This is a genomic window from Pseudomonas orientalis (genome assembly GCF_001439815.1).
GTDB classification, from domain to species: domain Bacteria; phylum Pseudomonadota; class Gammaproteobacteria; order Pseudomonadales; family Pseudomonadaceae; genus Aquipseudomonas; species Aquipseudomonas orientalis.
Window position 1 is genome coordinate 56,304 of sequence record NZ_JYLM01000001.1, and the last position, 113,962, is coordinate 170,265.

At 61.3% G+C, this 113,962-nt stretch carries 102 protein-coding genes, 1 tRNA gene, 1 other RNA gene and 1 pseudogene (1 of these 105 running past the window's edge); 47 read left to right on the forward strand and 58 right to left on the reverse strand.

From position 1 onward, the window contains the following. Positions 1-114: 114 nt before the first annotated feature. A complete protein-coding gene (locus TU82_RS00290; protein WP_057721157.1) occupies positions 115-807 on the reverse strand; it encodes a crotonase/enoyl-CoA hydratase family protein in 693 nt (230 codons plus the stop codon). A gap of 320 nt (positions 808-1,127) precedes the next feature. Between TU82_RS00290 and TU82_RS00295 the strand changes: the two genes are divergently transcribed. Continuing rightward, positions 1,128-1,217, forward strand: a tRNA-Ser gene (locus TU82_RS00295). A 183-nt stretch (positions 1,218-1,400) separates the two neighbouring features. Here TU82_RS00295 and TU82_RS27415 read toward each other — a convergent pair. After that, positions 1,401-1,775 (reverse strand): cytochrome c, encoded by a 375-nt coding sequence (locus TU82_RS27415; protein WP_082631938.1) that lies wholly within the window; start codon positions 1,773-1,775, stop codon positions 1,401-1,403. 130 nt (positions 1,776-1,905) lie between these two features. Next, entirely contained in the window at positions 1,906-2,175 is a 270-nt protein-coding gene (locus tag TU82_RS00300; protein ID WP_057721158.1) for a hypothetical protein, read from the reverse strand. A gap of 315 nt (positions 2,176-2,490) precedes the next feature. Here TU82_RS00300 and TU82_RS00305 point away from each other — a divergent pair, with 315 nt between their 5' ends. Continuing rightward, on the forward strand, positions 2,491-2,820 hold the full coding sequence (locus TU82_RS00305) for a DUF4160 domain-containing protein (RefSeq protein ID WP_057721159.1): 330 nt from the start codon (positions 2,491-2,493) through the stop codon (positions 2,818-2,820). Positions 2,821-2,823: 3 nt separating this feature from the next. Next, entirely contained in the window at positions 2,824-3,282 is a 459-nt protein-coding gene (locus tag TU82_RS00310; protein ID WP_057721160.1) for a DUF2442 domain-containing protein, read from the forward strand. A gap of 56 nt (positions 3,283-3,338) precedes the next feature. Here the strand turns inward: TU82_RS00310 and TU82_RS00315 are convergent, their stop codons facing one another. The 4 genes from TU82_RS00315 to TU82_RS00330 form a co-directional block, all read right to left on the reverse strand. After that, complete coding sequence (locus TU82_RS00315; RefSeq protein WP_057721161.1) at positions 3,339-4,379, reverse strand: DMT family transporter; 1,041 nt, start codon at positions 4,377-4,379, stop codon at positions 3,339-3,341. Positions 4,380-4,447: 68 nt separating this feature from the next. After that, complete coding sequence (locus tag TU82_RS00320; RefSeq protein WP_057721162.1) at positions 4,448-4,783, reverse strand: hypothetical protein; 336 nt, start codon at positions 4,781-4,783, stop codon at positions 4,448-4,450. Positions 4,784-5,084: 301 nt separating this feature from the next. Continuing rightward, positions 5,085-5,663 carry a DUF4337 domain-containing protein gene (locus TU82_RS00325; protein WP_057721163.1) on the reverse strand — a complete coding sequence of 193 codons (579 nt, stop codon included), beginning with the start codon at positions 5,661-5,663 and terminating at the stop codon, positions 5,085-5,087. Between the two features lie 53 nt (positions 5,664-5,716). Next, positions 5,717-6,082 carry a DUF2784 domain-containing protein gene (locus TU82_RS00330; RefSeq protein WP_057721164.1) on the reverse strand — a complete coding sequence of 122 codons (366 nt, stop codon included), beginning with the start codon at positions 6,080-6,082 and terminating at the stop codon, positions 5,717-5,719. A 107-nt stretch (positions 6,083-6,189) separates the two neighbouring features. Between TU82_RS00330 and TU82_RS00335 the strand changes: the two genes are divergently transcribed. After that, positions 6,190-6,876, forward strand: coding sequence for an HAD-IA family hydrolase (locus TU82_RS00335; protein ID WP_057721165.1), 687 nt, complete (start codon positions 6,190-6,192; stop codon positions 6,874-6,876). A gap of 213 nt (positions 6,877-7,089) precedes the next feature. Here the strand turns inward: TU82_RS00335 and TU82_RS00340 are convergent, their stop codons facing one another. Next, on the reverse strand, positions 7,090-7,836 hold the full coding sequence (locus tag TU82_RS00340; RefSeq protein WP_057721166.1) for a 3-oxoacyl-ACP reductase family protein: 747 nt from the start codon (positions 7,834-7,836) through the stop codon (positions 7,090-7,092). Between the two features lie 106 nt (positions 7,837-7,942). Between TU82_RS00340 and TU82_RS00345 the strand changes: the two genes are divergently transcribed. Next, positions 7,943-8,872: a LysR family transcriptional regulator gene (locus tag TU82_RS00345; protein WP_057721167.1), complete on the forward strand. Its 930-nt coding sequence runs from the start codon at positions 7,943-7,945 to the stop codon at positions 8,870-8,872. Between the two features lie 50 nt (positions 8,873-8,922). On the opposite strand, the gene TU82_RS00350 is transcribed toward TU82_RS00345, so the two are convergent. Then, complete coding sequence (locus tag TU82_RS00350) at positions 8,923-9,651, reverse strand: aspartate/glutamate racemase family protein (RefSeq protein ID WP_057721168.1); 729 nt, start codon at positions 9,649-9,651, stop codon at positions 8,923-8,925. A gap of 13 nt (positions 9,652-9,664) precedes the next feature. Then, a complete protein-coding gene (locus TU82_RS00355; RefSeq protein ID WP_057721169.1) occupies positions 9,665-11,194 on the reverse strand; it encodes an NCS1 family nucleobase:cation symporter-1 in 1,530 nt (509 codons plus the stop codon). A 120-nt stretch (positions 11,195-11,314) separates the two neighbouring features. Between TU82_RS00355 and TU82_RS28985 the strand changes: the two genes are divergently transcribed. Continuing rightward, a complete protein-coding gene (locus TU82_RS28985) occupies positions 11,315-11,500 on the forward strand; it encodes a hypothetical protein (RefSeq protein ID WP_211269732.1) in 186 nt (61 codons plus the stop codon). Positions 11,501-11,654: 154 nt separating this feature from the next. On the opposite strand, the gene TU82_RS00360 is transcribed toward TU82_RS28985, so the two are convergent. Beyond that, positions 11,655-12,389 (reverse strand): phosphoadenylyl-sulfate reductase, encoded by a 735-nt coding sequence (locus TU82_RS00360; RefSeq protein ID WP_057721170.1) that lies wholly within the window; start codon positions 12,387-12,389, stop codon positions 11,655-11,657. A 150-nt stretch (positions 12,390-12,539) separates the two neighbouring features. Between TU82_RS00360 and thrH the strand changes: the two genes are divergently transcribed. Then, a complete protein-coding gene (gene thrH / locus TU82_RS00365) occupies positions 12,540-13,157 on the forward strand; it encodes a bifunctional phosphoserine phosphatase/homoserine phosphotransferase ThrH (protein WP_057721171.1) in 618 nt (205 codons plus the stop codon). 68 nt (positions 13,158-13,225) lie between these two features. Here the strand turns inward: thrH and TU82_RS00370 are convergent, their stop codons facing one another. From TU82_RS00370 to rloA, 6 genes are all read right to left on the reverse strand, one after another. Continuing rightward, the gene (locus tag TU82_RS00370) at positions 13,226-13,582 is read right to left on the reverse strand and encodes a helix-turn-helix domain-containing protein (protein WP_057721172.1); all 357 of its coding nucleotides are present in this window, start codon (positions 13,580-13,582) and stop codon (positions 13,226-13,228) included. Next, complete coding sequence (locus TU82_RS00375; protein WP_057721173.1) at positions 13,582-13,884, reverse strand: type II toxin-antitoxin system HigB family toxin; 303 nt, start codon at positions 13,882-13,884, stop codon at positions 13,582-13,584. The genes TU82_RS00370 and TU82_RS00375 overlap by 1 nt, the downstream gene beginning before the upstream one ends. A gap of 225 nt (positions 13,885-14,109) precedes the next feature. Next, on the reverse strand, positions 14,110-15,453 hold the full coding sequence (pabB, locus tag TU82_RS00380; protein ID WP_057721174.1) for an aminodeoxychorismate synthase component I: 1,344 nt from the start codon (positions 15,451-15,453) through the stop codon (positions 14,110-14,112). Positions 15,454-15,554: 101 nt separating this feature from the next. After that, complete coding sequence (locus TU82_RS00385; RefSeq protein ID WP_057721175.1) at positions 15,555-16,541, reverse strand: alpha-L-glutamate ligase-like protein; 987 nt, start codon at positions 16,539-16,541, stop codon at positions 15,555-15,557. Then, positions 16,541-18,073 carry an osmotic stress tolerance membrane protein RloB gene (gene rloB / locus TU82_RS00390; RefSeq protein ID WP_057721176.1) on the reverse strand — a complete coding sequence of 511 codons (1,533 nt, stop codon included), beginning with the start codon at positions 18,071-18,073 and terminating at the stop codon, positions 16,541-16,543. Before rloB ends, TU82_RS00385 begins: the two co-directional genes overlap by 1 nt. A 6-nt stretch (positions 18,074-18,079) precedes the next feature. Beyond that, entirely contained in the window at positions 18,080-18,616 is a 537-nt protein-coding gene (rloA, locus tag TU82_RS00395) for a retropepsin-like aspartic peptidase RloA (RefSeq protein ID WP_057721177.1), read from the reverse strand. 265 nt (positions 18,617-18,881) lie between these two features. Between rloA and TU82_RS00400 the strand changes: the two genes are divergently transcribed. From TU82_RS00400 to prpD, 6 genes are all read left to right on the forward strand, one after another. Continuing rightward, positions 18,882-19,580, forward strand: a complete 699-nt coding sequence (locus TU82_RS00400) for a GntR family transcriptional regulator (RefSeq protein WP_057721178.1) — start codon at positions 18,882-18,884, stop codon at positions 19,578-19,580. A 13-nt stretch (positions 19,581-19,593) separates the two neighbouring features. Next, the gene (gene prpB, locus TU82_RS00405) at positions 19,594-20,487 is read left to right on the forward strand and encodes a methylisocitrate lyase (protein WP_057721179.1); all 894 of its coding nucleotides are present in this window, start codon (positions 19,594-19,596) and stop codon (positions 20,485-20,487) included. A 36-nt stretch (positions 20,488-20,523) separates the two neighbouring features. Next, positions 20,524-21,651, forward strand: coding sequence for a bifunctional 2-methylcitrate synthase/citrate synthase (gene prpC, locus TU82_RS00410; RefSeq protein WP_057721180.1), 1,128 nt, complete (start codon positions 20,524-20,526; stop codon positions 21,649-21,651). 203 nt (positions 21,652-21,854) lie between these two features. Continuing rightward, positions 21,855-24,449 (forward strand): Fe/S-dependent 2-methylisocitrate dehydratase AcnD, encoded by a 2,595-nt coding sequence (acnD, locus tag TU82_RS00415; RefSeq protein ID WP_057721181.1) that lies wholly within the window; start codon positions 21,855-21,857, stop codon positions 24,447-24,449. 11 nt (positions 24,450-24,460) lie between these two features. After that, positions 24,461-25,651, forward strand: a complete 1,191-nt coding sequence (gene prpF, locus TU82_RS00420) for a 2-methylaconitate cis-trans isomerase PrpF (RefSeq protein ID WP_057721182.1) — start codon at positions 24,461-24,463, stop codon at positions 25,649-25,651. A 253-nt stretch (positions 25,652-25,904) separates the two neighbouring features. After that, the gene (gene prpD / locus TU82_RS00425; RefSeq protein ID WP_057721183.1) at positions 25,905-27,389 is read left to right on the forward strand and encodes a 2-methylcitrate dehydratase; all 1,485 of its coding nucleotides are present in this window, start codon (positions 25,905-25,907) and stop codon (positions 27,387-27,389) included. A 120-nt stretch (positions 27,390-27,509) separates the two neighbouring features. Here the strand turns inward: prpD and TU82_RS00430 are convergent, their stop codons facing one another. Genes TU82_RS00430 through TU82_RS00450 form a run of 5 tightly spaced genes read right to left on the reverse strand, consistent with a single transcriptional unit; the run spans position 27,510 to position 32,994 of the window. Continuing rightward, positions 27,510-28,241 carry an alanyl-tRNA editing protein gene (locus tag TU82_RS00430; RefSeq protein WP_057721184.1) on the reverse strand — a complete coding sequence of 244 codons (732 nt, stop codon included), beginning with the start codon at positions 28,239-28,241 and terminating at the stop codon, positions 27,510-27,512. Between the two features lie 2 nt (positions 28,242-28,243). Further along, complete coding sequence (locus tag TU82_RS00435) at positions 28,244-29,236, reverse strand: serine O-acetyltransferase (protein ID WP_057721185.1); 993 nt, start codon at positions 29,234-29,236, stop codon at positions 28,244-28,246. Positions 29,237-29,273: 37 nt separating this feature from the next. Next, entirely contained in the window at positions 29,274-30,188 is a 915-nt protein-coding gene (locus tag TU82_RS00440; RefSeq protein WP_057721186.1) for a PLP-dependent cysteine synthase family protein, read from the reverse strand. 14 nt (positions 30,189-30,202) lie between these two features. Further along, on the reverse strand, positions 30,203-32,065 hold the full coding sequence (moeB, locus tag TU82_RS00445) for a molybdopterin-synthase adenylyltransferase MoeB (protein WP_057721187.1): 1,863 nt from the start codon (positions 32,063-32,065) through the stop codon (positions 30,203-30,205). Positions 32,066-32,100: 35 nt separating this feature from the next. Continuing rightward, positions 32,101-32,994 carry a DMT family transporter gene (locus tag TU82_RS00450; RefSeq protein WP_162276161.1) on the reverse strand — a complete coding sequence of 298 codons (894 nt, stop codon included), beginning with the start codon at positions 32,992-32,994 and terminating at the stop codon, positions 32,101-32,103. 160 nt (positions 32,995-33,154) lie between these two features. Between TU82_RS00450 and TU82_RS00455 the strand changes: the two genes are divergently transcribed. Continuing rightward, positions 33,155-34,579, forward strand: a complete 1,425-nt coding sequence (locus TU82_RS00455) for an aminotransferase-like domain-containing protein (RefSeq protein WP_057721883.1) — start codon at positions 33,155-33,157, stop codon at positions 34,577-34,579. 231 nt (positions 34,580-34,810) lie between these two features. Here the strand turns inward: TU82_RS00455 and ppsR are convergent, their stop codons facing one another. Beyond that, positions 34,811-35,629: a posphoenolpyruvate synthetase regulatory kinase/phosphorylase PpsR gene (gene ppsR, locus TU82_RS00460; protein WP_003230310.1), complete on the reverse strand. Its 819-nt coding sequence runs from the start codon at positions 35,627-35,629 to the stop codon at positions 34,811-34,813. Between the two features lie 178 nt (positions 35,630-35,807). Between ppsR and ppsA the strand changes: the two genes are divergently transcribed. The 8 genes from ppsA (at position 35,808) to TU82_RS00500 (ending at position 43,947) form a co-directional block, all read left to right on the forward strand. Beyond that, positions 35,808-38,183: a phosphoenolpyruvate synthase gene (ppsA, locus tag TU82_RS00465; protein WP_057721188.1), complete on the forward strand. Its 2,376-nt coding sequence runs from the start codon at positions 35,808-35,810 to the stop codon at positions 38,181-38,183. A 106-nt stretch (positions 38,184-38,289) separates the two neighbouring features. Further along, positions 38,290-39,279 (forward strand): alpha/beta fold hydrolase, encoded by a 990-nt coding sequence (locus tag TU82_RS00470; RefSeq protein ID WP_057721189.1) that lies wholly within the window; start codon positions 38,290-38,292, stop codon positions 39,277-39,279. Between the two features lie 230 nt (positions 39,280-39,509). Continuing rightward, positions 39,510-40,001: a ribonuclease E activity regulator RraA gene (gene rraA, locus TU82_RS00475; protein ID WP_057721190.1), complete on the forward strand. Its 492-nt coding sequence runs from the start codon at positions 39,510-39,512 to the stop codon at positions 39,999-40,001. A gap of 25 nt (positions 40,002-40,026) precedes the next feature. Next, positions 40,027-41,022, forward strand: a complete 996-nt coding sequence (locus tag TU82_RS00480; protein WP_057721191.1) for a zinc transporter ZntB — start codon at positions 40,027-40,029, stop codon at positions 41,020-41,022. Positions 41,023-41,108: 86 nt separating this feature from the next. Then, positions 41,109-41,354 carry a hypothetical protein gene (locus TU82_RS00485; protein ID WP_057721192.1) on the forward strand — a complete coding sequence of 82 codons (246 nt, stop codon included), beginning with the start codon at positions 41,109-41,111 and terminating at the stop codon, positions 41,352-41,354. Between the two features lie 2 nt (positions 41,355-41,356). Further along, complete coding sequence (locus TU82_RS00490; RefSeq protein WP_034099717.1) at positions 41,357-42,181, forward strand: mechanosensitive ion channel family protein; 825 nt, start codon at positions 41,357-41,359, stop codon at positions 42,179-42,181. A gap of 87 nt (positions 42,182-42,268) precedes the next feature. Beyond that, positions 42,269-42,859, forward strand: coding sequence for an RNA polymerase sigma factor SigX (gene sigX, locus TU82_RS00495; protein ID WP_057721193.1), 591 nt, complete (start codon positions 42,269-42,271; stop codon positions 42,857-42,859). 107 nt (positions 42,860-42,966) lie between these two features. Beyond that, the gene (locus TU82_RS00500; RefSeq protein WP_057721194.1) at positions 42,967-43,947 is read left to right on the forward strand and encodes an OmpA family protein; all 981 of its coding nucleotides are present in this window, start codon (positions 42,967-42,969) and stop codon (positions 43,945-43,947) included. Between the two features lie 60 nt (positions 43,948-44,007). Here the strand turns inward: TU82_RS00500 and cobA are convergent, their stop codons facing one another. The 8 genes from cobA to TU82_RS00540 all read right to left on the reverse strand — a co-directional run bounded on the left by cobA (position 44,008) and on the right by TU82_RS00540 (position 55,338). Further along, positions 44,008-44,751 carry a uroporphyrinogen-III C-methyltransferase gene (gene cobA, locus TU82_RS00505; RefSeq protein ID WP_057721195.1) on the reverse strand — a complete coding sequence of 248 codons (744 nt, stop codon included), beginning with the start codon at positions 44,749-44,751 and terminating at the stop codon, positions 44,008-44,010. A 9-nt stretch (positions 44,752-44,760) separates the two neighbouring features. Further along, positions 44,761-47,469, reverse strand: a complete 2,709-nt coding sequence (locus tag TU82_RS00510) for a nitrate reductase (RefSeq protein WP_057721196.1) — start codon at positions 47,467-47,469, stop codon at positions 44,761-44,763. Beyond that, positions 47,469-47,786 carry a nitrite reductase small subunit NirD gene (gene nirD, locus TU82_RS00515; RefSeq protein ID WP_057721197.1) on the reverse strand — a complete coding sequence of 106 codons (318 nt, stop codon included), beginning with the start codon at positions 47,784-47,786 and terminating at the stop codon, positions 47,469-47,471. Before nirD ends, TU82_RS00510 begins: the two co-directional genes overlap by 1 nt. Beyond that, positions 47,783-50,236 carry a nitrite reductase large subunit NirB gene (nirB, locus tag TU82_RS00520; RefSeq protein ID WP_057721198.1) on the reverse strand — a complete coding sequence of 818 codons (2,454 nt, stop codon included), beginning with the start codon at positions 50,234-50,236 and terminating at the stop codon, positions 47,783-47,785. Before nirB ends, nirD begins: the two co-directional genes overlap by 4 nt. 224 nt (positions 50,237-50,460) lie before the next feature. Beyond that, a complete protein-coding gene (locus TU82_RS00525) occupies positions 50,461-52,131 on the reverse strand; it encodes a bifunctional protein-serine/threonine kinase/phosphatase (RefSeq protein WP_057721884.1) in 1,671 nt (556 codons plus the stop codon). Then, positions 52,131-53,342: a nitrate/nitrite transporter gene (locus TU82_RS00530; RefSeq protein ID WP_057721199.1), complete on the reverse strand. Its 1,212-nt coding sequence runs from the start codon at positions 53,340-53,342 to the stop codon at positions 52,131-52,133. Before TU82_RS00530 ends, TU82_RS00525 begins: the two co-directional genes overlap by 1 nt. A 183-nt stretch (positions 53,343-53,525) precedes the next feature. Beyond that, entirely contained in the window at positions 53,526-54,101 is a 576-nt protein-coding gene (locus tag TU82_RS00535) for an ANTAR domain-containing response regulator (RefSeq protein ID WP_057721200.1), read from the reverse strand. A 10-nt stretch (positions 54,102-54,111) separates the two neighbouring features. Continuing rightward, positions 54,112-55,338, reverse strand: a complete 1,227-nt coding sequence (locus TU82_RS00540; RefSeq protein ID WP_057721201.1) for a CmpA/NrtA family ABC transporter substrate-binding protein — start codon at positions 55,336-55,338, stop codon at positions 54,112-54,114. A gap of 196 nt (positions 55,339-55,534) precedes the next feature. On the opposite strand from TU82_RS00540, the pseudogene TU82_RS00545 reads away from it, so the two are divergent. From TU82_RS00545 to TU82_RS00565, 5 genes and pseudogenes are all read left to right on the forward strand, one after another. Beyond that, positions 55,535-56,413, forward strand: a pseudogene (locus TU82_RS00545) (secretin N-terminal domain-containing protein); the annotation flags it as partial. A gap of 106 nt (positions 56,414-56,519) precedes the next feature. After that, positions 56,520-56,741: a FliM/FliN family flagellar motor switch protein gene (locus TU82_RS00550; RefSeq protein WP_057721203.1), complete on the forward strand. Its 222-nt coding sequence runs from the start codon at positions 56,520-56,522 to the stop codon at positions 56,739-56,741. A 160-nt stretch (positions 56,742-56,901) separates the two neighbouring features. Continuing rightward, positions 56,902-57,288 carry a winged helix-turn-helix domain-containing protein gene (locus TU82_RS00555; RefSeq protein ID WP_057721204.1) on the forward strand — a complete coding sequence of 129 codons (387 nt, stop codon included), beginning with the start codon at positions 56,902-56,904 and terminating at the stop codon, positions 57,286-57,288. Beyond that, entirely contained in the window at positions 57,251-57,742 is a 492-nt protein-coding gene (locus TU82_RS00560; protein ID WP_057721205.1) for a transglycosylase SLT domain-containing protein, read from the forward strand. Before TU82_RS00555 ends, TU82_RS00560 begins: the two co-directional genes overlap by 38 nt. An 85-nt stretch (positions 57,743-57,827) precedes the next feature. Further along, positions 57,828-58,847: a quinone-dependent dihydroorotate dehydrogenase gene (locus TU82_RS00565; protein WP_057721206.1), complete on the forward strand. Its 1,020-nt coding sequence runs from the start codon at positions 57,828-57,830 to the stop codon at positions 58,845-58,847. 293 nt (positions 58,848-59,140) lie between these two features. Here the strand turns inward: TU82_RS00565 and rmf are convergent, their stop codons facing one another. Continuing rightward, positions 59,141-59,356 carry a ribosome modulation factor gene (rmf, locus tag TU82_RS27425; protein ID WP_002553055.1) on the reverse strand — a complete coding sequence of 72 codons (216 nt, stop codon included), beginning with the start codon at positions 59,354-59,356 and terminating at the stop codon, positions 59,141-59,143. Between the two features lie 532 nt (positions 59,357-59,888). On the opposite strand from rmf, the gene rlmKL reads away from it, so the two are divergent. Both rlmKL and TU82_RS00575 read left to right on the forward strand, forming a co-directional pair. Next, positions 59,889-62,153, forward strand: coding sequence for a bifunctional 23S rRNA (guanine(2069)-N(7))-methyltransferase RlmK/23S rRNA (guanine(2445)-N(2))-methyltransferase RlmL (gene rlmKL / locus TU82_RS00570; RefSeq protein ID WP_057721207.1), 2,265 nt, complete (start codon positions 59,889-59,891; stop codon positions 62,151-62,153). Between the two features lie 250 nt (positions 62,154-62,403). Next, the gene (locus TU82_RS00575; protein WP_057721208.1) at positions 62,404-64,797 is read left to right on the forward strand and encodes a sensor domain-containing diguanylate cyclase; all 2,394 of its coding nucleotides are present in this window, start codon (positions 62,404-62,406) and stop codon (positions 64,795-64,797) included. On the opposite strand, the gene dacB is transcribed toward TU82_RS00575, so the two are convergent. Then, positions 64,794-66,254 carry a D-alanyl-D-alanine carboxypeptidase/D-alanyl-D-alanine endopeptidase gene (gene dacB / locus TU82_RS00580; RefSeq protein WP_057721209.1) on the reverse strand — a complete coding sequence of 487 codons (1,461 nt, stop codon included), beginning with the start codon at positions 66,252-66,254 and terminating at the stop codon, positions 64,794-64,796. The two genes, TU82_RS00575 and dacB, sit on opposite strands and share 4 nt — an antisense overlap. Positions 66,255-66,491: 237 nt before the next feature. Here dacB and TU82_RS00585 point away from each other — a divergent pair, with 237 nt between their 5' ends. Then, positions 66,492-66,836, forward strand: coding sequence for a YggL family protein (locus TU82_RS00585; RefSeq protein WP_057721210.1), 345 nt, complete (start codon positions 66,492-66,494; stop codon positions 66,834-66,836). Between the two features lie 37 nt (positions 66,837-66,873). Here TU82_RS00585 and TU82_RS00590 read toward each other — a convergent pair whose 3' ends face one another. Further along, positions 66,874-68,064 (reverse strand): benzoate/H(+) symporter BenE family transporter, encoded by a 1,191-nt coding sequence (locus tag TU82_RS00590; RefSeq protein WP_057721211.1) that lies wholly within the window; start codon positions 68,062-68,064, stop codon positions 66,874-66,876. Between the two features lie 341 nt (positions 68,065-68,405). Here TU82_RS00590 and TU82_RS00595 point away from each other — a divergent pair, with 341 nt between their 5' ends. Next, on the forward strand, positions 68,406-69,170 hold the full coding sequence (locus tag TU82_RS00595) for a GntR family transcriptional regulator (RefSeq protein ID WP_057721212.1): 765 nt from the start codon (positions 68,406-68,408) through the stop codon (positions 69,168-69,170). A gap of 141 nt (positions 69,171-69,311) precedes the next feature. Here the strand turns inward: TU82_RS00595 and guaD are convergent, their stop codons facing one another. From guaD to xdhA, 4 genes are all read right to left on the reverse strand, one after another. Continuing rightward, positions 69,312-70,616 (reverse strand): guanine deaminase, encoded by a 1,305-nt coding sequence (gene guaD / locus TU82_RS00600; RefSeq protein ID WP_057721885.1) that lies wholly within the window; start codon positions 70,614-70,616, stop codon positions 69,312-69,314. A 7-nt stretch (positions 70,617-70,623) separates the two neighbouring features. Then, positions 70,624-71,466 carry a xanthine dehydrogenase accessory protein XdhC gene (gene xdhC, locus TU82_RS00605; protein WP_057721213.1) on the reverse strand — a complete coding sequence of 281 codons (843 nt, stop codon included), beginning with the start codon at positions 71,464-71,466 and terminating at the stop codon, positions 70,624-70,626. A gap of 116 nt (positions 71,467-71,582) precedes the next feature. Next, a complete protein-coding gene (gene xdhB, locus TU82_RS00610) occupies positions 71,583-73,982 on the reverse strand; it encodes a xanthine dehydrogenase molybdopterin binding subunit (protein WP_057721214.1) in 2,400 nt (799 codons plus the stop codon). Continuing rightward, a complete protein-coding gene (gene xdhA, locus TU82_RS00615; protein ID WP_057721215.1) occupies positions 73,975-75,423 on the reverse strand; it encodes a xanthine dehydrogenase small subunit in 1,449 nt (482 codons plus the stop codon). Before xdhA ends, xdhB begins: the two co-directional genes overlap by 8 nt. Before the next feature lie 280 nt (positions 75,424-75,703). On the opposite strand from xdhA, the gene TU82_RS00620 reads away from it, so the two are divergent. The 9 genes from TU82_RS00620 to TU82_RS00660 all read left to right on the forward strand — a co-directional run bounded on the left by TU82_RS00620 (position 75,704) and on the right by TU82_RS00660 (position 88,988). Further along, positions 75,704-76,363 (forward strand): GntR family transcriptional regulator, encoded by a 660-nt coding sequence (locus tag TU82_RS00620; protein ID WP_057721216.1) that lies wholly within the window; start codon positions 75,704-75,706, stop codon positions 76,361-76,363. A 2-nt stretch (positions 76,364-76,365) separates the two neighbouring features. Then, entirely contained in the window at positions 76,366-79,854 is a 3,489-nt protein-coding gene (smc, locus tag TU82_RS00625; protein WP_057721217.1) for a chromosome segregation protein SMC, read from the forward strand. A gap of 258 nt (positions 79,855-80,112) precedes the next feature. Further along, entirely contained in the window at positions 80,113-80,976 is an 864-nt protein-coding gene (gene zipA, locus TU82_RS00630) for a cell division protein ZipA (RefSeq protein WP_057721218.1), read from the forward strand. An 86-nt stretch (positions 80,977-81,062) separates the two neighbouring features. Continuing rightward, positions 81,063-83,420, forward strand: coding sequence for an NAD-dependent DNA ligase LigA (ligA, locus tag TU82_RS00635; protein ID WP_057721219.1), 2,358 nt, complete (start codon positions 81,063-81,065; stop codon positions 83,418-83,420). 135 nt (positions 83,421-83,555) lie between these two features. Further along, positions 83,556-84,722, forward strand: coding sequence for a zinc-binding metallopeptidase family protein (locus TU82_RS00640; RefSeq protein WP_057721220.1), 1,167 nt, complete (start codon positions 83,556-83,558; stop codon positions 84,720-84,722). Positions 84,723-84,991: 269 nt separating this feature from the next. Then, an RNA gene (gene ffs, locus TU82_RS27435) (signal recognition particle sRNA small type) lies at positions 84,992-85,088 on the forward strand. 147 nt (positions 85,089-85,235) lie between these two features. After that, positions 85,236-87,197, forward strand: coding sequence for an AAA family ATPase (locus TU82_RS00650; RefSeq protein ID WP_057721222.1), 1,962 nt, complete (start codon positions 85,236-85,238; stop codon positions 87,195-87,197). 152 nt (positions 87,198-87,349) lie between these two features. Continuing rightward, positions 87,350-88,396: an N-acetylmuramidase family protein gene (locus TU82_RS00655; protein WP_057721223.1), complete on the forward strand. Its 1,047-nt coding sequence runs from the start codon at positions 87,350-87,352 to the stop codon at positions 88,394-88,396. 1 nt (position 88,397) lies between these two features. Next, positions 88,398-88,988: a hypothetical protein gene (locus TU82_RS00660; RefSeq protein ID WP_057721224.1), complete on the forward strand. Its 591-nt coding sequence runs from the start codon at positions 88,398-88,400 to the stop codon at positions 88,986-88,988. A gap of 174 nt (positions 88,989-89,162) precedes the next feature. Here the strand turns inward: TU82_RS00660 and TU82_RS00665 are convergent, their stop codons facing one another. Continuing rightward, positions 89,163-90,026 carry a LysR family transcriptional regulator gene (locus TU82_RS00665; RefSeq protein WP_057721225.1) on the reverse strand — a complete coding sequence of 288 codons (864 nt, stop codon included), beginning with the start codon at positions 90,024-90,026 and terminating at the stop codon, positions 89,163-89,165. 102 nt (positions 90,027-90,128) lie between these two features. Between TU82_RS00665 and TU82_RS00670 the strand changes: the two genes are divergently transcribed. From TU82_RS00670 to recR, 5 genes are all read left to right on the forward strand, one after another. Next, positions 90,129-91,028 carry a DMT family transporter gene (locus TU82_RS00670; protein ID WP_057721226.1) on the forward strand — a complete coding sequence of 300 codons (900 nt, stop codon included), beginning with the start codon at positions 90,129-90,131 and terminating at the stop codon, positions 91,026-91,028. A 132-nt stretch (positions 91,029-91,160) separates the two neighbouring features. Beyond that, entirely contained in the window at positions 91,161-93,218 is a 2,058-nt protein-coding gene (gene dnaX / locus TU82_RS00675; RefSeq protein ID WP_057721227.1) for a DNA polymerase III subunit gamma/tau, read from the forward strand. Between the two features lie 42 nt (positions 93,219-93,260). Continuing rightward, complete coding sequence (locus TU82_RS00680; protein ID WP_057721228.1) at positions 93,261-93,599, forward strand: YbaB/EbfC family nucleoid-associated protein; 339 nt, start codon at positions 93,261-93,263, stop codon at positions 93,597-93,599. Between the two features lie 131 nt (positions 93,600-93,730). Next, the gene (locus TU82_RS00685) at positions 93,731-94,765 is read left to right on the forward strand and encodes an NADP-dependent oxidoreductase (RefSeq protein ID WP_057721229.1); all 1,035 of its coding nucleotides are present in this window, start codon (positions 93,731-93,733) and stop codon (positions 94,763-94,765) included. Between the two features lie 66 nt (positions 94,766-94,831). Then, complete coding sequence (recR, locus tag TU82_RS00690) at positions 94,832-95,434, forward strand: recombination mediator RecR (RefSeq protein WP_057721230.1); 603 nt, start codon at positions 94,832-94,834, stop codon at positions 95,432-95,434. 185 nt (positions 95,435-95,619) lie between these two features. Here the strand turns inward: recR and TU82_RS00695 are convergent, their stop codons facing one another. Together TU82_RS00695 and fnr are read right to left on the reverse strand one after the other, a co-directional pair. Next, positions 95,620-96,168: an adenine phosphoribosyltransferase gene (locus TU82_RS00695; RefSeq protein WP_057721231.1), complete on the reverse strand. Its 549-nt coding sequence runs from the start codon at positions 96,166-96,168 to the stop codon at positions 95,620-95,622. 78 nt (positions 96,169-96,246) lie between these two features. After that, positions 96,247-96,981: a fumarate/nitrate reduction transcriptional regulator Fnr gene (gene fnr, locus TU82_RS00700; RefSeq protein ID WP_057721232.1), complete on the reverse strand. Its 735-nt coding sequence runs from the start codon at positions 96,979-96,981 to the stop codon at positions 96,247-96,249. A gap of 156 nt (positions 96,982-97,137) precedes the next feature. Between fnr and TU82_RS00705 the strand changes: the two genes are divergently transcribed. Continuing rightward, the gene (locus TU82_RS00705) at positions 97,138-97,632 is read left to right on the forward strand and encodes a hypothetical protein (RefSeq protein WP_072024051.1); all 495 of its coding nucleotides are present in this window, start codon (positions 97,138-97,140) and stop codon (positions 97,630-97,632) included. 6 nt (positions 97,633-97,638) lie between these two features. Here TU82_RS00705 and hemN read toward each other — a convergent pair whose 3' ends face one another. The 16 genes from hemN to ccoN (TU82_RS00785) form a co-directional block, all read right to left on the reverse strand. After that, positions 97,639-99,021, reverse strand: a complete 1,383-nt coding sequence (hemN, locus tag TU82_RS00710; protein ID WP_057721233.1) for an oxygen-independent coproporphyrinogen III oxidase — start codon at positions 99,019-99,021, stop codon at positions 97,639-97,641. A 103-nt stretch (positions 99,022-99,124) separates the two neighbouring features. Next, positions 99,125-99,808 (reverse strand): sulfite exporter TauE/SafE family protein, encoded by a 684-nt coding sequence (locus TU82_RS00715; RefSeq protein ID WP_057721234.1) that lies wholly within the window; start codon positions 99,806-99,808, stop codon positions 99,125-99,127. Then, positions 99,801-100,013, reverse strand: a complete 213-nt coding sequence (gene ccoS / locus TU82_RS00720; RefSeq protein WP_057721235.1) for a cbb3-type cytochrome oxidase assembly protein CcoS — start codon at positions 100,011-100,013, stop codon at positions 99,801-99,803. Before ccoS ends, TU82_RS00715 begins: the two co-directional genes overlap by 8 nt. A 22-nt stretch (positions 100,014-100,035) precedes the next feature. Further along, complete coding sequence (locus TU82_RS00725; RefSeq protein ID WP_057721236.1) at positions 100,036-102,480, reverse strand: heavy metal translocating P-type ATPase; 2,445 nt, start codon at positions 102,478-102,480, stop codon at positions 100,036-100,038. Between the two features lie 112 nt (positions 102,481-102,592). Next, positions 102,593-103,132: a FixH family protein gene (locus TU82_RS00730; RefSeq protein ID WP_057721237.1), complete on the reverse strand. Its 540-nt coding sequence runs from the start codon at positions 103,130-103,132 to the stop codon at positions 102,593-102,595. A 15-nt stretch (positions 103,133-103,147) separates the two neighbouring features. Further along, positions 103,148-104,551: a cytochrome c oxidase accessory protein CcoG gene (gene ccoG, locus TU82_RS00735; protein ID WP_057721238.1), complete on the reverse strand. Its 1,404-nt coding sequence runs from the start codon at positions 104,549-104,551 to the stop codon at positions 103,148-103,150. A gap of 207 nt (positions 104,552-104,758) precedes the next feature. Next, positions 104,759-105,169: a type II toxin-antitoxin system VapC family toxin gene (locus TU82_RS00740; protein WP_057721239.1), complete on the reverse strand. Its 411-nt coding sequence runs from the start codon at positions 105,167-105,169 to the stop codon at positions 104,759-104,761. Next, a complete protein-coding gene (locus TU82_RS00745; RefSeq protein ID WP_057721240.1) occupies positions 105,169-105,423 on the reverse strand; it encodes a type II toxin-antitoxin system Phd/YefM family antitoxin in 255 nt (84 codons plus the stop codon). The genes TU82_RS00740 and TU82_RS00745 overlap by 1 nt, the downstream gene beginning before the upstream one ends. A gap of 152 nt (positions 105,424-105,575) precedes the next feature. Further along, positions 105,576-106,553, reverse strand: coding sequence for a cytochrome-c oxidase, cbb3-type subunit III (ccoP, locus tag TU82_RS00750; protein ID WP_057721241.1), 978 nt, complete (start codon positions 106,551-106,553; stop codon positions 105,576-105,578). Beyond that, complete coding sequence (locus TU82_RS00755; protein ID WP_003193169.1) at positions 106,550-106,735, reverse strand: CcoQ/FixQ family Cbb3-type cytochrome c oxidase assembly chaperone; 186 nt, start codon at positions 106,733-106,735, stop codon at positions 106,550-106,552. Before TU82_RS00755 ends, ccoP (TU82_RS00750) begins: the two co-directional genes overlap by 4 nt. A 5-nt stretch (positions 106,736-106,740) precedes the next feature. Further along, positions 106,741-107,349 carry a cytochrome-c oxidase, cbb3-type subunit II gene (ccoO, locus tag TU82_RS00760; RefSeq protein ID WP_025854274.1) on the reverse strand — a complete coding sequence of 203 codons (609 nt, stop codon included), beginning with the start codon at positions 107,347-107,349 and terminating at the stop codon, positions 106,741-106,743. Continuing rightward, positions 107,349-108,791: a cytochrome-c oxidase, cbb3-type subunit I gene (ccoN, locus tag TU82_RS00765; RefSeq protein WP_057721242.1), complete on the reverse strand. Its 1,443-nt coding sequence runs from the start codon at positions 108,789-108,791 to the stop codon at positions 107,349-107,351. Before ccoN (TU82_RS00765) ends, ccoO (TU82_RS00760) begins: the two co-directional genes overlap by 1 nt. Before the next feature lie 421 nt (positions 108,792-109,212). Next, positions 109,213-110,124, reverse strand: coding sequence for a cytochrome-c oxidase, cbb3-type subunit III (gene ccoP / locus TU82_RS00770; RefSeq protein ID WP_057721243.1), 912 nt, complete (start codon positions 110,122-110,124; stop codon positions 109,213-109,215). Next, entirely contained in the window at positions 110,121-110,321 is a 201-nt protein-coding gene (locus TU82_RS00775; RefSeq protein WP_057721244.1) for a cbb3-type cytochrome oxidase subunit 3, read from the reverse strand. The genes ccoP (TU82_RS00770) and TU82_RS00775 overlap by 4 nt, the downstream gene beginning before the upstream one ends. A gap of 3 nt (positions 110,322-110,324) precedes the next feature. Next, positions 110,325-110,933, reverse strand: coding sequence for a cytochrome-c oxidase, cbb3-type subunit II (gene ccoO, locus TU82_RS00780; RefSeq protein ID WP_057721245.1), 609 nt, complete (start codon positions 110,931-110,933; stop codon positions 110,325-110,327). A gap of 10 nt (positions 110,934-110,943) precedes the next feature. Continuing rightward, positions 110,944-112,368 (reverse strand): cytochrome-c oxidase, cbb3-type subunit I, encoded by a 1,425-nt coding sequence (gene ccoN / locus TU82_RS00785; protein ID WP_057721246.1) that lies wholly within the window; start codon positions 112,366-112,368, stop codon positions 110,944-110,946. 79 nt (positions 112,369-112,447) lie between these two features. Between ccoN (TU82_RS00785) and TU82_RS00790 the strand changes: the two genes are divergently transcribed. Further along, positions 112,448-113,140 carry an alpha/beta family hydrolase gene (locus tag TU82_RS00790; RefSeq protein ID WP_057721247.1) on the forward strand — a complete coding sequence of 231 codons (693 nt, stop codon included), beginning with the start codon at positions 112,448-112,450 and terminating at the stop codon, positions 113,138-113,140. Positions 113,141-113,235: 95 nt separating this feature from the next. On the opposite strand, the gene TU82_RS00795 is transcribed toward TU82_RS00790, so the two are convergent. Then, positions 113,236-113,962: the final stretch of a methyl-accepting chemotaxis protein gene (locus TU82_RS00795; protein WP_057721248.1), read on the reverse strand. The gene runs 839 nt beyond the window's last position; 727 of the gene's 1,566 nt are visible here — the last part of the coding sequence; the start codon falls outside the window, past its right edge; the stop codon is at positions 113,236-113,238.

The following is a 113,962-nucleotide window of genomic DNA, read 5'->3' on the forward strand; positions in this document are numbered from 1 at the left end:
CATGTTTCAACATCGGCCGATAAAGCCTATCTAGAGCGGCGCAGGCTGTTTCGGCTTGGGCTTTAAGAAAAAGCCCGACTCAATGTCGGGCTTCGGTACAGCACGTGTAGCCTGTTAAATCAGGCTGTGGCCCTGGTCCTGGATAATCGCATCGTCCAACGCCTCCAGCAGCGCTTTACGCACTTTCAACTTGGTGTGCTTGTGCGCGTTCATATTGATCTTCTTCAACTGCCGCGCCGCTTCCAATGCCGCCGCGTGCAATTCTTCCGGAGCCACCACCTTGTCGAGGAAACCCGCTTGCAATGCGCCTTGCGGGTCAAACATCTCGGCATTGATCACCGAGCGATGAAACGCCGACTTGCGCAGACGATCCCGCGCCAACTCGATCCCGGCGTGGTGCATGGTCATGCCGATCGCCACTTCATTCAGGCCAATGCTGAACGGCCCTTCAACCCCAATTCGATAATCCGCCGACAGCAGCAGAAATGCCCCCTTGGCCACCGCATGCCCAGGGCAAGCCACGATCACCGGGAACGGATGCGACAACAGACGACGCGCCAGCGTCGAGCCGGACGTCACCAGGCCGATGGCCTCTTTGGGGCCGGCCGTCATCACCTTCAAATCATAACCACCCGACAGAATCCCCGGCGTGCCCGTGATGACCACCACTGCCCGATCCTTCTCCGCCTGATCCAGCGCCGCATTGAACGCACTGACCACGTCTGGAGAAATGGCATTCACCTTGCCGTTGCTCAGGGTCAGGGTCGCGATACCGTCTTCGAGGTGGTAGGCAATCAACTCACTCATGACGCGATTCCTTATAGGGATTGTTATAGAAGAATGCAGCAGACGTTACCCACAGCGCCCGCGCGGGTAAAGCGCCGTGACTGACTGCCCAGTCAGGCTTTTGCTTCACAACCGGCAGCACAGCGCCTGAAGCAGGGCACAACAGCCAGCGTAGACCATCCCGATCCATGCCTGAGATTGGCACAATCATCACCGCCCACAGAGCCCGTTCCGGCATACCCGTCTAAGCGCATGAAAATTCTGAAAAAAACCTTTGCCATCAGAAAGGCTTTCGACTACATTAGCGCGCCTCGACAGACTGAACTGGTTTGCCGAGATACGGTGAAGTGTCCGAGTGGCTTAAGGAGCACGCCTGGAAAGTGTGTATACAAGAAATTGTATCGAGAGTTCGAATCTCTCCTTCACCGCCACATTAAGTAAACACAAACCCCCGGTTTTCCTAGAGAAAGCCGGGGGTTTGTGGTTTCTGGCGTCTAAAAAATAGGTGTATGGGAACAGTAATGGGAGCACGGGGCTTTTGGGGCCGTGTTACTGACGAGAGTGTCCCAGGCAACTTGAAACGCTGCTGATCGAAGCGCTTGCAGACGGGTAAGTCATCGGCTTTTTGAGATGACACCACCCATATATTCATTCAAATCGCGAAAGTCCTTAACGCTCCAGGCGTGCGGCGGCAGCTTCACGCCATTCTCCCGCAAGGTTTTCGGAATCAAGTCTCCATTTGGACGAAGGATTATCGACGACACGATAACGCCGGGATAATCATGCAGCCGCTTTTTGAATGTAGGCGTTGTGAGATCAGGCGTAGGCGGGGTGCTTTTAGTCGCCAGCGGCCCCGTGCCTTTGATATCGGCTCCGTGGCACATGGCGCACCTTTGCAAATAAAGGGTTTTGCCATTGGTATTGTCTGCGACAGATAGCGTGGTGTAAGACAGTAGAACTAGAAGCATGGAGATGTATAAGGCTTTCATTTTTATAGGTTTAACCGATGGGCGAGTCTTGATTTTCTGCACCTTGAGCTGAAAAGTAAAACAAACCCCTGATTTTGCGAAAAATCAGGGGTTTTGTTATTTCTGCGGTTTGAAAATGTGGCGATCTAGGTCAGGCGCAAGGCATATCCATCCGCCGCCCAATGACGTCCAGCAAATCGCATCCGTCGCGCAATGGTATTGAGCACAGCAGTGCAAAATCGCTGAGTACGACAGCATCACTGCTGATGTCACTGCGTAGTGCGAGGTTCTCAAGGACCTGGGTAACGGCGCGAAGTCGATAGGTTGCAGCGTCGAGAAGTATTTCCAGCGGCGCGGTGGTGTCGACAAAAAGAGCAGGGGTGGCGCTGTCGTTGTTGGTCAGGGCTATGAATTGATTCATGCGTTATGTCCGTTCGTTTTGTGGGGTATGAGCCACCTTTTTGTCGCCAAACAAAAGGTGGCAACTGTACGCAGGTTGGCGAACCGGCATTAAGAACGGACAAAGACCGGCAGACCCGAAGGTCTCCCACGCACAGCTACCATTGAGCAGCTTATTGCGTGCAGGGGCATCCCGCAAATCAGCCGGGAGGCTTTTGCCGTCTTAATAGTCGAGTCGCCAAACCCGGTCACCCTATGAGTGACCGAGTGACTATAGGCATCGTAATTTTGAAACGGGAGCCCCCCGTTTCTGCGCGGCGTGTAGGACGTTGCCCAAATGAATGGGCTGTGGTCGCGGCTTTTAGCCGCGCTAGGGATGCAGAACGAACCTGAAGGTTGTGCTAGGGAAAATATTTCTCTAGCATTTGACGTCATGGCTACCCTTCACAGTGAACGAAACTGGAAAATAAAAATCTATCCCGACGACCACGCGCCGCCGCATTTTCATGTGCAGACACCGGAGGGTGAGTCGCTGGTTCAGATAGAAGGGCTTGTTGTGCTCGGTACAGGCGCCGAGAAGAAAGCTTTGAAAGCTGCCCTGCTTTGGGCAAGCGCTCATATCGCTGATCTTAAGCGGGTATGGGATGAACAAAACCGGAGGGACTGACATATGACCAGCAAGCTTCGCATTTCTGCTGTGCAACCAGTTGCCGGCAAGCATGCGTTAGAGATCGAGTGGAACAACGGTAAGCGACACACTGTCGATCTCGCCGATTATATAAGTACGTTTACTGTTCTCACGCCGCTCTTGGATTTGGCGCTATTCAGTCAAGCGAAAGTCGGTGAATGGGGTTTTGACGTGACATGGGGTAATGATCTCGAACTGTCCGCAGTCACGCTGCACCGCTTGGCGTTGGAACAATCTGGCGAGGTTATGCTGACGCAGGATTTCAGAAAGTGGATGCTCAGCAATAATTTGTCTCTCTCTGCAGCTGCCGTAGAACTGGGCTTTTCGCGTAGGACTATCACCGCGTACAGCAGTGGTGCTGCGTTGATTCCCAAGCATGTCGGGTTGGCATGCAGGGGATGGGAGTATGAGCATAAAGGCTACACGGGCCATCACGCGTAAATGGGCCTATAAACAGGGTGGCTAACAGAGCCACCCTGATGCTTTCGCGGCACCTCTCAATGCCTATGCCGATGATGCACATCCGGAAAATGCGCATGGCTATGCCTCATCACCCCATGTACATGCACATGACTATGCGGCACCTTCGGGTCCCACTTAAACCCATGTTCATGCTGATGATGTTCATCATGCACATGCCGATGCCCATGTTCCGTCGCGTCATGCAGATGCTCATGGGCATGTCGCTCCGTCAGGTGCAGCCACACCCCCACGGCCATCAGCGCCGAGGCAATCCAGAAGGCCACGGTTACGGACTCTCCGAAACCCAGCAACGCCACTGCGGCGCCGAGGAAGGGCGCCGTCGAGAAGTAGGCGCCGGTGCGCGCGCTGCCCAGCCCACGCAGCGCCAGCACGAACATGACCAGGCTGACCCCATACCCCAGGAACCCAACCGCCAGGATAGGCGCCAGTTGCGCGATGCCCGGAACCTGCGCGCCGAGGTAAAGCGCCAGGCTGCAATTGACCAGCCCCGCAATCAGGCCCTTGGCGCCGGCGATAAACAGCGCATCGGATGCGGACACCTTGCGCGTCAGGTTGTTATCAATGCCCCAGCACAAACAGGCCAACGCTACGGCAAGTGGGCCGGTCCAATCCTGGCTGGCGCCGCCAACGCCGGTCCATGACAACGCCACGCCGCCGAGCACGATGGCGAGCATGCCGAGGACGATGCGGCGGTCTGCGTTTTCCCTGAAGACGACCCAGGCGATCACTGCGGTGAGCACCGATTCAAGATTGAGCATCAGCGAGGCGGTGGCGCCTGTGGTGCGGGTCATGCCGAACATCAGGGCGACGGGACCGAGAATACCGCCGAAGGCGATGGCGCCGAGTAACCAGGGCCATTCCGAACGGGTCAGCCCGGTGGGTGCCCAGCCGCGATCGCGGATCAGGCGTACGCCGGCCAGGCCGATGCCGCTGCCGAGGTAGAGCAGGCCGGCGAGCAGTACGGGCGAGAGGCCCAGGCCGAGGCTTTTGGCGAGCGGGGTGCTGGCGCCGAACAGGGCGGCGGCCGCGAGGGCGTAAAGAATACTGAGGTTCATGGGCCATCCTCTGGAGTCAGGCCCATGATACGTCGCTTGCCAGGCTTTGCGCTCTGGCAGCCGGATACTTATTGCGCGGTTTTCAACTTGATCACATCACCGGAGATCTTGGTGGTGTAGCCGTTGAGTACCCAGGCCCAGAACCATTTTTCCTGGATTTGGGTGTTGATCATTGCGTCGCCGCCTTTGGCCTTGATGGCTGCATCCTGAGCGCGCACGAAGCGGCTGTTCTGGCCGATCGGGATAACGCCCAGCAGCATGATGCCGGTGGCGCTGGCTTCGCTGTGGCCGAGTACGGTGTATTGGCTGGCGTCGTATTGCTGGGTTTTCATGGCGGTGCCGGTGCAACCTGCCAGGGTGAGACCAAGAACGGCTGCTGCAACTACTTTACTGACGTACTTCACAAGAAACTCCATGGACTGAATCTCGAGATCCAATTCTCGAGGCGCGACACTTTAATCGCTCAGGTGGCGGATTGAAATCAGCGAGCCAAGGTTTCGTGGCGACAGTCAGGCCGCCATCGGGGCAAGCCTTAATGCCAGTCAGTTAAGGCTTTTTTGTAGGAGCGAGGGGGACGCCTGGTTCTTGCTCGCGAAAAGCGCGCAGGCACCGCGTTCATTCAGGAAGCACGCGTTATCGTTGACGTTTTTCGCGAGCAAGCTCGCTCCTACACAGACTGGTATCAGGCCAAGCCCCCTCCCACCGTCAGAGATGCATCCACGCCAGGCTGCCGAGCACCACGGCCACACCGCCAGCCGCGTATGACATACGCTTGAGCCACTCCTTGCGCGTGAGCAAGGTGATCGCCGCCAACGAAATCGCGATCTGAATCGCCGTCATCGCCTGGGCCCAGCGATGGTGCTGGTGCAGCGCTTCCTCGGATTTTCGGTCCCATTCCAGAGAGGTGGCTTCAAGCTTTTCGGCTTGTTTGCGCACGTCTTCTTTCTGGCTTTTATAGCGCTGGATTTCGTCGTTGTAGTGCGCGGCGTCCACGCCGGGAATATGCGTGGCCAGTTCCGCCAGGTTCTGCCGGCTGGATTTGGCCTGGTAGTAATTCCACTGGTTGGCGGCTTCGGTCTTGATGATCGCGGCGTTGTTCTTGTCCATCGCCGCCTCGCTTTCGCTGGAGCCGGCCTGGTAGCTGAGCATGGCGCCAACGGTGGCCATGATGGCGGTCATCACCGCGATACGACTGGCGAAGGTGTCACCTTGGCGGTGGGCCTGTTCGGTGGTGTGCTCGAGGTGTTTTTCGTGGGGGCTGGGGACTTCGAAGGCTTCGGACATGGCGGCGTCTATGAAAAGGCAGGGGAGCCTGATTCTTCAACAGTGCGGCTGTCTCAAGCCTGTCGATAACGTCGGATCAGGTGCCCATACACCGCAATGTTGATCAACAGCACCAGCGCGCCCAGGCCCAGTTGGATCTGCGGCGTAAGCCCGGCCGGGTAAATCAGCGCGATGATGTAATGTTCGATGAAGCCTGCGCCATAACCCTCCTGCCCGGCCATATGGCGTAACAGGTTTTCCCAGCGGGTGAGCGGGCAGGGCAGGTGAAACACCTCGACGGCAATGCCCCAGGCGGCTGCGGGCAGGTGCAGCCAGATCAGCGGTCGCCATTTGAGCGCCAACAGGCCACCGAACAGCACGAACAGGATGAAGCATAAATGGAACAGCACCAGGCTGTCGGCGGCTAGACGAAAGAGCATCGCAGGTACTTCTAAGGGAAAGCAGGCAGTGTAAAGGGTTGCCCGCAAGCGAGTGCGGCCGTTATTGTGCTGAAACCATTTAGTCCTTCCCCCAAGGTTCTGTTGTGATGAATGCACCGCGTACCGCTGTCCCGATCAAGGCCGTTATTTTCGATATGGACGGGTTGTTGCTGGATACCGAAGGCATCTATACCGAAGTCACGCAAATCATTGCCGAACGCTACGGCCGCACCTATGACTGGAGCATCAAGCAGCACATCATCGGGCGCGGTGCACAGGACCTGGCCGACTACGTCGTCAAGGCGCTGGACCTGCCGATTACACCGGCCGAGTTTCTCGAGATCCGTGAGCCGCTGATGAGCGAGCGTTTCCCCAAGGCCCTGGGCATGCCCGGCGCCGAGGCGTTGGTACGGCATTTGAAGGCGCATCACATTCCGATTGCCGTGGGCACCAGTTCGTCGCGCAATTCGTTCGGCCACAAGACCACCTTGCACCGCGAGTGGTTTGGCCTGTTCGACACCATCGTCACCGCCGACGACCCGGAAGTCGGCGCCGCCAAGCCTGCGCCGGATATCTTCCTCACCGCAGCGCGTCGCCTGGGCGTGGCGCCTGAGGATTGCCTGGTGTTCGAGGACTCGCCATTCGGCGTGACGGCGGCGAAAGCGGCGCACATGACCGCCATCGCCGTGCCCGATGAGGCCATGGCTGACAGCAAGTATCAGCATGCCGACCAGATTATCCGCAGGCTGGCGGAGTTTGATCTGGCGGCCTATGGCTTGCCACCCATGGCCTGATTCAGCACAGGGCAAAATGTGGGAGGGGGCTTGCCAGTCAGTAAGCGTACACCGACCTTTGTAGGAGCGAGCTTGCTCGCGAAAAACGTCAACGATAACGCGTGCTTTCTGAATGAACGCGGTGCCTGTGAGTTTTTCGCGAGCAAGCTCGCTCCTACAGACGGCATTAGGGCAAGCCCCCTCCCACATTGGTTATGCAGTATTGTAAAAATCTCAGGCGCTGAAACCACCGTCTATGGTCAGGCTGGCGCCCGTGATATAGCCCGCTTCCGGCCCGGCAAGATAGGCCACGAAACTGGCAATCTCTTCCACATGGCCATAGCGGCCCACCGCCATCAGCCCGATCAGGCTCTCGGCAAACTCACTGTTCGCCGGGTTCATATCCGTGTCCACCGGGCCTGGCTGCACGTTGTTGATGGTGATACCCCGTGGCCCGAGGTCTCGCGCCAAACCTTTGGTCAAACCTACCAGCGCCGCCTTGCTCATCGCATACGGGCCGCCGCCGCCAAACGGCATGCGCTCGGCGTTGGTGCTGCCGATATTGATCACCCGGCCCCCTTCGCCCATATGTTTGGCGGCTTCCTGGGTGGCGATAAAGACGCTGCGCACGTTGATCGCCAGGGTCTGGTCGAAGTCTTCCAGCTTGAAGTCTTCCAGCGGGGCGATGGCCAGCACGCCGGCGTTGTTCACCAGAATATCCAGACGCCCAAACGCTTCGACGGTGGCGTTGACCGCAGTGCGAATCGCTGTGGCATCGGCGCTGTCGGCCTGAATCGCCAGGGCTTTGCCGCCTGCGCTGGTCACGCTGTCCTGCAGGGCTTGAGCCTTGGCGGCCGAGCTGACGTAGGTAAAGGCAACGGCAGCGCCTTGTGCGGCGAGACGTTTGACGATGGCGGCGCCGATGCCGCGGGAACCGCCTTGAACCAAGGCGACTTTACCGGTGAGATGTGCTGTGGTCATGTCGATCTCCAAGTAGTTGATGAGCCGAGTATCGACCTCACTCGACGCGGCCGGTAGAGCGTGATTGCTATAGTCTGTGTAAATCAAAAGTTTAGAGTGGTGGGTCATGGAGAGCTTTGGCGGTATCGAATGCTTTGTGCGCAGTGCCGAGGGCGGCAGCTTCGCGGAGGCGGCGCGGCACCTGAGCCTGACGCCGGCGGCGGTCGGTAAAAGCGTGGCCAAGCTGGAAGCACGCCTGGGCGTCAGGCTGTTTCAGCGCAGCACACGGCGTCTGACCCTGACCGAAGCTGGCAAGCTGTTCCTGGGCGAAGTCAGCGGGAGCCTCATCACGATTCAGAACGCCGTGGCCAACCTGGCCAGCGCCGAAGGGCGACCGGTGGGCACGCTGAAGGTCAGCATGGGCACGGTATTCGGCAATCGCTATGTGGTGCCGCTGCTCGGTGAGTTCATGCGACGCTTTCCGGACATCAGCCCGGACTGGCATTTCGATAACCGCCAGGTCGACTTGATCGGTCAGGGCTTTGACGCCGCCATTGGCGGTGGCTTTGAACTGCCCCAGGGCGTGGTGGCGCGCAAGTTGACCCCTGCGCACCGGGTGCTGGTGGCGTCGCCGGCTTATCTGGCGCAACACCCCGCAGTGCGTGCGCCCGAGGAGTTGTCGCGCTGCCACGGCATCCTGATCCGCTCGCCGCAGACAGGCCGGGTGCGCTCATGGCAACTGACCCACCGCGAGCGCGAGCACAGCCCGCTGCTGCTCAAGCCTGTCATGACCATGAGTGATTCCGAGGCCGCCTGCTGCGCCAGCGCCCAGGGCCTGGGCATTGCGCTGGTCAGCATGCCGATGGCCGTGCCGTTCCTCGACAGCGGCGCGGTGGTGCGGGTGTTGCCGGACTGGTATGTGGATGACGGCAATATCTCCATCTACTACGCCGAGCACAAGTTGCTGCCCGGCAAGACCCGGGCGTTTGTGGATTTTGTGATCGAGCAGTTTGCCGAGCAGCAATTGGGCCGCAGATTCAGTGCGGTCGCAAAGTAAACAGAATTCAAGTGTGGGAGGGGGGCAAGCTCCCTCCCAAATTTTGATTTTCAGTGGCCGAACTTGCCGGGCCAGCCCAGGATTTTCTTCGGCCTTGGCGTCGCATAGGTCCTGACCTTGGACGTCGACAACCCCAACCGCACCAGCGACTCAGCGATTGTCACCGCCGCCGTCACCCCATCCACCACCGGCACCCCGGTGCGCTGGCGAATCTGCTCGTCCAGCCCGGCCATGCCGCCGCAGCCCAGGCAGATCACTTCTGCCTTGTCTTCAAGGATGGCCAGTTCCGCCTGGCGCACGATGGCTTCCATGGCCGCCCGTGGGTTTTCTTCCAGCTCCAGCACCGCCATGCCGCTGGCCCGCACCGAGGCGCAGCGCTGGTACAGGCCGGCGAGTTTGAGCCGGTCTTCGATCAGTGGCACGGTGCGGTCGAGGGTGGTTACCACCGAATACGCATGGCCCAGGAACATCGCCGTGCTGGCTGCAGCCTCGGTGATGTCCACCACCGGCACGTTGAGCAGCTCCTGCAAGCCTTCGCGACCATGCTCGCCGTAGCCGGCCTGGATCACGGCATCAAATGGCTGGTCGTAGGCCATTACGCGGTCCATGACCGCAATGGCGGCCAGGTAGCTTTCAAAGTTGCCCTCCACCGACTCGGCGCCGAAGTAGGGGGTGAGCCCGACAATTTCGGTGCCCGGCGAGGCGACGCTGCGTGCCTGCTCAGCGATGGTCTGGGTGATGGATTCGGTGGTGTTGACGTTGACCACGAGGATACGCATGGAATGTCCTTGTTTAATGACTGACGTTATCGACTGCAATGCTTTCGCCGCTGACATCGGCGTAGAACGGCTGGCGCTTGGCGATCAGCAGGTACAGCAACCCGGCAATACCGGCGCCAAACAGCCAGGAGAACGGCGAGACGCTGGCAAACCCGGGCAACAATGCCAACAGGATGGCGATCACCGCTGCCGGCACGAACGCCGCCACTGCGCGCAGGTTCACGCCCCGGCTGTAGTAATAAACCCCCTGTGCGTCTTCGCTGTACAGCTGCGGTACATCCACCTGGCTTTTGCGGATCAGCCAGTAGTCGACCATGATCACTCCATACAACGGCCCCAGCAGTGCGCCCAGGCCGGACAGGAAATACACGATCACCAGCGGACTGTTGTAGAGGTTCCACGGCAGGATCAGCACCGCCACGGTGGCGCTGATCAGCCCGGCGCGACGGAAGTTCAGGTACTTGGGCGCCAGGTTGCTCAGTACAAAGGCCGGGGCGACGAAGTTGGCCATGATGTTCACCGCCACCGTGACGATCAGGAAGGCCAGGCAGCCGAGCACGAGAAAGAAGGTGTTGGGAATGGCGGCGATGATTTCGGTCGGGCTTTCGATCACCCGGCCATTGAGCTGGAACTGCCCGCCGCACAGCAGCACGGTGATGGCGGCGAACACCAGGATATTCACCGGCAGGCCCCAGAAGTTACCCACCAGGATCGTCCTGCGGCAGGGCGAGGAGCGTGCGAAGTCGCAGAAGTTAAGGATCAGCGTGCCGTAGATCGCCAGCCACAGTGCGCCGCCGGCAAAGATATTGCGCCACATCTCACCGCCGCTCAGGGGCTCGCGGATCGACCAGGCAATGTGGCCGCCCGCCTGGAAGTACATCCAGCCGGCCAGCGAGGCCACGGTGAGCAGAATCACCGGTCCGGCGAATCCTTCATAGCGACGTACCATTTCCATGCCATAGGCCAGGATTACCAATTGCACCAGCCAGATCGCCACGAAACACGCCCAGCCGAGCGATGACAGGCCGAGCATCGAGTTGTGATCGTAGTCGGCAAACCCTGGATGAATCGCCGTCAGCAGCACGCGAAACACCACTGAGGCCAGGTAGGTCTGGATGCCGAACCAGGCAATCGCAATCACCGCACGGATCAACGCCGGAATCTGTGCGCCATGGATACCAAAGCTGATACGGCTGATGACCGGGAACGGCACGCCGGTCTTCTGGCCCATGTAGCCCGACAGGTTCATGAAGAAATACACCAGTGCCGCGCCTATCCCCAACGACAGCAGGATCTGCCAGCCGCCCAGGCCCAATGCATACAAGCCGATGGCGAATGAATAGTTGGCGATGTTGTGCACGTCATTGGTCCACAGCGCAAAGATGCTGTAGCGCCCCCAGCGACGCCCTTCGGCCTTGGTCGGCGCCAGGTCCTTGTTGTGCAGGCGTGGGCTGAGTACCAGCGGGCCGGGGCCTGCTGCCTCGGTATTCAGGGCGGAGGAGGGCAGATTCAATGCGATGTTATTCGAGAGGCTTGTACGCATGCCGGCGGGCTCCAGCACATCCGCAGCAGCGCGGCAGATGGCAAATTGTATGTAGGTTTTGTATTTATTGTATACAAAGCGTAAATACCCTTAAGCCACATGCGTGCCAGCTTTCGATCTATGAAAATCGAAGCTAATTTCGTTTTTATTGGTTGGTTGAATAACTGGCTGAATTTAAAGCGATATAAATTGACCGTTCGTACAGCTATTTATTTTTTTGAGGATGGGGATGGATCTGGAAGGGCAAAAAATTTTAGAAAGGAAGTGTTACGTTTTGGTGCGCTTCAAGCGCGATTGCACACATAAATGGCACCGTTGGTTACAGGCATGTGTACATCTCAAGGAAAATTCGAGTCCCCGATTGCAGGGGGCCAGTCACAGATGTGTCTACTGACACTCCCTCATCGGGGGCAAGCCCCCTCCCAGACAAGCCCCCTCCAACAGGTTTTATCGCATTAACTCAAGCCTTGCTGATGATATTCCCCGCATGCAGCCCGCATTCCTTCTGCGTGGCTTCTTCCCACCACCAGCGGCCTTCACGCTCGTGCTGGTTGGGCAACACCGGCCGGGTGCAGGGCTCGCAGCCGATGCTGATAAAGCCGCGTTCATGCAGGCTGTTATAGGGCAGCTCCAGCATGCGGATGTAACCCCAGACTTCCTCGCTGGTCATCTGCGCCAGCGGGTTGAATTTGTACAGGGTACGTTCCGGGGTAGAGAAGGCCGTATCGATTTCCAGCGCGGCCACCTGGCTGCGGGTGCCCGGGCTCTGGTCGCGGCGCTGGCCGGTGGCCCAGGCAGGCACGCCTGCCAGTTTACGGCGCAGCGGTTCGATCTTGCGGATGCCGCAGCACTCGCCATGACCGTCTCTATAGAAGCTGAACAGGCCCTTCTCCTTGACGAAGGGTTCCAGCTTGCTCTGGTCCGGCGAGATCAGTTCGATGTCGATCTTGTAGAACTCACGCACCTGCTCGATAAACCGGTAGGTTTCCGGGTGCAGGCGACCGGTGTCGAGGCTGAACACCTTGACGTTCTTGTTCAGCTTCCAGGCCATGTCCACCAGCACCACATCCTCGGCACCGCTGAAGGAAATCCACAGGTCGTCACCGAACTGGCTGAACGCCAGCTTGAGAATGTCCTGGGCGGACTTGTTGGCATAGGTCGTGGCGAGTTCAACGACGTCGAAGGCTTGGTTCATCAGGACGGTTCCTACAGGTCAGTGGCGCTGAGCGCTCTATAGGGGGCGATGGTATCAAAATCCGCCCTGCGTTGCGGCGGCGTGCTTGAGTCGCTAGAGTTCGGCAGTCCTTTTGCTCGCTCAACTTGAATAATACGAACGGAGTGTCTTGTGGAAATTGCCTGTCTCGACCTGGAAGGGGTGCTGGTTCCGGAAATCTGGATCGCCTTCGCCGACAAAACCGGTATTGAATCCCTGCGCGCCACCACCCGTGACATTCCCGACTACGACGTGTTGATGAAGCAGCGCCTGCGCATCCTCGACGAGCACGGGCTCAAGCTTGCCGATATCCAGGCAGTGATCGCGACACTCAAGCCGCTGGACGGTGCCGTCGAGTTCGTCAACTGGCTGCGCGAACGCTTCCAGGTAGTGATCCTCTCCGACACCTTCTACGAGTTCTCCCAGCCGCTGATGCGCCAGTTGGGCTTTCCAACCTTGCTTTGCCATCGCCTGATTACTGATGAAAGCGACCGGGTGGTCGGCTACCAACTGCGCCAGAAAGATCCCAAGCGCCAGTCGGTGCTGGCGTTCAAGACGCTGTATTACCGCGTGATTGCTGCCGGCGATTCCTACAACGACACCACCATGCTGGGTGAGGCTGATCGTGGGATTCTGTTCCACGCGCCAGAGAATGTGATGCGTGAATTCCCCCAGTTTCCGGCCGTGCACACGTTTGAGGATTTGAAGCGGGAGTTCATCAAGGCTTCGAATCGGCAGTTGAGCCTGTAGGTTATTCGGCGGGGCTGATGGCCTCATCGGGAGCAAGCCCCCTCCCACAAAGGCCTCCCGGTTATCGCCTAAATACCTGCCAGCAATCGCTCATAAGGAATACACAGTCCCTCATGCAGGCGTTTGATCATCGCCAGGCTCAGTTTGCGCTTGCCGTTCAACACTTCTGACACTCGCCCGCTGGGTCCGATAAAGGGCTCAAGATCGCGGGCGGTCAGGCCCATTTGCTCCATACGGAATTTGATCGCCTCCACAGGGTTCGAAGGCGGCATTGGAAAATGTTCCGCCTCGTACTTCTCAATGAGAACAGCGAGAATTTCGAGCTCGGCCCCTTCGGGGCTGCCGATGGCCGCTCCCCAAATCTGCTCGACGCGCGCGAGCGCGGTGGCCAGGTCTTCCTGAGAATGAATAGGTTTGATGTTCATCACACGGTCTCCGCGTTGATTGAGTCGTACTGCGCGTGGGTGCCGACGAAGCGGATAAACCCAAGTTGTCGCTCATAATCGATCGACATGATCACCCGATACTTGTTGCCACCCACGTTGAACACAACCTTGCCGCTTCTGAGAATGCTCGCGGTCCTGAGCTCTGCCTTGAGGGCCTGTGGTGTCGGATAAGTGGCCTTTTCCATATGGCGATACAACTCGACCAAGGGCGTTTTCGCATCGGCAAACGCCGGGCGGCTTTCCCAGAATATTCGTAAGGTGGAAAGAGCGATTATTCGCATCGTTCTGACCTCCCGTTTTGGGAGATAGTAGGGTGGAGTGGGCGAGGATGCAATTCCTGAAACAAATCCTGACGATTGAGCAGTCGCATAGGTGATCCTTCACAGGCGGCCGGTGGGCGGTGGAAGACGGACGCTATCGCCTGCCTCACCGTAGGTCCACAACCGTTCTGATTCAGGTTTTTGCGTGTCGAAGTCGCTGCCTTTGCCGGCAGCAATGGCTGGGTTCTAGAGGCCTTCCAACGTTTGTAACAATACCCGTACCTTCGTCAGCGACTCCTGATATTCCGCCTCCCACTGCGAGTCCGCCACGATTCCGCCGCCGCCCCAGCAGCACGCTTGCCCGTCCTTGACCAGCAGGCTGCGGATGGCAATGGAGCTGTCCATTTCGCCGCGCACGTCCAGGTACATCAGCGAGCCGCAGTACAAGCCGCGTCGGGTCGGCTCCAGTTCGTCGATGATCTGCATGGCGCGGATCTTCGGCGCGCCGGTGATGGAGCCGCCTGGGAAGCTGCCTTTGATGAGGTCGAGGGCATCCTTATCGTCGGCCAGTGTGCCGGTGACGCTGCTCACCAAGTGGTGCACGTTGGGGTAGCTTTCCAGGCTGAACAGCTCCGGTACGTTTACCGAGCCGATACGGCAACTGCGGCCGAGGTCGTTGCGCAGCAGGTCGACAATCATCAGGTTTTCCGCGCGATCCTTGGCGCTGGCCAACAGTTCATTGGCGTGCGCGGCATCTTCCTCAGGTGTCAGGCCACGAGGGCGGGTGCCTTTGATCGGGCGGGTTTCGACATGGCGCTCGCTGATCCGCACGAAACGCTCGGGCGACAGGCTCACTACCGCACCGTGATCCGGCAGGCTCTGGAATCCGGAGAACGGCGTCGGGCACGCTTCACGCAATGCGCAGTAAGCCACCCAGGGATCACCGGCGCACGGCGCGCGAAAACGCTGGGCAAAGTTGACCTGATAGCAGTCGCCGGCCTGGATGTAGTCCTGGATGCGCACGATGGCCTGACGGTACGCCTCGGCCGTGAGGTCCGGCGCCATCGGGCCATGCAGCCTGAAGCTGGCCGTTGGCTCGGCGACGGGCCGGCTGAACAGGGCAATCAGGCGCTGCCGCTCACTATCGGCCAGGGCGGGGTGAAACACCAACTGGCTGGTCTGCGCCTGGTGATCACTGATCAGCGCCCAGGCATACAGGCCCAGGCGCGCGTCCGGCAGGTGCAAGTCGTCTACCGCCAGGTGCGGCAGGCGTTCCAGGTGTCGGCCGAAGTCATAACTCAGGTAGCCGATCAAACCGCCGGCAAAGGGCAGCTCCAATCCGGGGGGCAACGCCGCTTCGCCCAGGTGTGTCAGGCTTTCGCGCAAGCGTTGCAGGAAACTGCCGCCACTCTCCTCCGGCGCAACCGCGAGGGTCGCCTCCGGCCAGGCGCTGAGCAGGTCGTAACGGCCACGCTCGGCAGCCGGCCGGCCGCTGTCGAGCAGCACCGCGCCAGGGGCATGACGAATCGCCGCAAAGTACTCGGCGGGGTTGGCCCGGTAGGGCAACGGGTATACGGAACAGGTCGACATGCGGGGGTGGATCAGCCAGTGGCGCGGAGGGAGGGGATTGTAGTCCCCTGTAGGATTTGCTCCTAGAGGGGATGTCGGGGATAGACCGTTCGAAGACCGTATCAGCCTTCCACCGGCGGTATATGGCCGAACATTTCCTGTACGAACTTCACCCGCTCTTCCACGGTTTCCGTCACGCCGGCGGCTTTGAGCTCCTCCAACCGCGCCTCCACCGCATGGGTGCGCAGGGTCAGGCCGCAGTCGTTGGCGATCTGGATATTCAACCCCGGCCGCGCATTCAGCTCCAGGATCAGCGGGCCTTTTTCCTGGTCCAGCACCATGTCCACGCCGATATAGCCCAGGCCGCACAGCTCATAGCAGCCGGCCGCCAGCTTCATGAAGCCGTCCCAGTTGGGCAACTGCACGCCATCCACCGCGTTGGTAGTGTCGGGGTGCTTGGTGATAATGGTGTTCAGCCAGGTCCCGCGCAGGGTCAGGCCGGTGGCCAGGTCCACGCCCACGCCAATGGCGCCCTGGTGCAGGTTGGCCTTGCCACCGGACTGGCGGGTCGGCAAGCGCAGCATCGCCATGACCGGATAACCCATCAGCACAATGATGCGGATATCCGGCACGCCTTCGTAGCTGATGCTCTTGAAGATCTGGTCGGGTACCACGCGGTATTCGATCAAGGCGCGGTCGCGGTGGCCGCCCAGGGAATAGAGGCCGGTGAGGATGCTGGAAATCTGGTGCTCGATTTCCTCATGGCTGATGATCTTGCCGGACACCGTGCGATAGCGCCCCTCAAAGCGATCAGCCACCACCAGGATGCCGTCGCCGCCGGCGCCCTGGGCGGGCTTGATGACGAAGTCGCTGCGCCCGCCGATGATCTCGTCGAGCTTGTCGATTTCCTTCTCGGTGGAGATCACCCCGTACATCTGCGGCACATGGATGCCGGCCGCCATGGCCCGCTCCTTGGTGATGATCTTGTCATCCACGATCGGGTACAGGCTGCGCTTGTTGTACTTGAGCACGTAGTCGGCGTTACGCCGGTTGATGCCCATGATCCCGCGTGCCTCCAGGGCTTTCCAGGTCTTCCAGAAGCCGAACATTACGAGTCAGCCTTCAGGAACGCCTTGAAACGGACCAGCTCGGTCAGGCGATAACCGCGATAACGCCCCATGGCCAGCATGAAACCCACCAGGATCAGCAGGATCGCCGGGAAGGTGAACACGAAGTAGATCAGCTCCGGCACGCTCATGATGATGTGCGCCAGGGAGGCCGCGAACAGCGTGCCGATCGCCACTTTCAGCGCATGGTTGGCGCCGCGCTCTTCCCAGGTGATCGACAGGCGTTCGATGGTCATGGTCAGGATCACCATCGGGAACAGCGCCACCGACAGGCCCCGTTCCAGGCCCAGCTTGTGGCTGAACAGGCTGATGGCGGCAATCAGCACCACCACGAAGGTCAGCACCACCGACAGTCGCGGCAGCATCTGCAGCTTCAGGTGTTCAAGGTAGGACCTGAGCGACAGCCCCAGCGCTGTAATAATGGTGAACAGCACAATGCCGAAGCCCAGTTGCGTCTCGCGAAAGGCCAGCGCAATCAACACCGGGGTAAAGGTGCCCAGGGTTTGCAGGCCGATCAGGTTGCGCAGGATCAGGATCACCAGCACGCCAATCGGGATCATCACCATGATCATGAAGGTCTGCTGGGTTTGCAGCGGCAGGCCGTACAGGGAGTATTCGAGGAAGTTGGCGTCGGTGTTTTCGTCGGTCAGCTTGGCCAGGCGAATGGCGTTCATCTCGCTGTTGTTCAGGCTGAAGGTGACCATGGCTTTCTTGCCGCCTTCGACCGTGATCAGGTTTTCGTCGCCGGTCCACCACAGCAGGCGGTCGGCGGGCAGGCCCTGTTCACCGGTTTCCGGGTTGAAGTACAGCCAGTCATTGCCATTGAAGCTGCGTAACCACAGTTCAGGCGATTGCGGCTGGTCGGCGACGAGGCGGATGGTGTGGACTTTTTCCACCGGTACGTGGGCGATGGACAACAGCAATTCGACGATCTTGGCCTTGTGCGACGTCGACGGGTCGCCCGCCAGCAGCAGTTTCACATTGTCGTCGCTGAGGTTGTTGGTGCGCTTGATGGCTTCGGTGATAAAGGTCTCGACGTCCGCCGAGTGCTGGCGAATCGGTGCGAGCAGGGCTTCGGCGGCGATTTTTTCCGGGCCTTCCACGGCAATGCTGTCGCGGAAGGTCGGGCCCTTGATCTTGACCTTTTCTCCGCTGTAGCGCTTGGTCAGCACCAGGCGGTAATACAGCGTCTGGTTACCCTTGGCGCGGCGCGCCGACCAGGTGACCTTGCGGTTGCCGTCGGCGCGGTTGACGCTCACACCATAGTTGTTCGAGATAAAACTCTCATTGAGGCTGACGAAATCGCGGCTCAACGGTGGCACGAACATCGAAATCTTCACCGGGTCCTTGGGATTGGCGACGAACTCGACCTTGGCGTCGATGTTCCACAAGTCGTCGGTGGCGTCCTCGGTGACAGGGATGCCCAGCACGAAGATCTGGTAGGCGGTGACCGAAATACCCAGCACCACCAGAAGGGTGATCAGGATTTTCAGGTGCAGGGTCAGAGAGCGCATTTCGGTTTACTCGGCGGTATGAGCGTCGGCGGCGCAGGCAGGTTTGCCTGCTGCATATTTAAGGCTGGGATCGATCAGCGCATCAAAGCGCTTGAGCGCTTCGGAGCCGATCAGCAGCGGGTATTGGAAGGTGCTGCGGTCAGTCAAGTTCACTTCGATGCTGCGCAAAGCGCTGCCCATGCAGATATCCAGGGCAATCACCGGACGAGCGGTGTACTGCTTGTCCTCATCGGGATCGTAATCATCGGCGCGGCGCTTGATTTTGCTGACGCGTGCCAGAGGACGTTCGATGGGGTGGGAGTGGGCGGTATCGATGGCCAGGTAGAAGCGTACCCAGGATTCGCCGTTGCGCTTGAAGCGTTTGATATCGCGCGCGCTCAGCGATGCGGTCTTGGCGCCCGTGTCGAGTTTGGCCGCGACTTCAAGGTCGATGCCCGCCAGCTTGGCGTATTCGTTCAGGCCATACACCGTCTTCTCGGCGGCAACGCCAAGGCTCGGTATGGACAATAGGCATAACAGTAGGGGGAAGGGCTTGAGTCTCATAATTCCTGAGGCGATGCAGTGCGAAATTCAAGGCGACTGGCATTACTGCGCAAGCTCCCTCGTGCGCCATTTCATCCAGGGATGTCAGGCAAATGCGGCGGGCATTCTAGCATGATGCTTTTTTGGCGCCAGCGCTGGCAGGCGGCCATGCTCGATGACGTACAAGAAGGTTATTAGACGATTGTCGACAATGTTGATTTATTCTTTGACTAAGTAGCGTGGATTGGCTAGTTTTTGCCGCATTGCTCTTGAAGGTGTCGACAATATGCTGGATCAATCGGAAGCTCCGTCGGCGCTGTCGGAAGAATCCCAAACTATGTCGGAAAACGTCTTCCGACGAATCCAGGCCGCCATCGTCAAGGGCGAGATCGCCCCCGGCAGTAAAATTTCCGAACCGGAGCTGGCGCGCACCTACGGCATCAGCCGTGGTCCGCTGCGCGAGGCGATTCACCGGCTGGAAGGCCAGCGCCTGCTGGTGCGGGTGCCCCACGTCGGCGCACGGGTGGTGTCGTTGAGTCACGCCGAGTTGATCGAGCTGTATGAAATCCGCGAGTCATTGGAAGGCATGGCTTGCCGGCTGGCGGCCGAGCGCATGACCGACGCGGAAATCGAAGAACTGCGCCAGGTATTGCACACCCATGAGCGGGATGCCGCATTTCAGGCCGGTGTCGGCTATTACCAGCAGGAAGGTGACTTCGATTTTCACTACCGGATCATCCAAGGTGCCGGTAACCGCACCCTGACCCAGATGCTCTGCGGCGAGTTGTACCAATTGGTGCGCATGTACCGCATCCAGTTTTCCACTACCCCCAATCGTCCACGCCAGGCCTTTGCCGAGCATCACCGCATTCTTGACGCGATCGCCGATCGCGACGGTGAACTGGCCGAACTGTTGATGCGCCGGCATATCGGCGCTTCCAAACGCAACATCGCCCGTCACTTCCCGGACGGCGCTCCCCAATAAATAGAGGTGAGTCATGAGTTCCACGAACAAGAGCACCCCAGGCCAGCGTTTCCGTGACGCGGTCGCCAGTGAACAGCCGTTGCAAGTGGTCGGCGCAATCAACGCCAACCACGCCTTGCTGGCCAAGCGCGCCGGCTTCAAGGCGATCTATCTGTCAGGCGGTGGCGTGGCCGCCGGCTCCCTGGGCGTTCCGGACCTGGGCATCACCGGCCTGGATGACGTGCTGACCGATGTACGCCGCATCACCGATGTGTGCGACCTGCCGCTGCTGGTGGACGTGGACACCGGTTTCGGCTCCTCGGCGTTCAACGTGGCGCGCACCGTCAAGTCGATGATCAAGTTTGGCGCCGCGGCCATCCACATCGAAGACCAGGTCGGCGCCAAGCGTTGCGGCCATCGCCCCAACAAGGAAATCGTGTCCCAGCAGGAAATGGTCGACCGCATCAAGGCCGCCGTGGACGCCCGCACCGATGACAGCTTCGTGATCATGGCCCGCACCGACGCGCTGGCCGTAGAAGGTCTGGAGTCCGCCCTGGAACGCGCCGCCGCCTGCATCGAGGCCGGCGCCGACATGGTGTTCCCGGAAGCCATCACCGAACTTGAGATGTACAAGCTGTTCGCCTCCCGGGTGAAAGCGCCGATCCTGGCCAATATCACCGAATTCGGCGCGACCCCGCTGTTCACCACCGAACAGTTGAAATCTGCCGATGTTTCCATCGTGCTGTACCCGCTCTCGGCCTTTCGCGCCATGAACAAGGCCGCCGAGAATGTCTACACCGCGATCCGTCGCGACGGTACGCAACAGAATGTGATCGACACCATGCAAACCCGCATGGAGCTTTATGATCGTATCGACTACCACACCTTCGAGCAGAAGCTCGACGCGCTGTTTGCCGCGAAGAAGTAACGGCTCTCTGAACAACTATAAAATGGGAGAAGAACCATGGCTGAAGCAAAAGTATTGAGTGGCGCCGGCCTGCGTGGCCAGGTGGCCGGGCAGACCGCACTGTCGACCGTGGGCCAGGCTGGTGCCGGCTTGACCTATCGCGGCTATGACGTGCGTGAACTGGCCGCCGAGGCGCAATTTGAAGAAGTTGCCTACCTGCTGCTGTACGGCGAACTGCCGACCCGCACCGAACTGGCGGCCTACAGCGCCAGGCTGGGCAAGCTGCGTGACTTGCCGCAAGCGTTGAAGGAAGTGCTCGAGCGCATCCCCGCCGACGCCCACCCGATGGACGTGATGCGCACCGGTTGCTCGTTCCTGGGCAATATCGAGCCGGAACAGGATTTCAGCGTGCAGCGTGACGTCACCGACCGCCTGCTCGCCGCCTTCCCGGCGATCATGTGCTACTGGTACCGCTTCAGCCACGACGGCAAACGCATCGACTGCGTCACCGACGAGCCGAGCATCGGCGGGCACTTCCTGCACCTGCTGCATGGCAAGAAGCCGAGCGAGCTGCATGTCAAGGTGATGAACGTGTCGCTGATCCTCTATGCCGAGCACGAATTCAACGCCTCGACCTTTACCGCCCGGGTCTGTGCGTCGACCCTGTCGGACCTGTATTCCTGCGTCACCGCGGCCATCGGTTCCCTGCGCGGCCCGCTGCACGGCGGTGCCAACGAAGCGGCGATGGAGATGATCGAGCGTTTCGGTTCGGCCGAAGAAGCCGTCGAAGGCACCCTCGGCATGCTGGCGCGCAAGGACAAGATCATGGGCTTCGGCCATGCGATCTACAAAGACAGCGACCCGCGTAATGAAGTGATCAAGGGCTGGGCGAAACAGCTCGCTGACGAAGTGGGGGATACAGTGTTGTTCCCGGTGTCCGAAGCCATCGACAAGACCATGTGGGAACAGAAGAAACTGTTCCCCAACGCCGATTTCTACCATGCCTCGGCGTACCACTTCATGGGCATTCCGACCAAGCTGTTCACGCCGATCTTCGTGTGTTCGCGGCTCACCGGCTGGGCGGCGCACGTGTTCGAGCAGCGCGCCAATAACCGCATCATCCGTCCAAGCGCCGAGTACATCGGCGTTGAGCAGCGCAAGTTCGTGCCAATCGAACGTCGCTGAATGAGAGGGCCCACGGGTCCCGGGATTGGAATGCGATTAAAGTGTGGGAGGGGGCTTGCCCCCGATAGCAGTGTGTCATGCAACACATGTATCGACTGATACACCGCCATCGGGGGCAAGCCCCTCCCACATTTTAAAGTGCATTTCAATTTTCCGACCGGCGTAGGTCTTCCTTTTGCAATCACCGTGACCGAGTCCTGACGATGAACACTGAATTTCGCAAACCGCTCCCCGGCAGCCGCCTGGATTTCTTCGACGCCCGCGCGGCTGTCGAGGCGATCAGCCCCGGTGCCTACGCCACCTTGCCGTATACCTCCCGCGTACTCGCGGAAAATCTGGTGCGTCGCTGCGACCCGGCCACCCTCAACGCTTCCCTGAGCCAACTGACCGAACGCCGGCGTGACCTCGATTTCCCTTGGTTTCCGGCCCGCGTGGTCTGCCATGACATCCTTGGCCAGACCGCGCTGGTGGACCTGGCCGGCCTGCGCGACGCCATCGCCCTGCAAGGCGGCGATCCGGCGCAGGTCAACCCGGTGGTGCCCACCCAGTTGATCGTCGACCATTCCCTGGCCGTCGAAGCCGGTGGTGCCGACCCCGAGGCGTTCGAGAAGAACCGCGCCATCGAGGACCGTCGCAACGAAGATCGCTTCCACTTTATCGAGTGGACCAAAAAGGCCTTCAAGAACGTCGACGTGATCCCGCCCGGCAACGGCATCATGCACCAGATCAACCTGGAGAAAATGTCGCCGGTGATTCAGGTGCGTGACGGTGTAGCCTTTCCGGATACCTGCGTCGGTACCGACAGCCACACCCCCCATGTGGACGCCCTGGGCGTGATCGCCATCGGCGTCGGCGGCCTGGAGGCCGAGAGCGTGATGCTCGGACGTGCTTCGTGGATGCGCCTGCCGGAAAGCGTCGGCGTGGAGCTGACCGGCAAGCTGCAGCCGGGTATCACCGCCACCGACATGGTGCTGGCGCTGACCGAGTTCCTGCGCCAACAGAAAGTCGTCGGCGCGTGGCTGGAGTTCTTCGGTGAAGGCGCATCGGCGCTGACCCTGGGCGACCGCGCCACCATCTCCAACATGGCCCCGGAATACGGCGCCACCGCAGCGATGTTCTACATCGACCAGCAGACCATCGCCTACCTCAAACTCACCGGGCGCGAAGAAGAGCAGGTCGCCCTGGTGGAACAATACGCACGCCACACCGGCCTGTGGGCGGACGACCTCAAGGGCGCGCAATACGAGCGCGGCCTGACCTTCGACCTGTCCAGCGTGGTGCGCAACATGGCCGGCCCGAGCAACCCTCACGCCCGTGTCGCCACCCGCGACCTGGCGGCCAAAGGCATCAGTGGCCAATGGGACGACGTACCGGGGCAAATGCCCGACGGCGCGGTGATCATCGCCGCCATTACCAGCTGCACCAACACCAGCAACCCACGCAACGTGATTGCCGCAGGGCTGCTGGCGCGCAACGCGAACAAACTGGGTCTGACGCGCAAGCCGTGGGTCAAATCGTCCCTGGCGCCCGGCTCGAAAACCGTGGCGATGTACCTGGAAGAGGCCGGTCTGGGCCATGAGCTGGAGAAACTCGGCTTTGGCGTGGTCGCGTTTGCCTGCACCACCTGCAACGGCATGTCCGGCGCGCTGGACCCGGTGATCCAGCAGGAAATCATCGACCGCGACCTCTACGCCACCGCCGTGCTCTCTGGCAACCGCAACTTCGACGGGCGGATTCATCCGTACGCCAAGCAAGCGTTCCTGGCTTCGCCGCCGCTGGTGGTGGCCTATGCGATTGCCGGCACCATTCGGTTCGATATCGAAAAAGACGTGCTGGGCCTTGATACCGACGGCAAGGACATCCGCCTGCAGGACATCTGGCCAAGTGACGAAGAGATCGATGCAGTGGTCAAGGCCTCGGTCAAGCCGGAGCAGTTCCGCGCCGTATATATCCCGATGTTCGCGATCCATGAAGACACCGGCCCCAAAGTCGCGCCGCTGTACGACTGGCGCCCGCAGAGCACCTACATCCGCCGTCCGCCGTATTGGGAAGGCGCATTGGCCGGTGCGCGCCCGCTCAAGGGCATGCGCCCGCTGGCGGTGCTGCCGGACAACATCACCACCGATCACTTGTCGCCGTCCAACGCGATCATGCCGGACAGCGCCGCCGGCGAGTACCTGGCGAAAATGGGCTTGCCGGAAGTTGACTTCAATTCCTACGCCACTCACCGGGGCGATCACCTGACCGCGCAACGTGCCACCTTCGCCAACCCGAAACTGTTCAACGAAATGGTGCGGGAAAACGGCAAGGTCAAGCAGGGTTCCCTGGCGCGTATCGAGCCGGAAGGCAAGGTCACGCGCATGTGGGAAGCCATCGAAACCTACATGGAACGCAAGCAGCCGCTGATCATCATCGCCGGCGCCGATTACGGCCAGGGCTCGTCCCGCGACTGGGCGGCCAAGGGCGTACGCCTGGCCGGGGTGGAAGCGATCGCCGCCGAAGGCTTCGAGCGTATCCACCGCACCAATCTGGTCGGCATGGGCGTGTTGCCCCTGGAGTTCCTGCCGGGCACCGACCGCCACACGCTGGAGATCGACGGCAGCGAAACCTATGACGTGGTCGGCGAACGCACCCCGCGTGCGCAACTGACCCTGGTGATCAACCGCAGGAATGGCGAGCGTGTCGAGGTGCCGGTGACCTGTCGCCTTGATACCGCTGAAGAAGTGTCGATCTACGAGGCGGGCGGTGTGTTGCAACGTTTTGCCCAGGACTTCCTGGAATCGGCGGCGACCGCCTGAAGAGGATAACCATGGTACACGCAGCGCAAATCAAGATCCCCGCCACCTATATGCGTGGCGGCACCAGCAAGGGTGTTTTCTTCAGCCTCGAAGACCTGCCGCCAGCGGCCCAGGTCCCGGGCGCTGCCCGTGACGCCTTGCTGTTACGGGTGATCGGCAGCCCCGATCCTTATGACAAGCAGATCGACGGCATGGGCGGCGCCACCTCCAGCACCAGCAAAAGCGTGATCCTGGCCCGGAGCACCCGCGCCGGGCACGACGTGGACTACCTGTTTGGCCAGGTCTCCATCGACAAGCCGTTTGTCGACTGGAGCGGCAACTGCGGCAACCTGTCGGCGGCGGTCGGTTCGTTCGCCATCAGCGCCGGTCTGGTCGACCCGGCCCGCGTGCCCCACAACGGCGTGGCCGTGGTGCGCATCTGGCAGGCCAATATCGGCAAGACCATCATTGCCCACGTGCCGATCACCGACGGCGCGGTGCAGGAAACCGGTGATTTCGAACTCGACGGCGTGACCTTTCCAGCCGCCGAAGTGCAGCTGGAATTCATCGACCCGGCGGCGGAAGAAGAGGGCGGCGGTGGCTCGATGTTCCCCACCGGCAACCTGATCGACGAATTGGAAGTACCGGGTGTCGGCACCTTCAAGGCCACCCTGATCAACGTCGGCATTCCGACGATTTTCATCAATGCCCAGGACCTGGGTTACACCGGCACCGAGCTGCAAGGCGCGATCAACGGCGACCCGAAGGCCCTGGCGATGTTCGAGACCGTGCGTGCCTATGGCGCGTTGCGCATGGGCCTGATCAAACACCTTGATGAAGCGGCCCAGCGCCAGCACACGCCGAAGCTCGCATTCGTGGCCAAGCCTGCGGATTATGTGGCGTCCAGCGGCAAGGCGATCAAGGCCGGCGATGTGGACCTGCTGGTGCGGGCCCTGTCCATGGGCAAGTTGCACCACGCCATGATGGGCACGGCGGCGGTGGCGATCGGCACGGCGGCGGCAATTTCCGGCACCCTGGTCAACCTGGCGGCAGGTGGCGTGGAGCGCAATGCCGTGCGCTTCGGTCATCCGTCGGGCACCTTGCGCGTGGGTGCCGAGGCGACGCAAGTCAACGGGGAATGGGTGGTGAAGAAAGCCATCATGAGCCGCAGTGCGCGGGTGTTGATGGAGGGATTTGTGCGTGTCCCCGGCGACTCATTCTAAAACCCGGCACCAATCCCAGGGGAGGGGGCTTGCCCTAATTGCCACTGTAGGAGCGAGCTTGCTCGCGAAAAACGTCAACGAATACGCGGACTTTTTGAATGAACGCGGCGCCTGTAAGTTTTTCGCGAGCAAGCTCGCTCCTACAGAGGGGCCCCCTCCCACAGTGGATTTCTATTCCAAGGCAGGCAACCAGACCTGCCCTGATGATCAACCGTGAGCCTGAGGAATAACCCAACCTTTTTGGAGAACCGCCATGAGCGCCAACGTCGACCAGAACAACCGCCCCGACTACGACCAGGCCCTGCAGGACATTGCCGACTATGTCCTCACTTACCGAATCGAGTCCCAAACCGCCCTGGACACCGCGCGCAACTGCCTGATGGACACCCTCGGCTGCGGCCTGCTGGCGTTGCGCTTTCCAGAGTGCACCAAACACCTGGGGCCGATCGTCGAAGGCACCGTGGTGCCGTTCGGCGCACGGGTGCCGGGCACTTCGTTGCGGCTGGACCCGGTCAAGGCCGCCTGGGACATCGGCTGCATCGTGCGCTGGCTCGACTACAACGACACCTGGCTTGCGGCTGAGTGGGGTCACCCTTCGGACAATCTGGGCGGCATCCTCGCGGTGGCTGATCATCTGTCGCAGAAACGCGTGGCCAATGGCGACGCACCGCTGAGCGTACGCGCCGTGCTGGAAGCGATGATCATGGCCCACGAAATCCAGGGCGTTATTGCCCTGGAAAATTCTTTTAACCGCGTCGGCCTCGACCATGTGCTGCTGGTGAAAGTCGCCTCGACGGCGATCACCGCCAAGCTGATGGGCGCCAGCCGTGAGCAACTGCTCGCCGCCTTGTCCCATGCGTTTGTCGATGGGCAAGCGTTGCGCACGTACCGCCATGCGCCCAATGCCGGTTCGCGCAAGTCCTGGGCGGCGGGCGATGCGTCGAGTCGCGGGGTGCGTCTGGCGGATATCGCGTTGCGCGGCGAGATGGGCATACCCGGTGTACTGAGCGCGCCGCAGTGGGGCTTCTACGACGTGTTGTTCAGCCACACCAACAAGGACCTGGCCCTCAAGCCTGAGGATCAGCGCCGCTTCAGGCTGTCCCGGCCCTACGGCACCTACGTCATGGAAAACGTGCTGTTCAAGATCAGCTTCCCCGCTGAATTCCATGCGCAGACTGCCTGCGAAGCGGCGGTCACCTTGCATCCGCGGGTCAAGCAGCGCCTGCATGAAATTGAACGCATCGTGATCACCACCCACGAGTCGGCCATTCGTATCATTTCCAAGGTGGGCCCATTGGCCAACGCCGCGGACCGTGACCATTGCCTGCAATACATGACCGCCGTGTCCCTGGCCTTCGGCGACCTGGTGGCCGAACACTATGAAGATCCATTCCATGCCGCCCATCCGATCATCGATGCGCTGCGCGGGAAAATGGTCATCGTTGAAGACCCGCGCTACAGCCGCGAATACCTGGAGGCCGACAAGCGCTCCATTGCCAATGCGGTGCAGGTGTTCTTCACCGACGGCACCTGCACCGAGCAGGTGGCGGTGGAGTATCCGATTGGTCATCGCCGTCGGCGGGTGGAGGGCATCCCCTTGCTGGAAGACAAGTTCAGGAACAACCTGGCGACACGCTTCCCTGCGCAGCGCAGCGCCGAGATTTTTGCCCTGTGCAAGGACCAGGCACGGCTTGAGGCTACCCCAGTCAACCGTTTCATGGACCTGTTCATGATCTAGAAAACAACGCGGTCAATGTGGGAGGGGGCTTGCCCCCGATAGCTGAGTGTCAGTCAGTGCATCAGGTGACTGACCCACCACCATCGGGGGCAAGCCCCCTCCCACATTTTTTGTCCGTGTTCAGCCTTCAAACCGCAAAATCACCCTGCGGTTGTGCTTGCTCTTCTTTTCGATCTTCTCGCAGAACACCCGGCCGATTTCCTCGGTATTGAGCACATGGGTACCGCCGCACGGCTGGATATCGATGCCCGGGATTTCAATCACTCGCACCGAACCCTGAATGACCGGCGGCGCAACGGCCTGGGTGCGGGTGATCTGCAGCAGGGTGGTGTACTCGGTCGCGGCCATCGACAGGGTTTGGACCGGGTGCGCCTGTTCGATCAGTGCGTTGAGATCGCGCGTGATGCTGTCCTTGTCCAGGGTCATTTCCGGCAAGTCGAAATCCAGGCGGCCCTTGTCCGCGCTGATGCTGCAACCGGTGACGGGCGCGTCGATGATCGAACACAGCAAGTGCAGGCAGGTGTGCATCTTCATATGCTGGTAGCGGCGCTCCCAGTCCAGGCCGGCGTCTACCTGGGCGCCGGCGATCAGTTGCGCCGGGCAATGTTCCACTTGATGCCAGATGATCGAGCGCAGCACCGGATCGCGCACCGTGCCGGTGATCTGCACGCGCGTGCCGTCGGCCAGGGTGAGGTGCCCGGTGTCGCCTGGTTGCCCGCCGCCGGTGGGGTAGAACAACGTGTGCTCCAGCGCGACGCCGTGTTCGCTGACGGCAATCACCCGGGCGCTGAAGACGTTTTGATAAGGCGCGCTGTCGAACAGCGCCAGGGTTTCCATGGTATGCACGGACATGTTCAACCTCCGACGATCAGTGGGCTGGCTTGCAACAGGTGACGCACCATCGCACTCAAGCCAGGGGGGGAGAGCAGGGTGATTTCGAACGCCGGCCCGCAGACTTTCAGGTTCAGCGGCAGGCGCGGCAGTTGTTCGCCGAGGTCGAGACGGCGCAGGCGAAATTGCAGGTGATGACGCTCTTTCACCGTGGGTTCGAGCATCAGCCCCGGCAGCGGATGAAAGTCGGCGTCCAGCACCGTGACCTTGTGCCCCGCATCGACCTCGCCGACCACGTGCAGGCGCTCATCCAGAGCGAATGCGCCGAGGTAGCTGCTGTGCTCCGATTCATCGTTTTTCTGCAACTGGATCTGGTTGACCACCTTGACCTTGGTGCCCGCCGGCACGTCCTGGGTAATGACGCAGGACGGGCTGATAAACACGTTGTCACCGATCTGCACATAGCCCAGCACCCGCGCTCCGGCGCCGACCTCGACATTGTTGCCCAGGCGTGGATGGCGCTTGCCGTCCGGGTTGTTGGCGATACCGCGAGCGCCCAGGGTCACGCCACAGAGGATGTAACAGTCGTTGCCGATCTCGCAGGTTTCACCAATGACCGTGCCGTAGCCATGGTCCAGCACGAAACGCCGGCCGATGCGCGCAGCCGGGTGGATCTCGGCCCCGGACAGGATCTTGCCCTGGTTGCTGAGCTTGAGGGCCATGCGCGTAAACATGCCGTGGGCGGGCTCCGGGAAATGCCACACCAGGTGCGCAAGCCGGTAGAACAACACCGCCTTGAACGAGGCATAGGATTCCAGGATCAGCTCACCGCGTCCGCGCGACGCCGGGTCGCGATAGGCGTAGGCGATCAGGTCCTCGGCCACCGCCTGGGCGGCGTTCTGGACCAGCGGCGCCAGGTGCGGTTCCAGCTGCTTCATCTGCCCGGGCGTCAGGGTCTGGATGAGGTGGGTCAGCAACTCATCGTGCAGCTGTTGCATGTCGATAAAGCCTCCCATGGAGGCACCCCCGCATTCTGGTTGGTTGGGTAACCGGTTATTCGAAACTGGGCAGGTAGCTGTCGGCATTGTCGTAGACCATGGTCAGCACCACCGTTTCGGGCGGCAGTTCCGGGGCGAGCTGGGCGATGGCGACCATGTTGGCGGCCGAGGACAGCCCCAGGCTGATGGCGTCGGTGCGCATGATGCGTTTGATCATCTCCAGGCACGCGGCATGCGATACCTTGAGCATGCCGTCCAGTACGTCCAGGTTGAGAATGCTTGGGATCAGGCCGATCGACAGGCCCTGGATGGCGTGCGGCGCGTGCCGGTCCTTGAGCAGGTCGCATTCCTCCGGCTCCACGCCCATGATGCGCAGTGCCGGCCAGGCGGCCTTGAGGGTTTCGCCGATACCGGTGATATGCCCGCCGGTGCCGATGCCGCTGACGAAGTAGTCCACACGCCGCTCGCCAAAGGCGCGGAGGATTTCCGGCGCGGTGGTGTCGCGGTGGGTCTGCGGGTTGGCGCCGTTGCGTTGCTGGTTGAGCATCACGTAGTTGGGGTTTTCCAGCAGCAGCTCCATGCACTTTTCGCCGTGGGAGTTGTTACCCAGGCGGCTGTCCGAGAGCACCACCCTGGCGCCATACAGGCGCAGCAGTTTCTGTTTTTCCGGGCTGTAGTTGTCCGGAATCACCAGCACCACTTTGTAGCCGAGCACATTGCCGGCCATCACCAGGCCGATGCCGGTGTTGCCACCGCTGGGTTCGATAATGGTTTGCCCGCAGTCGCGCATCAGCACGCCACGGCGTTCGGCGTCGAGGATCATGCCCAGGGCGATGCGCGCCTTGTGGCTACCGCCCGGGTTGAGGGATTCCAGCTTGGCGTAGACCTCGATGCCGAGGTCTTCGGAAAACTGCGCCAGACGCACGATCGGGGTTTGGCCGATCACCTCGAGAATGGAGTTATGCAGCATCAGTGGGCCCCCGGTCAGTACAGCGGCATGTCGGGTTCGACGTCGCGCACCCAATGTTTCATGCCGCCCTGCAGGACTTTGGTGTTGGCGAAGCCCGCCGCCAGCAAGGTGCTGGCGGCCTGCTCGGCGCGGGTGCCGGCGTAGCAGATCAGGTAATGGGTGTTGTCGCGGCTCAGGCTGCCGAGCTGCTCATCCAGCTCGGCCAGGGGGATGTGCACCACGCCCGGCAATTTGCACACTTCCAGTTCGCTGGCGTCGCGTACGTCGAGCAACACGTCGGCGCTGCGGGGGTTGTCGATCACTTGCTTGAGCACGCGGGGCTCGATATAGCGCTCTTCGGCCAGGGACGGTTGGCTCGGCACGGCGTCCGCGCACACCGCCGGCGTGGCGGTCTCGCTGTGGCGCAGGTCCGAGCAGCACGGGCAGTCGGGGCGGCGCTTGAAGCGAATCTCGCTGAACTTCATGGCCAGCGCATCGAAGCGCATCAAGCGCCCGGACAACGGGTCGCCAATGCCGATGAGCAATTTGATCGCCTCGGTCGCCTGGATCATGCCGACCACCCCCGGCAACACGCCGATGACCCCGCCGGCGCTGCAATTGGGCGCCAGCTCTGCGGGCGGGGCCTTGGGGAACAGGCAGCGATAGCACGGCCCGCCCTTATAATTGAGCACGCTGATTTGCCCGTCGAAGCGGTAAATGGCACCGTATACCAGGGGCTTGCCCAACTGCACGCAGGCGTCATTGACCCGGTAGCGGGTATCGAAATTGTCCGTGCCGTCGATCACCAGGTCGTAGTCGCCCACCAGTTCCAGGGCGTTGTCGGCAGTGAGCGCGGTGTTGTGTGTGTTGATCTGGATATGGGGGTTCAGATCCTGCAAACGCTGCCTGGCGGACTCCACCTTGGGCATGCCCAGGGTGCTGGTGCCATGTACGATCTGGCGTTGCAGGTTGCTGCTTTCCACCACGTCGAAGTCCACCAGCCCCAGGGTGCCGATGCCGGCCGCCGCCAGGTACAGGCTGATGGGTGAGCCCAGGCCGCCGGTGCCGATGATCAGCACCTTGGCTTTCCTCAGGTTCAACTGACCTTCACGGCCGACACCGGGCAAGGTGATATGGCGTACGTAGCGTTGTACTTCTTCGTTGCTCAAGGTGTCGACGTCGATGCCGCCGGAGGTGGCGAGCAACACTTCGATCCGGGCTTGTTCGGGCAGCGGCTCGTCGGCGTCGATCAGTTCTTCCTCGGCGGTAAACAGAAAGTGTTCCTTGAGGTGATTGTTCTTCTCGTGAAACAGATGCGGGCGCAACTGTGGGTGACTGTCGCAGAGGTTTTCAATGACTTCGCGCAATGTCGACCCGGCGCCCTCGAGGGTCGATTGCGGCAGCTTGGCCACGCGAACCAGAATGTCGGGGAAAGAGACAGCGTTCATGGACAACTCCGTGTGCAGGTCGTTGAAAGGTTGAAGGGCGAACTGCTTGCCATCCCAGGCAAACAGCTTGGACCCCAGGGCCCGGCCCCGGCGAACATCCACCACCAGGTAGCTGACGGGGTAGATCGGCTCGCCCAGGAACAGCGCCTTGTCCTGGTCTTCATCACTGAAATAGGCACCGACATCCGGGTGCGAGTGGTAGATCACCACCACCGGGTTGTCGCTGCGAAGTGCCTTGTTCAGCAGCAGCGTATCGGCGACTGAAAAGGTGTAGCCGTTGGCCGCGCTGCGCGGGTACATCTGCGGGTTCCTGTGGTGCAGCTCGTTCTGGATATTGCTGCCCAGGTACACACTGCCGTCGGCGAAGATAAAGCCGCAGCACTCCTCGGGATAGCTGCGGCTTGCGTGGGCGTAGATCTGTTCCAGGGCTTTTGGGCGGAGGACGTCCATGTTTCTCTCGCGTTGCTGGGTGATAGGGGGAAGGGTCAATTTTTCTTGGCCAGCAGTTTTTCAATGGGCAACTTGGTGATTGCAAAACCGGCCAGCAGGATCGCCGAGTACAGCATCAGGTCACGGGAAATCGCCACGCCTTCGTACCAGGCGCCGATGATCACCGCGAATACCGGAAAGATGATGAACACGAATGACAGGATGATCGGACTCAGGCGCTTGAGCAGCATGAAATACACAATGAAACCGCCCACCGAAGCCACCAGCCCAAGGTAGAACAGCGCGCTCCAGGAGCGCAGGGTGATGGCGTCGAAGGTCGGGGTTTCAAACCACAGGCCGGCCACGAACAGCATCAGCCCGGCAATGCCGATGGGCAGGGTGTTGTAGGTGATCACACTGATGGCGCTGCCCTTTTGCTTGGTAATCACGTAGCACAAGGCATGCATGATCGCGGCGGTCAGAATCGCCAGTACGCCGAAGAATTCGGCATGGTCCAGGTGCAGGCCCTGGCTCTTGATGATCATGTAGAGGCTGCCGAAACCGATGCCGATGCCGATCACCTGGGACAGGTAGATGCGCTCACGCAGGAACAGCGCGGAGAAAATCAGAATGAACACCGGCATGCAGCTGAACAGCAGGGCCGTCAGGCCGGACGAGACGTGCATCTCGCCGTAGTTGAGCAGGTAATAGGGAATGCTGAAGTAGGACAGGGTCACGAACACGAAGAACCAGCGGCTTTCCCGTGGGAACAGAATCGGCTCGCGGCGCACCAGGGCAAAACACAGGAACAACGGGAAGGCGATCAGGAAGCGCAGGCCGGCGGACGTCAGCGGCGGCACGCTTTCCACGGCAATCTTGATGCCCAGCCAGGTGGTGCCCCAGCTCAGGCACACGATCAGGAACATGATGCTGGTGACCAAGCCGGCCAGCCACTGTTTCGGGGTTTTGGTTTTCGCGGTGTTTTCAAGAACGGCGGACATTGGCATCGTTTATTGCTTCCCTGAGCCGGAATTGAACTCTATATTGAACTTGTTATAAGTGATTCAATCCGGTGATTGAACCCGCAAAAGCACACTATTAGGGCGAATGATGACTGTCAAAACAAATATTGACATGGTGTCAATTATGCGTGAGGGGTTGTCCAACGGTCAGGGCGTGAAGTACAAGCGCCTGTCCGATGTCATGGAAAGGGGCATTCTTGAAGGCACGATTGAACCGGGAAGAAAACTGCCGCCCCATCGGGTGCTTTCCGACAATCTGGGCGTGACCATCGGCACCATCAGCCGGGCCTACGGTGAGCTGGAGCGGTTGGGGTTGGTGGTGGCGCGCGTGGGTGACGGCACCTTCGTGCGCAAGCGTGGGATGGAGCGCCAGCGTGATGAAGGCTTTCGCAACGTCAGCGAGGAGCCACGCCAGTATTTCGACATGAGCCGCAACATGCATATTCCGGGTCAGGAAACGGTATTCCTCGCCCAGAGCTTCCAGACCCTGTCGACCAACGGCAAATTTCTCCAGGACATCAGCGCCTATACCCCCGATGCGGGTCTGCCGCGCTACCGCGAGGCCGGTGCGCAATGGCTGGTGCAGCGCGATTTTCATCCGATTCCCGAGCAGGTCATCTGCGTCAATGGCGGCCAGCACGGCTTGCTTTGCGCAATGATGGCGCTGCTGCGCGCCGGCGACACGGTGGTCACCGAGCAATTGACCTACCCAGGATTGATCACCGCCGCGCGCATGCTGGGTGTGCGGCTGATCGGGCTGGAAATGGATGAAGAAGGCGTGCTGCCGGGGGCGCTGGATGAAGTCTGTCGAAATCACCGAGTTTCGGCGTTGTATTGCACGCCGACGATCCAGAATCCTACAACCGCAGTGTTGTCGGTCCCGCGCCGTGAAGCGTTGGCCAAGGTCTGTCGTGAACATAATCTGCTGATTCTGGAAGATGAGGCCCATGGAGTGCTGGTGGAGGATCGTCCTCCGCCCCTGAGTTACTTCGCCCCTGAGCGTACGATCCTGATCAGCAGCTTGAGCAAAGCGGTATCGGCCGGGTTGCGCGTGGGCTATGTGCATGCGCCGCCAGCGCTGGTCAGCCGGATTTCGGCGGCATTGCGTTCGACCTGCTGGATGGCCACCCCGGTGACCCTGGAACTGGCGACCCAATGGATCGAAAACGGCACGGCCGAATACCTGCTGCGCCAGCAGATCAACGAGATAAGCCGGCGCAAGGCTTTGGTCGAAGGCTTGTTGAGCGGACTGCAGTACCGCACTCACCTCAACAGCCCGCACTTCTGGATCGAGGTGCCGGAACCCTGGCGCGCGTCGGAAATCGAGGCGGAACTCAAGCAGAACAATTACCTGATCGCGACCGCCGAAGCGTTTGCCGTGGGACAGACGGCGGTGCCGCAGTTTATCCGGGCGAGTATTTGCAACACGTCGGGGGATGATCAGTTGCTGCGGGCCGGGTTCGATGCGCTGGCGACGGCGCTGGGGCAGGGGGGTGGAAGGTTCCACCTGTAGCCGGACTGACACAATTCGGTCGTGTGGGAGGGGGCTTGCCCTAATGCCAGTCAGTTAAGCGAACGAAATGCTCAAAGCAGCGAAGATCAAATGTGGGAGGGGACTTGCCCCCGATAGCTGAGTGTCAGTCAGTGCATCAGGTGACTGATCCACCGCCATCGAGGGCAAGCCCCCTCCCACAGGTTCAGCGGCGTAGCAGAAGTTTCGTTCACACCGATAGGGCAATGCAGGTCACTTGAACCGCCGCTCCACACCTTTCTCCACCAGAATCTTCGCCGAAATCTCTTCCACCGAAAAATGCGTGGAATTGATGTGCGCAATATTCTCGCGCCGGAACAGATTTTCCACTTCGCGCACTTCGAACTCACACTGGGCGTAACTTGAATAGCGGCTGTTGGGCTTGCGTTCGTTGCGGATCGCGGTGAGGCGGTCCGGGTCGATGGTCAGGCCGAACAGCTTGTGCGAATGCGCGCGCAGGGCGGCGGGCAGCGTCAGGTGTTCCATGTCGTCTTCGGTCAGCGGGTAGTTGGCCGCGCGAATACCGAATTGCATGGCCATGTACAGACAGGTCGGGGTCTTGCCGCAGCGCGACACGCCCACCAGAATCAGGTCGGCCTTGTCGTAGTAGTGCGTGCGGGCGCCGTCATCATTGTCGAGGGCGAAGTTCACCGCCTCGATACGCTCCATGTAATTGGAATTATGACCAATGGAGTGTGACTTTCCGACGGAGTAAGAGGAATGTTCGCTCAGCTCCTGTTCCAATGGCGCCAGGAACGTGGAGAAAATGTCGATCATGAAACCATTCGACGTCGCGAGAATCTCACGAATGTCTTGATTGACGATGGTGTCGAAAATGATCGGGCGACAGCCGTCTTTTTCTGCCGCCAGATTGATTTGTTGTACCATGGCCCGCGCTTTATCCACGCTGTCTATATAAGGCCGCGTGAATTTGGCGAAGGTAATGTTTTCGAACTGCGCGAGCAGGCTCTGGCCCAGTGTTTCGGCCGTGATGCCGGTGCCATCGGAAATAAAGAAAGCAGATCGTTTCATTTGAGCCCTGGGCCTTAAGCTGATGGCGAATCTTGGATATGATAGGCGCGATTTTGCCGTCCCGCAGTGGGCCGCATTCTCACTTATTTTCCAGGTCCAGGCCACAAGCGCTGGCGTTCGCTCCTACTGAGCAAGCCGCGTCCTGAGCTTTTCCAACACAGAAAGTGGAGAGATCACCTTGGTAGAGTACGTAGTTTCCCTCGATAAGCTCGGCGTCCATGATGTAGAGCATGTGGGGGGCAAGAACGCATCCCTCGGCGAGATGATCAGTAATCTTGCAGGCGCCGGTGTCTCGGTGCCGGGTGGTTTCGCCACCACGGCCCAGGCTTACCGTGACTTCCTCGAGCTGAGCGGCCTCAACGACCAGATCCACGCTGCGCTGGACGCCCTGGACGTCGATGACGTCAATGCCCTGGCCAAAACCGGCGCCCAGATCCGTCAATGGATCATGGAAGCCGAGTTCCCGGAGAAGCTCAACGAAGAAATCCGCACCGCCTTCGCCACCTTGTCCGCCGGTAACCCGGACATGGCCGTCGCCGTGCGCTCCTCGGCCACCGCCGAAGACTTGCCGGACGCCTCTTTCGCCGGTCAGCAGGAAACCTTCCTGAACATCCGCGGCGTGGAAAACGTGATCCGCGCGGCCAAGGAAGTATTTGCCTCGCTGTTCAACGACCGCGCCATTTCCTACCGCGTGCACCAGGGTTTCGACCACAAGCTGGTGGCCTTGTCTGCCGGTGTGCAGCGCATGGTACGTTCGGAAACCGGCACCGCCGGCGTGATGTTCACCCTCGACACCGAGTCGGGCTTCCGTGACGTGGTGTTTATCACCGGCGCCTACGGCCTGGGCGAAACCGTCGTACAAGGTGCGGTGAACCCGGACGAATTCTACGTCCACAAGCACACCCTTGAAGCCGGCCGTCCGGCCATCCTGCGCCGCAACCTGGGCAGCAAGGCGATCAAGATGATCTACGGCGACGAGGCCAAGGCCGGTCGTTCGGTCAAGACCGTTGACGTCGACAAGGCCGAGCGTGCGCGTTTCTGCCTGAGCGACGCTGAAGTCAGCGAACTGGCCAAACAGGCGATGATCATCGAAAGGCACTACCAGTGCCCGATGGACATCGAGTGGGCCAAGGACGGTGACGACGGCAAGCTGTACATCGTGCAGGCTCGTCCCGAGACCGTTAAGAGCCGCACCTCGGCCAACGTCATGGAACGCTACCTGCTCAAGGAAACCGGCACCGTGCTGGTGGAAGGCCGTGCCATCGGTCAGCGCATCGGCGCCGGCAAGGTACGCATCATCAAGGACGTGTCCGAGATGGACAAAGTCCAGCCGGGTGACGTGCTGGTCTCCGACATGACCGATCCGGACTGGGAGCCGGTGATGAAGCGTGCCAGCGCTATCGTCACCAACCGTGGCGGGCGCACCTGCCACGCGGCGATCATCGCCCGTGAGCTGGGGATTCCTGCGGTCGTCGGTTGCGGCAACGCCACGCAGCTGTTGAAAGACGGCCAGGGTGTGACGGTGTCCTGCGCCGAAGGCGACACCGGTTTCATCTTCGAAGGCGAGCTGGGCTTCGACATCAAGCAGAACTCCATCGACGCCATGCCGGACCTGCCGTTCAAGATCATGATGAACGTCGGCAACCCCGATCGCGCCTTTGATTTCGCGCAGCTGCCGAACGCCGGGGTGGGCCTGGCCCGCCTGGAATTCATCATCAACCGCATGATTGGCGTGCACCCCAAGGCCCTGTTGAACTACGACGGCCTGCCGCTGGACATCAAGGAAAGCGTCGACAAGCGCATCGCCGGCTACAACGACCCGGTAGGCTTCTACGTCGAGAAGCTGGTGGAAGGCATCAGCACCCTGGCGGCGGCGTTCTACCCGAAAAAGGTTATCGTGCGCCTGTCGGACTTCAAGTCCAACGAATACGCCAACCTGATCGGCGGCAAGCTTTACGAACCGGAAGAAGAAAACCCGATGCTGGGTTTCCGTGGCGCCTCGCGTTACATCAGCGAAGCCTTCCGTGACTGCTTCGAACTCGAATGCCGCGCCCTCAAGCGTGTGCGCAACGAGATGGGCCTGACCAACGTCGAAATCATGGTGCCGTTCGTGCGTACCCTGGGCGAGGCGAGCCAGGTGGTCGATCTGCTGGCTGAAAACGGACTGACCCGCGGCGAGAACGGCCTGCGCGTGATCATGATGTGCGAGCTGCCGTCCAACGCCATCCTGGCCGAAGAGTTCCTGGAGTTCTTCGACGGTTTCTCCATCGGTTCCAACGACCTGACCCAGCTGACCCTGGGCCTGGACCGTGACTCCGGGATCATCGCTCACCTGTTCGACGAGCGAAATCCGGCGGTCAAGAAGCTGCTGTCCAACGCCATCCAGGCCTGTAACAAGGCCGGCAAGTACATCGGTATCTGCGGCCAGGGCCCTTCCGATCACCCTGACCTGGCCAGATGGCTGATGGAGCAGGGCATCGAAAGCGTCTCGCTGAACCCTGATTCCGTGCTGGAAACCTGGTTCTTCCTCGCTGAAGGCCAAGCGTCCGCGTAAAGCCGCTACGTCAAAAGTGCCGGTCACCTGTCGAGGGTGACCGGCATTCTTATCTGTACAGGGCGGAACTCCTACCGGACGCCGCCCTTTTTTGTGCAAGAGCATTATGCAAAGCAGCAGCAACCTGTTTCCCGTCGCCCTGATCAGCGCTGAACGTCGCGGTGACCTGAGCGAAGATGTGTACCGCCTCAAACCCGGCAACAGCCCCGACGCTACCGTCGAGCTGGCGGTTACCCGTTTGGGCCTGGCCGATGTCCCGGAAAACCGGGGCACGCCGGTTATTTTCCTGCACGGCAGTTTTTCCAATCGGCGCTTCTGGTATTCGCCCAAGGGCATCGGCCTGGGGGCGCACCTGGCGCGCCGGGGATTTGATGTGTGGATTCCCGAAATGCGCGGCCATGGCTTGTCCAAGCGCAACCACGACTACGTGCGCAACCGTGTGGCCGATTACGCGCGCTACGATTTGCCGGCCATTGGCGCCTTTGTGCACGAACAAAGCGGGCAGGTGCCGCATTGGATCGGGCATTCCCTCGGCGCCACGACGTTGGCTGCGGCGCTGGGTGGGCAAACCTTAGGCGCGCAGTCGGTGGCCTCAGTGGCGTTATTTGGCTGCCAGGTCAGCCGCACGCATTGGCCGTTGAAAATTCCACCGGTGGAGTGGGGCGGTCGATTTATCCTCAAACGTCTGGCCCAGGTGTCCGGCCCACGATTCAAGCGCGGACCGGAGGACGAACCGGCCGGTGTGATGATCGAAGCGCTGCGCTGGAATGGCCTGTTCGGCCGGTTTGGCGATGCCGAGCGCGATTGGTGGAAAGGCCTGGCAGAGGTCGACGTGCCGTTGTTGGCGGTCAGCGCGGCGGGCGATCGGCAGGATCCGGACTGGGCCTGTCGCAAACTGTTCGAGCAAGTCGGCAGCGAGCATCGCCAGTACCTGTGCCTGGGGCGGCAACAGGGTTTTACCGAAGATTTCGGGCATGTACAAATGCTGGTCAGTAAAGCCGCACAGGCACAGGTGTGGCCCTTGGTGGAGCGCTGGCTGAAAGACCCGCTGACACCTGTGTCCGGTACCCGGCCCGAGGTGGCTGTGGCGGTGTGACCAGGCGCGCCTGCGAGGGCGTTTCACTCTTGAGTGGTTGCGGCTAAGATATGACGCCTCAGGCGCTTCTGGTCATATTCAGTCGCGTAACGGCTATTGCGTTGCATTGATTGCGGTTTGATCATGGCCGGCGCCAGTGGCTCGGCATCTAAAGAATGCCTGTTGCAGCACGTTTTTCCTGATGTAGCCGTGAACTGTTCGACCCCTTTTTTGACGACAGGAGTTTCGCGATGGACCATTACGTGACCCCCGACCTGTGCGACGCCTACCCGGATCTGGTACAGGTGCTCGAGCCGATGTTCAGCAATTTCGGTGGCCGAGACTCCTTCGGCGGCGAGATTGTCACCGTCAAATGCTTCGAGGATAACTCCCTGGTCAAGGCACAGGCCGAGCAGCCGGGCGCCGGCAAGGTGCTGGTGGTCGATGGGGGCGGTTCGCTGCGGCGTGCGTTGCTCGGTGACCTGATCGCCGAGAAGGCCGCGAAAAATGGCTGGGAAGGCATGGTGATCTACGGTTGCATCCGCGATGTCGATGTCATTGCCCAGACCGACCTGGGTGTGCAGGCCCTGGCCTCCCATCCGATGAAAACCGACAAGCGTGGCCTGGGTGACCTGAACGTGGTGGTGACCTTTGCGGGCGTGACGTTCCGCCCGGGCGAGTACGTGTACGCCGATAACAACGGGGTGATCGTCTCGCCCAGCCCACTGAAAATGCCTGAATAAATCGCGGTAGCCGAAAGGGATGAGGATGTTCGAGGAAGACAACGCGCAATGGGGGCTGGTGCATGCCCTGGTGCTGGACGGTAAAGGCGGTGCGCGTTCGATTGTCCGGACTGAGCTTGACGCGCTGCAACTGCAGCCCCAGGAAAGCCTGTGGTTGCATTGGGACCGCAGTCATCCGCAAACCCAGACCTGGCTGCGCAAATCCAGCGGTTTGAGCGAATTCGCCTGTGACCTGCTGCTGGAAGAAAATACCCGCCCGCGGCTGCTGCCGTTGCCCGATGCCGAACTGTTGCTGTTTCTACGCGGGATCAATCTGAATCCCGGCGCGGAACCGGAAGACATGGTTTCGGTACGTATATTCGCAGCGGCCAGTCGTGTGATTTCCCTGCGGTTGCGCCCGTTACGCGCCACCGATGAGCTGCTGGTGCAATTGGCCGAGGGCAAGGGCCCCAGGACCGCGTCGGAACTGATCCTTTATATGGCGCAATACCTGACCAACAAAGTGCAGGATCTGGTCACTGGGCTGTCTGAAATCGTCGATGCCGAGGAAGAAAAACTCGATGCCGACGAACGGTACACCCCCGAGCATGGCAGCGTCCTGCAGATCCGTCGGCGAGCGGCCGGGCTCAAGCGTTTCCTGGCGCCGCAGCGGGATATTTTTGCGCAGCTGACGCGGATCAAACTGGCATGGTTCTGCGATGACGACGCCGACTATTGGAACGAGTTGCACAACAGCCTGACCCGCTACCTGGAAGAGTTGGAATTGGCTCGGGAGCGCGTGGGGCTTGTACTTGAGGCCGAAGACCGGCGCTTGAGCCTGCGCATGAACCGCACCATGTACCGCTTCGGAATCATCACCGGCATCTTCTTGCCGATGAGTTTCCTGACCGGCTTGCTGGGCATCAATGTGGGGGGAATACCGTTTTCCGGCAGCCCCTACGGATTCATGATTGCCTGCCTGCTGATGGTCTCGGTGGCGCTGGGGCAATGGTGGCTTTTTCGACGATTACGCTGGGTTTGAACTGAATATGAGCTGAACGTAGGAAAGGGTCGATGTGACCCGATGAATTTTACCCTCGTCTTTTAAATCACTTGCGAGAGGTCTCTATGCACGATCCGTTCGAACAGTCTTTGCGTGACATGCTCAATGCTTCGCCATCCAACCGTGATGACGATGCCTGCCTGGGCCGCGTACTGAAAACCGCCAACCGTCAGGTAGGGGCGGGGGATCTGTTCGGTCTGCTCGGGCGTTGGGTGCCGGCGTTGATGATGGCCCTGAACAACGGTTCGGCCCATGTATCACCGGTATCCCGGAAAAAACCTCTTGCTCGCACTGCTGATAAGGCTGATTGAATATGGAACTTGATCTCTGGACCCAGAGCCTGGTCACTGCGATGACCGCATTGTGGACCAAGGTGGCGAATTTCATTCCCAACCTGTTTGGTGCCCTGGTCCTGGTATTGCTGGGCTTTGTCGTGGCCAAGCTGCTCGACACCCTGCTGTCCAAATTGCTCGCAAAACTGGGGCTGGATCGCCTGATGGCCGGTACCGGCCTGACCAAGCTGCTGGGCCGTGCCGGGCTGCAGGTGCCGATTTCCACGCTGGTCGGCAAGATCGTCTATTGGTTCGTTCTACTTATTTTTCTGGTTTCTGCGGCTCAGTCCCTTGGACTTGAGCGAGTTTCAGCTACGCTCGACATGCTGGCACTGTATTTGCCGAAAGTATTCGGCGGCGCGCTGGTGCTGCTGGTAGGCGTTTTGCTCGCGCAACTGGCCAACGGCCTGGTGCGCGGAGCCGCCGAAGGCGTCGGCCTGGACTATGCGGCCGGACTGGGGCGAATTGCCCAGGGACTGGTGATCATCATCAGTATTTCGGTCGCGATCAGCCAGCTGGAGGTCAAGACTGACCTGCTCAACCACGTTATCGTGATTGTTTTGATTACCGTTGGTCTGGCCGTTGCACTGGCCATGGGCTTGGGAAGCCGGGAAATTGCCGGTCAGATTCTTGCGGGAATCTATGTGCGTGAGCTGTATCAGGTAGGGCAACAGGTGCGTGTGGGCGAGGTCGAAGGGCAAATCGAGGAGATCGGCACCGTCAAGACGACCGTGCTGACCGATGACGGAGAACTGGTGTCGCTGTCCAACCGGATTCTCCTGGAGCAGCAGGTCAGTAGCCGCTAAACCGGCAAACCCTGCTAATGTACGCCGCCGCAAACCCGGCTGACCGGGTTGCAGCGGACATTGACCTGACTGCCGGCACGACTTGTTTTGAATAAAGCCCAAACGCTGTCCACGCGCTATGACCCCCGTGAGCTCTCTGATGAGGAGTTGGTCGCGCGTTCGCACACGGAGCTGTTTCACGTAACACGCGCGTACGAAGAATTGATGCGCAGGTATCAACGCACTCTGTTCAACGTTTGTTCAAGGTATTTGGGGAACGATAGAGATGCGGACGATGTCTGTCAGGAAGTGATGCTCAAGGTGCTGTACGGCCTGAAGAACTTCGAGGGCAAATCGAAGTTCAAGACCTGGCTCTACAGCATCACGTACAACGAGTGCATCACGCAGTATCGTAAGGAACGGCGAAAGCGTCGCTTGATGGACGCTTTGAGTCTGGACCCCCTTGAGGAAGCGTCTGAAGAAAAGGCGCCGACACCCGAGGAAAAGGGCGGACTTGATCGCTGGTTGGTGCATGTGAACCCGATTGACCGTGAAATTCTGGTGCTACGATTCGTCGCAGAATTGGAATTTCAAGAAATCGCTGACATCATGCATATGGGCTTGAGTGCTACAAAGATGCGTTACAAACGTGCTCTTGATAAATTACGTGAGAAATTTGCGGGCGAGACTGAAACTTAGTGCGTAGCAAATATCTCTTACGTGTAGGCAAGTTCTGTTAGACTTGTCGCCGAGTTGTCCCCCGGTTTGTGGGACTGCTTTACAATCACCAGATGGGGATTTAACGGATGAAACTGAAAAACACCTTGGGCTTGGCCATTGGTTCTCTTATTGCCGCTACTTCTTTCGGCGTTCTGGCACAAGGCCAAGGCGCAGTTGAAGGCGAGCTGTTCTACAAGAAGCAGTACAACGATAGCGTCAAGCACATCGAAGACGGCTTCAACCCTGGCGCTCGCATCGGTTACTTCTTGACCGACGACCTGTCCTTGAACCTGTCCTACGACAAGACTAACCACACCCGTTCGAACGACGGCACTGGTAGCCAGAAGATCAAAGGTGATACCGGCAGCCTGGTTGCCCAATACCACTTCGGTCAAGCTGGCGTTGACAGCCTGCGTCCATACGTTGAAGGCGGTTTCGGCCACCAGAGCCGTACCAACGTGCAAGCTGACGGCCACAGCGGTCGCGACCAGACCACTTTCGCTACCATCGGTACCGGCGTGAAGTACTACTTCACCAACAACCTGTACGCTCGTGCTGGTGTTGAAGCTGACTACGGTCTGGACAACGGCAAGTGGGACTACTCCGCACTGGTTGGCCTGGGTGTGAACTTCGGCGGTAACGCTGGCGCAGCTGCTCCAGCTCCTACCCCAGCACCGGCTCCAGAGCCAGTTCCAGAGCCAGAAGCTCCGGTTGCTCAGGTTGTTCGTGTTGAGCTGGACGTTAAGTTCGACTTCGACAAGGCCGTTGTTAAGCCTAACAGCTACGGCGACGTGAAAAACCTGGCCGACTTCATGGCTCAGTACCCGTCCACCAACGTAGAAGTTGCTGGTCACACTGACTCCGTAGGTCCAGACGCTTACAACCAGAAGCTGTCCCAGCGTCGTGCTGACGCTGTCAAGCAAGTCCTGGTTAAAGACGGCGTGGCTCCTAGCCGTGTAACTGCTGTAGGTTACGGCGAATCCCGCCCAGTTGCTGACAACGCAACTGAAGCTGGTCGTGCTGTTAACCGTCGCGTAGAAGCGTCGGTTGAAGCTCAAGCTCAGTAATTACTGAGTCGTAGAGAAAAGCCCGGCTCAGGCCGGGCTTTTTTTCGCCTGCGATTTGCCTCAGGCGCTGACCGCCGCCGCAACGCACGCCACCTGCGCCGCACCGGCGACACGGCCAATCACCAGGATTGCCGGGCTTTTGAGCGCAAAAGCCTGCGCGTCTTCATGCATGGCGGCCAGGTGGCTACGGCATTCGCGCTGTGCGGGCAACGATGCATTTTCGATCATCGCCACCGGCATATCCGCAGCCATGCCGCCCTCCAGCAACTGTTGCCGGATAGCTTCCAGCTTGGCCACGCCCATGTACACCACCAACGTTGTCCCGCCTTCGGCCAGGGCGCGCCAGTTCAGGCTGCTGTCATCCTGGGTATGCGCGGTGACCAGGGTGACGCCACGGCTCACGCCGCGCAGGGTCAACGGGATATCGCAGTTGGTCGCTCCGGCGAGCCCCGAGGTGATGCCGTTGACCAGCTCCACCTCGATTTCACGCTCGCGCAGCCACGTCGCTTCTTCACCACCCCGGCCGAAAATGCACGGATCGCCGCCTTTGAGCCGCACCACGCACTTGCCCTGGCGCGCATAGCGCAGCATCAGGCGGTGAATGAAATCCTGCGGCGTAGAGCGACAGCCGCCACGCTTGCCGACGGTGATCACACGCGCGTCGGCGCAGTGTTCCAGGACAGCCGGGTTGACCAGATCGTCAATCAACACCACATCGGCTTCATGCAGGGCCCTTACCGCCTTGAGGGTGAGCAATTCCGGATCACCGGGCCCGGCGCCTACCAGCCACACTTTTGCGCTCATTTTTTCCCCTCACACACTGATTGCGATTGGCTGCGGGCTGGCGGCCAGCAGACGTTTGATTTCCGGCACGCAGGAGCCGCATTGCGTGCCGCATTGCAGCTCCTGTCTGAGCCCATTCAGGTCCAAACCACGGGCAATCCCGGCGCACACCGCGTTTTCGCTGACATTCTTGCAATTGCACAGGATCTTGCTGCCGGCGGCCGCTCCCCCTGGTGGTGCGCTCAGGGGCGCCAGGAGCCAGCGACGCAGTTGATCGTCGGTGCGGCCCTCCAGCCACAGGCTTTGCAACCAATGCCGGGCCAGGGTTTCACCGGCCAGGCGAACCGCCGTGATACGGCCCTGTTCGATTTTCACCCGTTTGCCGATAGAGCGGCGCGGGTCGTCATAGGCCATCACCGGGCCGTCGTGCAGGCCCAGCAACTGGTCGATGCGGGTCAGTATTTGCAGGTCGGGCGCTTCGGTATGGGCTGCGCGCACCAGCAGCGCCGGCCGTTCGCGTCCGTTCAGGCTCAGGCTGACGTAGGCAAATGCTTCGCACAGCGGGCGCAGGGCGTCGAAATGGCGCTGCACGTCACCCTCGATCAGCGCAAACAGCTGCCACGGCAGTTCAATAGCCTCAAGGCGCACACCGCTGTGTTTGAGTTCCGGCTGTTTCGACAACGGATCGAACGCCGGCTGTGTGAGCACATTGACGCCGCCTTTGAGAAAACGGTCGCCCCAATGCATCGGCAGGAACGCTTGACCGGGGCGCACGCTGTCATCGCTGGTGACCGCGACCACTACATTGCCTCGACGGCTCTTCAAGCTGACCAGGTCGCCTTCCTTGAAGCGGTGACGACGCAACTCGTCCGGGTGCAGGCTCAACAGCGCCTCGCTGACATGCCCGAACAGCTGCGCCGCCGTGCCGGTGCGGCTCATGCCGTGCCACTGGTCGCGCAGGCGGCCGGTGATCAGGGTCAGGGGAAAGCGTGCGTCACGCTGCTCCTTGGCGGCGCGATAAGGGTCGGCAACAAACTGCGCACGGCCGTTCTCGGTGGGAAAAATACCGTCGACGTAGAGACGTGGCGTCCCGGCCTGTGCACCCACGGGAAACGGCCACTGTTGCGGGCCAAGTTGGTCAAGCAGGGCGTGGCTGAGGCCGGACACATCCAGGTCGCGTGCTTGAGTCAACAGCTTGAACTCGTCAAAGATCTGCGCCGGTTGCTCAAAGGCGAACAGACTATTGAGCCCTGGCCGCAGACGGCGCTCCAGGCGCTGCGCGAAATCCACGGTGATCGCCCAGTCCGGTCGTGCTTCGCCCGGTGGGGTGATGGCGCGGCGCACATGGGAAATACGCCGTTCGGAGTTGGTCACCGTGCCTTCTTTTTCGCCCCAACTGGCGGCGGGCAGCAGCAGGTCGGCGTAGGCGGCGGTCTCGGTGGTTCGAAACGCCTCCTGCAACACCACGAACGGACACGCCGCCAGGGCGGCACGCACGGCATTCTGGTCCGGCAGCGATTGGGCGGGGTTGGTGCAGGCGATCCACAGCGCCTTGATCTTGCCCGCCTGCACCTGCTCAAACAGTTCGATGGCCGTGAGGCCGGTGGTTGCCGGCAGTTGATCGACACCCCAATAAGCGGCTACTTCTGCGCGGTGTTCGGGGTTGGCGGCGTCGCGGTGCCCAGGCAGCAGGTTCGACAAGCTGCCGGTCTCGCGCCCGCCCATGGCATTGGGTTGGCCGGTCAGGGAAAACGGCCCGCAGCCTGGCCGGCCAATCGTACCGGTGGCCAGGTGCAGGTTGATCAGTGCGCTGTTTTTTGCACTGCCCGCCGTCGACTGGTTAAGGCCCATGCACCACAGCGACAAGAAGCTGCTGGAGGTGCCCACCCACTGCGCGCACAGGCGCAGCTGCTCGACGCTGATGCCGCACAGTTGCGTGACCATTTGCGGCGTGTAGTCATGCACCAGGCGTTTGAGCGCTGCCAGGCCGTCGGTATGGGCATGGATGAAGTCGCGGTCGATCCAGTCTTCCCACAACAGCAGATGCAAAATTCCATGGAACAGTGCGACGTCCGTGCCTGGCAGGATTGCCAGGTGCAGATCAGCCAGGTCGCAGGTGTCTGTACGCCGGGGGTCTATCACCACCACTTTCATCTGCGGTCGTCGCGCCTTGGCTTCCTCCAGGCGTCGGAACAGTACCGGGTGCGCGTAGGCCATGTTGCTGCCGACGATCATCACACAGTCGCTGGTTTCCAGATCTTCATAGCTGCACGGTGGCGCATCGGCACCCAGGCTGCGTTTGTAGCCCACCACTGCCGAGGACATGCACAGCCGCGAGTTGCTGTCGATATTGTTGGTGCCTACCAGCGCGCGCGCCAATTTGTTGAAGCTGTAGTAGTCCTCGGTCAGCAATTGCCCGGAGATGTAGAACGCCACGCTGTCGGGGCCGTGTTCGGCGATAGTGCCCGCGAATACAGTGGCCGCATGTTCCAAGGCGCTGTCCCAGTCGGTGCGGGCGCGGGCCAGGTCTTTGCCCAGACGCAACTCGGGGTACAAGGCGCGGGCATCGAGGTCACCGGTCAGGTGCAGGCTGGCGCCCTTGCTGCACAGCTTGCCGAAGTTGGCCGGATGCTCCGGGTCGCCTTGCACGCCGAGGATCCGGGTGCCGTCATGCTCGATCAGCACGCCGCAGCCCACCCCGCAATAACAGCAGGTGGACGCGGTGACCTGGCGGTTCATCACCCTGCATCCCGCAGGGCCAGCATCACTCGGCCGTTTTCCACGCGGGCGAGGTGATGATGGGCGCAACCGATATCCGGTGCCTGGGCTTCGCCGGACGCCAGGTCGATCTGCCAGTTGTGCAGCGGGCAGGCCACGCGCTTGCCGTAGATCAAGCCTTGGGACAGCGGCCCGCCTTTGTGCGGGCAACGGTCATCGAGTGCGAAGACTTCATCGTCGCTGGTGCGAAAAATCGCAATGTCGCCCTTGGGCCCGTTGATGATGCGTGAGCCCAATGCGTTGATTTCTTCCAGAGCGCAGATATCCAGCCAGTTCATGCCGGCACCTCCAATTGCTTGACCGGGATAACCTCGAATTCTTTTTTCAGCAGCGGCTGTTCCAGGCGTTCTTTCCAGGGGTCTTGCTCGAACGACAGGGAAAACTGCAGGCGCTCGTTGAGAGCCTGGCGCCGGGCCGGGTCTTCCAGCACGGCTTTTTTGATATGGTCCATGCCGACCCGCTGCAGGTAGTGCACGGTGCGCTCCAGGTAGAAGGCTTCTTCGCGGTACAGCTGCAGGAATGCGCCGTTGTATTCGCGCACCTCTTCAGCGGTCTTGAGCTTGACGAAGAACTCCGCGACTTCGGTCTTGATCCCGCCGTTGCCGCCGATATACATCTCCCAGCCTGAATCCACGCCGATAATGCCCACGTCCTTGATGCCCGCTTCGGAGCAGTTGCGTGGGCAACCGGACACCGCCAGCTTGACCTTGTGCGGCGACCACATGTTGAACAGGTCGTGCTCCAGCTCGATGCCCAGTTGCGTGGAATTTTGCGTACCGAAGCGGCAGAACTCGCTGCCCACGCAGGTCTTCACGGTGCGGATGGATTTGCCGTAGGCGTGCCCGGACGGCATGTCGAGGTCCTTCCACACGCCGGGCAAGTCCTGCTTCTTGATCCCGAGCAAGTCGATGCGCTGGCCGCCGGTCACCTTGACCATCGGCACGTTGTACTTGTCGGCCACGTCGGCGATGCGGCGCAGTTCCGACGGATTGGTCACGCCGCCCCACATCCGGGGGACCACCGAATAGGTGCCGTCTTTCTGAATGTTGGCGTGGGCGCGCTCGTTGATCAGGCGCGATTGCGGGTCGTCCTTGGCTTCGCCCGGCCAGGTGGAGATCAGGTAGTAGTTCAGCGCCGGACGGCAGGTGGCGCAACCGTTGGGCGTGCGCCAGTTCAGGTAGCTCATGGTGCCGGCGATGGTCAGCAGGTGCTGGTCGCGGATGGCCTGGCGGATCTGCCCGTGGTTGAGGTCGCTGCAACCGCAGATGGCTTTTTCGCTCTTGGGTTTGACGTCGGCGGCACCGCCCACGGTGTTGATCAGGATCTGTTCCACCAGCCCCACGCAGGACCCGCAGGAACTGGCCGCCTTGGTGTGCTTCTTCACGTCATCGACGCTGAACAGCCCCTGTTCCTGGATCGCTTTGACGATGGTGCCCTTGCACACGCCATTGCAGCCGCAGACCTCGGCGCTGTCGGCCATGCTCATGGCTTTGTCCTGGCCTTGATGGCCTACGTCGCCCAGCGCATTTTCGCCAAACATCAGGTGATCGCGAATCTCGCCAATCGCGTGATTCTCACGGATCTGGCGGAAATACCAACCGCCATCGGCGGTATCGCCGTACAGGCAGGCGCCGACCAGGATGTCGTCCTTGATCACCAGTTTCTTGTACACCCCGCCGATGGGGTCGGAGAGGGTGATGGTCTCGGTGCCTTCGCCGCCCATGAAATCGCCGGCGGAGAACAGGTCAATGCCGGTGACTTTCAGCTTGGTGGAGGTCACAGAGCCTTTATAGGTGGCGAAACCCAACTGGGCGAGATGGTTGGCACAGACCTTGGCCTGTTCGAACAGCGGGGCGACCAGGCCGTAGGCAATCCCACGGTGGCTGGCGCATTCACCGATTGCATAGATGCGCGGGTCGTAGGTTTGCATCGTGTCGTTGACCAGAATCCCGCGGTTGCAGGGAATGCCGGACTTTTCCGCCAGTTCGGTGTTGGGGCGGATACCGGCGGCCATCACTACAAGATCGGCGGGGATGATGTCACCGTTCTTGAACTGCACCGAGCCGACGCGGCCATTGCCGGCGTCGTGCAGGGCCTGGGTTTGTTCGCACAGGCGAAACACCAGGCCCCGGCTTTCCAGCTCGGTTTGCAGCAGCTGGCCACTGGTCTTGTCCAGTTGCCGTTCCAGCAGCCATTCACCGATGTGCACCACGGTCACGTGCATGCCGCGCAGCATCAGGCCGTTGGCGGCCTCCAGGCCGAGCAGCCCGCCACCGATGACCACCGCGTGCTTGTGGGTCTTGGCAGTGTCGATCATGGCCTGGGTATCGGCGATATCGCGGTAGCCGATCACGCCCTGCAAGGTGTTGCCCGGAATCGGCAGGATAAACGGCGTGGAGCCGGTGGCGATCAGCAGGCGATCGTATTCGGCCTCGGTGCCGTCCTCGGCGATGACGCGGCGCTTGACCCGGTCGATCTGCACCACCTTGCGGTTGAGCAGCAGCTTGACGTTGTTATCGAGGTACCAGTCCAGATCGTTGAGCACGATCTCTTCGAAGGTCTGCTCGCCGGCCAGCACCGGCGAGAGCAGGATGCGGTTGTAGTTGGTGTGGGGCTCGGCGCCGAACACTGTGATGTCATACAGGTCGCTGCTGAGCTTGAGCAATTCTTCCAGGGTGCGAACCCCGGCCATGCCGTTGCCGATCATCACCAGTTTGAGTTTTTTCATGTCGCTCTCCGACCAATCACGCGCAAACAAAAAAAGGCGTCCCCGCTAGTGTGCTAGCGAGGACGCCTTTGTCCTGGTCCCGTTCTCTCGGGAAGCTCGATCCTTCGACGTTGAAGGCGCGGCTATATGTGGGTTGTTGAAGAGGCTAATGCAGCAGCTGTGCCAAGTGTCGATGGCCCCGGGTTTATTCGGGATTCAACGCGGAGGCGTCAGGATTTTGCCCGTTAGTGGTGCAATAGCCAGAACAGCAGCACCAGATTGATCAGCAGCGAAGCCGTCGCCAGGGTTTGCCAGACCTTGAGCGGCTCACGCTCGAGCAACGGGCGCGGACGCACGCTCAGTTCGCGGCGGTCGGCCTGCTCCAGCACCAGCAGCCATTCTTCGGCGGTTTCATAACGCTGCTGCGGTTGCGCGGCGACGGCACGTTCCAGGCTTGCGGGCAGCCAGTCCGGCACATCGGGACGGTAACGGCTGGCGCTGACCGCTTGAGTGAAGCGCGGGCGTTGGAAGGCTTCGATTTCGCCATAGGGATAATGGCCGGTCAGCAGGTAATAGAGCGTGACGCCGACGCTATACAAATCCTGTTGTGGCGTAGGACGCTCACCGTTGAACGACTCCGGCGCGATAAAGCTCGGGGTGCCGGGCAGCACGCTGGCGCGGTCTTGCGACAGCCCCGGGCAATAGGCCAGGCCGAAATCCAGCACGCGCAGTTCGCCGTCGTCGCCCAGCAACAGGTTTTCCGGCTTGATATCGCGGTGCAGGATCTGCCGCCGGTGCAGCAGGCCGACCGCGCGCAGCAACCGCTCGGCGATGGACTGCCATTGCGCCAGGGGCAACGGGCCCTGGCGCGTGAACAGTTCGGCAAGGGTTAGCCCCGGGTATTCGCGCATCACGTAGTACAGATGCTGACGCCCACTGGCGGCATGCACTTCAGGGAACGCGCGGCCGGCGACCCGGCGCAGAAACCATTCTTCCGAGAGCAGGGCCTGGGCGGCGTCCGTGTCGTCGTCGCGGCTTAACGGCAGGGTTTTCAGCAACCAGGGCCGCTGCTGATCATCCTGCACCCGATACAGCAACGACTGTCGGCTCTGCGCCAGCAGGCTGTGCACCTGCCAGCCCTCGAAGCGTTGCCCGGCCTTGAGCGGTGGCGGCAGCGGCCATTGCTGCAACTGCACCAGTGCGTCGCCCAGTGTGGCGGCGCCGAGGGCGTCGATGCGCACCAGCAAGGCGCTGGCATTGTCCTGGCTTCCCGCCAAGTGCGCGGCATTGACCAGGGTGTTGACTGCCAGGTCCAGGTCGGTCTGCTCGCGCAGAATCGCGCTGATGCTGTGGTCGCCCAAGGTGGCCCAGACCCCATCGCTGAGCAGCAGGAAGCACTCACCTGCGCGCAGTTCGCCATCGAGAAAGTCCAGTACCAGGTGCTGGTCCAGGCCCAGGGCGCGCTTGAGCACATGCTGCATGCCCGGTTGCTCCCACACATGGTCCTCGCTGATGCGCTGCAATTCGCCGTCCAGCCAGCGATAGGCGCGGCAATCACCGACATGGGCGAGGGTGAAACGCTGGCCGCGAAACACCAGGGCGCTGAGGGTGGTCAGCAGCGGCTGACCGCCGCCATTAGCTTGCAGCCAGCGGTTCTGTGCCACCAGCAAACGTTCCAGCGCCTGGGCCACGCCCCAGGTCTGCGGCGTGGCGTAGTAGTCCAGGGCCAGCGCCTGCAAGGTCGAGCGCGCGGCCAGGCCACCGTCGGCGCATTGGCTGACGCCGTCGGCCAATGCGCACAGGTAGCCTTTGCTCGCGGCCAGCTCCGCCACGGGCGTGACCACCCGCAACGCGTCCTGGTTTTCTGCCCTGGGGCCGATCGCGCTGGCCTGGGCAATGCTCAGTTGCAGGCTCATCAGACGCGTGCGGCGGTCACGGCAGCCGAGCCCCAAGTGGTTCTCCAGCGGCGTTTGACGCCGTGCAGGCCAAACCAGGCCAGCACGCCAAGGCTGGCGAACAACCACAAGGCCAACTGGTAACTGCCGGTACTCTGTTTGATCGCGCCCATGCCGGCTGCCAGGGCAAAGCCGCCGATGCCGCCGGCCATGCCGATCAGGCCGGTCATGACGCCGATCTCACTGCGAAACCGCTGGGGCACCAGCTGGAATACCGCGCCATTGCCGGCGCCAAGACCGAGCATGGTGCAGACGAAAAGCGCCAGCGCAGCGTAGGAACTGGGCAGGTTGAAACCCACCGCCGCAATGCAGATCACCGCCACGCTGTACATGCCGAGCAGGGTTTTGATCCCACCGAAACGGTCCGCCAGGGCGCCGCCCAGCGGGCGCATCAGGCTGCCACCGAAGACGCAGGCTGCGGTGTAGTAGCCGGCGGTCACCGGGCTCAGGCCGTACTGGTCGTTGAAGTAGCCGGGCAGGGCGCTGGCCAGGCCGATAAAGCCGCCAAAGGTCACGCTGTAGAAGAACATGAACCACCAACTGTCGCGATCACCCAGGGCTTTGAAGTAGTCGGCCATCGACTTGGCTTTCGGACGTTGCGGGGCGTTGCGGGCGAGCCAGGCGAACACGATCAGGGTGAGGATCAGCGGAATCAACGCGAAGCCGAACACATTGCTCCAGCCAAAGGCCGCCGCCAGTACCGGTGCGAGCAAGGCGGCGAATACGGTACCGGAGTTGCCGGCGCCGGCGATGCCCATGGCTTTGCCTTGGTGCTCGGCCGGATACCATTGCGAGGCCAGCGGCAGGGCGACGGCAAAAGAGGCACCGGCCATGCCGAGGAACATACCCAGCAGCAGGGCTTGCTCGTAGCTGTGAATGCCCAGCTTCCAGGCGCAGAACAACGCCACGATGACAATCACCTGGCCGATCAGCCCGGCGGTCTTGGGCGACAGCTTGTCGGCCAGCATACCCATGAGAAAGCGCAGCACCGCGCCCGCCAGGATCGGCGTGGCGACCACCAGGCCGCGCTGTTGCGTGGTCAGGTGCAAGTCGGCGGCAATCTGTACCGCCAAGGGGCCCAGCAGGTACCAGACCATGAAGCTCAGGTCGAAATACAGGAACGCGGCAAACAGGGTCGGGGTGTGCCCGGATTTCCAGAAGCTTGATTTCATCACGCACCTCAACGGTTGGGGGTCTTGTCAGAAGGCCTGGTGGCTCCATGCGCTGGGGCCGGAACGAAAAAAAACGCCGCCACCGGGTTCGCGAGGGCAAACCGGGTGTGCGACGTCTTTGTCGTTGGTGGGGCAACCGCCGTTGGCTACCTGTAAAGGTTCTTTAGCAAGAGCCGCGCCAGATCAGCCGAGCAATTCACTCATGGCAATAATCTGTTCGGCCACCTGAATCAGTTTCTGCTGACGGCTCATGGCCTGGCGGCGCATGAGGGTGTAGGCCTCTTCCTCATTGCAGTCCTTCATTTTCATCAGCAGGCCCTTGGCCAGCTCGATGCGCTTGCGTTCCGCCAACTGTTGATCGCGGGCGTGCAACTGGGCGCGCAGGGCCTGGTCGCTTTCAAAGCGGGCCATGGCCACATCGAGGATCGGTTGCAGGCGCTGGGCCTGGATGCCTTCGACAATATAGGCACTGACCCCGGACTTGATCGCCTGGCGCATGACATTGGGGTCATGTTCATCGGTGAACATCACGATAGGACGAGGCTGGTCGCGGCTGACCAGCACCACCTGTTCCATTACATCGCGGCCGGGTGACTCGGTATCGATCAGGATCACGTCGGGGCGCACTGTTTCGACGCGCGCAGGCAGGTCGATGGTCAGGCCGGATTCATCGATCACCTCAAAACCGGCCTCGGTCAGCGCAGCCTTGAGCCGGCCGACTTTGCGCGGGGTGTCGTTGATCAACAGGATTCGCAGCATGGTCGTGCTCCTAGCGCAGCGCTTGGCGGCTGATGTCATCCGCCATGGCATGCAGGCGGAAGCTGCGGGCATAACCGGCGGGGTCGGAGCCGTCCCAGATCCTGCCGTCGATCAACTGGCTGCTGCGCATGTCCTCGGCATGGGTCGGCACGCCCACGGCGCTGGCGGCTTGACGATACACATCCAGTTGTTGCACCTGGCGGGCAATGCCCAGGTAGTCCGGGTCTTCGCGCAGCAGGCCCCAGCGGCGAAACTGGGTCATGAACCACATACCGTCGCACAGGTAAGGCAGGTTGACCGCGCCATCGGCGAAGAACCTTAGCGCATGCGGGTCCTGCCACCGGTTGCCCAGGCCGTCTTCGTAGTGGCCCAGCAGGCGCGGCTCGATACAGTCCAGCGGTGCGTCGAGGTATTCGCGCGCGCTGAGCAGTTGCGCAGTGGAACGACGGTTTTGCGTGCTCGCTTCGATAAAGCGACTGGCCTCGAGAATCGCCATCACCAACACGCGCGCCGTATTGGGGTACTGGTCGACGAAGGCTTGAGTACAACCGAGGACTTTTTCCGGATGATTCGGCCAGATCGACTGGCTGGTCGCCAGGGTAAAGCCCTGGTTCTGCTTGACTGCGCTGGCACACCAGGGTTCACCGACACACAGGCCGTCGATGCGACCCGCTTGCAGGTGCGCAACCATTTGCGGCGGCGGCACCACCACGCTGTCCACATCCCGCAGCGGGTGGATGCCCTGGCTCGCCAGCCAGTAATACAGCCACATGGCGTGGGTGCCTGTGGGAAAGGTCTGGGCGAAGGTCAGTTTTGTGCGGCTTTGGTGCACGTGGCGGTCGAGTGCCTCAGGAGTGACCACACCCTGCTGTTGCAGCCCACGGGACAGGTTGATGCTCTGTCCGTTCTGGTTCAACCCCATCAGCACCGCCATCGGGCTCGGCGCAACGCCACCGATGCCCAGGTGCACGGCATAGATCAGACCGTAGAGACTGTGGGCGGCGTCCAGTTCACCGCTGACCAGTTTGTCGCGCAAGCTGGCCCAGGACGATTGACGCTTGAGGTTCAGCGTGAGGCCGTAGGGTTGCGCAAACCCCTGGGTGGCGGCGACCACCAGCGAGGCGCAATCAGTCAGGGCCATGAAACCCAGGTCCAGGCTGCTCTTTTCCGGGGCGTCACTGCCGTTTACCCAGGCCAGCGCAGGGTTCACCGCGCTACTGTCGACCGAATCGTTCATCAACACCTACCTTTTCTCGCAAAAAAAAGCGTCGCTCCTGCGGATGGCGATACCAGCCATTGCAGGGAAACGACGCCTTTGTCCGTAGGCCCGCGCCGTCGCTGGCGCGCGCCCTGATAAAGAGTGCGTAGCAAGGCACATGCCACGGGGCGGCCGTCAGCTTTCCATCATGATTGAACCGCGCCTGCCTTTCAGTATGGCCGCTCTTTTGCGTCCTACCGCTCCAGGAAAATCCACGGTGCATGTTGATTCCTCCCTTACGACGAACCGCCACTGCCTCGGCAGAACGTTGCTCTGGGTCGCGCTGTTGCTGGTCGCCTGTGTGGCCCGGGGCGAGCCGTATCAGGCCCGAGATGAGAGCCTGGAGAGTTTTTTCACGGCGTTGGCGGTGCCTTTGGGCATGCCTGTCGTGGTCAGCCAGGAAGCGGCGCACAAGCGTGTCAGCGGGACATTCGATTTCGACGCGCCGCAACAGGTCCTTGAAGCGCTGGCCCGGCAGGAAGGCCTGATCTGGCACAGCGACGGGCAAGCCGTGCACCTCTACAACGCGAGCGAAGCCAGAACCTCTGCGGTGTCGCTGCGCTACATCTCGGTCAATCGGCTGCGCGGCATCATGCGCCGAACAGGCATGGATGAATCGCGCTATCCCTTGCGCGACAGCGGGGTGCGTACGTTCTACGTGTCCGGGCCGCCAAGCTACGTCAGCCAGATACTGCGGCTGGCGCAACTGACCGACCGGCAACGCAGTGAGCTGCGTGTGGGGGCGCACGCCTTTGGCGTGGTGCAGGTGTTCAATACCCACGTCGAGGATCGGCAGTATGGGACCGGCGCAAACACAGTCACGGTGCCGGGCATGGCCTCCGTCATCCAAGGACTGCTGGCCAGCGAGCGCAAGGGCCCGCTGGCGGACAAGAACCTGACGCTGATCGCTTATCCGGACACCAACAGCCTGCTGATCAAGGGCAAACCTGCCCAGGTCAGCCTGATCGAAAAACTGGTGGATGAATTGGATGTGCCCAAGCAACTCAATGAAGTCTCGTCATGGCGTGTGGAAGCTGGCCGTGACGAGTCGAAGCCCCCGGCCGGGCCGCCGCCGTTGACGGCCGCGCAATATGAACGTGTGCAACGTGCGTTCGTAAGACCGGGCCGCGAGCGTTCTCCCTGAATAAAGGCGTTAGTCCATGTACCTGGAAATATTGCTGCAGGAGCAGTTGATCAGCCGCAAGCGTCTGGCTGCGTTTGCGCCGGGGAAAGTCTTGCCGTTGGCGCCCGAGGTCATCCATTGCGTGGAGGTACGGGTCAATGGGCAACTGATGGCAGTGGGTGAGTTGGTGCAGCTGGAGGACCGGTTAGGGGTTGAATTGCATGAGGTGTATCAGGAGTGGCTGCCTCAGTCGGGTTGAGTAGCGAATTGCCTTACGACAAAAGGCTGAAAGACGCTGACTGAATCGGGTTTTTCCTAACGTGATACGAGAGAGAGATTTTTATAGTCATGGCACCGGGCAAGTGAGCCGTCACAGGAAGAATGGATTGAATGTCAGCAGTCGAGTGTGCAGGTGCCGTATGGCCGTCATGATTGAAAAATCCACAAAGTTCTACGTTTTTGCGGGCTGGACCTTGCATGACGATGGTCGGCTGACCGGCAGGGACACCGATGTTCAACTGCCGCCCAAAGAGAGCAGCGTGCTTCGATTGCTGCTGGTTTGCGCAGGCTCGTTGATGACCAAGGACCGCCTGTTGGCGCTCGCCTGGCCCAGTGGCGAGGTGGCCGATGAGTCATTGACACGGTGTATTTATGCTTTGCGCAAACACTTGAGCGCCGACAAAGGGTTTATCAAGACCGTGTACGGCAAGGGGTATCGTTTTACCTGCCCCGTGCAGGTGCAAGAGGCTGAGCCAGGGCAGGTCATGCATGTGTGCGCGGCGTGCGGACAGATCAGCAGTGTCTAAGACGTGGGGCAGGGGCCTGATACTCAGCCTGCTGCTGGGCAGCAACCAGGCTTTGGCGTACTGCTGGGATGAAGTGGCGCGTCGCTACGACTTCGAGCCAGAGTTGCTGCAGGCTATCGCGGCGGTGGAGTCGGGATATCGCGCGGAGGCGATCAACTATGCCAACGCCAATGGCACCCACGATATCGGTTTGATGCAAATCAACAGCAGTCACCTGCCTCGCTTGCTCAAGCTGGGCATTACTGAAGAACGATTGTTGAGCGAGCCGTGTCTGTCGGTGGAAGTTGGCGCCTCGATTCTTGCCGGGTTCGTTCAGCGTTTCGGTTATAACTGGACGGCGGTGGGCTCCTACAACGTGGGGGCGGGCGCCGGGGCGGAGCGTGACGCGTTGCGTATGCGATACGCCGAAAAAGTCTGGGCACGTTATGAGGCGCTGATGGCTCATCGTAATTGACGAGTGGGCAGCACGCCTCGCATGCAGCCCGTCTCCCCGGCTATAATCGCGCCACCTTTCGCCGCCATCCGAGTCTAGCCCGCCCATGTATACCCTGGCCCGCCAGCTGTTGTTCAAACTCTCCCCGGAAACCTCCCACGATCTGTCCCTGGACCTGATCGGCGCCGGTGGCCGCCTGGGGCTCAACGGCCTGGTATGCAAGGCTGCGGCGAAGGTGCCGGTGTCGGTGATGGGCCTTGAGTTTCCCAATCCGGTCGGGCTGGCTGCCGGCCTGGACAAGAACGGTGCCGCCATCGACGGGTTTGCGCAGTTGGGTTTCGGTTTCGTCGAAATCGGCACCGTGACCCCGCGCCCACAACCGGGCAACCCCAAGCCACGGATCTTCCGCCTGCCGGAAGCCGAGGCGATCATCAACCGCATGGGCTTCAACAACCTGGGTATGGACCATTTGTTGTCGCGGGTCCAGGCGGCGAAGTACAAGGGCATCCTCGGCATCAATATCGGCAAGAATGTCGACACGCCGGTGGAGCGTGCGGTGGACGATTACCTGATCTGCCTGGACAAGGTCTACGCCCATGCCAGCTATGTCACTGTCAACGTCAGCTCGCCCAACACCCCGGGCTTGCGCAGCCTGCAGTTCGGCGACTCGCTCAAGCAATTGCTCGAAGCGTTGCGCCAGCGCCAGGAAGACCTGGCGGTGCGCCACGGCAAGCGGGTGCCGCTGGCGATCAAGATCGCTCCTGATATGAGCGATGAAGAAACCGTGCTGGTGGCCCAGGCCCTGGTGGACGCGGGCATGGATGCGGTGATCGCGACCAACACCACCCTCAGTCGCGTGGGTGTCGAAGGCCTGGCCCACGGTGACGAGGCGGGTGGTCTGTCCGGCGCGCCGGTACGGGATAAAAGCACCCATATCGTCAAGGTGCTGGCCGCCGAACTGGCAGGGCGCTTGCCGATCATCGCCGTGGGCGGGATCACCGAAGGCAGGCACGCGGCTGAAAAGATCGCGGCGGGCGCAAGCCTGGTGCAGCTGTACTCGGGCTTTATCTACAAGGGCCCCGCGCTGATTCGCGAATCGGTGGACGCGATCGCCGCGTTGCGCTGAGGATCCCACAAGGCTCGTTCCCACGCGCCCCGAAGATCGTTCCCACGCCCTGCGTGGGAATGCCGCCCAGGACGCTCCGCGTCCTGCTTTCAGCGCGTAAAATCCAACACTTGCGCAATGGTGACGCGGAGCGTCACGGGATGCATTCCCACGCGGAGCGCGGGAACGATCAGTCACAGGCAATAAAAAGGGCTCCCTGAAGGAGCCCCTGGGCCGAAGCCCGCCGCCCGGATAGGACGTGCGTGGTTAAGTCTTATCTATTCAAGTTGATGTGTCGGAATTAGCTGCCCTGATTAGCCGACGGCGTGAAGTTCGTTGAGTCTGTGGATACCCGCAGTGCCAGTCATACCGTCCCAGTTGTCGCCGCGTCCTTCTCGCCAGCCATTGATCCAGGCTTGGCGTACCGACGGTAGAGTAAATGGGCAAAGCTCACGGGATTTTCCATGAACGCCATATTGATATCCGCGTAAAAATGCTCTTTCCAACGGATCACGCTTAAGTCTTCTCATAGGGTGTTTCCCTCACTTGTTGACTGTCTTGATATCCTTCGGCCCCGTGTGGGGCCGGGCAGAGTTTTTCTGCCGTTGGTGGGCTCGCTGCCGGCGTGGCGAGCCTATGTGTCGACACCGTAACGGCGCCGACCTGTGTTGAGTTCTAACCAATAGGTCACATGGATTCAATGATCGTTTTGTCATAAGCACGTAACGATAACGATGCTATAGCCATAAGCTGGCATGGCTTTTCGCCCCTTTTCCGGGGCAAAGCCAGCTATGATGTGCCCTGCGAAGAGAATGTGTTTAATCCTTTGGTGAGAATGACCACCTGTTGCAGTCGGTTATTATTCGACGAAGGGTCGGAATATTTATTTTTGTTGCTTCAAATTCTTTTTCTGCACCGTCAATAAAGGCCCGAGGGCCCGTCAGACGGAGTGGAGCGGCACATTCGTGCCACGCGAGCGCTCTTCAAGAAAAGTGCTTGATTGAAAACCGAGCCGGCGATGCGTCGCCCGTTCATTTATTGCTGAAAAGCCTGGAATGCCCCATGTCGGACCGTTTTGAACTCTTCCTCACCTGCCCCAAGGGCCTCGAAGGCCTGCTGATCGAGGAAGCCGTCGGGCTTGGCCTTGAGGAGGCCCGCGAGCACACCTCGGCCGTGCGCGGCATGGCCGACATGGAAACCGCCTACCGCCTGTGCCTCTGGTCGCGCCTGGCCAACCGCGTGCTGCTGGTACTCAAGCGCTTCCCGATGAAGGACGCCGAAGACCTCTATCACGGCGTGCTGGATATCGAATGGGCCGACCACATGGTCAGCGACGGCAGCCTGGCGGTTGAGTTCAGCGGCCACGGCTCGGGCATCGACAACACCCACTTCGGCGCGCTGAAGGTCAAGGATGCGATCGTCGACAAGCTGCGCACCCCGACCGGCGAACGGCCGTCCATCGATAAGATCAACCCGGACCTGCGCATTCACCTGCGCCTGGACCGTGGCGAAGCCATTCTGTCCCTCGACCTGTCCGGCCACAGCCTGCACCAGCGCGGCTACCGCCTGCAGCAGGGCGCCGCGCCGTTGAAGGAAAACCTGGCGGCGGCGATCCTGATCCGCGCCGGCTGGCCGCGCATTGCTGCCGAAGGCGGCGCATTGACCGACCCGATGTGCGGTGTGGGCACCTTCCTGGTCGAAGGCGCCATGATCGCCGCCGACATGGCCCCCAACCTCAACCGCGAACTGTGGGGCTTCACCACCTGGCTCGGACACGTCCCGGCGCTGTGGAAGAAACTGCACGCCGAGGCCACCGAACGTGCCGCTGTCGGCATGAACAAAACCCCGCTGTGGGTGCGCGGCTACGAAGCCGATCCGCGCCTGATCCAGCCGGCCCGCAACAACATCGAGCGCGCAGGCCTGAGCCACTGGATCAAGGTGTACCAGGGCGAAGTCGGCACCTTCGAGCCGCGCCCGGACCAGAACCAGAAAGGCCTGGTGATCTGCAACCCGCCGTACGGCGAGCGTCTGGGTGACGAAGCCAGCCTGTTGTACCTCTACCAGAACCTTGGCGAGCGTCTGCGTCAGGCCTGCCTGGGTTGGGAAGCCGCCGTGTTCACCGGCGCGCCGGACCTGGGCAAGCGCATGGGCATTCGCAGCCACAAACAGTATTCGTTCTGGAACGGCGCCTTGCCGTGCAAATTGTTGCTGATCAAGGTCAACCCCGATCAGTTCGTCACCGGCGAGCGCCGTACCCCTGAGCAGCGCCAGGCTGAACGTGAGCAGGCGGCCTATGATCAGGCCCCGGCCGAGCCGGCGGAGCGTCAGTACAACAAGAACGGCAACCCGATCAAGCCGGCCCCGGCCCCGGTGGTCGAACAGGCGCGCTTGAGCGAAGGCGGGCAGATGTTCGCCAACCGCCTGCAGAAGAATCTCAAGCTGCTGGGCAAGTGGGCCAAGCGTGAGGGCGTGGATTGCTACCGAGTGTACGACGCCGACATGCCGGAATATTCCATGGCCATCGACCTGTATCACGATTGGGTGCATGTGCAGGAATACGCCGCGCCCAAGTCCATTGACCCGGAGAAAGCCTCGGCGCGCATGTTTGACGCACTCGCGGCGATTCCCCAGGCATTGGACGTCGATAAGAGCCGGGTGGTGGTCAAGCGTCGCGAGCGCCAGAGCGGCACCAAGCAATACGAGCGCCAAAGCGCCCAGGGCAAGTTCACCGAAGTCAGCGAAGGCGGCGTGAAGCTGCTGGTCAACCTCACCGACTACCTGGACACCGGCCTGTTCCTTGATCACCGGCCGATGCGCATGCGCATCCAGAAGGAGGCGGCCGGCAAGCGCTTCCTCAACCTGTATTGCTACACCGCCACCGCCAGTGTGCACGCGGCCAAGGGCGGCGCGCGCAGCACCACCAGTGTCGATTTGTCCAAGACCTATCTGGACTGGGCGCGGCGCAATTTTTCCCTCAACGGGTTCTCCGACAAGAACCGCCTGGAACAGGGTGACGTGATGGCGTGGCTGGAAGCCAGTCGTGACGAGTTCGACATGATTTTCATCGATCCGCCGACCTTCTCCAATTCCAAGCGCATGGAAGGCATCTTCGACGTACAGCGTGACCACGTGCAGTTGCTCGACCTGGCCATGGCACGCCTGGCGCCGGGGGGCGTGTTGTACTTCTCGAACAACTTCCGCAAGTTCCAGCTGGAAGACAACCTCAGCGAACGCTATGCGGTCGAAGAGATCAGCGACAAGACCCTCGACCCGGATTTCGCGCGTAATGCGAAGATCCACCGGGCCTGGAAAATCACTGCACGCTGAGTAGCCAATGTGGGAGGTAGGAGCGAGCTTGCTCGCGAAAAACGTCAAAGATAACGCGTGCTTCCTGAATGAACGCGGTGCCTGAGAGTTTTTCGCGAGCAAGCTCGCTCCTACCTGACGGTATTAGGGCAAGCCCCCTCCCACATTAAGCGTGCGCACTTTTTACGCTGGTCAAACACCCGACCGATGGCTATAACTTAACGTCCAGCCAAAGTGACACCCCCGCACGCTGGCGCTGTGAGTGTTGCCTATGCCGATGCAAGCCGTACGCCCGAAAATCCTTGGTTTAATCAGTGAACAGGCATCGGCTTGGCTGGTGGCATTGGTGGTAGTGGCAACCGGTAGCGCGCTGACCCTGGTGATCGCGTGGGCCGCTGCCGACCTCTATCAGCAACAGGTGCGCCAGCGCTTTCAGTTGCTGGTCAACGAGCGCTACAGCCGGATTCAGGAACGCTTCGAAGATCAGCAGCTGCGCCTGGATACCCTGCGCCGCTTCTTCGTCAACTCCGGTGAAGTGTCCCGCGCCGAATTTGACGGCTTCGCCCAGCCCCTGTTGTTGCACGCGCGTGCCTATGCCTGGGCGCCGCGAGTGCCTGGGGATCAGCGCAGCCAATTCGAACAGGCGATCTCGCGCCAGCGTGGCGCGCCTTTCACTATCCGCGAACTGAATTCGGCAGGTGAACTGGCGCCGGCTTCCGAGCGCGATGAATACGTACCGGTCTTATACAGCCAGACCCAGAGTCTGTTGGGCTCGCCGTTGGGTTTTGACCTGCTGGCCCAACCGCTGCGGCGTGCGGTTGTCGAGCGCGCGCAAGCCAGCGGCCAGGCGGCGGTGTCCCAGCCCATGCAACTGGTGGGCGTGGAGCCCGCGTATGCCGCCGGGGTACTGCTGGTGGCGCCGGTCAGCAAGACGGGCGATCCCCAGCCGTACGGTTATGTCATGGCGGTGATCAGCATGCGCCAGCTGGTGGCCGAGGGTTTGCCCAAGTCGAGCCGGGACAACCTGGTGATGCAGATCGTCGACACCTCCGACACTGAGCAGCGTGTGCTGTATGCGTCCAGCAATGTGCCTGGCGACAGTGGCCTTGTCGCTGCTCGACGTCTTACCCTCGGAGACCATGTCTACGCGCTGAGCCTGCGAGCCAGCGAGGCATTTGACGAGGCCAACCATTCTTCGACCAAGACCATCCTGGCCATGGGCGTGCTGCTGAGTGTGCTGCTCTCGGCCTTGCTCTACGTGCTGGTCAGCCAACGCCAACGGGCGCTGACACTGGTGGAGCAACGCACCGCGCAGTTGCGCCTGCGTGAACAGGAGCTGCGCGGTGCGCACGGCCAATTGCGCAGCGTGCTGAACGCGGCGACGCAGGTCGCGATCATTGCCACTGACTTGCGCGGTGTCATCAACATGTTCAATGCCGGCGCCGAACGGATGCTGGGGTTCAAGGGCGAGCAGGTGGTGGGCCGCCTGACGCTGGAAAGCCTGCATCTGGCCTCGGAGCTCGAGGCCCGCGCCACGCGGTTGAGCGCGGCGCTGGGCAAGCGGATTGCGCCGAGCCAGGCGATGCTGGTGGACAGTCCGGACAGTCGGCACGACGCCCGCGAGTGGACGCTGGTACGTGAGGACGCCAGCCTCTTGACCGTGAACATGCTGACCACTGTGCTGCTGGATGATCATGGCCTGTGGGTCGGGCACCTGGCCATTTACCTGGATGTCACTGAGCAGAAGCGTGCCTACGAGGCCCTGGCCGCGCGGGATCGCTTGCTGAAAAAGCTCAGTGCCCATGTACCTGGCGGTATCTTCCAGTTCACGCTGGAACCCCACGATCACTGGCGCTTCATTTATGCCAGCGAAGGCATGCGCGATATCTATGAAATCGAGCTGGGCGTGTTGCAGCAGGATGGGGGCAAAGTCCTGGAACGCATTCATCCACAGGACCTTGAGCGGGTACGCGCGTCGATACGCTTGTCGGCGCTGCAATTGAGCCATTGGCGCGAGGAATATCGCGTGCAGTTGCCACAGCGAGGCTTGCGCTGGATTCGTGGCGAAGCGACCCCGGAGGAATTACCTGGCGGCGGTACGTTGTGGCACGGCTATGTATCGGATATTTCCGATCTCAAGCGTGTGGAAGACGAATTGCGCACGCTGTCCATCACCGACTCCCTGACCGGCATCCACAATCGCCGGTATTTCCAGGACCGCATGAAGATCGAACTGCTGCGCCTGAACCGCACGTCGGGCGCGCTGGCGGTAATCATGCTGGATATCGACCACTTCAAGCGGATCAACGACCAGCACGGGCATGGTGTCGGGGATGGAGTATTGCAGGAGCTGTGCAGGCGAATCAGCCAGCGCCTGCGCCGCACCGACGTATTCTGCCGGCTGGGCGGGGAAGAGTTCGTGGTGCTTTGCCCGCATACCGATGGCGCCCAGGCCTATGGCCTGGCGATGGAGTTGTGGCAGTCGTTGCGCAGCGTGCCGATGGCGCCGGTGGGCGTCGTCACCGCCAGCTTCGGGGTCGCCAGCTGGCGCATCGATGAAGGTATCGATGGGTTGCTGCTGCGCGCGGACTCGGCTGTCTATGTCGCCAAACAGGCGGGCAGGGACCGGGTGGAGCCCGCCCCACAGGCTGATCCGCTGTTCTAGAGGACCGGCGCGGCTGCCACCGCCTTCGGCTGGCGATACAGGTCAAGCAGCACCTGGTCCAGCACCGACGACGCGCCCCACGGCTTGGAGTCGTTGAGAATCGCCACCACCGCCCAGGTGTTGCCATTGTTGTCGCGGCTGAACCCGGCGATGGCGCGCACGGTGTTCAAGGTACCGGTCTTCACATGGGCTTCGCCGCGCATGGCGGTAGTCTTCAGGCGTTTACGCATGGTGCCGTCGGTGCCGGCGATCGGCAGCGAACTGATGTATTCGGCGGCGTAGGGGCTTTTCCAGGCCGCTTGCAGCATGGCGGCCATCTCACGGGCGCTGACCCGTTCGGCGCGGGACAGGCCGGAGCCGTTCTCCATCACCAGGTGGGGCGCGGTAATGCCTTTTTTCGCCAGCCACTGACGCACCACGCGTTGCGCGGCCTTGGCGTCGTCGCCATCGGCATCGTTGCGAAACTGCGCGCCGAGGCTCAGGAACAGTTGCTGGGCCATGGTGTTGTTACTGTATTTGTTGATGTCGCGGATAATTTCCGCCAGGTCCGGCGAGAACGCACGGGCCAGCACCTTGGCATCCTTGGGCACCGGCGCCTGGATATCGCGGCCCTGGATGGTGCCGCCCAATTCCTTCCAGATCGCACGCACGGCGCCGGCGGTGTAGGTGGCATGGTCGAGCAGCGACAGGTAGGTCTGCGAACTGCAACCGTCCGCCAACTGGCCACTGACGGTCACGGTTACACTGCCGTCGGCGGCGGTCACCGGGCTGTAGCGCACATCGCCGGTGCACTGTTTGGCGTTGGACACTTTCACCTGGTTGTCGATGCGAACGGTCGCAATCGGCGGCTCGACCGACACGATCACCCGCCCGGCGTCATTGCGTGTCACGAAGCGCAGGGCCTTGAGGTTGACCAGCAGGGCGTCGGGCTTGACCAGGAACGGCTTGTTCTCGTCGTTGCCGTCGTCATTGAATTCCGGCAATTGTGGCTGCTGGAAGAAGTTGCGATCCAGGACCAGGTCGCCGGTGACCTGCTGCACGCCGTTGGCGCGCAGGTCGCGCATCAACAGCCAGAGCTTTTCCATGTTCAGCTTGGGATCGCCGCCGCCCTTGAGATACAGGTTGCCGCGCAACACGCCACCACTGAGCACGCCGTCGGTGTAGAACTCGGTTTTCCACTGATGATTGGGGCCGAGCATTTCCAGGGCCGCGTAGGTGGTCACCAGTTTCATGGTGGAGGCCGGGTTTACCGAAACGTCGGCATTGAACACGGTCGGCGTACCGGGGCCGTTCAAGGGCAGCATCACCAGGGACAAGGCGGTATTTTGCAGTTTGGCCTTCTGAAGGGCCTGGGCAACGCTGGGGGGCAGGGTGGTATTGATGGGGGCGGCGGTGGCATGCAGGGCCAATGGCAGGAGAACACCGGCAAGGAAAACAGAACGCAACGATTTGATCATAAAAAATAAGACCCTACTGCTGAGAAGGGTGAAAAAGGCGAGGGGTATATAAGAAAAATCCCTCATTGGTCATGAAAGTGTCGGCATTATGCCCCAAGCCGAGCTTACTTGTAGCTGAACGATAGCGGGTAATCCGGGTTTTTTTATCGGCAAAGCGCCGCCCGTCCCAGAGAGTCGGGCAATCGCCGCCTTAAACTGCTAAAGTGCCGGCCGTTATTACTTAAGAGGATTGTTCCAATGGCGACTAACCGTTCCCAGCGTCTGCGCAAAAAACTGTGCGTTGATGAATTTCAAGAGCTGGGTTTCGAACTGAACCTGGACTTCAAAGAAGGCCTGAGTGAAGAAGCTATCGACGCTTTCCTCGAAGCATTCATCAAAGAAGCCATGGAAGCCAACGGTCTGGGTTATGTCGGCGGCGATGACTACGGTCTGGTTTGCCTGCAGAAGCGCGGCTCGGTCAACGAAGAGCAGCGTGCTGCCGTTGAGGCCTGGCTGAAAACCCGTTCCGAGCTGACCAAGGCTGAAGTCAGCCCGTTGCTGGACGTGTGGTATCCGGAAAAGCCGATCAACGCGGCCAAGTGATACCAAACAAAACGGCGACCTGAGGGTCGCCGTTTTTTTATGCCTTGCGTCCGTTCAGGATCAGCAGCGTCAACACTCCCGCCACAATTCCCCAGAACGCCGAACCGATGGAAAACAACGTCAGGCCTGACGCCGTGACCATGAAGGTGATCAGCGCCGCTTCCCGTTCCTTGGGCTCATTCATGGCGATGCTCAGCCCATTGATGATCGAGCCAAACAACGCCAATGCCGCAATCGACAGCACCAGTTCCTTGGGCAATGCCGCGAACAGTGCCGCCAACGTGGCGCCGAAGACTCCGGCAATCCCGTAGAACACCCCGCACCAGACGGCTGCGGTGTAGCGCTTGTTGCGGTCTTCATGAGCATGCGGCCCGGTGCAGATCGCCGCGCTGATGGCCGCCAGGTTGATGCCGTGGGAGCCAAAGGGCGCCAGCACCAGCGAGGCCAGGCCTGTGGTGGTGATCAGTGGCGAGGCCGGCACGGTGTAGCCGTCGGCGCGCAGCACGGCGACCCCCGGCATGTTCTGCGAGGTCATCGCCACCACGAACAGCGGGATGCCGATGCTGATGGTCGCCGCCAGCGAGAAGTGCGGCGTGGTCCACACCGGTGTCGCGACTTCCAGATGAAAGCCGCTGAAATCCAGCAGCCCCATCAAGCCCGACAGCAGGGTGCCGCTCACCAGCGCGGCCAGCACCGCATAACGCGGCGACAGGCGCTTGATGATCAGGTAAGTGAAAAACATCCCCAGCACCAGGCCGGTGCGATGCTGCGCGGCGACGAAGATTTCACTGCCGATCTTGAACAGAATCCCCGCCAGCAACGCCGCCGCCAGTGAGGCGGGGATGCGCTTGACCAGTTTTTCAAAGCTGCCGGTCAGCCCGCAGATCGTCACCAGTACCGCGCAGGTGATGTAGGCACCGATGGCCTCGCCGTAACTGACCCCGCCCAGGCTCGTGATCAACAGCGCCGCGCCGGGTGTGGACCAGGCGATGGTGATCGGCGTGCGGTAGCGCAGGGACAGGCCGATGCTGCACACCGCCATGCCGATGGAAATCGCCCAGATCCACGAGGAAATCTGCGCCGTGGTCAAACCGGCGGCCTGGCCGGCCTGGAACATCAGCACCAGCGAGCTGGTGTAACCGGTCATCATCGCGATGAAACCGGCGACGACGGCCGAAGGTGACGTGTCGGCCAGCGGGCGTAACGGCGCTTGGATGGCGTCGGTCATGGAAAGGTGTTCCTTTTACCTGACTCCGCACGCTGTAGGAGCGAGCTTGCTCGCGAAAATCGCCAACGATAACGCGGGCAATCAGATTAAACGCGGCGCCCTTGGGTTCTTCGCGAGCAAGCTCGCTCCTACAGTGGGATGTCGTTCATGGGAAATCGTGGAATCAAGCCTAAACTCAAACGTAACGACCCATTGCAATACAGCCGGCGCCGCAAACAGCCGTACAGTGTGTTGGCGCAGTGGGTTGTGTACAATGTGCCCTGTTTTCAGGTGATACTTGCCAGCGTACCGTTGTTGCCGTATTACCTTATTTCGCCGCCGTTCTCCAAACCCGAGTGCCCATGAACGAACAGTTGCAACCTCTCAAGAAACAACCGCGAGCCGGCAAGACCGGTCGCAGCGGAACCCAGGACGATATCGTCTACGCGCATATCTTCGAAGCTATCCTCGAACAACGCCTGGCACCCGGTACCAAATTGAGTGAAGAGGCACTGGGCGAAATCTTCGGCGTGAGCCGCACCATCATTCGCCGCGCATTGTCGCGCCTGGCCCATGAAGGCGTGGTGTTGCTGCGGCCCAACCGTGGCGCGGTCGTCGCCAGCCCGAGCGTCGAGGAGGCCCGGCAGGTGTTCATGGCGCGGCGTCTGGTGGAGCGCGCGATCACCGAGTTGGCGGTGCAGCACGCCACCGCCGAGCAACTGGCCGAATTGCGCCAGATGGTCAACGATGAACGCGACAGTTTCTCCCGGGGGGACCGTGGTGCCGGCATTCGCCTCTCCGGCGAATTCCACCTGAAGCTGGCCGAGGCGGCGAAGAACGCGCCGCTGATCAGCTTCCAGCGCAGCCTGGTGTCCCAGACCTCATTGATCATCGCCCAGTACGAAAGCGGCAACCGCTCGCACTGTTCCTACGATGAACACACCCAGTTGATCGACGCGATCGAAGCCCGGGATGCGGTACTCGCGGTGGATCTGATGATGCATCACATGGATCACATCGACAGCAAGCTCAACCTCGATGAGGAGAGTGCGTCGGATGATTTGCATGCAGTGTTCTCGCATCTGTTGCAGACCAAAAAGGCGGGGCGCTCGTCTGTAAAGTTGTAATTTCCCCGACACACCGGGAATAAAAAGGTGGGAGGGGGCTTGCCCCCGATAGCAGTGTGTCAGTCACAAATAGGTTGGCTGATACACCGCAATCGGGGGCAAGCCCCCTCCCACATTTTTTGATTTGTGTTGTGGCTGGGATCAGCGTTGATGCACCAGATTGCCGGCCGCATAGGTCTGCATCACCGCCCGATCATCCCCCAGTGTCATCAACACAAACAACGTCTCGGCAATGTTATTGGCCTGCTTCAAGCGATAGCTGAGCAGCGGCGTGGCGTTGTAGTCCAGCACCAGAAAGTCCGCATCCGTGCCCGGCTGCAAGGTGCCGATCCTGTCTTCCAGGCGCAACGCCCGCGCACCGCCCAGGGTCGCCAGGTACAGCGACTTGAACGGGCTCAATCGCGCGCCCTGCAACTGCATGACCTTGTAGGCTTCATTCAGGGTTTGCAGCAGCGAGAAGCTGGTACCGCCGCCCACGTCGGTGCCCAGGCCGACATTCAGTTTGTGCTTCTCGGCCATCGGCAGGTTGAACAGGCCGCTGCCGAGGAACAGGTTCGACGTCGGGCAGAACGCCACGGCCGAGCCGGTCTCGGCCAGCCGTGCGCACTCGTCGTCGCACAGGTGCACGCCATGGGCAAAAACGGAGCGTTCGCCGAGCAGTTTGTAATGGTCGTACACGTCCAGATAGCCGTCGCGCTCGGGGAACAGCGCCTTCACCCATTCGACTTCCTGCTTGTTCTCACTGATGTGGGTCTGCATGTACAGGTCCGGGTACTCGCCCAGCAATTGCCCGGCCAGCGCCAGTTGCTCCGGCGTGCTGGTGGGGGCGAAGCGTGGCGTCACCGCGTAATGCAGGCGGCCCTTGCCGTGCCAGCGCTCGATCAGCGCCTTGCTTTGCTGGTAGCTGGATTGCGGCGTGTCGGTCAGATATTCCGGCGCATTGCGGTCCATCATCACCTTGCCGGCAATCATGCGCAGGTCGAGTTTTTCGGCGGCTTCAAAGAATGCGTTCACCGACTGCGGGTGCACGCTGCCGAACACCAGCGCGGTGGTGGTGCCGTTGCGCAGCAGTTCCTTGATGAAGATGTCCGCGACTTCCTCGGCGTGGGCCTTGTCGGCGAACTGGCTTTCACAGGGGAAGGTGTAGGTGTTGAGCCAGTCCAGCAACTGCTCGCCATAGGCGCCGACCATGCCGGTCTGCGGCAGGTGGATGTGGGTGTCGATCAGGCCGGGGGTGATCAAGGCGTCCTGGTAGTGAGTAATGTCGATGTCAGCGGGCAGTGTCGGCAGCAGGTCGCTGGCGTGGCCGAGCGCACTGATCTGGCCGTTATCGATCACCAGCAGGCCGTCTTCGAAATACTCGTAGGACGCTTCGATGCCCACGACGGCAGGGTCATCGAGGCTGTGCAGAATGGCGGCGCGGTAGGCTTTGCGGGTCAAAGGCATGGTCATCTCAATTGATAGCTTGGCTGCGGCGTGACACCGGCAGCAATTTGGCAATGGGTTCGGCGCTGGCGGTGTGCTGGCCGAAATTGGCGTTATAGGTGGCGATGATTTCGCCGGCGATGGAAATGGCGATTTCCACCGGCAATTTGCCCTTCACCTCGGTGAGGCCCATGGGGCAGCGCATGCGTTGCAGTTGCGCGGTGTCGAAGCCGCGGTCGCGCAGGCGGTGTTCGAATTTCACGCGCTTGGTTTTCGAGCCGATCAGGCCGAAGTAGGCAAAATCATTGCGCTTGAGCAGGGCGGCGGTGAGTTGCAGGTCCAGCGCGTGGTTGTGGGTCATGACGATGCAGTAACTGCCCACCGGCAAGTCGGCGATTTCGTCGACCGGCTCTTCGCTGACGATTTTACGCACGCCTTGCGGGATGTTCTGCGGGAATTCCTGCTCACGGGAATCGATCCAGCGCACCCGGCACGGCAGGCTCGCCAGCAACGGCACCAGCGCCCGCCCGACATGGCCTGCGCCGAATACCGCGATCTGCGCCTGCACCTGGCCCATCGGTTCGAACAGCAGCACCGTCACGCCGCCGCAGCACTGGCCCAGGCTGGCGCCGAGGCTGAAGCGCTCCAGATGGGTGTTCTGCTGGCCACGGGCGAGCATCTCACGGGCGATCTGCATCGCCTTGTATTCCAGGTGCCCTCCGCCGATGGTGTCGAAGGTGTGGGCGGCGCTGATCACCATTTTGGAGCCGGCATTGCGCGGCGTGGAGCCGAGCTCTTCGATGATGGTCACCAGTACGCAGGGCTCGCCCTGGTTCTGCAGGTCGGCGAGGGCGCTGATCCAGTTGTTCATAGTCACCTCTTGTGGTGTCTGTCAGGCCGTCATCGGGGCAAGCCCCCTCCCACACTTGAATGTATTCACAGTTCAAAATGTGGGAGGGGGCTTGCCCCCGATGGCAGCGCCTCGGTCTAGAGCGAAGCCAACTCGGTTTCGGTATCCACAGCTACAGCGGCGCTCAACCTGCGCATCTGCTCACACCCCCACAACACCCGCTCTGGCGTGGCCGGCGCGTCGATCTTCGGCTGCTGGCGATAGTCAGCCAGACTCGCCACGGCGTCCTTGATCGCGCACCACGAGGCGATCCCGAGCATGAACGGCGGCTCACCCACGGCCTTGGAATGGAACACCGTGTCTTCCGGGTTCTTGCGGTTTTCCACCAGCTTCACCCGCAGGTCCAGCGGCATGTCGGCCACCGCCGGGATCTTGTAGCTGGCCGGACCGTTGGTCATGAGCTTGCCTTTGCTGTTCCACACCAGCTCTTCCATGGTCAGCCAGCCCATGCCCTGGATAAACCCGCCTTCGACCTGGCCGATGTCGATGGCCGGGTTAAGCGAGGCGCCCACGTCATGGAGGATGTCGGTGCGCAGCATCTTGTATTCGCCGGTCAGGGTGTCGACGATCACTTCGCAGCAGGCCGCGCCGAACGCGAAGTAGTAGAACGGCCGTCCGCGCGACTGGCTGCGGTCGTAGAAGATCTTCGGGGTCTTGTAGAAGCCGGTGCTCGACAGCGAGACCTGGGCGAAATACGCCTGCTGGATCAGCGCCTCGAAGCTCAGTATCTGCTCACGCACGCGCACATGGCCGTTGCGAAATTGCACATCCGCTTCGCTGACGTCGTACTTGCGCGCGGCAAATTCCACCAGGCGCTGCTTGATGGTTTCGGCGGCGTTCTGCGCGGCCTTACCGTTCAGGTCGGCACCGCTGGAGGCCGCGGTTGGCGAAGTGTTCGGCACTTTGTCGGTGTTGGTGGCGGTGATCTGCACGCGGTCGATGTCGACCTGGAACACTTCGGCCACCACCTGGGCGACCTTGGTGTTCAGGCCCTGGCCCATCTCGGTGCCGCCATGGTTCAGGTGAATGCTGCCGTCGGTGTAGATATGGATGAGCGCGCCGGCCTGGTTGAGGAAGCTCGCGGTGAACGAAATACCGAACTTGACCGGGGTCAGCGCCAGGCCTTTTTTCAGGATCGGGCTGTGGGCGTTGTATAAACGAATCGCTTCGCGGCGCTCGGCGTATTGGCTGCTGGCTTCCAGTTCGGCGGTCATTTCTTCGAGCATGTTGTGCTCGACGGTCTGGTAGTAGTGGGTGACGTTGCGCTCGGTCTTGCCGTAGTAGTTGGCCTTGCGCACGGCCAACGGATCCAGCGCCAGGTGGCGGGCAATGGCGTCCATCACTTCCTCGATGGCGACCATGCCCTGGGGGCCGCCGAAGCCGCGATAGGCGGTGTTGGACGCGGTGTTGGTCTTGCAGCGATGGCCGTTGACCGTGGCATCGCCCAGGTAATACGAATTATCGGCGTGGAACATCGCGCGGTCGACAATCGAGTTGGACAGGTCCGGCGAACAGCCGCAGTTGCCGGCCAGTTCCAGGTTGATGCCGTGCAAGCGGCCGTTGTCGTCAAAGCCCACGTCATATTCGATATAGAAAGGGTGGCGCTTGCCGGTCATCAGCATGTCTTCCACACGCGGCAGGCGCATCTTGGTCGGCTGGCCGGTTAGGCGCGCCACCACCGCGCACAGGCAGGCCGGGCTGGCGGCCTGGGTTTCCTTGCCGCCGAAACCACCGCCCATGCGACGCATGTCGACCACGATCTTGTTCATAGACACGTCGAGCACTTCGGCCACCAGCTTCTGCACCTCGGTGGGGTTTTGCGTGGAGCAATAGACGATCATGCCACCGTCTTCGGTGGGCATTACCGAAGAGATCTGGGTTTCCAGGTAGAAGTGTTCCTGGCCGCCGATATGCAGCGTGCCCTGAATACGGTGCTTGGCACTCGCCAGCGCAGACGCCGAATCGCCGCGTTGGTGCGTGTGGCTGTCGAGCACAAAGTGTTTGTTGCGAAACGCCTCGACCACATCCAGTACCGGCTCCAGGTCTTCGTATTCGATCACCGCCGCCATCGCCGCTTTGCGCGCGGTCTCAAGATCGCGGGCGGCCACGGCCAGCAGCACCTGGCCCACAAACTGCACGGTATCGATGGCCAGCAGCGGATCGCCGGGCATCAACGGGCCGATGTCTTTCAGGCCCGGTACGTCTTCGTGGGTGATCACAATGCGCACGCCATCGAAGGCGTAGCAGGGCGCCGTGTCGATGCTGAGGATTTTCGCGTGGGCGCGGTCGGACAGGCGCGCATACAGGTGCAACTGGTTGGGAAATTCGAGGCGGTCGTCGATGTACTGCGCTTCACCGCTGACATGCTTGGCGGCGCTGTCATGCTTGACGCTGCGGCCGACCCCGGTGGTCAGGTCCTGGGCAAACAGTTCGGCCAGTTCGGCCTGGGTTTTTACCACGGCATGATGGTTAGACATAAGCGGTCACCCGAGTCTCGATGTGCGGCGTTTGCAGTTCGATGAAGTATTTGCGCAGCAGGTTCTGCGCGCTGAGCAGGCGGTATTCCTTGCTGGCGCGGAAGTCCGAAAGCGGAGTGAAATCCTCGGCCAGCGCGGCGCAGGCTTTCTCGACGGTGGCGGCATTCCAGGTGGCGCCGATCAATACCGTTTCGCAGTGTTTGGCGCGTTTTGGCGTGGCGGCCATGCCGCCGAAGGCGACGCGGGCGTCACGGATCACACCGTTGTCGAGCTTCAAGTTGAACGCGGCGCAAACGGCGGAAATATCGTCGTCCAGGCGCTTGGACACCTTGTAGGCGCGAAACAGCGCGTGGCCCTTGGGCACGATGATTTTCTCGATGAATTCGCTGTCCTGGCGGGCGGTGACGCGGTAGTCGATAAAGTAGTCTTCCAGTGCCAGGGTGCGACGGGTCTGGCCCTTGCACAGCACCATCTGCGCACCGAGGGCGATCAGCAGCGGCGGCGAATCACCAATGGGCGAGGCGTTGCCGATATTGCCGCCCAGGGTGCCCTGGTTGCGGATCTGCAGGGAGGCAAAGCGGTGCAGCAAGTCGCCGAAGTCGGGGTATTCGTGATGCAGCGCGGCGTAGCAGTCGGAGAGGGCGGTGGCGGCGCCGATTTCCAGGCGGTCATCGAAGGCGTCGATGCGCTTCATTTCTTCGATGTTGCCGACGTAGATCATCACCGGCAGGGTGCGATGGAACTGGGTGACTTCCAGCGCCAGGTCGGTGCCGCCGGCCAGCAGGCGGGCTTGGGGATAGGCGTCGTAGAGATCGGCCAGGTCGGCAACGGTCAACGGCACCAGGCACCGTTTGTCGCCGCTGTTGAGTTCGCCGGTTTGCGTTGGCGCAATCGCCTTGAGCTGCGCGATGGTCTGGGCTTCACGGCTGTCGAACTGGTCCTGGGGCTTGTTGCAACAGGCCTGTTCGGCCGCCGCCAGAATCGGGCGGTAACCGGTGCAGCGGCACAGGTTGCCGGCCAGGGCTTCGTGGGCTTTCTGGCTGTCGGGCGCGTCGCTGTTCTTTTGCAGGGCAAACAACGACATCACAAAGCCCGGGGTGCAGAAGCCGCACTGTGAACCGTGGCATTCGACCATCGCCTGTTGCACGCTGTGCAGTTGGCCCTGGTGCTTGAGGTCTTCGACACTGATCAGTTGCTTGCCGTGCAGCGACGAGACAAAGGTCAGGCACGAGTTGAGGCTGCGATAACGGATCTGCTCGACGCCTTGATCGTTGCGGTGCAACTCGCCGACGACCACGGTGCACGCACCGCAGTCGCCGCTGGCGCAGCCTTCCTTGGTACCGGATTTGCCCACATGCTCACGCAAATAGTTGAGCACGGTCAGGTTGGGGTCCAGGGCGTGCTCGCTACGGAGTTCCTGGTTGAGTAAAAACTGGATCACGGAAGGCCTCGCAGATTCATTATTGTTGTTAACCGCTTTGCGCCGAATCTAGTCATGTCTGACTTTTCGGTCAATTGTTTTCTGACCTAAAGGTCAAGAAAATCCGGTCACAACACATTCAATTATGGTTCAGTCTTCTGGAACCGGTGTTTTCAGGGGCTTATGGCGGTTCAGGCTTGCGTGTTTCATGCCAAATTCGCCACCGTGGGCGTAGCGCCATCAGCGGGCCAATGCGCTACACTGCCGCGCTTGTACCGATAGAAGATTTTGAAGGGAAAACATGACGTTCAAGGCGCCGGACAGTCTCGCCGAGCAAATCGCTCACCACCTCGCCGAACGTATCATTCGCGGCGATCTCAAGCCTGGGGAGCGGATCCAGGAACAGAAGGTCACGCTGGCGCTGAATGTCAGCCGTGGTTCCGTGCGCGAAGCCTTGCTGATCCTCGAACGCCGGCACCTGATCGCGATCCTGCCGCGCCGTGGCGCTCATGTCACTGAACTGACCGCACACAAGGTGCAGAGCCTGTGCACGTTGATGGGCGAAATGTACATCCTGCTCGGCAACGCAGTGGCCGAAGGCTGGCAGACCCAGGCCGACATGGCGCCCTTCCTGCAGATCCAGCAGCGTCTGATGGCCAGCTACGAGCGCCAGGACATCCGCGCCTTTGTCGAAGAAAGCTTCAATGTGATGCGCGCTGCGTACCCCTTCGCCAATAACCCGTACCTGCAGGAAACCGTCGAGAACCTGCAGCCGGCGATGAACCGCGCCTACTACCTGGCCCTTGACCAGCGCAAGGCGGAAATGAGCGAGTACCTCACGCTATTCGAGCAATTGCTCGCTGCCGTACTGGCCCGTGACCTGGCGCAGATCCGCCAGGTGCTGTCGGCCTACTGCCAGCGCAGCAGCTCGCTGGTGATCGCCGCGTTGGCGGACGCCTAAACGTGCGGCTCAAGTGCATCAAACTGGCGGGGTTCAAATCCTTCGTCGACCCGACCACGGTGAACTTCCCCAGTAACATGGCGGCGGTGGTCGGGCCCAATGGCTGCGGCAAGTCGAACATCATCGACGCCGTGCGCTGGGTGATGGGCGAGAGCTCGGCGAAAAATCTGCGTGGCGAGTCGATGACCGACGTCATCTTCAACGGCTCCACCAGTCGCAAGCCGGTGAGCCAGGCCAGTATCGAGTTGGTGTTCGACAACTCCGACGGCACCTTGATTGGCGAATACGCGGCCTACGCGGAAATCTCCATCCGCCGCAAGGTTACGCGCGACAGCCAGAACAGTTACTTCCTCAACGGCACCAAATGCCGTCGACGCGACATCACCGATATTTTCCTCGGCACAGGCCTGGGCCCGCGCAGCTATTCGATCATCGAGCAGGGCATGATCTCCAAGCTGATCGAAGCCAAGCCCGAAGACCTGCGCAACTTTATCGAGGAAGCGGCCGGTATCTCCAAATACAAGGAGCGCCGCCGCGAGACCGAAAACCGCATTCGCCGCACCCACGAAAACCTCGCCCGCCTGACCGACCTGCGCGAAGAGCTGGAGCGCCAGTTGGAGCGCCTGCACCGCCAGGCCCAGGCCGCCGAGAAGTATCAGGAATACAAGGCCGAAGAGCGCCAGCTCAAGGCACAGCTGTCGGCCCTGCGCTGGCAGGCGCTGAACGACCAGGTCGGCCAGCGCGAAGCGATCATCGGCACCCAGGAAGTCAGCTTTGAAGCGCTGGTGGCCGAGCAGCGCAACGCCGATGCCAGCATCGAACGCCTGCGCGACGGGCACCATGAACTGTCCGAGCGCTTCAATCTGGTGCAGGGCCGCTTCTATTCGGTGGGCGGCGACATCGCCCGCGTCGAACAGAGCATCCAGCACGGCCAGCAACGCCTGCGTCAGTTGCAGGACGATCTGAAGGAAGCCGAACGCGCACGCCTGGAGACCGAGTCGCACCTGGGCCACGACCGCACCTTGCTGCTGACCCTGGGCGAAGAGCTGGACATGCTCACCCCCGAGCAGGAAATCACCAGCGCCGCCGCCGAAGAAGCGGCGGCCGCCCTTGAAGAAGCCGAAACCGGCATGCACGGCTGGCAGGAACAGTGGGACACGTTCAACCTCACATCCGCCGAACCGCGGCGCCAGGCCGAGGTGCAGCAATCGCGTATCCAGCAACTGGAAACCAGCATGGAACGCCTGGCTGAACGCCAGCGCCGCCTGCAGGAAGAGCGCGTGTTGCTCGCCGCCGACCCGGAAGATGCGGCGATCATGCAGTTGAGCGAGCAACTGGCCGAAAGTGAAATGACTCTCGAAGAGCTTGAGGCCAGCGAAGAGCAGCAAGTGGAGCGCCTCGAGCAACTGCGCCAGCAATTGCAAACCGCGACCCAGGCGCAGCAACAGGCCCAGGGTGATTTGCAGCGGCTCAACGGGCGCTTGGCATCCCTTGAGGCCCTCCAGCAAGCGGCGTTGGACCCCGGCACCGGCACCGCCGAATGGCTGCGCGACCAGCACCTGGCCGAGCGCCCGCGCCTGGCCGAAGGCTTGAAGGTCGAGGCCGGTTGGGAGCTGGCCGTGGAAACCGTGCTGGGCGCCGACCTGCAAGCCGTGCTGGTGGACGATTTTGGCGGCTTTGACCTCGCCGGTTTCACCCAGGGCGACCTGCGCCTGCTCAGTCCCGCAGCCGATGGCACGCGGGTGCCGGGCAGCCTGCTGGACAAGGTCGAGGCGGCGATTGACCTGTCGCCGTGGCTGGGCCAGGTCAAGCCGGTCGAGTCACTTGAGCAGGCCCTGGCCCAACGCGGCCAGTTAGCGGCCGGCGAAAGCCTGATCAGCCGCGACGGCTACTGGGTCGGCCGCCACTTCCTGCGGGTACGCCGTGCCAGTGAGGCCGAGAGCGGCGTATTGGCCCGTGGCCAGGAAATCATCAACCTCAGCGCCGAGCGTGAAGAGCGCGAGGCGACCCTCGAAAGCCTGGAAACCGAACTGCAAACCCTGCGCGCCACCCAGCGCCAGCAAGAGACCGGTCGCGAGCACCTGCGCCGCCTGTTGCAGGACGAAGCGCGCCAGCAAGGCGAATTGAAGGCGCAACTGTCAGCGAGCAAGGCCAAGGTCGAGCAACTGACCCTGCGCCGCACCCGCCTTGACGAAGAAGTCGCCGAAATGGGCGAACAGCGTGCGCTGGAACATGAACAGATCGGAGAAGCGCGCCTGCTGCTGCAGGAAGCCCTCGACAGCATGGCCCTGGATACCGAGCAGCGCGAACTGCTGCTGGCCCGGCGCGACAGCCTGCGTGAACGCCTCGACCGCGTGCGCCAGGAAGCGCGCCAGCACAAGGATCACGCGCATCAGTTGGCGGTGCGCCTCGGCTCCCTGCGCGCCCAGCACACGTCTACGGCCCAGGCCCTTGAACGCCTGGAGATGCAATCGGAACGCCTCACCGAAAAGCGCGAGCAGTTGAGCCTCAACCTGGAGGAGGGCGAAGCGCCGCTGGAAGAGCTGCGCCTCAAGCTTGAAGAGTTGCTCGACAAGCGCATGAGCGTCGACGAAGAACTCAAGACCGCGCAGATCGCCCTGGAGGACGCCGATCGCGAACTGCGCGACGCTGAAAAGCGCCGTACCACGGCCGAACAGCAATCCCAGCTGATTCGCGGTCAGCTCGAACAGCAGCGCATGGAGTGGCAAGCCCTGACCGTGCGTCGCAAGACCTTGCAGGACCAATTGCTCGAAGACGGCTATGACCTGCACGGCGTACTCAACACGCTGACCGCCGAGGCCAACGAGAAAGACGCCGAAGAAGAACTCGAGCGCATTGCCGCGCGTATCCAGCGACTCGGTGCGATCAACCTCGCCGCCATCGACGAGTACCAGCAGCAGTCCGAGCGCAAGTGTTACCTGGATGCCCAGAACGCCGACCTGGTCGAAGCGCTGGACACCCTGGAAAACGTCATTCGCAAGATCGACAAGGAAACCCGCAACCGCTTCAAGGATACCTTTGATCAGATTAATGGCGGTTTACAGGCGTTATTCCCAAAAGTTTTCGGTGGTGGCAGTGCCTACTTGGAACTGACGGGCGAAGATCTACTCGATACAGGGGTAACGATCATGGCGCGGCCACCGGGCAAGAAGAACAGCACCATCCATTTGTTGTCCGGCGGCGAAAAGGCCCTGACGGCCCTGGCGCTGGTATTTGCCATCTTCAAGCTGAATCCGGCGCCGTTCTGCATGCTCGACGAAGTTGACGCACCGCTGGATGACGCTAACGTTGGACGCTACGCTCGGCTGGTCAAGGAGATGTCCCAGACCGTGCAGTTCATCTATATCACCCACAACAAGATCGCCATGGAAATGGCCGATCAGTTGATGGGCGTGACGATGCATGAACCGGGCTGTTCGCGTCTGGTGGCGGTGGATGTGGAAGAAGCGATGGCGATGGTGGAATCCTGAGGTCTGTCAGGAAGGAATTTTACGGCACGCCGTAGGATGGTTTACCGGTCTGGGAAAAGTGGCAAATGGACATATTTGTTCAAGGCATTTTGACAGACGGTGTAAAGTTATCTTTGGTCGTGCTAGTTTAATGTCAATTTTTCGTATGCGTGGGCAAAACGTCAGTCAGAACATAGAGTTGGCGCCACGTTTTAAAGCGGTTTGCACGGTGCTAAACCCCTTATTTTTCAGCATTTTTTATTAGAGGCACGGGATTACATGGAAATCGGTCTGCGCGAGTGGCTGATCGTCATCGGCATTATTGTCATTGCCGGTATTCTTTTTGATGGCTGGCGCCGCATGCGCGGCGGCAAGGGCAAGCTTAAATTCCGCCTGGACCGAAACCTGTCCAACTTGCCCGACGACGACGGCAGCGCCGAGCTGCTGGGGCCGCCCCGTGTGCTGGATACCCACAAGGAACCGCAATTGGACGAGCACGACTTGCCGTCGATGAGCGCGCCGGTGCGTGAAGCCCGTGAGCCGTCGTCCAAACGTGGCAAGCGCGGCAGTGCCGGCGTGGCCGAGCCGCATCAGGGCGACCTGAACCTGGGCGTTGACGAAGGCCCGAGCTTCAGCAGCCGCGACGATGATTTTCCGGATGAAAACGGCGGCAAGACCCCATCGCGCCAGTCGGTCAACGATCAGCCGGCGGCCGAAGAAGTGCTGGTGATCAGTGTAATCTGCCGCGATGCCGGTGGCTTCAAAGGCCCGGCCCTGTTGCAGAATATTCTCGAGAGCGGCCTGCGCTTCGGCGAGATGGATATTTTCCACCGTCACGAAAGCATGGCCGGGAATGGCGAAGTACTGTTCTCCATGGCCAACGCGGTCAAGCCGGGCACCTTCGATCTGGACGACATCGATCTGTTCAGCACCCCGGCGGTCAGTTTCTTCCTCGGTCTGCCAGGCCCGCGTCACCCCAAGCAAGCGTTCGACGTGATGGTGGCCGCTGCCCGCAAGCTGTCCCAGGAACTCAACGGCGAGCTCAAGGACGATCAGCGCAGCGTCCTTACCGCCCAGACCATCGAGCACTACCGTCAGCGCATCGTCGAGTTCGAGCGTCGCGCCCTGACACAAAAACGCTGAGGATTGCGCCTCGGCGTTGTCGGATAGAATAAGCGCACTACCATTGGAGCAGCTTCGGCTGCTCTTTTGCTTTTTGAGAGAACACCATGACCGCCGCCCATACCCGCATCCTCGAACTGCGCGCTGAACTGGATCAGCACAATTACCGCTATCACGTCCTCGATGAGCCGAGCATTCCGGACGTCGAGTACGACCGCTTGTTCCATGAGCTCAAGGCCTTGGAGGCCGAACATCCGGAACTGGTCACGCGTGATTCGCCGACGCAGCGGGTCGGCAGCGCGGCGCTGTCGGCGTTCACTCAAGTCAGGCATGAAATCCCGATGCTCAGCCTGGGCAATGCCTTTGATGAAGCGACGATGCTGGAATTCGACCGCCGGGTGACCGAGGGTCTGGATCTGCCGGCCGGCGACCTGTTCGCCAGCGTCGAATACAGTTGCGAGCCGAAGCTGGACGGCCTGGCGGTCAGCCTGCTGTACCAGGACGGCGAACTGGTGCGCGGCGCCACCCGTGGCGATGGGACTACCGGCGAAGACATCAGCGTCAATGTGCGCACCGTGCGCAACATCCCGTTGAAGCTGCACGGCAGCGGCTGGCCGGCCACCCTGGAAGTGCGCGGTGAAGTGTTCATGTCCAAGGCCGGGTTCGAGCGCCTGAACGCCTCGCAGCTGGAAGTCGGCGGCAAGACCTTCGCCAACCCGCGCAACGCGGCCGCCGGCAGCCTGCGCCAACTGGATTCGAAGATCACCGCCAGCCGCCCGCTGGAATTCTGCTGCTATGGCATCGGCCAGGTGACGGCGGACATCAGTGACACCCATATCGGCAACCTGAAGCAGTTGCAGAAGTGGGGCATGCCGATCAGTCATGAACTGAAACTGGCCAAGGGCATTCAGGAATGCCTGGACTACTACCGCGACATCGGCGAGCGGCGCAACAGCCTGTCGTACGAGATCGACGGGGTGGTGTTCAAGGTCAACAGCATCGCCGCCCAGCGCGAACTGGGTTTCCGCGCCCGAGAGCCGCGTTGGGCCATTGCGCATAAATTCCCGGCCATGGAAGAACTGACCGAGTTGCTCGACGTAGAGTTCCAGGTCGGCCGCACCGGCGCCGTCACGCCCGTGGCACGTTTGAAACCGGTCAAGGTCGCCGGCGTGACCGTGTCCAATGCCACCTTGCACAACATGGACGAAGTGGCGCGCCTGGGCCTGATGATCGGCGACACGGTGATCATCCGCCGTGCCGGGGATGTGATCCCGCAAGTGGTGTCGGTGGTCACCGAGCGTCGTCCGGAACACGCACGCGCCGTGCAGATCCCCGAAAGCTGTCCGGTGTGCGGCTCCCATGTGGAACGCACGCAGCTGGTCAAGCGCAGCAAGGGCAAGGAAACCGTCAGCGAGGGTGCGGTGTACCGCTGCGTCGGGCGCCTGGCCTGTGGCGCGCAGCTCAAGCAGGCGATCATTCATTTCGTCTCGCGCCGCGCCATGGACATCGACGGCCTGGGCGACAAGACCATCGAGCAACTGGTGGATGAAAAACTCATCGGCTCGCCAGCCGACCTTTACACACTCAAGTACGAGCAGATCATCGACCTGGAAGGCTTCGCCGATATTTCCAGCAAAAAGCTGATCGCCGCTATCGAAAACAGCAAGACGCCGACCCTGGCACGGTTTATCTACGCCCTGGGCATTCCCGATGTGGGCGAGGAGACCGCCAAGGTGCTGGCGCGCTCCCTGGCTTCCCTGGAGCGCGTGCAGAAGGCGCTGCCGGAAGTGCTGACGTACTTGCCGGACGTGGGCCTGGAAGTGGCGCACGAAATCCACAGCTTCTTTGAAGACAGCCATAACCAGGACGTGATCGGCGCGCTGCTGTCGCCCGACCAATGCGCTCTGCAATTGCAGGAGCAGGGCGACCTGAGCCCCGAGTTCGCTGCCAGCACCACGTTGGGCGGCCTGCTCGACAAGCTGCACGTGCCCTCCGTGGGACCGGGCGCGGCGCAGAAACTGGCGGACAAGTTCGGCAGCCTCGACGGCGTGATCAAGGCCGACTGGCTGGACATGCGCCAGGCCCTGCCCGAGAAGCAGGCCAAGGCCGTGCGCGACTTTTTTGATAGCGAAGACAACGCCAACCGCGCCCTGGCCATCGAGCAGCAGCTCAAGGACTTCGGCATGCACTGGCAGAGCGAGAAAAAGGTTGTCGAAGGCCTGCCGGAAGCCGGGCATACCTGGGTGCTGACGGGCTCCCTGGAATTGATGAGCCGCGATGTGGCCAAGGACAAGCTCGAAAGCCTGGGTGCCAAGGTGGCCGGTTCCGTTTCGGCCAAGACCCACTGCGTGGTGGCCGGGCCGGGTGCCGGTTCCAAACTGGCCAAGGCCAGCGAACTGGGGCTCAAGGTGCTCGACGAAGAGGCCTTCGTCGCCTTCCTCGCCAAGTACAACATCCTAGTCTGATGATCGTTCCCACGCTCCGCGTGGGAATGCCGCCCTGGACGCTCCGCGTCCGCTCTTCCAAGGCATGACGCGGAGCGTGGGAACGATCCTGCGCGGTAAATGATCTAGTCTCAGTCACCCCAGGGAGAGATCGCCATGTTCCGCTACTTCGAGCAACTCAGCACGCGCATCGCCGCACCGTTCATGGCCGGATCCTCGCGCAACAGCAAGGTATGGCAATGCCGCTGCGGCCAATCCTTGTTCTTTCGCAACAGCCAGTGCCTGGCCTGCTCGGCGCTGCTGGGCTACCACCCGCAGCAAAGCCGCTTGTCTTCACTGCAACCCGGCCCCGTCACCGACACCTGGCTGATGGACGACAACCTCGACGCCGGCGCCTTTCGCCGCTGCGCCAACCTTCAGACCCCGGCCGCCTGCAACTGGTTGATCCCGGCGCACAGCACCTCGGCCCTGTGCGTGGCGTGCAGCCTGAACCGCACCATCCCTGATCTGTCCATCGCGGAAAATTCCGAGCGCTGGCGCAAGGTGGAAACCGCCAAGCGCCGGCTGGTGGCGCAACTGATCAGCCTGGGCCTGCAGGTGGTGCCCAAGAGCGTCAACGAAGACACTGGCCTGGCGTTCGACTTCGTCGGCATCGACCTGCAAGGCAATGCACCCACGACCGGACACGCCAATGGCCTGATCACCCTCGATATCAAGGAGGCCGACGACGCCCATCGTGAAAAGGTTCGCGTACAGATGCGCGAGCCCTACCGCACCTTGCTCGGACACTTTCGCCATGAGGTCGGCCACTATTACTGGGATCGCCTGGTCGCTGGCAGCCACTGGCTCGAGCCGTTTCGCAACCTGTTCGGCGACGAGCGCGCCAGTTACGCCGACGCGCTCGACCAGCATTACCAGAACGGCCCACGCCCGGACTGGCAGCAAACCTGCGTCAGCGCCTACGCCACCATGCACCCCTGGGAAGACTGGGCCGAGACCTGGGCCCATTACCTGCACATGATGGACGCGGTGGACACCGCCCTGGGGTTTGGCATGAGCGCTCGGGAGATGGACCTGGATTACCAGCCGTTTCCCCCGGCCACCTTGTACGACCCCGAACACCCTGGCGGGGCGGCATTCCTCTCCTTCGTCAACGCCTGGATCGAACTGGCCGGCATGCTCAACGAATTGTCCCGCGCCATGGGCCAGCCGGATTTCTACCCCTTCGTGCTGCCGCCTGCGGTGATAGCCAAGTTGCACTTTATCCACCTGGTCATCCAGGAAGAGGGCGGCAGGGCGGATGCGGTGCTACAGGCACAATGATGAAAATGTGGGAGGGGCAAGCCCTAATGCCAGCCTGTAGGAGCGAGCTTGCTCGCGAAAAATTCACACGCACCGCGTTCATTCAGAAAGCACGCGTTATCGTTGACGTTTTTCGCGAGCAAGCTCGCTCCTACAGAGTGATTGGGAGAGCGTCATCGTTGAAGGCCATGGCAAGTACTTGAAGCTTCTCATTTTTTACGGTTGTAACTTCCGATGAGATCGGTACAATGGCCCCGCTTGCCGAGAGGCCAGCGTCGTTATGGTGACCCCATCGGTCCCCCCGCAACGATTACCCGTGAACCTGGTCAGAGCCGGAAGGCAGCAGCCACAGCGGGAACATTGTGTGCCGGGGTGTGGCTGGTGGGGTTGCCTCCATAACGCTCCCTCCTGTGACACCCCTCAAAATCCAACGATCAAGCCAGTCATCTGTGATGCTTAGTGCACAGTGCATGACGACCATTCCACGACTAGTGGCATACTCCCAAGCGTCTCTCCCCCTGGCTACGAGGCTGTATGCACTCGGAACATTTTGATTTATCCAGCCCCGTGTTCTTGCCGATCACCGATGAAACCTGTGCGGGTTTGTTGGGCGCTGACGGCACGGATGCGCTGGTAGCCCTGAGTGAGCCGGAGCTGGCGGCGCTGCTGGTTATCCAGAATCTGGCGCAAATGCCGGAACACGAGTTGAGTGCGGTGGGCGCTGAAAGGGTGCTGGCCAAGCTTATTGGCTGGGCGGCGCAGGGCCGGCATTCAGCCGCCGTCAGCTTGCTGTCGGAGGCCCAACGGCTGTTTGACCCGCGCAAGCTGTACTTCGGCCTCAATGTGGTCAAGAGCCTGAAGTTGCGTTTTCTTTTAGCGGATGAAGTCCTGGCGCGAGAGTATTTATTGCCCGACGGCCAATGGGACGTCGAGTACAAAGTCCGTCACCTCAAGGCCAACAATCCCTTCCGCCAGCAGATGGTCACGCCCAGGCACCGCGAGCGCTGGTTGAGCGCCGAGCAGGACAAGCTGGTCCGCACCTTTCGCGCCAACCTGAACGAAGACTTGCATGTCCAAGGGTACGCGGGCATTGGCAAGAGTCACCTGCTGGTGGCGCTGATGGAGCATCTGCGACCCGAGAAGACCTTGTTGCTGGCCCGTACACCGGCAAAGCTGGAAACCCTGCGCGCGCGCATGGTGGGCGTACGGGAGAGAAAGGCGGGGCAAACCTTTCATGAGTTTGCCCACGCCTTATTACATGGCCCAAGGCCGCAGCCGCTGAATACCCAAGGGCGCGTCCCGAGCAAGCAGACGCTGGCGCAGGAACTGAACATCTTCGGTTTTCGCCATCTGGAAGGGCAGGCGCTGCTGGATATCTGCCTCAAGGTGCTTGAAAACTACTGCGGCTCCTGGGATTACAGCCTGTCGGCCAAGCATCTGCCGCACTTCAAGCAAGCGCTGTCCAGCGTCGATGCCAAGGTACTTGTCGAATATTCCAGCCGGTTATGGACCTACCTTGAGGCGAATCCGGCCTGGAGCAGTCACACCGGGTTTGAAGCGTTGTTGATGATCAAGCGCGCCAGCCTCGCGGGCAGAGTGGTGCCTGAGCGCTATACCCATGTGCTGATTGACGAGAGCCAGGACATTCCGGCGCCCCTGCTGCAAATCATCGAGCGCGGGCGCCAGGTGCTGATCACCCTGGGCGACGAGTATCAGCAGGCCAGCGGGTTGCCGGTCAAGCGCGCCCGTGAGGTTCGCCACACGGATGTGAGCTATTCGGTGCGCTCCGGGCGCAATGTCGAGCGCCTGGTCAATCCGCTGATCAGCCGGCACTCGCAGAAAAGCAAGGTACTCTTCGAGGGCGCACGGGATGCGGACGTGGGTATCGAGCTGTATCCCCAGGGCTTTGTGCCGCCACCGGGGTGCGTGGTGTTGACCGCGTCCCACTGGGACACCATGAAGTGGCTCATTCAACTGAGCGAAGAGCGTTGTGCCTGTACGTTTGCCAGCAATGAGGCGCAGCAGGATCTCAAGTACTTCATGGAAACCGTCATCGCGTTGTTCAAGCCCGAATTCTATGGCAGCGAGTACAGCGACCGTGGACCTCATCCGTTTTTCAGCGACATGGCCGACTGGCAGCAGGTGCGCGATGCGTGCCGGTTCGATGAAGCATTTCTGTGGGTCGAGGCCAAGCTGGAAAAAGGCTTCAACGTGGCCGACGTGACACGCTTGAACCGGCTCAGCGGCCACCCGGGTGAGCGCTGTTTATTGATGCTGGCGCAAGACGCCGGCGGCATGGAATTCGAACGGGTGCTGCTCACGCCCGAGCTGCTCACCAATGTGAAATTCCAGGACGCCTATGCATTCGATCAGCGCTTGTGCGAGGTGTACATCGCGATCTCCCGCGCCATGGTGCAGCTTTATCTGCCCTATGACGTAGTCGAATGGATCGACTACCACCAGTACCAGAAAACCCGTGAAGTGCATGGCTACTGAGTGATTTGCTCTGGCTGATTCACAACTTTCGAAAGCCTCTCTGGACAACCTCAAGGCACCTTGTTAGCTTCCGCCGGCCACTTGTTTCAGAGTATGACAAGGGCGTGAACTTCGAAGCGCAATCGCTTCTTTACCTCACAAGGATGTCTGTCATGAAAAGCCTGCAAGGGTTGCCTCGTCTTATCAGTGCCTCGGTCGGCACGCCCGGTAAAGCCCGCAACTTGCCCGCCGATGTTCAGTGCATCCAGTACTTGTTCAACCTGATCATTCCCAAGCTGGGGTTCGCCCTGCCCGAAAACGGCAAGTGCGACGGCCAATTGGTGCAGTGCATCAGCCAGTACCAGTTCCGTCATCTCAAGTACGCCCACCCCGATGGCGTAATCGACCCTACCGGTCGTACCTTCAACAGCTTGATCGAAGAGGCGTTGAAGGTGCCGGTGACGGCCTTCCCGGCGATGCGCATTCCGAGCTTTCTCAACGCCTTCGGCAATAACAATGCCGATGCGGTGCAGGCCACCGTCAATGTCTACCTGAACCAGGTGCGTGCGGTGATCGAGGCCGAGCGGCGTAACCGGCAGTTGATGATGCAGTCCACCTGCGATGGCGGCATGACGCTCAGCGACACGGACTTTCAGAATGCCGCCAAGCAGTTGGGCAACGGGATCTCGGTGAATGTCATCAAGGCGTTCGCCACCATCGAGTCGGGCGGGAAGGTGGGCTTCGGGCCGGCCAAATTGCCGATCATCGCCTTCGAAGGCCATCAATTTCGCAAATACACCAAGCACATCTACGACCAGTCGCACCCGTTGCTGTCGTACATCTACAAGAAAAAAGCCGGCCCGCAGTGGCAGACCAACAACAAGGACCAGGTCAAGGCCTGGGAAACCATGGCCACGGCGTTTGCGCTGGATCAGGAAGCGGCGTTGCTGTCGGCTTCGTGGGGCATGTTCCAGATCATGGGGTTCAACTTCGCGTCTTGCGGATTCAAAACCGTGTTCGAGTTCGTGGCGGCCTTGAAGATCAATGCCGGCAATCAACTCAAGGCTTATCTGAGCCTGTGCGGCAAAAATACCGCGTTGATGACGGCCATGAAAAACAAGGACTTTACCGCCATGGCGCGCAACTATAACGGTGAGGACTACGGCAACTACGACGTGCTGATGAAGCAGGCCTACGACGTCCTGGAAGGGAAGAAATAAGATGATGCGATTTCTGGCGATGGGTGTGTTGTCGTTATGCGTGGTGGTGCCTGCGTTTGCAGGGCCTGGCGCGTTGCAGTCGGGCAAGTACGAAGGGCTGATGCTGGCGGTGACACCGCAGCAGCAGGTCGAGGGATTCTACTCGGAGGCGATGGGCGAGGGCGTGACACGAGGGTGCAGCTTCTTTTTGCAGGGCAAGCCCGAGGCGCTGACCACCTGGCGCGATGTGGCTTATCCCGGCAGTGTGGCGGCAGCGGCCGACGGCGTGACCCTGACCGTGGAGCAAGGTCGCCAGCATCCAGGTTGTATCAATGTGTTGATGCCGGACATCGCTACGGGTCTGGAGTTGAGCCAGACCGCCCGGAAAAAATGGATCGGCCTGGTGACGGTAGCGGCCGAAAAGGCCTACCTGTTGAAAACGCCGGGCGCCAAGGCGACAAAGCGTCCCTACATCGTCAGGAATGATGTGGTGGGCGTACTGGCGTTCAAGGACGGCTGGGCGCAGGTGGAATTTATCAATGCTGACGAGCGTTCGTTCACCGGCTGGATCAGCCAGGACCAATACGCACGGTTGACTGCACCGAAGATCTAAAAAATGTGGGAGGGGGCTTGCCCTAATGCCAGTCTGTAGGAGCGAGCTTGCTCGCGAAAAACTCACAGGCACCGCGTTCATTCAGGAAGCACGCGTTATCGTTGACGTTTTTCGCGAGCAAGCTCGCTCCTACAGACTGGCATGGGGCTTGCCCCTCCCACATTTTGGACTGTGTCAGCCGAAGGTTTCGCGCAGCAGTCCGGCGAACGCGTCCCTTGCCAGGTGCCGTTGGGTGTCCGTGTGCCAGAACAGCAGGTTGTCCACGGGCGCCAGCGCTTCAAAGCGATACGACGTCAGCTGATTGACCTGCTCATAGCGCGCCAGAATACCCTCAGGTGCCAACGCCACGCCAATCCCCGCACTGACGCAACCGATGATCGTGCCCCAACTGGCATAGCTGGCAATCGCCGGTTTGATGTCATGGGGCTTGAGCCAGTTTTCCAGGGCCGCGCGGTAGGGGCAGCCTGGCGGCCACACCAATAATGTGCGGCCGGCCAGGTCTTCGGCGTTGTTGATAGGGGCGCTGGATGCGCTGGCGATCAATACCAGGCGTTCGCTGTAAACCACGCTGTGTTCCAGTTTCGGGTGTTTGCCACTGGCGGCCACCAGCGCCACATCGAGCCGATGGTGCTGCAGGTCGTCCAGCAGTTGCGCCCAGGCGCCGGTGACCAGTTCCAGGCTGACCTCAGGGTAGCGCCGGTGGTATTCGGCCAATAGCGGCGGCAGGCGCCCGCTGGCGCTGGACTCCACCGCGCCGATGCGCAAGGTACCGCGAGGCGTCGCGTTGGCATCCACCGCGCGTTTGGATTCCTCCACCAGTGCCAGGATGCGATCGCAATAATCCAGGAAGATTTCCCCGGCGGCGCTGATCGCCAGCCCGCGTCCGGCACGAATGAACAACGGCGTGCCCAACTCGCTTTCCAGTTGCTTGATTCGCGTGGTGATGTTGGACGGTACGCAGTGCAATTGCAGGGCGGCCTGGGCCACGCTGCCGGTTTGCGCCACGGCTCGCACCATTTTCAGTTGGGCCAGTTCCATTGCTCAGTTCCAGTGATCTCAGAAGTCAGAAACGCTTAATTGTGCTGCGCCTGGCGCGGGCCAAGACTGACGGCATTCCTTCCCAGTCCCCGGATGCCGTCGATGAATGCCCCCTCTCCCGTAAAGCTTACGCTAGTCGTTGCCGTCGTCATCCTTTGTTGGGCGTATTCACCGATTGGCGTGCACATCGGCTTGCACAGCTACAGCCCTGGTCAACTGGCGCTGCTGCGGTTCCTGGTCGCGTCGGTGTGCATGGGCGCGGTGGCACTGGTCGCGGGCATCGGCCGGCCGCGCCTGCGTGATATGCCGTGGCTGCTGGTGCTGGGTTTTTTCGGGGTGTTCCTGCACCACACCAGCCTCAATAGCGGCCAGCAATGGGTGAGCGCCTCGGCGTCCAGCGTGCTGGCGCAGTCGGCGCCGCTGTTCAGCGTACTGATTGCGTTTTTCTGCTTGAAGGAACGGGTCAGCGCCTGGCGCTGGGGATGTGTGCTGTTGGGGTTGTGTGGTGTGTTGGTGGTGATCCGGGGCGATCATGGCATGGCTGACATGGATCCACGCGGCTTGCTGATCCTGCTGGCGGCCCTGTCCTGGAGTGTGTATTTCGCTGTGCTGAGACATTACGCCCACCGCTACAGCCCGCTGACGCTGGCCTGCTATATGGTCTGGTCGGGCACCTTGATGCTGTGCGTGAACCTGCCGGGCCTGCCCGCTGCGGTGGCACAGGCAGCGCTGCCGGACAACATGGCGGTGCTGGTGCTCGGTATTTTCCCCAGTGCCCTGGCTTATCTGGGCTGGGGTTTCGTGCTCAAGCATGTCGAGGTCAGCCGCGCTTCGGTGGCGATGTACCTGATTCCACCCGTGGCGATGATCCTGGCGGCGCTGCTGCTGGGCGAACGCATCACTCAGCAGGTGGTGCTGGGCGGGCTGATGGTGTTGGCCAGTGTCGCCGCTATCGGACTGGAGGCGCGTTGGGTGCGTTCTTTGCGGCCTACAGCCGGATAATCACCTCGATTGGCGCTGCGGGTTCAGGCCTTCGAGGCGCGCTTAGTCAGATAAGACGAGCGTGCCGGATGCAATTTCCCCCTTGCTCCGCTAGCATTACCGGCTTCCGCTTCCCAGTTGCGACGGTTTTCGATGAGTTATCAGGTTCTTGCACGTAAATGGCGTCCGCGCTCGTTCCGCGAAATGGTCGGCCAGACCCATGTGCTCAAGGCTCTGATCAATGCCTTGGACAGCCAGCGGCTGCACCACGCCTACCTGTTCACCGGTACCCGCGGGGTGGGCAAGACCACGATTGCGCGCATCATTGCCAAATGCCTGAATTGTGAAACCGGGATCACCTCGACACCGTGCGGCACCTGTTCGGTGTGCCGCGAGATCGACGAAGGGCGTTTCGTCGACCTGATCGAGATCGACGCCGCGAGCCGCACCAAGGTCGAAGACACCCGCGAGTTGCTCGACAACGTGCAGTACGCACCGAGCCGTGGCCGCTTCAAGGTCTACCTGATCGACGAAGTGCACATGCTGTCCAGCCATTCCTTCAACGCGCTGTTGAAAACCCTGGAAGAGCCGCCGCCCTACGTCAAATTCATCCTGGCCACCACCGACCCGCAGAAACTTCCTGCGACGATTTTGTCGCGGTGCCTGCAATTTTCCCTGAAGAACATGACCCCCGAGCGGGTGGTCGAGCATCTGAGCCACGTGCTGGGCGTTGAGAACGTCCCGTTCGAAGACGACGCGCTGTGGCTGCTGGGCCGCGCCGCCGATGGCTCGATGCGCGATGCCATGAGCCTCACCGACCAGGCCATCGCCTTTGGTGAAGGCAAGGTTATGGCCGCCGATGTGCGTGCCATGCTCGGCACCCTGGATCACGGCCAGGTGTTCGACGTGCTGCACGCGCTGATCGAGGGCGACGCCAAGGCGTTGCTCGAAGCCGTGCGCCACTTGTCGGAGCAGGGGCCGGATTGGAATGGCGTGCTCTCGGAAATCCTCAACGTGCTGCACCGCGTCGCCATCGCCCAGGCATTGCCCGAGGCGGTCGACAACGGCCATGGTGACCGCGACCGCGTGTTGACGCTGGCCCAGGCGCTGCCGGCCGAAGACGTGCAGTTTTATTACCAGATGGGCCTGATCGGCCGTCGCGACCTGCCCCTGGCGCCGGACCCGCGCGGGGGCTTCGAGATGGTCCTGCTGCGCATGCTGGCCTTCCGGCCCGCCGACTCGGCGGATGCGCCGAGACAGCCGCTAAAGCCAGTGGGGATCAGCCAGGCCACAGCTGATTCCGCCAAACCAGTGGCTGGCGCGGCGGTGGTTGCGCCAGTGGAGGTTGCGCCCGCGGCGGTTGCCGAGCCGGTGGTTGCTGCCCCGGTGGCCGAGCCTGAAGCGGTGATCGAGGCTGAGCCTGAACCGCAAGTCGCCCCGGTGGTCGATCTGCCCTGGAACGACCCGGTTGAACCGCCCGTCGAGCCCGAGCAACAGCCCGCCGTGGAGCCGGTACTGGACACCACCGGCGAGCAGCCCGAACTGACGCCAATGCCCGCGCCGACCCCGGACAGCGTGGTGCCGGATGCGCCGGAGTGGGTATCGGCGCCGGTGCCGGAGCCGACCGTGGCCCAGGTCGAGGCTGCCACGCCCGGCATCGACCTCGACGACGAACCGCCGCTGGACGAAGACTACATCGAGCCGGACATGGATTCGGCCTACAGCTACCTGGACGAACTCGCCAGCGAACACACTGCCGAGCCGGCCCCCGAGCCTGAGGTGGAGCCCGCCGCCGCCCCGGCCACCGGCCTGGCCCTGCAATGGCTGGAATTGTTTCCAAAGTTGCCGATCTCCGGCATGACCGGCAGTATCGCCGCCAACTGCACATTGATTGCCATCGACGGCGACCACTGGCTGCTGCACCTGGACCCGGCCCACAGCGCCTTGTTCAATGCCACCCAGCAGCGCCGGCTCAACGACGCGCTCAACCAGTACCATGGGCGCACGCTGACCATCGCCATCGAGCTGATCAAGCCCGAGCAGGAAACCCCGGCCCAGGCTGCGACCCGTCGGCGCCTGAACCGCCAACGCGATGCCGAGGCGTCGATCCAGGCTGATCCGCTTATCCAGCAAATGATGCAGCAGTTCGGTGCGGTCGTCCGTCACGATACTATTGAACCTGTCGAAGCCCCGGCGCCCCAGGCGTCATGAACCGGGCGACTTTTTGATCCACGTACTTTTGAGGTGATTCCCATGATGAAAGGTGGCATGGCCGGCCTGATGAAGCAGGCGCAGCAGATGCAGGAAAAGATGGCCAAGATGCAGGAAGAACTGGCCAACGCCGAAGTCACCGGTAAAGCCGGTGGCGATATGGTCAGCGTGGTGATGACTGGTCGTCACGACATCAAGCGCGTCAGCATCGACCCAAGCCTGCTCGAGGGCGTCAGCGATGACGACCGTGAGGTGCTGGAAGACTTGTTCGCCGCGGCCGTCAACGACGCAGTGCGCAAGATCGAAGCCAGCAGCCAGGAAAAAATGGGCGGCATGACCGCCGGCATGCAACTGCCACCGGGCATGAAGCTGCCGTTCTGATCGGCAGGCTTTAGCTGCACTCCAATGCCAGGCCTCGTGCCTGGCATTTTTGTTTGTGCCCATAAGATCTGAACCCTGGCACAGCAAGCAGGGTCTGCACCCTATACGCATGCATCGCCAAGGAGCCCCTGATGCCTCAAGAACCCACACTGAACCAACGCATCGTCCTGGTCTCACGCCCTCAAGGCGCGCCGACCCCGGAAAATTTTCGTCTCGAACGCGTAAACCTGCCAGAGCTGGCCGACGGCCAGGTGCTGCTCAAGACACTCTACCTGTCGCTGGACCCCTACATGCGCGGACGCATGAGCGACGCGCCGTCCTACGCAGCGCCCGTGGAAATCGACGACGTGATGACCGGTGGTGCGGTCAGCCGTGTCGAGCAATCGCGTAACCCGAAGTTCGAGGTGGGCGATCTGGTCGTGGGCTCCACCGGCTGGCAAAGCCACAGTATCTCCGATGGCCGCAACCTGATGCCGGTGCCCAACGGCCTGGCCAGCCCATCAATGGCTTTGGGGGTGCTGGGCATGCCGGGCATGACCGCCTACATGGGCCTGATGGACATCGGCCAGCCCAAGGCCGGTGAAACCCTGGTGGTGGCGGCGGCCTCCGGTGCGGTGGGCTCTGTGGTGGGTCAGGTCGCCAAACTCAAGGGCTTGCGCGTGGTGGGCATTGCCGGCGGTGCGGACAAGTGCCGCTACGTGGTCGATGAGCTGGGTTTCGATGCCTGTATCGACCACAAGAGCGAAAATTTTGCCGATGAGCTGGCCCAGGCCTGTTTCAATGGCGTGGACATTTATTTCGAGAACGTCGGCGGCAAGGTGTTCGATGCGGTGATGCCGCTGCTCAACCCCAAGGCGCGGGTGCCCCTGTGCGGGCTGATCGCCGGGTATAACGCCCATGAAGCACCAAGCGGCCCGGATCGTCTGCCGACGCTGCAGCGCACCTTGCTGACCAAGCGCGTGCGTATCCAGGGCTTTATCGTGTTTGATGATTATGGTGATCGCCAGCCGGAGTTCCTCAGCGCCATGGCGCCCTGGGTTCGCGAGGGCAAGATCAAGTTCCGTGAAGACGTGGTCGATGGCCTGGAGCAGGCGCCCGAAGCCTTTATCGGTTTGCTCGAGGGGCGCAACTTCGGCAAGTTGGTCGTGCGCGTCGCACAGGATTGAGCATTTGACGCTAATCCGAGGCGCGGGTATAAACCGCGTCTCGTTGTTTTGTCGGACCCTTCGCCCATGAGCTTCAGCCCCCTGATTCGCCAACTGATCGACGCCCTGCGTACCTTGCCGGGCGTCGGCCAGAAAACTGCCCAGCGCATGGCGCTGCAACTGCTGGAGCGCGATCGCAGCGGCGGCACCCGCCTGGCCCAGGCGCTGAGCCAGGCCATGGACGGCGTTGGCCACTGCCGCCAATGCCGCACCCTGACCGAAGAAGAACTCTGCCCGCAATGCGCCGACCCACGGCGCGACGATACCCTGCTATGCGTGGTGGAGGGGCCGATGGATGTGTACGCCGTGGAGCAAACCGGTTACCGCGGGCGTTACTTCGTGCTCAAGGGCCATCTGTCGCCGTTGGATGGCCTGGGGCCGGAAGCCATCGGCATTCCGCAACTGGTGGCGCGGATTGAAGAGCAGGGTACGTTTACCGAGGTGATCCTGGCGACCAATCCTACGGTTGAAGGCGAAGCGACGGCGCATTACATCGCCCAATTGCTGATCAACAAGGGGTTGATCACTTCGCGTATCGCCCATGGCGTGCCCCTGGGTGGCGAGCTTGAATTGGTCGACGGCGGCACGTTGGCGCACTCGTTCGCCGGCCGCAAGCCGATCGCTCTCTAACAGCCACTACAAAACAATGTGGGAGGGGGCTTGCCCCCGATCGCGGTGGATCAGCAATGAATTTGTTGACTGGCACTCCGCTATCGGGGGCAAGCCCCCTCCCACATGTTGACCACATTCCAAACTTGGAACTCGGTCGAATGTGGGAGGGGGCTTGCTCCCGATGGGGCCCGTCCTGACAAAAACTACCGTTCGGTCAACCCGAACTGCGTCAGGCAGAACGTGGGAATGCCCATATCTTCCAACCGCTGCGACCCACCCAGCTCCGGCAAATCGATAATCGCCGCTGCTTCAAATATCTGTGCGCCCATGCGCCGCACCAGGTTCGCCGCCGCAATCAGGGTGCCACCGGTCGCTATCAAATCATCGAACATCAGCACCGAGTCACCGTCGCAAAGGCTGTCGGCGTGAACCTCGAGGAGCGCTTCGCCATATTCGGTCTGGTAGGCCTCAGCCAGCACGTCAGCCGGCAATTTACCTTGCTTGCGAAACAGGATCAGTGGCTTGTTGAGCTGGTAGGCGACGATCGAGCCGATCAGGAAGCCACGCGCATCCATCGCGCCGATATGGCTGAAGTCGGCTTCGACATAACGCTGGGCAAAGCTGTCGGCGACCAGGCGCAGGGCGCGGGGCGATTGGAACAACGGGGTGATGTCACGGAAGATCACCCCAGGCTTGGGGAAGTCGATGACGGGGCGAATCAGGGATTTGATGTCGAACGAATCGAAAGTCATCGTCGAAGAGTCCTGGGCGGAAAACGGACCCGAAGTATACCTGCGGCCTTGCGGGTTCGCTCGGCCGCAGATCCCGGATCACACTTCCAGGGAGCCACCGGCCAGCGCGCACAGCTGGATGGGGTCGAGGATATGCACTTCCTTGCCCTCGGCGGCAATCAACGCGTTCTGCTGGAAGCGGGTAAACACCCGGGACACGGTTTCCACCGCAAGGCCCAGGTAATTGCCGATTTCATTGCGCGACATGCTCAGTCGGAACTGGTTGGCCGAAAACCCACGGGCGCGAAAGCGCGCCGACAGGTTGACCAGGAACGTTGCGATGCGCTCGTCGGCGGTTTTCTTCGACAGCAGCAGCATCATCTGTTGATCGTCACGTATCTCGCGGCTCATGACGCGCATCAACTGACGGCGCAGCTGTGGCAACTGCACGGCCAGCTCATCGAGGCGCTCGAAAGGAATTTCGCACACCGACGTGGTCTCCAGGGCCTGGGCCGACACGGGGTGCATCTCGGTGTCCATCCCCGACAGGCCGACCAGTTCGCTGGGCAAGTGGAAGCCGGTGATTTGCTCTTCGCCGCCGTCGCTGAGACTGAACGTCTTCAACGCGCCCGAACGTACTGCATAGACGGAATCGAACGTGTCGCCCTGGCGAAACAGGAACTCGCCTTTCTTCAGCGGGCGGCCGCGTTTAACGATGTCGTCCAGCGCATCCATGTCTTCCAGATTCAGCGAAAGTGGCAGGCAGAGGGGGGCCAGGCTGCAATCCTTGCAATGAGCCTGGCTGTGAGCGCGCAGTTTGACTGGCTCGGACATTTCTTAAATCCTTGTGGGAAAACACACATAAGACGTAAGGGTAACGCACTGGGGGTAGCTGAGGCCAGCGTGTACAAAAAAGCCTCAGGGGTATAAAGGTTCGTGTGTCATGGCCGATACAAAGTGACGATACTCTTTGAATATGGAGCCAGACCCATGATTTCCATCGGTGCCAATACCTCGGCAAGCCTCAGCGCGCTGCCTTTGCCGGAGCCGAAAGATCGGGTGGCGGAGGCCAAATCGGCTGCGGCTGCCAAGGAGCTGAAGGACGCTACGTCAGCGCCCCTCAGTACCAAGGCGGAGGAAGGCGTGAAAGTGACGTTCTCCGGAGCGGCCTTACTGGCGATCAGTGACACCAAGCAGTCCAACAGTGACATCGAGGAAAGCGGCCTGCCCAACGATGTTCAGGAAGTCTTGAAGATGATCCGCGAGATCAAGAAACAGATTGCAGAAAAGCAGGCCGAACTGGCCGCTGTCATGGCCGATAAATCCCTTTCTCCGGAGCAGGCCAGGGTCAAGGTCAATAATCTGCAGAGTGCGCTTGCCGCGCTGAACGCGAGCCTCGTCACGGCGCAGGGCTCGTTGAGCAAGGCCATGAAGGGGCTCAGTGGCGACGACGCAATGAAGGCCGCCTCCCTGGCGATGGCGTAGGTAGTTTCAGATCACCCGTGAGAAACGCTGCCGGTTCTGGTGCTCGAGGTAGGCATCGAACACCATGCACACCGAACGCACCAGCAAGCGCCCGGCCGGCAGTACACGAATGCCCCGGGCGTCCAACTCGATCAAACCATCGGTGGCCATCGTCTCCAGTTGCGGCCACACCTCGGCAAAATAGCCGCGAAAGTCGATGTTGTATGCCTGTTCGATCCCCGCGAATCCCAGGCTGAAATTGCAGATCAACTGCTGGATCACATCCCGTCGCAAGCGGTCATCCGTGGTGCAGATCAAACCACGGCTGGTCGCCAGTTGCGCGCCCGCCAAGGCGTTCTGGTAACCGTTGAGATCGCTGCTGTTCTGGCAATACAGGTCGCCGATCTGGCTGATCGCCGACACGCCCAACCCAATCAGATCGCAGTGTCCATGGGTGGTGTAGCCCTGGAAGTTGCGTTGCAGCTTGCCTTCCTCCTGGGCGATGGCCAGTTCGTCGTCCGGCAGGGCGAAGTGGTCCATGCCGATATAGCGGTAGCCGGCCTGGGTCAGTTGTTCGATGGTGGTTTGCAGCATCAACAGCTTTTCTGCCGGCGAAGGCAGATCATCGGAGTTGATCCGCCGCTGGGGCATGAAGCGCTCCGGCAGGTGTGCGTAGTTGAACACCGACAGGCGGTCGGGTTGCAGACGGATGACTTCCTCCACGGTGCGCGCAAAATTCAGCGGCGACTGCTTGGGCAGGCCGTAGATCAGGTCGATATTGATCGAGCGAAATTGCAGGGTGCGCGCCGCTTCGATCACAGCACGGGTTTCTTCCAGGCTTTGCAGGCGATTGACCGCCCGTTGCACCTCGGGGTCGAGGTCCTGCAGGCCGATGCTGACGCGGTTGAAGCCCAGTTCGCGCAGCAGGCCCATGGTTGCCCAGTCGGCTTCGCGAGGGTCGATCTCGATGCCGTAGTCGCCCGAATCGTCGTCGAGCAAATGGAAGTGCTGACGCAAGTGTGTCATCACCTGGCGCAATTCGTCGTGGCTGAGAAAAGTCGGCGTGCCGCCGCCCAGGTGCAGTTGCTCCACCGGCTGTTTCGGGTCGAGGTGGCAGGCCACCTGCTGGATCTCCTGCATCAGGCGCTGCAAATAGGCCTGGGCGCGGCCACGGTCCTTGGTAATCACCTTGTTGCAGGCGCAGTAGTAGCAAATGTTCGCGCAGAACGGCACGTGCACATACAGCGACAAGGGCCGCGTGGCTTTGCGACTGTCGCGCAGCGCATGGAGCAGGTCGAAGGTGCCGACCTGGCTGTCGAATTGTACGGCGGTGGGGTAGGACGTATAGCGCGGCCCCGCCAGGTCGTAGCGGTGAATCAGATCGGTGTCCCAACGAATGGCGTCGAGCATGCGGGCGGTCCCCGGGTTTGGCTGGTGGGCCGAGTCTAGGTGCAGGGTGAGAAGGGCATGTTGATTTGCATCAACGGGGAGCGGCGCTATGCCACAGGGCCGGTCAATGCCCCATCAGCCAGTGCTGGTGCGGCCCGGGGAGGGTCCAGATCCCGAAGACAATGACCAGCAAGCCACCGGCCATGCGCACGCTGCGCTTGCGCAACAACGCGGTGACACGCTCGGCGGCCAGCCCGGTCGCCAGCAGTACCGGCCATGTGCCCAGGCCGAACGCCAGCATCAGCAGCGCGCTGTCCAACGCATTGCCCTGGCTCGCGGCCCAGAGCAGGGTGCTGTAGACCAACCCGCATGGCAACCAGCCCCACAGCGCGCCCAGCAGTAAAGCGCGGGGCAGGCTGGAGACCGGCAGCAAACGGTTGGCAATCGGCTGGATATGTCGCCACAGGCCGCGACCGAGGCTTTCGATACGGGTCAGGCCGCTCCACCAGCCGGCCAGATACAGGCCCATGCTGATCAAGAGCAGCCCGGCGAGCACGCGCATGAACATCGCCGCCGGGCTGTTGGCCACGGCCCAGCCGGCCAGTCCGATGAGCAACCCCGCCAGGGCATAACTGAGGATGCGCCCCAGGTTGTACGCCAGCAGCAGGCGAAAACGGCGGCTGCGCTGTTCCCTGGGAATTGCCAGGGTCAGCGCCCCCATCAACCCGCCGCACATGCCCAGGCAATGGCCGCCGCCAAGCAGGCCGAGGATCAGCGCAGAGACCAGCATGGGCGCCAGCTCAAGCATGGGGCGGTTCCTTGGGCGGCTGCTCGGCGCGGTTGGCTTCGTCGATGGCGGCCAGGTGATTCGGGTCCTGGTCGTCGAACAGCACGCTGTGGGCCGGGCCGTCGAGGTCTTCGTACTGGCCGCTGTCCACGGCCCAGAAGAAGATGTAGATGGCCACGCCCACTAACAGCAGCGCCGCCGGAATCATCACGTATAGAGCTGGCATCTGCACTCCAGGCCCGCGCGGCTCATGCCGGCAGCGGACGATTGATCAGGGGGGCGCCAACGGCCGGCGCACTCGGCAGGCGAGTCAGGCGCAGGGCATTGAGCACCACCGTCAACGAACTGAGGGACATGCCGATCGCCGCCCAGATGGGGGTGATCCACCCCAGGGCCGCGAATGGCAGCATCAGGCCATTGTACAACCCGGCCCACAGCAGGTTTTCGATGATGACCCGGCGCGTGCGTCGCGCCAGGGTAAACGCCTGCACCAGTGCCTCCAGGCGATTGGACAGCAGCACCGCATCGGCGCTGGTTTTCGCCAGGTCGGTGGCCGAGCCCATCGCCACGCTGATATCCGCAGCGGCCAGTACCGGCACATCGTTGACGCCGTCGCCGAGCATCAGCACTGTGCGGCCTTCTCGATGCAGGCGTTGCAGCACCTGCAGCTTGTCGTCGGGACGCAGGCCGCCGTGGGCTTCATCGATGCCCAACTCAGCCGCGACACTGGCGACCATCGGCGAGCTGTCTCCCGACAACAGCAAGGTGCGCCAGCCGCGCGCCTGGCACGCCGCCAGCAGGGCCGGCGCATCGCTGCGCAGGCGGTCGTCGAGCACGAACCAGGCGAGCGCGCCGCGTTGATCGCCCAGCAGCAGCCATTGGCCCGCTTCGTCCGGTGACGCCGGGATCGGGCAGGCGCTGAGTTCACAGACAAAACCTGGTTGACCGATGCGCAACAGGCGTTCGCCCACACGGCCTTCCAGGCCGAGGCCGGGGCTGCTGGATACGTCACAGGCCGCCACGGGCGCACGGCCGAAGGCACGGGCAATCGGGTGTTCGGAGCGGTTTTCCAGCGCGGCGGCGAGGCCCAGGCACTGGTCGCTGTCCAGTTCGCCCAAGGGCCGGATGGCGCGCAAGGCCAGGCGCCCTTCGGTGAGCGTACCGGTCTTGTCGAAAATCACCGTGTCGATCTGGTTCAGGCCTTCCAGCACATGGCCGCGGGTCAGCAGCAAGCCAAGGCTGTGCAGCGTGCCGGTGGCGGCGGTGAGGGCGGTGGGTGTCGCCAGGGACAGTGCGCACGGGCAGGTGGCGACCAGCATGGCCAGGACAATCCAGAACGCCCGTGATGGATCCAGCTGCCACCACACCAGGCCGATCACCGCAGCCGCCAGCAGGGAGCCCAGCAAAAACCACTGCGCGGCGCGGTCGGCGATCTGCGCCAGACGCGGTTTCTCGGCCTGGGCGCGCTCCAGCAGGCGCACGATGGCGGACAGACGCGTGTCATGGCCCAAAGCGCGCACCTGGACGCTCAGCGCGCCTTCCACATTGAGCGTGCCGGCGGTGACCGCGTCGCCGACGTGCCGGGGCTGCGGCAGGTATTCGCCGGTGAGCAGGGATTCGTCGACGCTGGACTGGCCTTCGACAATCACGCCGTCCGCCGGCAGCACCGCGCCAGGGTGCACCAGCACCCGGTCACCCACGACCAGTTCGCCCAGCAGGATGCGTTCGCTCTGGCCATCCGCGCCCAGGCGCAGGCACGAGGCGGGCAGCAGGTTGACCAACTGCGCGGTGGCGGCGGCGGTGCGTTCGCGGGCGCGCCGTTCCAGGTAACGTCCGGCCAGCAGGAACAGCGCGAACATGCCGACCGCGTCGAAGTACAGCTCACCCACGCCCGTGATCGCCGTCCAGATTCCCGCCAGATAAGCTCCGCCGATGGCCAGGGACACTGACACGTCCATGGTCAGGTGGCGTGTGCGCAGATCGCGCAGCGCGCCTTTGAAAAACGGTGCGCAGCTGTAGAACACGATCGGTGTTGTAAGAAACATCGCGACCCAGCGCAGGATTACATGCAGCTCAGGGCTGAGGTCGATATTGAATTCCGGCCAGGTGGCCATGGTCGCCATCATGGCCTGGAACCACAGCAACCCGGCAACGCCCAGTTGACGCAGGGCCAGGCGATTCTCACCGGCCAGTTGTTCGGCGGCACGGTCCGCTTGATAGGGATGGGCGGCATAGCCGATATGGCGCAGTTCACTGAGCACCTGGCTCAACGGTAACTGCGCGTCGGCCCAGCGTACATGCAGGCGGTGGTTGGACAGGTTCAGCCGCGCTTCGGCCACGGCGGGCAGGCTGCACAGGTGTTTCTCGATCAACCAGCCACAGGCCGCGCAACTGATGCCTTCCATGAGCAGGGTGATTTCAGCGAGTTCACCCGAGTGGCGTACGAATGGCTTTTGCACATCGGCGCGGTCGTACAGCGCCAATTCATCGAGCAGTTGCACCGGCAATGCCTCGGGGTTGGCCGAGGCTTCGCTGCGGTGCCGGTAATAGCTTTCCAGCCCGCCGGCCACTATCGCCTCGGCCACCGCCTGGCAGCCCGGACAGCAGAGTTCGCGGCGCGCGCCGAGGATGTCGGTGGTGAACCGGCTGCCGGCGGGGACGGGCAGGGCGCAGTGGTAGCAGGGGGTGGTCATGGTCGGGATCTTTGGTGGCTGGAAGGGCCTCATCGCGGGCAAGCCCACTCCCACAGGGGTACGCGTTCCAATGTGGGAGTGGGCTTGCCCGCGATGCGCGAAGCGCGATCGTTTACTTCTTCAGGTCTTCGGCACCCTGCAACGGTTCGTCTCCGAGCAGCAAGTCCTTGTCGTGGCTGACCTCTTCTTCTTCGAACAGGCGCCAGGTCTTGTCGCCTTCCACGCCGAGCAATTCCACGAAGCGCCGGCCTTCGACCTTGTCGGTGACCTGGCCGATATAGCGGCCGGGTTCGCTGTCGCTGCGGGTCAGGTTGATCTTGCGATCCTTCTGCGGCTGGGTCGGGGAGATCAGGTTCAGTTCCAGCGTGTTCGGGTTGCTGTAGCCGGTGAGGTGCAGTTCGACTTCACCGGTCAGTTCGTCCAGGTGCAGCTTGCCGCGCAGTTGCAGGGTCTGGGCCAGGCGTTCGCGGTCCAGGGAGCGGTTGATGCCTTTGCCGGCCTCGTAATAGTTGTCGTTGACCAGGTTGTCCGGGTTATTCACCGCGATGGTCACCATGGACAAGGTCAGCGTCACCGAGCAGGCGAGGATGGCGATGATGATCCAGGGCCAGAGGTGCTTGTACCAAGGGCTTGCGGCAGTGGTTGCGGGCATTCTTGTATTCCCTGTCTAACGAACTTGTGGGCCGATGAATCGGCTCTTGGCTTCAATGTGAACGCTGGTGTCGTCGGCGTCCTCGAGGATGAACGTGACCTCGTTGGTGCTCGACGGCAATTGCTCGGGAGCACTGGACAACTCCACCGGCATGCTGACGATATCGCCGGCGGCCACCTTGATTTCGCGCCGGCCTTGCAGCTTGAGGTCGGGCAGGCCGGCGGCGTCGAGCACGTAGGTGTGGTCGCGCTGATCCTTGTTCATGATCTTCAGGCTGTAGACGTTCTCGATGCGGCCTTCGGCGTTTTCGCGGTACAGCACCCGGTCCTTGCTCACATCAAAGCCCACCAGCGAACGCATATAGAATGCGGCCACCAGCAGGCTGATCATCGCCAGCAACACCAGGGCGTAACCGATCAGGCGCGGGCGCAGTTTATGGGTTTTCTGCCCGGACAGATTGTGCTCGGTGGTATAGCTGATCAGGCCGCGCGGGTAGTCCATCTTGTCCATGATGGTGTCGCAGGCATCGATACAGGCGGCGCAGCCGATGCACTCGATCTGCAGGCCGTCGCGGATGTCGATACCGGTGGGGCACACCTGCACACACATCGTGCAGTCGATGCAATCGCCCAGGCCCTGGGCCTGGTAGTCGACCCCTTTCTTGCGTGGGCCACGCACTTCGCCACGGCGTGGGTCGTAGGACACGATCAGCGTGTCCTTGTCGAACATCACGCTCTGGAAACGCGCATAGGGGCACATGTAGATGCACACTTGTTCGCGCAGCCAGCCGGCGTTGCCGTAGGTGGCGAGGGTGAAGAAGCCCACCCAGAAGTACGACCAGCCGTCGGCCTGGCCGGTGAAGAAGTCCAGTACCAGTTCGCGGATCGGCGAGAAGTAGCCGACGAAGGTCATGCCGGTGACAAAACCGATCAGCAGCCACAGCGTGTGCTTGCTCAACTTGCGCAGGAATTTGTTGGCGCCCATGGGTGCCTTGTCCAGCTTGATGCGCTGGTTGCGGTCGCCTTCGGTGACCTTTTCGCACCACATGAAGATCCACGTCCACACGCTTTGCGGGCAGGTATAACCGCACCACACGCGCCCGGCGTACACCGTGATGAAGAACAGGCCAAACGCCGCGACGATAAGGATGCCCGACAACAGGATGAAATCCTGAGGCCAGAAGGTGGCGCCAAAAATAAAGAACTTACGCTCCGGCAGGTTCCACCATACCGCCTGATGACCGCCCCAGTTCAGCCACACCGTACCGAAGTACAGCAGGAACAGACCCGCACCCCCGAGCATGCGCAGATTGCGGAACAGGCCGGTGAAGGCGCGGGTATAAATCTTCTCTCGCGAAGCGTAGAGGTCGACGGCTTTGGCAGGCGGGGTAACGTCGTGTACCGGTATCTGGTCGCTCATCATTGCATCCCACGGCGGTGGACATTTGCCTCGGCCAGTACGTGCCAACCGGGGTCAAATTAAGGGTGTTGCAGTGGCCTAATGATACGCCCCCGGTAGTGTGCGAAGGGTGCGACCTTTGGTCGCGTTGGGGGAAATCAATTGATGGTGTACGTGATCTGGATCAATTGACTTGTGAAGTATGGACGGTTTTTGCTCGCTGGATGGTCATTCGTCCCATGGATTGATCAGCGCAACGCCGCTGGATTTGAAATCGCTGACGTTACGCGTGACCACGGTAAGCCCATGAACCAGAGCAGTTGCGGCAATCAATGAGTCACTTTCGTTGGCCCGGTCTGGAACATGCAAGTGTGCGCAGCGTAATGCGACGGCCGCGTCGACGGGCAGGATTCTGGCATCGAAGGCGGGCATCACGTGACGCCTGAGCCAGTTCCTCAATACCTTCCCCTGAGCCGGGTCTCGCCGCTCGATGCGCAGGACGCCGGTTTCCAGTTCCTTCAACGTGATCGCCGAAATAAACATACGCGGCGCTATCACGCTTTTGGCCCAGGCAACGACCTTTGCATCAGCCTGGGGTTTACGCAGTTCAGAGATTACATTGGTGTCGAGTAGATACATCAAGAAAGGTCCATGGGTCGATGAATGATCACGGCGCGTTCGGTTTCGAAGTCGATATCGGCCGCTTCCGGCATCACCAACAGGTCAACGATGTCGGCGTTCAGACCTGTGAGTTTCTGGTAGTCCTCAATGCTTAGCAGTACATGGGCGGGCTTGCCGCGATCGGTGATAAAAACCGGGCCGTTGCGGGCGGCTTTTTTGGCACCACTTGTGTCCTGGTTGAACTCGCGGCTGGAAATCGTCGTGATGGTCATGGGGTACCCCCCTTTGTCGGGCTTGATGTAGTTACGTTACTACTTGATGGTTGCGCGTGGCAAGTCATGAGTTCCTGGGAGCCAGAAACAACAAAGCCCCGCCAGTTTTCGCTGGGCGGGGCTTAGTTGTATTCGAAGTTGTATTCGAGGGCTTACTGCTCCTCGGCCTTCTTCTCCCCATGGGACAAGCTGTACACATACGCCGCCAGCAAGTGCACCTTGTCATTGCCTTGCAGTTGCTCCTGCGCCGGCATCTGGCCCTGGCGGCCATAGCGGATGGTCTGCTGCAACTGGGCGAAGCTCGAACCGTAGATGAACGCACCTGGATGCGTCAGGTCCGGCGCGCCCATGGCGGGAGTGCCTTTACCGGCCGGGCCGTGGCAGGCCACGCAGTTGGCGGCAAAGAGTTTCTCGCCGTTGGCGGCATCGGCCCTGGCGCCTTCGGGCAGTTTGCGGCCGTCGAGGTTGGTCACCACGAAGGCCGCTACGTCTGCCACGCCTTGCTCGCCGATCACTTCGGCCCAGCCTGGCATCACTGCGTGGCGGCCTTGCATGATGGTTTGCTTGATGGTTGCCGGGTCACCGCCCCAGCGCCAGTCGGCGTCGGTCAGGTTGGGAAAACCGTAGGCGCCCTTGGCGTCGGAACCGTGGCACACCGAGCAGTTCGAAGCGAACAGGCGGCCGCCCATTTTCAGGGCTTGTGGGTCCTTGGCGACTTCTTCAATCGGCATCGAGGCGAATTTGGCGAAGATCGGCCCGAACCTGGCCTCCGACCTGGCCATTTCCTTTTCCCATTCATGCACGCCGGTCCAGCCGGTCTGGCCGTTGGCAAACGCGGTTTGCTTGTCGTTGTCGAGGTAGTTATAGCCCGGCAGCAGGCCTTTCCAGTTGCCCAGGCCCGGGTACAGCACCAGATAGCCGAGGGCGAAGATGATGGTGCCGACAAACAGCATGAACCACCATTTGGGCAGCGGGTTGTCGTATTCCTCGATCCCATCGAACGAGTGGCCGACGGTCTCGTCCGTCTGCTCGGCGCGCTGGCCCTTGCGGGTCGACAGCAGCAGCCAGGTCAGGGCGAAGATGGTACCCAGACTGAGGACTGTGACGTACAGACTCCAGAACGTAGTCATTCTTTGTTACTCCTAGACGCTTGCTCGACGTGCTTGATGGCTTCGGGATCATCTGCAAAGGGCAGCATGGTCGCGTCGTCGAATTCCGATTTGCGCCGTGGGCTGAACACCCACAGCGCCAGGCCGATAAAGGCCACCATCACCACAACAGTGCCCAGGCCGCGAATCATGCCGATATCCATGCCGGTCACCGTTTGCTTTTGATGAGGGTGCCAAGGCCTTGCAGGTAGGCCACCAATGCGTCCATTTCGGTCTTGCCCTTCACGGCTGCGGCTGCACCGGCGATGTCTTCGTCGGTGTAGGGCACGCCCAGGGTGCGCAGGACTTCCATCTTTTTCGCAGTGTCCTTGCCGTCGAGCTTGTTTTCCACCAGGAACGGGTACGCCGGCATTTTCGACTCGGGCACCACGTTGCGCGGGTTGTACAAGTGCGCACGCTGCCAGTCATCTGAGTAACGCCCGCCAACCCGGGCCAGGTCCGGGCCGGTACGCTTGGAACCCCACAGGAACGGATGGTCCCACACGCTTTCACCGGCCACCGAGTAGTGGCCGTAGCGTTCGGTTTCGGCGCGGAACGGGCGGATCATCTGCGAGTGGCAGCCCACGCAACCGTTGGCGATATACACGTCGCGGCCTTCCAGTTCGAGGGCGGTGCGCGGCTTCATGCCTTCGACCGGTTTGTTGGTCACGTCCTGGAAAAACAGTGGCACGATCTGGGTCAGACCGCCGATGCTCACGGCGATGACCATGAAGAAGGCCAGCAGGCCGATATTCTTCTCGACGACTTCATGCTTCATCAGTGGGCTCCCACAACGGCGATCTTGGCGGCGGCTTCAGCTTGCGCCGGGTCGGAGGCACGCACGGTGCGCCAGACGTTGTAGGCCATGAACAGCATGCCGGCGGCGAAGAACGCACCGCCCAGGGCGCGGACGATATAGCCCGGGTGGCTGGCTTGCAGCGCTTCGACGAAGGAATACGTGAGGGTGCCGTCATCGTTGATCGCACGCCACATCAGGCCCTGGGTGATGCCGTTGACCCACATCGAGGCGATGTAGAGCACGGTGCCGATAGTTGCCAGCCAGAAGTGCGTGTTGATCAGCCCGACGCTGTGCATCTGTGCGCGGCCGAACAGCTTGGGGATCATGTGGTACAGCGCGCCGATGGAAATCATTGCCACCCAGCCCAGGGCCCCGGCGTGTACGTGGCCAATGGTCCAGTCGGTGTAGTGGGACAGCGAGTTGACGGTCTTGATCGCCATCATCGGCCCTTCGAAGGTCGACATGCCGTAGAACGCCAGGGACACCACCAGAAAACGCAGGATCGGGTCGGTGCGCAGCTTATGCCAGGCGCCCGACAGGGTCATCATGCCGTTGATCATGCCGCCCCAGCTGGGTGCCAGCAGGATGATCGACATCGCCATGCCCAGTGACTGCGCCCAGTCCGGCAGCGCGGTGTAATGCAGGTGGTGGGGGCCGGCCCAGATGTACAGGGTGATCAGCGCCCAGAAGTGCACGATGGACAGGCGATAGGAATAGATCGGACGCTCGGCCTGTTTGGGCACGAAGTAATACATCATCCCCAGGAAGCCCGTGGTGAGGAAGAAACCTACGGCGTTGTGGCCGTACCACCACTGGATCATCGCATCCGTCGCGCCGGAATAGGCCGAATAGGACTTGAACAGGTTCACCGGCAAGGACGCGTGGTTGACGATATGCAGCATCGCCGTGACCAGGATAAACGCCCCGTAGAACCAGTTGCCGACATAGATGTGCTTGGTCTTGCGCTTGACGATGGTGCCGAAGAACACCACGGCGTAGGTCACCCACACGATGGCGAGCAAAATGGCGATCGGCCATTCCAGCTCGGCGTATTCCTTGGTGGTGGTGTAGCCCAGCGGCAGGCTGATGATGGCGCCGACGATGACCGCCTGCCAGCCCCAGAAGGTGAAGGCGGCAAGGCCATCGGAGATCAATCGCGTCTGGCAGGTGCGTTGCACGACGTAGTAGGAGGTGGCAAACAAGGCGCAGCCACCAAAGGCGAAGATCACCAAGTTGGTGTGCAGCGGGCGCAGGCGGCCGAAGGTCGTCCAGGGCAGGTCGAAATTCAATTGCGGCCAGACCAGTTGCGAGGCGATGAACACCCCGAGCCCCATGCCAAGGATCCCCCAGACCACCGTCATGATGGCGAACTGGCGGACGACCTTATAGTTATAAGCAGTCGGACTGATTGCTGTGCTCATTCTAAGGTTCCACGGTTTAAGTATTTTTATAGGTAAAATCGGCCGCAAGTATGTAGAAAGCGAGGGGCCATTGCAACGCAATGACTGACCTGTATCAAGGCGTTCCACGCCAGATTCTGCGCCCTTTCCCTGTTTTGTGTAAGGATAAGATCAGAATTCTAAAGCTGATCGAGTGGACAGGAAATTTCGAGGGCGCAACGGATACCGTCGCGTACGCCAGGATTGGCCCACTGCAGGAACAAGCGTAGACCCGAATATGAGGAGGGGAAAGCTGGGCTATGGCAGGGTGTGACACGTGGTCGCGAATGTCGCAACACTGTAGGAGCGAGCTTGCTCGCGAAAAACGTCAACGGTAACGCGGTCAGTCTGGTCTATCGCGTTGTATTGACGTTCTTCGCGAGCAAGCTCGCTCCTACAGGTGCTAATGGGTCAGGCTATACACATAGGCCGCCAGCAGATGCACCTTGTCATTGCCTTGCAGCACGTCCTGTGCCGGCATCTGGCCTTGGCGGCCGTGCCGGATGGTCTGCTGCAACTGCGCCAGGCTGGTGCCGTAGATGAACCCTGCTGGCTCGGTCAGGTTAGGCGCGCCCATGGCTTCCACACCGTGGCCTTGCGGGCCGTGGCAGGCGACGCAGGTGGTGTTGAAGGTGGCCTGGCCCGCCGCGAGGTCAGCGGTGCTGTCGGCCGGTAGTGGCAGTTTGGCCAGGTCGTGGCGTACATACGCGGCGACATTCTTCACGCCATCCTCGCCCAGCACTTCGCCCCAGGCCGGCATCGCCGCGTGGCGCCCGTTCATGATGGTGGCCTTGATCGCCTCGGCCGAACCGCCCCAGCGCCAGTTATTGTCCGCCAGATTCGGGAAGCCATACGCGCCCTTGGCGTCCGAGCCGTGGCACACCGCGCAGTTGGACGCGAACAGGCGACCGCCCATCTTCAACGCTTGCGGGTCCTTGGCCACTTCTTCCACGGGCATGGCCGCGAATTTGGCGAAGATCGGCCCGAACCTGGTGTCGGCCTTGGCCATTTCCTTGTCCCATTCCTTGGCCGACGTCCAGCCGTCTTCATAGCCCGGCAGCACACCTTTCCAGTTGCCCAGGCCCGGGTAGAGGATCAGGTAGCCGACGGCAAATATCAGGGTGCCGACGAACAGCATGAACCACCACTGGGGCAGCGGGTTGTCGTATTCCTCGATCCCGTCGAAGGCGTGGCCCATGGTCTGGTCGACGCTGCCGCGGGTTTCGCCCTTGCGGGTGCCGATCAACAGCCAGGTCAGCCCGATCAGGCTGCCCAGGGTCAATACGCAGATCCATGTACTCCAAAACAGGGTCATGGCTGGTTGCTCCTTGTTGCAGGCTCTTCTTGAGCATTGTGTGAAGAAGGTTCATCGGCGAACGGCAGCAGGCGCGCCTGCTCGAACTCCGCATTGCGCCGGTTGTTGAAAACCCACAGCGACAGGCCGATAAAGGCGATGGCCACCACCAGCGTGCCGAGGCCGCGGATGGTGCCCGCATCGAATTCAAATCCCATGGCTCACCTCTTGCTCTTGATGGCAGTGCCGAGCACTTGCAGGTAGGAGACCAACGCGTCCATCTCGGTCTTGCCCTTGAGGCTGGCGACCGCGCCCGTGATGTCGTCGTCGGTATACGGCACGCCGAGGGTGCGCATCACCTTCAACTTGGTCTCGGTGTGGCTGCTGTCGACGGCGGCGGTGACCAGCCACGGATAAGCCGGCATTTTCGACTCCGGTACCACGTTTCGCGGGTTGTACAGGTGCGCGCGGTGCCAGTCGTCCGAGTAGCGTGCGCCCACGCGGGCCAGGTCCGGCCCGGTGCGTTTGGAGCCCCATAGGAACGGATGGTCCCACACGCTTTCGCCGGCCACCGAATAGTGGCCGTAGCGCTCGGTCTCGGCGCGGAACGGGCGGATCATCTGCGAGTGGCACTGCACGCAGCCTTCGCGGATGTAAATGTCACGGCCTTCCAGTTGCAGCGCGGTATAGGGCTTCATGCCTTCCACCGGCTTATTGGTCACGTCCTGGAAGAACAGCGGGACGATCTGGGTCAGGCCGCCGATGCTCACGGCGAGCACCATCAGCAGCATCAGCAGGCCGACGTTCTTTTCAATCGTTTCGTGTTTCATCATCGACTCCTCAGGCCAGCTGCGCGACAGGGATGGCTTCGACAGGCTGCACCGAACGCACGGTGCGCCAGGTGTTGTAGGCCATCAGCAACATGCCGCTGAGGAACACCGCACCGCCCACCAGCCGCACAATGAAGCCTGGGTGACTGGCCACCAGGGTTTCGACGAAGGAGTAAGTGAGGGTGCCGTCTTCGTTGACCGCACGCCACATCAGGCCCTGGGCGATGCCGTTGACCCACATCGAGGCGATGTAGAGCACGGTGCCGATGGTGGCCAGCCAAAAGTGCGCGTTGATCAGGCCGAGGCTGTACATCTGCTCGCGGCCGAAGACTTTCGGGATCATGTGGTACAGCGCGCCGATGGAAATCATTGCCACCCAACCGAGCGCACCGGCGTGTACGTGGCCGATGGTCCAGTCGGTGTAGTGGGAGAGGGCGTTGACGGTCTTGATCGCCATCATCGGGCCTTCGAAGGTCGACATGCCGTAGAACGCCAGGGATACCACAAGAAAGCGCAGGATCGGGTCGCTGCGCAACTTATGCCAGGCGCCCGACAGCGTCATCATGCCGTTGATCATGCCGCCCCAGCTCGGGGCCAGCAGTACCAACGACATCACCATGCCCAGCGACTGCGCCCAGTCCGGCAAGGCGGTGTAGTGCAAGTGGTGCGGGCCGGCCCAGATATACAGGGTGATCAGCGCCCAGAAGTGCACGATGGACAAGCGATAGGAATACACCGGGCGTTCGGCCTGCTTGGGCACGAAGTAGTACATCATCCCGAGAAAGCCTGCGGTGAGGAAAAAACCTACCGCGTTATGGCCGTACCACCACTGCACCATGGCATCCGTCGCACCGCCGTACAGCGAGTAGGACTTGGTCAGGCTGACCGGAATTTCCAGGTTGTTGACGATATGCAGGATCGCCACGGTGATGATGAAGGCACCGAAAAACCAGTTACCCACATAGATATGCTTGGTGTTGCGTTTCATGATCGTGCCGAAGAACACGACGGCATAGGCGACCCAGACGATGGTGATCAGGATATCGATCGGCCATTCCAGCTCGGCGTATTCCTTGGAACTGGTGTAGCCCAGCGGCAAGGTGATTGCGGCCAGTAGGATCACCAGTTGCCAGCCCCAGAAGCAGAACGCGGCGATTTTCGGCGCGAACAGCGTTGTCTGGCAGGTGCGCTGCACCGAGTAGAAGGAGCTGGCGAACAGCGCGCAGCCCCCGAAGGCGAAGATCACCGCGTTGGTGTGCAGCGGGCGCAGGCGACCGAAGCTGGTCCAGGGCAAATCGAAGTTGAGCGCAGGCCAGACCAATTGGGCCGCGAGAAAAACCCCGAGCCCCATGCCGACGATGCCCCACACCACCGTCATAATGGCGAATTGGCGGACCACCTTGTAGTTATAGGCGGTACTTAAAGTAGTGTTCATGGTTCCCCATCCACGGTTCAACCCAAGCAGATGCGGCACTTGGGCTGGAGTTATAGGCAGACTAAAAAGCGAGGCAAGCATGGGCAAAGAGCACAAGGCCAGTATTGACGGGGATCAATGGGCACAGTGTGTGCACGAACGCGGCTGGTTATGGGATGTCGCGGCGCAGGCACCTTCAGGCCAGCCTGTCACGCTGATCCTGGCCCACGGCGCCGGTGCGCCGATGGACTCGGCATTCATGAACGACATGGCTGCGCGCCTTGCCGGGCATGGTGTGAGCGTATTGCGCTTCGAGTTTCCCTACATGGTCCAGCGCCGTTCGGACGGCGGCAAGCGCCCGCCGAATCCGGCGCCGAAACTGCTGGAATGCTGGCGTGAGGTGTATGCGCAGGTGCGACGCCATGTCGCTGGGAAACTGGCGATTGGCGGCAAATCCATGGGCGGGCGCATGGCCAGTTTGTTGGCCGATGAGCTGGGTGCCGATGGGTTGGTGTGCCTGGGGTATCCGTTCTATGCGGTGGGCAAGCCGGAGAAACCCAGGGTCGAACATTTGGCTGCGCTTAAGACACCGACGCTGATTGTGCAGGGGGAGCGGGATGCGCTGGGTAATCGGGCGGCGGTGGAGGGGTATGACGTGTCGCAGAGTATCGAGGTGATGTGGTTGGTGGCGGGGGATCATGATTTGAAGCCGTTGAAGGCGTCGGGGTTTACCCATGAGCAGCATCTGGAGGCTGCGGCGGTGCGAGTGGCTGAGTTTCTGGGTGCCTGTTAGGGCCCTATCGGGGGCAAGCCCCCTCCCACATTTTGACCACATTCCAACGTTGGAACTCGGTCGGATGTGGGAGGGGGCTTGCCCCCGATAGCGGTCTACCGGTTAAAACGCTCTACCAGCGAATACTGGGTATTGGCCGTATGCGTCAGCTCTTCACTCAACTGCGCCGAGTTCATCGCCTGCTCCGAGGTCTGATCCGCCAACAGCGCAATGGTGCTGATATTGCGGCTGATCTCTTCGGCCACTGCGCTTTGCTCTTCGGTAGCAGCAGCGATCTGGGTAGTCATGTCGGTGATATTCGCTACCGCCTCACTGATGCCCACCAACGCCTGATCCGCTTCCATCACCCGTGCCACACCCTCTTCGGCCTGGCGATGCCCGGCGTCCATGGTTTGCACGGCTGCGGCCGCGGTGCTTTGCAGCTTGGCGATCAGGGTATGGATCTGCCCGGTCGATTCGGCGGTGCGTTGCGCCAACTGGCGCACCTCATCAGCCACCACCGCAAACCCACGGCCCATCTCACCGGCGCGCGCCGCTTCGATGGCGGCGTTCAATGCCAGCAGGTTGGTCTGGTCGGCAATGCCTTTGATCACATCCACCACGCCGCCGATTTCATCGCTGTCCTTGGCCAGTTGCGTGACGGTGACACCGGTTTCGCCCACCGCCACCGACAGGCGCTGGATCGCCTCGCGGGTTTCCCCGGCGATGTCGCGGCCGCGACCGGTCAGGCGATTGGCTTCCTGGGTGGCATCCGCCGTGCGCTGCACATGGCTGGCGACTTCCTGGGTAGTGGCCGCCATCTGGTTGACGGCCGTGGCGACT

What these genes read in the sequence shown, in the direction of transcription:
- ccoO (WP_057721245.1), bottom strand. Translation starts at nt 110,933, where the DNA reads ATGAAACACGAAACGATTGAAAAGAACGTCGGCCTGCTGATGCTGCTG.
- TU82_RS00640 (WP_057721220.1), top strand. Translation starts at nt 83,556, where the DNA reads ATGTTCCGCTACTTCGAGCAACTCAGCACGCGCATCGCCGCACCGTTC.
- TU82_RS00400 (WP_057721178.1), top strand. Translation starts at nt 18,882, where the DNA reads ATGCTGGATCAATCGGAAGCTCCGTCGGCGCTGTCGGAAGAATCCCAA.
- rmf (WP_002553055.1), bottom strand. Translation starts at nt 59,356, where the DNA reads ATGAGAAGACTTAAGCGTGATCCGTTGGAAAGAGCATTTTTACGCGGA.
- fnr (WP_057721232.1), bottom strand. Translation starts at nt 96,981, where the DNA reads ATGTCCGAGCCAGTCAAACTGCGCGCTCACAGCCAGGCTCATTGCAAG.
- TU82_RS00670 (WP_057721226.1), top strand. Translation starts at nt 90,129, where the DNA reads ATGAATGCCCCCTCTCCCGTAAAGCTTACGCTAGTCGTTGCCGTCGTC.
- cobA (WP_057721195.1), bottom strand. Translation starts at nt 44,751, where the DNA reads ATGAGCGCAAAAGTGTGGCTGGTAGGCGCCGGGCCCGGTGATCCGGAA.
- TU82_RS00565 (WP_057721206.1), top strand. Translation starts at nt 57,828, where the DNA reads ATGTATACCCTGGCCCGCCAGCTGTTGTTCAAACTCTCCCCGGAAACC.
- dnaX (WP_057721227.1), top strand. Translation starts at nt 91,161, where the DNA reads ATGAGTTATCAGGTTCTTGCACGTAAATGGCGTCCGCGCTCGTTCCGC.
- TU82_RS00335 (WP_057721165.1), top strand. Translation starts at nt 6,190, where the DNA reads ATGAATGCACCGCGTACCGCTGTCCCGATCAAGGCCGTTATTTTCGAT.
- rloB (WP_057721176.1), bottom strand. Translation starts at nt 18,073, where the DNA reads ATGCGCTCTCTGACCCTGCACCTGAAAATCCTGATCACCCTTCTGGTG.
- pabB (WP_057721174.1), bottom strand. Translation starts at nt 15,453, where the DNA reads ATGTCGACCTGTTCCGTATACCCGTTGCCCTACCGGGCCAACCCCGCC.
- TU82_RS00535 (WP_057721200.1), bottom strand. Translation starts at nt 54,101, where the DNA reads ATGCTGCGAATCCTGTTGATCAACGACACCCCGCGCAAAGTCGGCCGG.
- prpC (WP_057721180.1), top strand. Translation starts at nt 20,524, where the DNA reads ATGGCTGAAGCAAAAGTATTGAGTGGCGCCGGCCTGCGTGGCCAGGTG.
- TU82_RS00680 (WP_057721228.1), top strand. Translation starts at nt 93,261, where the DNA reads ATGATGAAAGGTGGCATGGCCGGCCTGATGAAGCAGGCGCAGCAGATG.
- dacB (WP_057721209.1), bottom strand. Translation starts at nt 66,254, where the DNA reads ATGATCAAATCGTTGCGTTCTGTTTTCCTTGCCGGTGTTCTCCTGCCA.
- TU82_RS00330 (WP_057721164.1), bottom strand. Translation starts at nt 6,082, where the DNA reads ATGCTCTTTCGTCTAGCCGCCGACAGCCTGGTGCTGTTCCATTTATGC.
- xdhB (WP_057721214.1), bottom strand. Translation starts at nt 73,982, where the DNA reads ATGTCTAACCATCATGCCGTGGTAAAAACCCAGGCCGAACTGGCCGAA.
- TU82_RS00655 (WP_057721223.1), top strand. Translation starts at nt 87,350, where the DNA reads ATGAAAAGCCTGCAAGGGTTGCCTCGTCTTATCAGTGCCTCGGTCGGC.
- TU82_RS00695 (WP_057721231.1), bottom strand. Translation starts at nt 96,168, where the DNA reads ATGACTTTCGATTCGTTCGACATCAAATCCCTGATTCGCCCCGTCATC.
- zipA (WP_057721218.1), top strand. Translation starts at nt 80,113, where the DNA reads ATGGAAATCGGTCTGCGCGAGTGGCTGATCGTCATCGGCATTATTGTC.
- ccoG (WP_057721238.1), bottom strand. Translation starts at nt 104,551, where the DNA reads ATGAGCGACCAGATACCGGTACACGACGTTACCCCGCCTGCCAAAGCC.
- TU82_RS00665 (WP_057721225.1), bottom strand. Translation starts at nt 90,026, where the DNA reads ATGGAACTGGCCCAACTGAAAATGGTGCGAGCCGTGGCGCAAACCGGC.
- ccoP (WP_057721243.1), bottom strand. Translation starts at nt 110,124, where the DNA reads ATGACCCTGTTTTGGAGTACATGGATCTGCGTATTGACCCTGGGCAGC.
- TU82_RS00715 (WP_057721234.1), bottom strand. Translation starts at nt 99,808, where the DNA reads ATGCTTGAGCTGGCGCCCATGCTGGTCTCTGCGCTGATCCTCGGCCTG.
- rlmKL (WP_057721207.1), top strand. Translation starts at nt 59,889, where the DNA reads ATGTCGGACCGTTTTGAACTCTTCCTCACCTGCCCCAAGGGCCTCGAA.
- TU82_RS00455 (WP_057721883.1), top strand. Translation starts at nt 33,155, where the DNA reads ATGACTGTCAAAACAAATATTGACATGGTGTCAATTATGCGTGAGGGG.
- TU82_RS00310 (WP_057721160.1), top strand. Translation starts at nt 2,824, where the DNA reads ATGACCAGCAAGCTTCGCATTTCTGCTGTGCAACCAGTTGCCGGCAAG.
- rloA (WP_057721177.1), bottom strand. Translation starts at nt 18,616, where the DNA reads ATGAGACTCAAGCCCTTCCCCCTACTGTTATGCCTATTGTCCATACCG.
- TU82_RS00510 (WP_057721196.1), bottom strand. Translation starts at nt 47,469, where the DNA reads ATGAACCGCCAGGTCACCGCGTCCACCTGCTGTTATTGCGGGGTGGGC.
- TU82_RS00540 (WP_057721201.1), bottom strand. Translation starts at nt 55,338, where the DNA reads ATGAACGATTCGGTCGACAGTAGCGCGGTGAACCCTGCGCTGGCCTGG.
- TU82_RS00585 (WP_057721210.1), top strand. Translation starts at nt 66,492, where the DNA reads ATGGCGACTAACCGTTCCCAGCGTCTGCGCAAAAAACTGTGCGTTGAT.
- TU82_RS00775 (WP_057721244.1), bottom strand. Translation starts at nt 110,321, where the DNA reads ATGGGATTTGAATTCGATGCGGGCACCATCCGCGGCCTCGGCACGCTG.
- recR (WP_057721230.1), top strand. Translation starts at nt 94,832, where the DNA reads ATGAGCTTCAGCCCCCTGATTCGCCAACTGATCGACGCCCTGCGTACC.
- ppsR (WP_003230310.1), bottom strand. Translation starts at nt 35,629, where the DNA reads ATGAAACGATCTGCTTTCTTTATTTCCGATGGCACCGGCATCACGGCC.
- TU82_RS00660 (WP_057721224.1), top strand. Translation starts at nt 88,398, where the DNA reads ATGATGCGATTTCTGGCGATGGGTGTGTTGTCGTTATGCGTGGTGGTG.
- TU82_RS00440 (WP_057721186.1), bottom strand. Translation starts at nt 30,188, where the DNA reads ATGCTGCATAACTCCATTCTCGAGGTGATCGGCCAAACCCCGATCGTG.
- TU82_RS00685 (WP_057721229.1), top strand. Translation starts at nt 93,731, where the DNA reads ATGCCTCAAGAACCCACACTGAACCAACGCATCGTCCTGGTCTCACGC.
- TU82_RS28985 (WP_211269732.1), top strand. Translation starts at nt 11,315, where the DNA reads ATGAAAATCGAAGCTAATTTCGTTTTTATTGGTTGGTTGAATAACTGG.
- prpB (WP_057721179.1), top strand. Translation starts at nt 19,594, where the DNA reads ATGAGTTCCACGAACAAGAGCACCCCAGGCCAGCGTTTCCGTGACGCG.
- TU82_RS00485 (WP_057721192.1), top strand. Translation starts at nt 41,109, where the DNA reads ATGCACGATCCGTTCGAACAGTCTTTGCGTGACATGCTCAATGCTTCG.
- TU82_RS00650 (WP_057721222.1), top strand. Translation starts at nt 85,236, where the DNA reads ATGCACTCGGAACATTTTGATTTATCCAGCCCCGTGTTCTTGCCGATC.
- TU82_RS00705 (WP_072024051.1), top strand. Translation starts at nt 97,138, where the DNA reads ATGATTTCCATCGGTGCCAATACCTCGGCAAGCCTCAGCGCGCTGCCT.
- TU82_RS00555 (WP_057721204.1), top strand. Translation starts at nt 56,902, where the DNA reads ATGGCCGTCATGATTGAAAAATCCACAAAGTTCTACGTTTTTGCGGGC.
- nirB (WP_057721198.1), bottom strand. Translation starts at nt 50,236, where the DNA reads ATGAAAAAACTCAAACTGGTGATGATCGGCAACGGCATGGCCGGGGTT.
- TU82_RS00340 (WP_057721166.1), bottom strand. Translation starts at nt 7,836, where the DNA reads ATGACCACAGCACATCTCACCGGTAAAGTCGCCTTGGTTCAAGGCGGT.
- TU82_RS00755 (WP_003193169.1), bottom strand. Translation starts at nt 106,735, where the DNA reads ATGGATATCGGCATGATTCGCGGCCTGGGCACTGTTGTGGTGATGGTG.
- TU82_RS00745 (WP_057721240.1), bottom strand. Translation starts at nt 105,423, where the DNA reads ATGACCATCACGACGATTTCCAGCCGCGAGTTCAACCAGGACACAAGT.
- moeB (WP_057721187.1), bottom strand. Translation starts at nt 32,065, where the DNA reads ATGGACGTCCTCCGCCCAAAAGCCCTGGAACAGATCTACGCCCACGCA.
- acnD (WP_057721181.1), top strand. Translation starts at nt 21,855, where the DNA reads ATGAACACTGAATTTCGCAAACCGCTCCCCGGCAGCCGCCTGGATTTC.
- TU82_RS27415 (WP_082631938.1), bottom strand. Translation starts at nt 1,775, where the DNA reads ATGAAAGCCTTATACATCTCCATGCTTCTAGTTCTACTGTCTTACACC.
- TU82_RS00315 (WP_057721161.1), bottom strand. Translation starts at nt 4,379, where the DNA reads ATGAACCTCAGTATTCTTTACGCCCTCGCGGCCGCCGCCCTGTTCGGC.
- prpD (WP_057721183.1), top strand. Translation starts at nt 25,905, where the DNA reads ATGAGCGCCAACGTCGACCAGAACAACCGCCCCGACTACGACCAGGCC.
- TU82_RS00525 (WP_057721884.1), bottom strand. Translation starts at nt 52,131, where the DNA reads ATGAGCCTGCAACTGAGCATTGCCCAGGCCAGCGCGATCGGCCCCAGG.
- TU82_RS00300 (WP_057721158.1), bottom strand. Translation starts at nt 2,175, where the DNA reads ATGAATCAATTCATAGCCCTGACCAACAACGACAGCGCCACCCCTGCT.
- ccoN (WP_057721242.1), bottom strand. Translation starts at nt 108,791, where the DNA reads ATGAGCACAGCAATCAGTCCGACTGCTTATAACTATAAGGTCGTCCGC.
- guaD (WP_057721885.1), bottom strand. Translation starts at nt 70,616, where the DNA reads ATGCCTTTGACCCGCAAAGCCTACCGCGCCGCCATTCTGCACAGCCTC.
- ccoP (WP_057721241.1), bottom strand. Translation starts at nt 106,553, where the DNA reads ATGACTACGTTCTGGAGTCTGTACGTCACAGTCCTCAGTCTGGGTACC.
- nirD (WP_057721197.1), bottom strand. Translation starts at nt 47,786, where the DNA reads ATGAACTGGCTGGATATCTGCGCTCTGGAAGAAATCAACGCATTGGGC.
- TU82_RS00730 (WP_057721237.1), bottom strand. Translation starts at nt 103,132, where the DNA reads ATGCCCGCAACCACTGCCGCAAGCCCTTGGTACAAGCACCTCTGGCCC.
- TU82_RS00530 (WP_057721199.1), bottom strand. Translation starts at nt 53,342, where the DNA reads ATGAAATCAAGCTTCTGGAAATCCGGGCACACCCCGACCCTGTTTGCC.
- TU82_RS00575 (WP_057721208.1), top strand. Translation starts at nt 62,404, where the DNA reads ATGCCGATGCAAGCCGTACGCCCGAAAATCCTTGGTTTAATCAGTGAA.
- TU82_RS00355 (WP_057721169.1), bottom strand. Translation starts at nt 11,194, where the DNA reads ATGCGTACAAGCCTCTCGAATAACATCGCATTGAATCTGCCCTCCTCC.
- ccoS (WP_057721235.1), bottom strand. Translation starts at nt 100,013, where the DNA reads ATGCCAGCTCTATACGTGATGATTCCGGCGGCGCTGCTGTTAGTGGGC.
- TU82_RS00595 (WP_057721212.1), top strand. Translation starts at nt 68,406, where the DNA reads ATGAACGAACAGTTGCAACCTCTCAAGAAACAACCGCGAGCCGGCAAG.
- TU82_RS00360 (WP_057721170.1), bottom strand. Translation starts at nt 12,389, where the DNA reads ATGAACCAAGCCTTCGACGTCGTTGAACTCGCCACGACCTATGCCAAC.
- hemN (WP_057721233.1), bottom strand. Translation starts at nt 99,021, where the DNA reads ATGCTCGACGCCATTCGTTGGGACACCGATCTGATTCACCGCTACGAC.
- TU82_RS00305 (WP_057721159.1), top strand. Translation starts at nt 2,491, where the DNA reads ATGAATGGGCTGTGGTCGCGGCTTTTAGCCGCGCTAGGGATGCAGAAC.
- xdhC (WP_057721213.1), bottom strand. Translation starts at nt 71,466, where the DNA reads ATGAACAACTGGATCAGCGCCCTCGCCGACCTGCAGAACCAGGGCGAG.
- TU82_RS00350 (WP_057721168.1), bottom strand. Translation starts at nt 9,651, where the DNA reads ATGCGTATCCTCGTGGTCAACGTCAACACCACCGAATCCATCACCCAG.
- TU82_RS00430 (WP_057721184.1), bottom strand. Translation starts at nt 28,241, where the DNA reads ATGTCCGTGCATACCATGGAAACCCTGGCGCTGTTCGACAGCGCGCCT.
- TU82_RS00435 (WP_057721185.1), bottom strand. Translation starts at nt 29,236, where the DNA reads ATGGGAGGCTTTATCGACATGCAACAGCTGCACGATGAGTTGCTGACC.
- TU82_RS00290 (WP_057721157.1), bottom strand. Translation starts at nt 807, where the DNA reads ATGAGTGAGTTGATTGCCTACCACCTCGAAGACGGTATCGCGACCCTG.
- prpF (WP_057721182.1), top strand. Translation starts at nt 24,461, where the DNA reads ATGGTACACGCAGCGCAAATCAAGATCCCCGCCACCTATATGCGTGGC.
- TU82_RS00470 (WP_057721189.1), top strand. Translation starts at nt 38,290, where the DNA reads ATGCAAAGCAGCAGCAACCTGTTTCCCGTCGCCCTGATCAGCGCTGAA.
- ccoN (WP_057721246.1), bottom strand. Translation starts at nt 112,368, where the DNA reads ATGAACACTACTTTAAGTACCGCCTATAACTACAAGGTGGTCCGCCAA.
- TU82_RS00590 (WP_057721211.1), bottom strand. Translation starts at nt 68,064, where the DNA reads ATGACCGACGCCATCCAAGCGCCGTTACGCCCGCTGGCCGACACGTCA.
- TU82_RS00550 (WP_057721203.1), top strand. Translation starts at nt 56,520, where the DNA reads ATGTACCTGGAAATATTGCTGCAGGAGCAGTTGATCAGCCGCAAGCGT.
- TU82_RS00500 (WP_057721194.1), top strand. Translation starts at nt 42,967, where the DNA reads ATGAAACTGAAAAACACCTTGGGCTTGGCCATTGGTTCTCTTATTGCC.
- ligA (WP_057721219.1), top strand. Translation starts at nt 81,063, where the DNA reads ATGACCGCCGCCCATACCCGCATCCTCGAACTGCGCGCTGAACTGGAT.
- TU82_RS00740 (WP_057721239.1), bottom strand. Translation starts at nt 105,169, where the DNA reads ATGTATCTACTCGACACCAATGTAATCTCTGAACTGCGTAAACCCCAG.
- TU82_RS00560 (WP_057721205.1), top strand. Translation starts at nt 57,251, where the DNA reads ATGTGTGCGCGGCGTGCGGACAGATCAGCAGTGTCTAAGACGTGGGGC.
- TU82_RS00375 (WP_057721173.1), bottom strand. Translation starts at nt 13,884, where the DNA reads ATGCGAATAATCGCTCTTTCCACCTTACGAATATTCTGGGAAAGCCGC.
- TU82_RS00790 (WP_057721247.1), top strand. Translation starts at nt 112,448, where the DNA reads ATGGGCAAAGAGCACAAGGCCAGTATTGACGGGGATCAATGGGCACAG.
- TU82_RS00370 (WP_057721172.1), bottom strand. Translation starts at nt 13,582, where the DNA reads ATGAACATCAAACCTATTCATTCTCAGGAAGACCTGGCCACCGCGCTC.
- TU82_RS00345 (WP_057721167.1), top strand. Translation starts at nt 7,943, where the DNA reads ATGGAGAGCTTTGGCGGTATCGAATGCTTTGTGCGCAGTGCCGAGGGC.
- ccoO (WP_025854274.1), bottom strand. Translation starts at nt 107,349, where the DNA reads ATGAAGCATGAAGTCGTCGAGAAGAATATCGGCCTGCTGGCCTTCTTC.
- TU82_RS00725 (WP_057721236.1), bottom strand. Translation starts at nt 102,480, where the DNA reads ATGACCACCCCCTGCTACCACTGCGCCCTGCCCGTCCCCGCCGGCAGC.
- rraA (WP_057721190.1), top strand. Translation starts at nt 39,510, where the DNA reads ATGGACCATTACGTGACCCCCGACCTGTGCGACGCCTACCCGGATCTG.
- TU82_RS00620 (WP_057721216.1), top strand. Translation starts at nt 75,704, where the DNA reads ATGACGTTCAAGGCGCCGGACAGTCTCGCCGAGCAAATCGCTCACCAC.
- TU82_RS00480 (WP_057721191.1), top strand. Translation starts at nt 40,027, where the DNA reads ATGTTCGAGGAAGACAACGCGCAATGGGGGCTGGTGCATGCCCTGGTG.
- TU82_RS00490 (WP_034099717.1), top strand. Translation starts at nt 41,357, where the DNA reads ATGGAACTTGATCTCTGGACCCAGAGCCTGGTCACTGCGATGACCGCA.
- TU82_RS00385 (WP_057721175.1), bottom strand. Translation starts at nt 16,541, where the DNA reads ATGTTCGGCTTCTGGAAGACCTGGAAAGCCCTGGAGGCACGCGGGATC.
- TU82_RS00325 (WP_057721163.1), bottom strand. Translation starts at nt 5,663, where the DNA reads ATGTCCGAAGCCTTCGAAGTCCCCAGCCCCCACGAAAAACACCTCGAG.